The following is a 115343-nucleotide window of genomic DNA, read 5'->3' on the forward strand; positions in this document are numbered from 1 at the left end:
GGAAGCAGATGAAATATTATTGGCGAGATTTTCAAGTCATGACAGCTGATAAAATAGAGCAATGGGTGGAGAAAGTATCAAACCAATTCGGAAAAGAATACATGTTTACTTTTTAATGACAACTTAGTATCCCTTTTATGTCCCAATGTTTGATTTCTGTACTAATGCAAAAACCAGACTATGCTCGAGCAAGACCATCATCATTATTAGATGATGAAAGTTCTTATAATTTACTATACTCAGAACATACTCCATTAAATGTTTTTTATTTAGTAAGCCACATTGGTAAAAAAATTGAAGAGCTATACAGAAACATTGAGGGATTAGAGTCCAATCAGAGCTCAGATATTAAATTTCATATTTTATATGCTTCAATTTGTTTAACTGTTGAAAATCACAAGCCAAATATAAATAGCATTGATAAAGTTGATGAAGATTCCGTTTTAGAAAATATGTCGGAAGCTATTGCTATAACTAGGAGGTTGTACTTAGAGAATGGAGGGAATAATAAAACAGCTAAATCGCAACGATTTAAAGAAAAGCTGATTGCTGAAATTCAAGAAACTGTCAAGCAGAAAAATTTAAGAGATAATACTATAAACCAATCTGCTTAATATTTTATATAAATTCTCGTCAACTGTTTCCAAAATATATTATTTCGTACTTTGGAAATAGTTGATCGAATTTAAGCTAAGATGTTGCAAAGACCGTAAAGTGTTACTAATTTTCTTATCAAGGCCTGGCAGTTACATGTATTAGTTATATTTATATAAAACATCTTATGCAAAATTTATTTTATTTATAATTCCCCGCAACCTTCACATAATTTTGCGCTGAATACGGTAAAAATGCTTTTTCTTTATCCGTCAGTGGGCGGACTTTTTTAACAGGACTACCGACATATAAATAACCACTTTCTAGAACTTTATTGGGTGGAACAAGTGAACCAGCGCCTATCATCACATCATCTTCAACAATTACATCATCTAAAATAATCGTACCTATACCGACTAAAACACGATTACCAATGGTACAACCATGTAATTTCACATGATGACCAATCGTCACATCCTCACCAATAATCAGTGGAGAACCTTCAGGTTTATCGGCTTTTTTATGACTCACATGCAACATTGAGTGATCTTGCACATTAGAGTTTTTACCAATACGAATATGGTTTACATCACCACGAATCACCGCAAATGGCCATACCGAGACATTTTCAGCCAATACAACATCGCCAATCACCACGGACATTTCATCGATATAGCAAGAGTCATCAATACGTGGGGCAGTGTCTAAATAAGGGCGAATGTTTTGGCTCATAGGAAAGTCATCTACAGGTTTTTAGGCAGTATAAAATAAAAAAGCACCTAGACCGAAATCTAGATGCTTTCACTTTAGTCTTAATATCGAGTTTTCATCAAACTTAGAATAAGTTGCTAAAGAATTGCTTGATGTGATCAATCATTTTTGCAAAGAAACCAGCTTCTTCTACATTTTGTAGAGCAACAAGTGGTTTTTCAGCAATGACTTTACCATTGAGCGTTGCAACGTATTTACCAACCACTTGACCTTGTTTTAAAGGAGCAGTCAATTTAGGTTGAACAACCAATTGAGTTTTAATGGCGTTCGCTTCGCCTTTAGGCATCGTCACGTTAAAGTTTTCAGCTAGACCTACTTGAACTTCATTGTCTTTACCGTACCAAACTTTTGCTTTTGCAAGCACTTGTTTAGCAGGTTGAACTTTTACAGTTTCAAAGTTTGCATAACCCCAAGCTAAAATTTCACGTGTTTGAGATGCACGTTCGTTCATGCTTGGCGCACCAAAGATCACTGAAATTAAACGTAAAGGACCACGTTTAGCTGAAGTCGTTAAGCAGTAGCCAGCTTCTTCAGTATGACCAGTTTTTAAACCATCTACACTTGGGTCAGTATAAAGCAGGGCATTACGGTTGCCTTGCTTAATGCCATTGAACGTAAATTCTTTTTCAGAGTAGATCGGATAGTATTTTGAACTGTCATGAATGATATGTTGCGCAAGAGTCGCCATATCTTTGGCAGTCGAGAAATGACCTTCAGCTGGCATACCTGTCGCATTGATGAATTGAGTATTCACCATGCCAATACGTTTCGCTTCTTGGTTCATCATGTGGGCAAAGGTGCCTTCATTGCCAGCAATATGTTCTGCCATAGCTTTAGAAGCGTCATTACCCGACTGAATGATAATGCCACGTAACATTTCTAATGCAGTTGCAGTACCGTTGAGCGGAACGTACATACATGACTCAGTGCTGCTGCCGCGACACCAAGCCGACTCATTCATACGTACTTTTTCATTTTCAGTTAGTTCACCGCTTAATAACTTTTGCTCAATGATGTAACTGGTCATCATTTTTGTCATTGAAGCAGGAGCTAATTTTTCGTTTTCATTTTTAGAAGCAAGGATTTGCCCTGTCTCATAGTCCATCAGCACATAAGATTTATTATTTAATTCAGGTGGTGCAGAAAGGACAGTTGCCGCGAATGAAAAACTAGGTGCAAGTAGTAATGCGGCAAGGGCGGTTTTTCGGGTCATTCTGGGTGGTTCCAATAACTTAGGTATAAGCACAAAGAGCCTAGCATTTTAGGACAAAGCTAGGCGGACTGCTATGGGGTGCAAGCGCTTATTTTAAAAGTATTGTAACCAATTGGTATTATTTGCTGTAAGCAGTCAATTCTTTGCAAATCGCACCATTTTTCTTGTCACCAGCTTTCTTCGCATCAGACTGCGCTTCTTTTAAAGCTTCTTTAAAACTTTTTTGTTTGCTGAGCTGTTGTAAAGCATTTACAGGGTACTTTTCATTCGGCATATATTCTTTGGCTAATTTTGCATAACCCGCTTCAAACTTCGGCTGATCTTTGTCATTCACCAGTTTTGGACAGACTTCAGAAAGTACATAAATAGCTGCAAGTTCTTGACTGGTCACTTGAGGTGTAGGTGTCACTTCAATTTTTTCATCTGCGGCATGTGCAGACATGGTAGTGAACGCAAAAGCAGAAAGGCTAAGGGCACAAAGAGATTTTACAAAAGAGTTTTTCATTTAAATAACCTGTGAAATAACTTAAAAGATATCAAATAGCTAACATTTATTTGCCTAGCTTAATCATATTTTGGGTAGAGATCAGTAGAAAATTGTATTGAAGCTGTTTAAAAATCAATACATTGTGAAAGAAAAAAGGATGAGGCTATAAAGCGTCATCCTTTTTTGGCAGGTTTGATGCAATTAGGACTAACCTATTGAGAGGGCGTCCAAATCTGAATGATCAATTAACCTTCATAATTTAAAACGTCATCACAAACTGATTTTTGTTCAGCTTTATCAGTTTCTTTAGCAGCTTGACGTGCTTCTTCAAGAACTGATTTATATTCGCTGTCAGACTGTAGTTTTTCTAAAGTCATTGATTTATCAGAATAATCAGCAAGATATGTTTTAGTGAGTGCTTGAATGTTGGCATCAAATTTTGCATTTTGACCAATAATCGCAGGGCATACTTCTAACATGACTTGTGCAGATGCAATGTCTTCTTTTACGATGGTATTGGCTTCTTCTTGAGTGAAGTCATTGTCTGCGACCACAGTTTGAGTCATGCAAGCTGCTAGAGCAAAGCCCAATAAACCACGAAGTGCTACGGTTTTATTCATTTTGTACACACACATTTATGCTGGATGTTGAAATGTAAATATATATAATTATTCATATATTTCAATAAAATGTTCTTGCGAGTCATTTTTAATTTTTTAGTAATGGAAATTTAGTTGTGAATATATTAATTGCCAATGATGATGGCGTTTTTGCTCCCGGTATCCAAGCTTTAGCACATGCATTGCGTCCTCTCGGTCGTGTGGTGATTGTTGCACCTGAAAGTGAACGCAGTGGTTTTTCAAGTGCACTGACTTTAGATCGACCATTACGACCTGTCGAAATTGCACCAAATATGTGGGCGGTAAATGGCACACCTGCGGACTGTGTGTATTTATCAATGAATGGTCTGTTCGATTTTGAATTTGATTTGGTGGTGAGTGGGATCAATAGCGGCGCAAATCTGGGTGATGATGTGCTGTATTCAGGGACGGTCGGTGCCGCATTTGAAGGTCGTCTAATGAAACAACCTGCGCTAGCCGTGTCTTTGGCTGGGCCGAATGTGCGTAGTTATAACAACCCTGAAGATTATGCCGTAGCTGCACAATGGGTGCATGACTTTATTGCCAATGGCTTACCTGCGCTACCTGCACGACATATTTTTAATATCAATATTCCAGATGTCGCTGAACTTCAAGGCACTAAAGTGACCTATCAAGGGCGACGTTTACAGTCCAAACCGATTACCAGTCATGTAGACCCGCGTGGTCGTCAAGTCTATTGGATTGGCTTGGCAGGTGAGGCTGTGGCAGAGCCTAAAAAAGGCTTAACCGATATCGAGTCAGATTTCTTTGCCGTGGCAAATGGTTATGTCAGTGTAACGCCTATACAAATGGATGCTACAAACTATGAGATTTTGAATAACTTGCACTCAGAGTTATCTAAATCTTAAGTATTAATGTTATAACTTTGTGAAAATGGTTATGCCGCAACTTTTTTAGAGTGGATTTTTGCTAATCTTAGCCCATTCATAATGACTATATTTGAATTATTAGTGAGGAAGATGATGTCCCTGGTGTCACAATATCGCGTTATTACCGCTCCTGCAGCATTATTTAAGACCCTTGTTTTATCTGCTGCGGTTGTTACGACTTTGGTCATGACTGGCTGTGCGTCAAAACCACAAATTAATAATGCGACCCGTTATGCGACTGCTCCGGATTATTATACAGTTCGTTCGGGAGATACTTTAAGTGGCATTGCCGCTCGCTATGGTTTGAGCTATGTCAGCATTGCAGAAATGAACGATATTGCGCAGCCTTATCGCATCTATGTTGGACAATCCATTCGCCTTAAAAATGGCGGCTCACGTCGTACAACGTCTACGCAAGCCATGACTCAAGCGGCACCAATTCAACGCCAAACGATTGCAATGCCAACGCAAACAGCGCCCGTGACTCAAGCTTCAACCACTCCATCGACAGTGACGCGAACTACAGTTCCAACGCCAGTGGTCAGTTCTTCAAGTTTACGTTGGGTGAGTCCAGTATCGCGTCCTACGGTATTACAAGGCTATAATTTAGCATCGAATGTGAAAGGAACACGTTACGCAGGTAATACAGGTGATCCTATTTTTGCAGCAGCTGATGGTCAAGTGGTCTATGCCGCCGATGGTCTTAAAGAGTACGGCAATTTAATTTTGGTGAAGCATATTAATGGCTATATCACCGCATATGCACATAACAGTAAAATGAATGTCAAAAGTGGTGATACTGTGAAAGCAGGGCAGCAAATTGGTGAGATGGGTTCATCGGGTACAAACCGTACGATGCTTGAGTTTCAGGTGCGTTTAGATGGTAAACCAATCAATCCAACTGCAGTTTTACCAAATAATTAAATATATAATGCAAAAGCAAAATATCCCCGTATAATACAATGAGTTGCTTTTATCAAAAGATGAAGCTTCTCATAAGTTTATGAGGGAAATTTATGTTAGATCAACTTCGAGCAATGGGTGTCTTTGCTTGCGTTGTGGAAAAAAATTCGTTTAGCGGTGCTGCTCGTGAGTTAGGTATTACCACGAGTGCCGTGAGTCAGCAAATCCGCTCACTAGAGCAGGATATGGAAGTCATTCTTTTACATCGTTCAACACGTAAGTTGAGTTTGACAGAAGCTGGACAAGCTTTTTTTCATAGTTGCCAAGAGATGCTATCTGCCGCAGAGCGCGGCAAAATTCGTATCAATGAACTTCGTGACGACTTAGTCGGTGAATTACGTATTGCATCAACACCAGAACTTTGTGCGAATCATGTGATTCCTGCATTGTCACATTGGATGTCGGCACATCGTGGTTTATCCGTTCATCTAGAAGCAGATAATCAATATATTGACTTAATTGATGGACGCATTGATATTGCGCTACGCATGAGTTCAAAAATTGATGATCAACAGTTTCATGTGGTGCCATTGGCACATGTTGAACAAGTTCTCGTTGCTGCACCAAGCTATATCAACCAAACCAGTTTAATTACACGACCAGAAGATTTACAAAATCATGATATGGTTCAAATAAATTTGGTTAAAAACTTTCAGCATTTTGCATTTGAAAATGCAGTGACGAAAGAGCATGTTGCATTGGATGTGCATTCCCGATTTACAACAAATAATGTATTTGCTGCAAAAGCAATGTGCCAACAAGGACATGGCATTGCAAGAATATTATATCTAGATACGCAAAAAGACTTATTAAACGGTTCTCTTGTTGAAGTTTTACCAGAATGGCGCTTACCATCATTCACTCTATATGCTGTGATGTCTAAACGTGATCAACAGCCTACCAAGATTCATCGTTGCCTAGATGCATTAAAATTGTATTTCAGTCAATTACCAGGCGGACGTGTATACCAAGAAGCCTCATAAAAACAAAAAAGGTTTAAAAAGATATAAAAAAAGCCGCAATCAGCGGCTTTTTTTACTTTCGGCACAAATTACGCTAGAAAGTTTTTCACCATTTTAACAATGCGTTCAATCAAGATATCCGCTTGTTCTTTATTGATATTCAGCGTAGGCAATAAACGAATCACTGAGCCTGCTGTTACGTTAATAATCAAGTGATGCTCATCACGAGCAATATTCACAAGTTCGCCACATGCTTTTGGTAATTCAATACCGACCATCAAACCAAAACCACGAACAGTCACGTTTTGCTCTGAAAGTTGCTCTGTGAATTGCTCAACAAGATACGCCCCCATATTTGCAGCATTTTCAACAAGGTTTTCTTTTTGAATGGTATCAATCACGGTATAAACCACACGTGAACCTAATGCTGTACCGCTATAAGTTGAACCGTGGTTACCCGCTGTTAAAATGCCAACACCACGACCTTGAGTCATGACTGCGCCGATAGGGAAGCCATTACCCAGACCTTTAGCTGTAGTTAGCACGTCAGGAATAATATTGGTGTGTTGATATGCAAAGTATTTACCAGTACGGCCGTTACCTGTTTGCACTTCATCAAGCATCATTAACCAGTTGTGTTGGTTACAGATACGACGAATATCTTCTAAATAGCTAAAACCTTGAGGAGCAGTGTTGACGCCACCTTCGCCTTGGATCGGCTCAACCAAAATCGCTACGATGTCTGGGTGGTGAATTGCAGCTTCTTCAATTGCTTCAATATCACCGAAAGGTACACGGATAAAACCTTCAACCAATGGGCCAAAGCCTTCTTGAACTTTTTTGTTACCTGTTGCAGATAAGGTTGCCATGGTACGACCATGGAAAGAATGATCAGCAACGATAATTTTAGGGCTTGCAACACCTTGCATATGACCAAATTTACGTGCAATTTTGATTGCACCTTCATTTGATTCTGCACCACTATTTGAGAAGAAAACTTCTTCCATACCCGCAACTTCAGCTAATTTTTGCGCAGCAGCCGTTTGCCAAGGCACTTCAAATAAGTTACTGGTATGAATGAGGGTCGCTGCCTGTTCAGCAATTGCAGCTGTAATTGCAGGATGTGAGTGACCTAAACCACAAACAGCTATCCCTGTCAGTGCGTCTAAGTATTCTGTGCCATCTGCGGTATACAGGTGAGCACCTTGACCTCGGACAAAGCTGATCGGTTGGCGGCCAAATACTGGCATCAAGTGCGATGGTTGATCAGTTTGTACTGGGGCAAGGGTAATGTTATTCATGACTAACTCTAATTTGTCAGGTGATTGAAATAATATAGAGGAGACGCCATATATATATGAGCATCAAGAGGTCTATATAAGCAAAATATGACTCACTTGAAAAGCTGAAATGTAAATAAAACGTGAAATATTGCTTTAGTCATATTGTTTTACTCAGTTTTGGGTATAATGCGAAGCAGATTTATTGAGGATATATCAATGACTGAACAAGCACGCGATACAGAAGCGTTAATTCGTGACCAAATTGCTAAACACGCAGTTCTACTTTACATGAAAGGCACTCCACAGTTTCCACAGTGTGGTTTCTCTGCGCGTGCAGTAGAAGCGCTCAGTCAAATTGGTCGTCCATTTGCTTATGTAAATATTCTTGAAAATCAAGATATTCGCGCAACTCTTCCACAAATTGCAAACTGGCCGACTTTCCCACAATTATGGATCAATGGTGAATTGATTGGTGGTAGCGACATTATGCTTGATATGTTCCAAAAAGGTGAATTACAACCTTTAGTTGAACAATATAGCCCAGCTCCTGAAGCTTAATTGGATGTGTATTTGATGATTTTAATCATTGGATACAGATAAAAATAGCGCCTTTAAGGCGCTTTTTTTATGACTTAATTATCAAAAAAATCGGAGTTTATGCGTTTTCCACCATTTCAAAGGCATTTAAAGTGTAATGAATGGTGGAAAAATCAACAAATGAATAAACTCATCGAAGATTTATGACGGATTGTCTTCAGTCGGACTTTCTTCAACACGTTGCTCGTTTTCAGGAGTCCCATTTTTAGCAGTACTGTCTTGAGCTTCAGACTTCTTTGCCTTTTTATCTTTGTCCTTTTTTGACTTCTTCTTTTTTTTCTTTTTCTTTGGCTCTTCTTCCTCAAACTCAGCACCATCTTCAATCGCTTGCCAGTATTCAAGTTGCTCCATGACAGCAGCGTAGATTGAGCCTTTGCTATAACGACCTTTTTTATCAAGAGTGCCTACTGGACGCGCCATCAAAATTTCTAGAGCTTGGTCAATGGTATCTATGGCGTGAATATGGAATTGACCTTGTTGCACAGCTTCAATCACATCTTTGCGTAACATTAAGTGCTGCATATTTTGGCGTGGAATAATCACACCTTGCTTGCCTGTTAGCCCTTGTAATTTACATGCATCATAGAAGCCTTCAATCTTGGCATTTACACCACCAATCGGTTGAACTTGACCCAATTGGTTCATTGAGCCAGTGATTGCCCATGATTGATCGATCGGTAATTGGCTAATAGCGGAAATAAGAGCTGAAAGCTCTGCAACAGTTGCGCTGTCGCCATCTACTTGGCCATAGCTTTGCTCAAAGGCAAGGGCAGCAGAAAAATGTAAAATTTGTTCACGACCAAAGTGTGCCTTTAAGAAACTCGACATCAGCAGGACGCCTTTGGCATGCAGAGAACCACCGAGTTCTACACTACGCTCGATATCTAAAATATCGCCGCCACCTTGATAAACCGAAGCCGTTAAACGTGACGGTAAACCAAATTCAACATCAGCATATTGAATCACAGAGAGGGCGTTAATCTGCCCGAATCGATGACCTTTGGTTTCGATTAACTGTGTACCGCGACTGAGATCTTGCCAATATAATTCACGTAAGTAGCCTAGACGGTATTTACGATGATCAAGAGCGGTGTTGATATGTGTTTCTGTCACCATTTTATCGCCAGCAAGTGCTGCATGATGATGTGCTTCACGAATCAAATCACCTAAGGTGAGGGCATGTAATGACAAAGAGCTTTGATCTTCAGCTTGACGACTTGAATCAGTTAACAGTGCAGCAAGTGCTGTACGGTCAAACGGCAGAAGTTTGTCTGTTTGCACATAATCAGCAATTAGCTGCATATATGCCTGCTCATTAATGTCATTACGTTGTAATGTATCGGTAAAATCGGCACGAATTTTAAAGACACTGCCCAGTTCTGGTTCGAGTTCTAAAATATCGTAATAAATATCAGGTTCAGCAAGCAGGATCACTTTGATATTTAAATCAATAGCTTCAGGCTCAATCGAAATACTGCCTGTCAATGTAAGCATATGTTCAAGTGAAGATAGCTTTAAATGTCCTGACTTTAATGCACGTTTTAGACCTTGCCATGCATAAGGCTGCTCTAAAAGTTGTTCAGCTTCCAAGATGAGGAATCCACCATTGGCCTTATGCAATGCACCAGGACGGATTAACGTAAAGTCTGTGGTGATGGTGCCATTTTGGGTCAGTTGTTCGACATGACCTAGCAAATTGTAATGGGTTGGGAAATCTTCAAAAATAACTGGCGCACCAGCATTTGGTTTGTGTGTGGCGATAATGTTAGCTTGGTAGCGAGATGGCACGCGGTTAAATAGGCCAGGTGTAAAGTCATCTTCTTCTTGCTCAAGCACAAACTCAACATTTTGAATGATGTCATCTGCATATTGCTTCAGATAATCTTCCAAGCCTTCAACCATGCTGAATTTATTTTGAATTACATCAATACGCGGCATGACGACTTGTTTAGCAATTTCACGGTTTAAAACCTGAACTTTATCGCGTGCGTCATCTTCAAGATCACCAAGATGTAGACCAAGGCGTTCAAGTTTTTTATCCATATAACGGACGTTTGACGCAATTTCAGCTCGTTGTTTACTGCTTAGTGCATTGATGTCTTCTTTGGACATTTCTTGGTATTTGTTATCGACCAAATGCACGGGAACGAAACAATGATCATCATCCTGAGAAATCAGTTTAAGATCGAGCTCTTCACCTTCTCGGGTTAATTCAACTAAAGCAAGATGTTGTTCATCACCAGCATGTTGGCGAATCATTTCAATGCGATTGTGATAGGTTTCTGCGGTGAAGCGACGTTCAAGCTGTTTTAATATAGTTTGCCAACTTTGATGTAATAACGTTTGGAATTTTGTCGCTTGACCAGAAGGAAGTTTCAGCGCAATCGGTTCACGCGGAAACTTGAAATTATTGACATACACCCAGTCTGAAGGCGTTGGCATATTTTTAGCGTGTTGTTGTAATAAGCGCTTAATCATGGTGCGCTTACCTAAGCCTGCGGTACCTACAGCAAAAATGTTATAGCCTGAATAGGGCAATGCAATGCCAGCTTCAACCGAAGCACGGGCACGATCTTGTCCTAAAAAGTCATTGAGTGGTTTGATCCGCTTGGTAGACGTCGGTATTTTTTTAAGCTCAGGCGTATGCGTCAGCTGAAGCGGCTGCAACTGGGTTTTAGTTAAAGTATTCTGTATTTCGGGTTGATCAAAAGCACTCTTTAGTGTCGTTACTGTTTCTGCTAAGTTTTTTGTGTTGGTTTCATTAATGGTGGTTGATAAAGAAGAGTGAATTTGTTCAAGTCGCTGGGTCACTGTTGAATCCAAAAAACTAAAGAATAGAGATATGTAATTAAGGTATACAGGTTTAATGCCAAAGATCAAGCAACAGCATGCGAAATATCGATAAAATAAAACAATGATTTCATAAATGTTGTTGAAACCGTTGTCATTAAGCGCTTGAATAGCAACATTCGATTTTGACAAAAATAACTGAGTCATGACAACACAAGCTTCAGGATGGAAATCTGCTTTTACTGCATTTTTAGACCGACGTGCGCTGATTATGCTTTTTCTTGGCTTTTCGGCCGGTATCCCAATTTTACTGATCTTTTCCAGTTTATCGCTTTGGTTAGGTGAAGCAGGAATTGATAAAAGTGCAGTGACTTTTTTTAGTTGGGCAGCGCTTGGCTATTCGTTTAAGTTTGTTTGGGCGCCATTAATTGATGAGTTACCTGTGCCATTTTTAACCAAACAACTCGGACGGCGCCGTGCATGGTTGTTGATCGCTCAAGTTCTCATTATCTGTGCAATTTGTATCATGGCATTTTCAGACCCAGCTTTAGGACAAAGCTATATTTACCAAATGGCTGCTGGAGCCGTATTACTAGGTTTTTCTGCCGCAACGCAAGACATTGTGATTGATGCTTATCGTATTGAGTTGGCTGAAACTGAAATGCAGACCGTTTTAGCTTCGACCTATAATGCAGGTTATCGTATCGGCATGATCGTGGCAGGTGCAGGGGCGTTATTTTTGGCTGCATATTTAGGCACGGCCAAAGGTAACTATATTTATGAAGCTTGGAAATATACTTACCTTGCAATGGCTGCTGTGATGGCTATCGGTATTATCACAACTTTATCGATACGTGAGCCGCAGGTTGACCGTGTACAAAAGCATTATAAACGGACCGACTATTATCGTTTAGTCGCTGTATTCTTTGCTGCCGTGGTTGCCTTTGTCTTGAGTTATATCTATTCAGGTGTAGCGGTTGAAAGTTTGAAAGAGCAGTGGCAAATTTCAGATTCATTTACCTTGTTCTGTTTAGAGGCTGTGCGCTTTATTGGTTCAGCTGTGGTTGCTTTTGGTATCGGTTCAGTTTTAGTGAAATCAGGTGCTGTAAATAAGCAGATGGCATTTGAAACTTGGGTTAATCCAGTTGCAGATTTCTTTAAGCGTTATGGTCTAAAACTGGCTTTAGTGCTGTTGTTACTTATTGGTTTTTACCGTATTTCCGATATTATCGCCGGCGTCATTTCTAATGTGTTTTATCAAGATTTAAACTTCACCAAAGAGCAGATTGCTGAAGCTGTAAAAGTCTATGGTGTGATTTTTAGCTTGGTTGGCGGCTTCCTTGGCGGTTTGCTAGCGCAGCGCATGAACATTATGAAATTGATGTTTGTTGGTGCGATTTTAGCAAGTTCAACAAACTTGATTTTTATCGGTCTGGTCAAATCAGGTCAGCCATTAAGCGATGTCATTGTAAATGTAGCAGGGCAGCAATATACAGCGACGCCGGATGACACGGGTGCTTGGGCAGTTCAAATTCCAAAAGCAGTCTTGGCTGCAGATCAAAATATTAAAGTCAGTGCGGATTATCAGTCTAAGAATCAACATCCAGTACAGGTGAGTTTGCCGTATTTGAATAATGCTTTTTCAAACTCAGCAATGATGTTGCTGCCAGTGACTTCAGATAACATGATTTCAGCTCAAGAGACTGCAAATAGTATCGTGGTCCGTGGACAATACTTGGCAGGCGAGTTAAAAGAAAGTCAAAAAATTCAAATTATTTTGGATGCTAAACCATTCGACGCGAAGCTTGATAAAACTGGTGTTTTTAGTGCTGCAATTCCAGGTCAAGCGCTCGAAACAGCAAAGCAAAAAACATTAACGGCTCAACTACTAGAAAATGATGTGGTGAAAAAGAGTGTCGATTTAGCATATCAAGTGAATACATCGGCCAATATGGCGGGTGTGCTTGGTGTTGATATTCAACCGATTAACTTAGCAAGTGCTGAACAGAATGTGGACATCAAAGGTAAGGTCATTAAGCCTTATAGTTCGCTGTGGCTGTATTTTGCGATTATTGTTGATAACTTGGCTTCTGGTCTTGCTGGTGCGGCATTTATTGCATTTTTATCGAGCTTAACCAGTGTTTCTTTCACAGCTGTTCAATATGCCATCTTTAGTTCATTAATGACCTTAACCCCTAAAATTTTAGGCGGTTACTCAGGTACGATTGTGACCAATATCGGTTATCCAAACTTTTTCTTGATGACAACTCTAATTGGTATTCCGATTTTAATTTTAGTGGTTTGGGTCGCCAAACTATTGAGAGAACATGAACAGAAATCCAGTTCATAATTCAATTTAACTTAAAAAAAGCCTATTCAGTTTGAGTGGGCTTTTTTATTCTAAGCTGTTGAATAGCCTAAGCAGGTCTACGGTTTTGGACAAGGATATTTGAAATAAGGCGGTATATGTGCTCTAGACTTAAATTGAACTTTGCATGTTAAATCCCTATAGTATTCAAACATAATGATAGATTTAGGAAACTCGATTATGCGCATGCTGCATACCATGTTACGTGTAGGCAATTTAGAGCGTTCATTGGCGTTCTATACTGAAGTACTCGGTATGACTTTGCTTCGTAAGCGTGATTATGAAGAAGGTCGTTTTACTTTGGCATTTGTGGGCTATGGTGATGAAGAAAATCATACCGTACTCGAGTTAACGCATAACTGGGATACGGAGAGTTATGAATTGGGTAACGCTTATGGCCATATTGCTATTGCAGTAGATGATGCCTACAAGGCTTGTGAAGAAATTAAAGCACGTGGCGGAAACGTGGTACGTGAAGCAGGACCAATGAAAGGTGGTGTGACCGTCATTGCCTTTGTTGAAGATCCCGATGGCTATAAAATTGAGTTGATCCAACAAGACTCAAATGCACGAAATAATTAATGTGCAATCATTAATATAAAGTCATCTGTAATTCTGAATATTCTTATTTATAAATTTTTTTGCGTTGAGCTCACTATCAACGTTTAAAATAATGAATATATCGGAGAAAAGCTGGCTTTATTTATATGGCCCAGTAAGATGAAATTTACTCAATGGTAAATTTAGCTTATTGGGCATTTTTGTGCCGATGAGCTTTAAAGGGAAATTTGTACAGGATGTTGTTATGCTAAAAATGTTGGCTTTGGATCGTTTTACCATTCTACTTTTTGTAATGGTCATACTTGCGACTTTTTTGCCTGTTAGTGGTCAAGCTGCAGAAATCTTTGGCTATATTACCACGGCTGCAATTGCCATTTTATTTTTCCTCCATGGTGCAAAGTTATCTCGTGAGGCTGTGGTTGAAGGCATTATGCACTGGAAGTTACATGCTTTAGTTTTTGCTTTTACCTTTGCATTATTTCCATTACTGGGTTTAATGGCGAAACCAATCCTCGTGCCGATGTTAGGGCAAGAGTTGTATTGGGGCTTTTTGTTTATGTGCTTTTTACCTTCGACAGTACAGTCTTCTATTGCATTTACTTCGGTAGCACAGGGTAATGTTGCTGGCGCAGTCTGTAGTGCATCATTTTCAAATATTATTGGGATGTTTATTACCCCAGTGATGGTGGCCTATTTTATTCTTGGTCAGTCACAACATAACTATGATCCGACGGCATCTATTATCCAAATTACCCTGTTATTACTGATTCCCTTCATTTTAGGGCAGCTCCTCCGTCCTTGGGTGTTTCCTTATATGAAGAAAATGCCAAAAATCGTGAAGGTATTTGATCAGGGCTCAATTTTGATGGTGGTCTATGGTGCATTCAGTAGTGCAGTGGTGGCAGGGCTATGGCATCAAGTGAGTGGTATGACCTTATTCCTATTGATTGTGGCGTGCTCTGCCTTGTTAACGATCATTATGTTATTGGCGCTATATGTACCACGTTGGTTGGGCTTTAGCCGAGCTGATCAAAAGACGATTTTCTTTTGTGGTTCTAAAAAAACCTTGGCGAGCGGCGTGCCCATGGCACAAATTTTATTTATTGGGCAGCCGATGGGGATGATAGTTTTACCGATTATGATCTTTCACCAAATTCAGTTGATGGTCTGTGGTGTGATTGCCAACCTTTGGGCAAAACAAAGCCGTGGGCAAGAATAGGGCGAGATGAATAGGTCCTTTTAAAATACCTTATATAGATGAAAAAAAATCATGAAAATTAAAAGAGGCTTCTTCATTTTATTCTTGGGTTTGAACACAGTCGTTCATGCTCAAGAGGATTTATCTTTAAATAGTAACCGTGATGTCATTGAAAAAATGCCGCTCATCAGCCTACAGTCAATGCTAGATTTTTGTCGTGATCGACAACCACAGATCAATACGGAATTAGATCAGGCTTATCAAGCTGCAAAAACTTAAATTAATTGCTGCAGTTCAGGCTATCCGTTTTAATGGTGTAGAGCCATTAAAGGCAAAAGATGTTGATCTGTCAGTCGATGCACAATTTAAACAGCAGCTTCAAAGTATTTTAGAGGGTATGAGCAGATCATTACAGTCAGTAAATGCTACGACGTTTTGTCCTGCATTTATTGAAAGATTAAACCATTTTGATCAAGCCCAATTTCAGCGTACAGTCGAATTACAATATCAGAAATATTTAGAGCAAGCTCAACCTAAAGAGTAGAGCGATTCAGCCTTGAATATCTATTTATTAACATTAAAAAATCAGCTATAATTTGCCCCAACTTGTTGTGCTTAGCTCTGACGGTATCCGTCTCGGTGGGCCAAAAGAATGGTCTGTTATGGTGTTGGTCTGCTTTTTTAAGCCTTCCTTGTAGCGATACAAGAGTGATCAATTGCGATGACAGCTAAACCTTCTTAAATCTTAGGAGTAATCGACGATGCGCGCCGATATTCACCCAAAATATGAAACTTTAGTTGCTACATGTTCATGCGGTAACGTAATTGAAACTCGTTCAGCTCTTGGTAAAGAAACTATTTATCTAGACGTATGTTCTGCTTGCCACCCATTCTACACTGGTAAACAGAAAAGCGTTGACACTGGCGGTCGTATCGACAAATTCAAACAACGTTTTGCTGGTATGTCACGTTCTATCAAACGTTAATATCCAAAACGAAAAACGGGCTTTATGCCCGTTTTTTTGTGCCGATAAAAAGATAAACCTTAAATCGGTAATGTTCAGAACTTTATTGGTCCTGAACATCGATGAGATGGTCGAGTTTCTTCTGGAAATAATCACCTTGAATAAAACGAGCTTCGACATTCCAAGCATTGGCAAACAGGGTCATGTCATTTAATTCACGTAGCATGATTTCAACAGTTTTGATTTCATGATAAGTGGTAATTTTTTCTTGGAGCTCTTGGCATGACTTATCGTTTGCAAGCATTTTGGTCAAACTTGAATCTAATGTTAAGCAGTGAACATCCATTTGACGTAATAATGATTCACTAAACATCGAATGACCAAAATTGCGTAAAGCCAGTTCAGCACCATTTTTACGAAGTTCAACAAATGCTTTTTGAGCGGCATCGATATTGAGCTGAATGTCTTCTTCTGCAAATTGTAAAATTAACGGATTTTTCAATTTACTACGAATAATCGTAATCAGTTTCGAAATAAACTCAGGGAAGGTGCGGTCGCTATATAGCACTTCTTTGTTCAGGTTAACGATTAATTTAGCTTCAGGGAACTGAGTGATGAAGTTGTGTAGCTGTTTACACGATTCAACCAAGATCCAACGATCCAACTTAATGGATAGCTCTGAGTCTTCAGCTAACTCACGCAGTTGGGCGATATCTTTCCATTTATTTTCAAAAATAAAGCCGCTGGTTACTTCATAAGTATAAAGATGAGAATCTTCTTTATCATACAGTTGTTGATATTTAAGATGAATTTCACCGCGTTCTAAGCAGTTGCGAAGGGCCTTGATAACAGGAGCTTCATCACTAACGACAATCGGTGCAATTTGCGCTTCTGGTGTACCAAAATCCAAACTTGGAATATCAATTTCTAATGGAATCGTTAAATCGATTTCAGGCGCTTGTTGGTTGGTAGGTAGCGCAGTATTAAAGGCTTTTGCAACAAAGGTTTCAAAATGTGCTTCATCACGAATATCGCTGTCTAAAACACTGTATCCCATGCGTAAATTTAATGGATAAGTTTCATTATTTACACTGAGTAATTGAGGTTTGCTCAGGGTGTTAAGACCAATCAATTTAGACTCAAGTTTGAGCTGATTATCCGCTTGGAATAAGGCAACCATTGCACCATTGTCTAAACTAAATAATGGAGCATGTGTTTGATCTTTCAAGAAGTCTTTAATATTGGTGAAATAGCTCTTATAAGTATTCCAATCTTTTTGAAAAATCGCATCTGAGCAAGAAGCCAACGTAAATAGCACTAATGCATTTACATTGGCAGGTTGCTGACCGATGATACGGTTGAGTTGTTGAAATGCTTTTGGTTTTTGTGGGCTGGCTTCAACTGGCGCGTTGCTAACAGCATTACTGTTTTGACTACCAATTTCAATTGCGAGCTGTAACGCGTCTTCTTCAGCTGCGGCAATAAATTCGAGTTTTAGTGGGTTTTGCCCAGCCACAGCGATATTTTGCGAATCAAGATCAAAACGTCCTAAGTCGAGCTGTCCTTGGCTGATTTTTTTAAAGCGTTGTTTAAAGTCATTGAGGTCAGAAGGTTGTAATAGATCGAGCAGGGGCAGACCGATTACATCGTCTTCATTTTTTAGACCAAATAAAGTGAGATATTCAGCATTGGCTTGAATATGAATACCTTCTTGAATCACTGCAACCGCTTTACGACTATCTTCAACTAAAGACTGGGTTTGAATCTGAGCCGTTTCAAGCTCTTCCATTAAATGTTGTTGAGATTGTTGTAGGCGACTAAAGGATAAAGCACGGATTAAACCAAAATAGAAACTCTCAGGTTCAGCAATATCGACAATGTCATAAATCCCTTTTTTGACTAAACTTGCATATTGTTCTGCTTGATAGTCTTCGGGTTTAAGTAAAATAATCGGTAAATTCGGTTGGCTCGATAGTTGAACTAAACTTAAAGCTTGTTCATATTTTAAATCATAAGCACGTCCAAAAATGATCAAGTCCCAATTGAGATTCAGCTGTTTTTCGAAATTTTGTAAATCATCAAGTAATATGGCATGAACTTGATGTTCGCTGTCTGTCAATAATTCACGTATCTGGTTAAAACGTATTTGATTATCATCAATAATGAGTAATCGAGTTTCCGTACGTTTTAGTTTTTTGGATAGTAATGGATTTCTCACTTTAATGCTTCCCATAAGTCGTTATTTTTGATCTCATTGCTCTGTTTCGCAATATAGTCTTTAACGACATTTTCTTGCTCTTCATTCAATAATTCATATTCAAAGCGAATAAAGCTTTGTGTCACCAACTGCGCTTTGGTGAGATAGACTTTGATGTCTTCTTTGCCTAAGCGAAGGTGGATCGTTTGTTTCTCTCGGAAGAGATTTGCCCCAGGTAAAATTAAGGTCGTAGACACTTGATCAAGTTGTGTGGTCTGTACCAATAAAGCAGGTTGATGATTTGTTGTATTGCGGTCGGTACGAATATGGGCTGAACATGGATACAAATCTTGAGCCAGTACTTCGAGACCCAATTCCAAACTTTTTTCAGTCGATTGTTTGATCCAACGAACAACACCGCCACGCCATTGGCTTTGAGCATTTTCTTGGATCAAAATAAATTCGCCGGTTTTTAAATTAGCAGGGGTAGGGCCAGTCCATTTAATGCGATAACCATTCACACTAATATCTAAAACGTCAGCAGTATGAATCTGTTTTGCTTCACGATCTAGCGCTTTCGCATTAGTCATGCCTGTTGGCATATTTGAATCATGCGAATTGACAAAAGAGGCTTCATTGTGGAATTGATAATTGCCTTCTAAATCTAAAGTTTCGTGGAAGTTTTTACCTTTAGAGAGATAGAAATGCGCCACCATTAAGCTAAAGCAAATATTAATTTGCGCAGAATATTCATAACGCTCATGACGACGTTCAGTGTTGTTGGTCAAAATATTATGAATATGGAAATATAGCGCTGGAGTTAAAAATAACTTTTCATTTTTAGATAGATAATTGGCATTCTTAGTTTGCGTTTCAGTCAAATGATCGAGCAAGTTTTGCGTTGAAATGTACACATTGGCTTGATAAGACCGATCTTGTTTCGAGTTATAAATCGGTGGGTGATCTTTTTTCGTGTCCACAATATAGCGTGAAAGTGTGGTTTCTTTCGGTAAGATTTGAACCAATTTTGCCCAGTCAAAGCTACATAAATACAAACCTTGAATTTCAGCAGGGCGAATCTGATGATTATTGAAAATATCTAACAAGATCAATTGTGCATAAGCTTGGGCAATATTTGCAATTTGATGCTGGGTACCAAGTAATTGATTGACATTACTTTGATAGAAATTGTGTTCAATGGCACATTCAATCAGTTGATGTGCCGCAATCCATTGACCTGCAGTCGGTGTGGCATACAACATATGTTGTTGATACAACAACAGTGTCAGTTGTTGCAACGCATAGTAGATTGATGCAATTCGAGCGGTTTGTAAGCTTTTTTTATGGCCGAATGAAAAAATCGAAAACTTTTGTTGATTAAGCTGCTGATTACATCGTTTGGCAATATCAATATAGATTTTGGCAAAGTGACTGCGTAAAAGCATCGCCAATTCAATGATTTGGTCATTACGATCCGTGGTAATGAGGCTTTGATTGGTAAAGTGTTTTTCTAAGCTTGTGAGCACACTTTCCATAGTCGGATGTAAAATTTGAACCAAATCAAAACGTAACATCTCTTGGCATTTCAGCTCGGAGATTTCAAGTAAGGCATTGAATAAAGCTTTAGATGAGGTACCCAATTGTAAAATTGAAATACCGTTTAACCACTCTTGCAGACCTTTAGCATTGGTCGGACAAAAGCTTAATTTATCCAGCTTTAATTCAGTCGGATTGTAAAACGTATCTGAAGTATGCGTGGTCATCTTTATTATTTAACTCAAAAAGTTGAAGCCCCAAAAAGCGGTGTCTTGTTTTTTTCGCCCGCTATTTCCCGTACAAGTTTAGGAACCAAATAACCAGGTAGGTTCTCTAAAACTTTTTTATAAATTAAATCAATATCCTGAGCTGGTGTATCAAAATGATGAGCACCTTTTACTTTATCCAGAACATGCAAATAATATGGCATTACACCTGCGTCGAATAAGCGGTAACTTAAATCGACCAACACTTCTGCAGAATCATTAACCCCTTTTAATAAGACTGCTTGGTTCAGCACGGTGATTCCTTGTTTGACAAGCTGTTGAAGCTGGCTGCACGTGAAGTCATCTAGCTCTGATGGATGATTTGAGTGTACCACTAGAATAATGCGTAGCCTACTGTTTTTTAAATTAGAAACCAGCTCTTCATCGACACGGTTGGGGATTACGATAGGAACTCGTGAATGAATTCTCAAAAATTTAATTTGTGGCAAAGTCGATAAACGTTCAATCCACACTTGAAGTTTACGATTTGATAGTGTGAGCGGGTCTCCACCACTTAAAATCACTTCATTAATATCGGGTTGTTGTTCAATATATTGTTTAATGTTTGCCCAATCGTCATTTTTAGGCAGGTTTTCTTGGTAGGGAAAATGCCGGCGGAAACAATAACGGCAATGGACCGCGCAGGCACCGGTTAAAGTCAGTAAAAAACGAGACTTGTACTTATGTAATACCCCTGGCTGTTGGTTAGCCTGCTCTTCACCTAAAGGGTCGGTGACAAAACCGGCGTGTTCTTCAAGTTCCAAATGATGCGGTAGGACTTGGAGTAAAAGCGGATCAAGCGGATTACCTTTTTGCATTTTTTCGACAAAAGCGCGCGGCACACGTAGGCGAAACTCATCTGCTGCGAACTGAGCACCAGATAATAACTGATCATGCGAAAGTTCTAATACATCGAGTAATTCTTGAGGATTTGTAATCAAATCACTCAATTGGGTTTGCCAGTTTTGCTCTTGAAATAAATAGTTTATCATGCCGATTGTTTAAAAAATGCAGAAAGGTGAGTAGGGAATATTGCTGAAATTAATGCGTCGAACTTTTAAGTGTAAGCTGAAATAATTCCGATAAAGCTCACAACGGATGAAGCCTACGAAACATTTATTAAGTTTCAGTAAACAGCAATTTTACCTGTTTGTGGGCATTGTATAAACAAAGTTCTTTAATGTCTGAGTGTAAGTTAAGCAGCTTGACCCCTTTAATGGGGATTTTTTCGTTGCGACATGGTGCATTGGTCATTTAGAATACGCAATATCACATTAATGTGCATGTGGCAGCCAATGTTACAGTCAGTACTTGCTAAATGACATGTTACAGCCCATAGCATCTATAGATTAAAGTTAGTAAGTTTGGAGTGAGCCAGTCATGGCCTATTATTCTACGAATGATTTCAAGTCAGGCCTTAAGGTCATGCTTGACGGTAACCCATGTTCAATCATGGAAAACGAATACGTAAAACCAGGTAAAGGCCAAGCTTTTAACCGCGTAAAATTACGTAACCTTAAAACTGGTAAAGTTTTAGAAAAAACTTTCAAATCTGGTGATTCACTAGAAGCTGCTGACATCCAAGAAGTTGAAATGAACTACTTGTATAACGACGGTGAAATGTGGAACTTCATGGACCCAGAATCTTTCGAACAAATCGCTGCTGATAAAGTTGCTATGGGCGACGCGGCTAAATGGTTGAAAGATGACTCAAATGAACTTTGCACAATCATGCTTTGGAACGGTGTTCCTTTAACTGTGAGCGCGCCAAACTTCGTTGTATTAAAAATCGTTGAAACTGATCCAGGTGTACGTGGTGATACTTCAGGCGGTGGCGGTAAACCTGCTAAGCTTGAAACTGGTGCAGTTGTACGTGTTCCATTATTCGTACAGCAAGAAGAAAGCGTTCGTGTAGACACCCGTACTGGTGACTATTTAGAACGTGCATAATGGTTTAAAAATAGACTATTATCGAAAGGGATGAAGTGATTCATCCCTTTTTTTATACCTATTGGTTTAAATTTTTATTCCAAAGTATTAGATGAAAAAACTTATAACAGGAGTAGAGTTTCAAGGGAAGAAACAGCAGTACCTCGAACAAGAAAAATCAAGCTGATTTATTTCAACATTTATGAGGGATTGAGATGGAAAACATTCAACCGAAGTCAGGAATGGCTTCGAAGATTATCTGGCTGTTTGTAGCCATTCTAGGTGCCGTTTCATTCGGCATACTAGCACTCAGTCGAGGCGAGCATGTCAATGCAGTTTGGCTGATCCTTGCAGCAATCTGTGTGTATAGCATTGCATATCGTTTTTATAGTTTATTTATTGCCAATAAAGTCTTTGAACTGAATGAGCGACGTTTAACGCCTGCCCATCGCTTAGCTGACGGTTTGGATTATGTGCCGACCAATAAAAGCGTTCTATTTGGTCACCACTTTGCTGCGATTGCAGGTGCGGGTCCTTTAGTCGGACCGATCCTTGCTGCGCAAATGGGTTATTTGCCGGGAACAATTTGGCTCTTGGTGGGTGTTGTTCTCGCCGGTGCGGTTCAAGACTTTTTAGTCTTATTCATCTCAACGCGTCGTGATGGTCGTTCACTCGGTGAAATGGCAAAACAAGAACTGGGTTCTTTTGCCGGAATCATCGTGATGCTTGGTGCACTTGGCGTGATGATCATCATTCTAGCAGTGCTGGCTTTGGTAGTTGTAAAAGCGTTGACCAATAGTCCGTGGGGTGTCTTCAGTATCGCTGCCACTGTACCGATTGCGATTTTCATGGGTATCTACATGCGATTTATCCGTCCGGGTAAAATTGCAGAAGTGTCGATCATTGGTTTTGTACTGATGATGGCTGGGATTATCTATGGTGGCGACATTGCACAGCATCCGTACTGGGGGCCATTCTTTACACTTTCAGGTACTGAACTAACTTGGTGGTTGATTGGTTATGGTTTCGTGGCATCAGTATTACCTGTTTGGTTACTGCTTGCACCACGTGATTACCTATCGACCTTCTTGAAAATTGGTGTTATTGCAGGTTTGGCAATCGGGATCATGTTTGCATTGCCTGAAATGAAAATGCCAGCGGTGACGCATTTTATTGATGGTACAGGTCCTGTATTTGCAGGCTCAATGTTCCCATTCTTGTTTATTACCATTGCCTGTGGTGCAATTTCAGGTTTCCATGCGCTCGTTTCTTCAGGAACGACACCGAAGCTTGTGAATAATGAAAAAGATATTCGCATGATCGGTTATGGCGGCATGTTGATGGAATCTTTTGTTGCGATCATGGCTTTGGTCTGTGCAACGATTCTTGAGCCTGGTGTGTATTTTGCGATTAATGCGCCAGCAGCTGTGATTGGTACAACGGTTGAGTCCGCTGCAGAAGCAGTTCGTACATTAGGCTTCGTGGTAACACCTGAAGCATTGACCTTACTTGCACAAGAAGTGGGTGAAAACTCGATTCTGTCTCGTACAGGGGGGGCGCCAACATTTGCGATTGGTATGGCGCATATCATTACGGAAATTTTTAATAACCGTTCAATGATGGCGTTCTGGTATCACTTTGCGATTTTATTCGAAGCACTCTTCATTTTAACGGCAGTTGATGCGGGTACACGTGCATGTCGTTTCATGGTGCAAGATACTGTGGGTATCGTAATTCCTGCTGTTAAAAACTCACATAACTTCTTCGGAAATCTGTTAGGTACAGCGGTGGCTGTTGCAGGTTGGGGCTTCTTCGTTTACCAAGGCGTGGTTGATCCACTCGGCGGTATTAATAGTTTATGGCCGCTATTTGGTATTGGTAACCAAATTCTTGCTGCGATGGCATTGATCTTGGGTACAGTGATTTTATTCAAGATGAAAAAACAAAAGTATGTTTGGGTGACAATTATCCCAACATTATTCTTGTTTATTACTTCAATGACCGCTGGTTGGCAGAAGATTTTCCACGAAAATCCAAAGATTGGTTTCTTGGCTCAGGCAGATCGTTTTAATGCAGCCATTGCGAAAAATGAATTGTTGGCACCTGCGAAAACCATGGCAGAAATGCATACGGTTGCATTGTCGAATCAAATCAATGCCGGTCTTTGTGCATTCTTTATGATTGTGGCATTTGTGATGTTATTTGCAGCGATTGGTGTGGTGCGTCGTGCTTTGGCAAATCCAAATCCATCGGTGAATGAAGCAGAAGCGATTTACCGTGACCCAGCTGAAATTAATCCGTCGAATTCAGCACATTAATAGGGGGAATATGAATGAACCTGAAGTTTGCAAAAAGTGGAAAAACGGTGATTTATAAAATCATTAAAATGACCATTATGTCGCAGAAGGATCTAATTCTGAACCCGAAAAATTGGTCACGTATTGCGACGTTGTGGCAACGTTTACAGCAAAGCTTCCGCCTGATGGTGGGTGTGCCAGATTACCAAAACTATTTGGAACATATGGCAAAACATCATCCTGATTTGGAAGCGATGGATGCAAAAACATTTTATCGTCACTGTGTAGATGCACGTTATCCATCAGCTGGTGGTGACATGAAGAAGTGTCCTTGCTAATGCTTTGACTTGTGCTAAAAATCCAATAAAAAAAGCGTTCTTCGAGACGCTTTTTTTTTGCTGAATTGTGATCAGTCGAAGCGAAAACAACGCTTTTGTATACCCAATAAATATCAAGCGTATGTATTTAAAGTATTGAACTGGGTATAGATTGGAGATAAACACTGTATTTTTAAATAAAACCCTGTATGTTAGTCATTCATTTAACTTTTTTATTGGGGAATAAAAGGTGTTTTGGGGATCAGAGAAAAGCCAACAAAATAATACATCAACGCTTTTAAGTGAGCAGAGCCTTGCGCCTTTTTACCCGAAAATAAATACATTCCTCGAACAAATTAACCAAATTATTTTGGATAAAAATCAGCAAACCAAATTGGCTTTAGCTTGTCTATTGGCAGGCGGGCATGTGCTATTTGAAGACTTACCTGGTTTAGGAAAAACGACATTATCTAGCGCCTTGTCACATTTGGCGGGATTAAAGTTTCAACGGATTCAATTTACCAATGACATGCTGGCCAGCGATGTGATTGGGGTAAATATGTTTAATCAAAAAGAACATCATTTTGAGTTTAAATCTGGGCCGATTTTTACCCAAATTTTATTGGCAGATGAAATCAACCGTTGTAGTCCAAAGACCCAAAGTGCTTTATTGGAAGCGATGGAAGAGGGCTATGTGACGGTCGACGGTGTGCGATATGCTTTGCCTCAACCATTTTGGGTGATTGCGACACAAAACCCTTTATTTCAAAGTGGTACTTATGCCTTACCTGAGTCCCAGTTGGACCGGTTTTTAATGCGTTTGTCTTTAGGTTATCCATCGCGTCAGGCAGAGAAATTATTGCTCCAACAAACTTCACGCCATGATCTGATTGCGGCATTAGCACATATCTTTAATGAAGCAGAAATTTTACAACTACAAGGGTTTGTCGAGCAGATACATCTGAGTGATCGTTTAATGGATTACATTTTGGATCTTGCTGCTGAGACACGTAAGGGGAGACATGGTCTTTCTACTCGTGGTGTTTTAGCCTTAAAGAAAGCTGCGCAAGCCTATGCGCTGATTGAGCAGCGAAATTATGTGAATCCTGACGATGTACAAGCCGTTTTTACAGCTGTGGTATCTCATCGAATTGGGTTGTCAGATCTTGAAGCCTTTAAGCTTTTAGAACAAGTTTCGATCCAATAAAGGAGTTGAACCTTGGCTTCAATGTGGCAGCAATGGATTGAACGTCGATTTAAAATCGATCAGCACAAGCAGCTGACTCAAAAAGATGTCTTGATCTTTATCTATCAGCAAGGCTACTTGTATTTGGTATTAATTTTCATCACTTTTATTGCAGGTGTGAATTATGCCAATAATTTGATTTTAGGCTTTTGCTTTTTAATTAGCGCCGTATTGTGTATTAGTTTCTATATTACTTTTAAACAGCTTCATGCGTTGCAGATTCAAATAAATGTTGTTGATATCCCGCAAGCTGGGGAATTACTTTCGGTCGAAATTTATTTTAAACAAGAGGTTGAACAGGCGCGATATTTGTGGATTAAAACAGAAAATCAGCTACATAAATTACTGTTCAATACGCAACAGCAATGCTTTCAATTAAATTTTACAACCAGCCAACGCGGTGTTTTTCAGATTCCGCCAATACAAATTTATAGTGTTTATCCTTTTGGTTTAGTTCGGGCCTGGACGTATTTGTACGTACAGCAACCAGCGTGGGTTGCACCTCAAGCCAGTTTGCATTCCGTTGAAAATAAGCAACAACAGCAAAATTTTGAACCTGATCTTGATGAATTTCGCGAATTACGGAGTTTTCAGACGGGGGATTCACTTCATGCGGTGTCTTGGAAACAAGCAGCACGAGGACAAGGCTTATATGTGAAAGTCTTTGAACAATATGAAGATCTAAAGAAATTGGAGATTCATTATCACTATATGCCAGCTCAAAGTCATGAAGAAAAACTTAGTCTTATGATGGGTTTGGTCGAGCAGGCTGAGCAAAATCACGATCAATATGCACTGTATTTACCTAATGCTGAGTTAGCATCAGGCACTGGAGCACTGCATTTTTCCGAAGCAAAACGGTTATTGGCGCAGGCTTAAGAGATGATTGAAAATACCATACGCCGCTCCATATTACTCACTTTAGCCTTGGTGCTCATTGCACAAATGCTTTATATCCCTGTGGCGACATCATTAGTATTTTTAGTCATTTGGCTTATTTTATTACTCAATACCCGCGCCAGTAAAAAACCATTTTCTAAAATTTTAACTTATGTGCTGACATTGACAGCATTATTTAGCATTTATATAAGCCATAAAACCTTTATTGGTGTTGATGCAGGGGTTGCAGTACTCAGTACATTTTTATTTGCTAAATCTTTAGAAACAAAAACACGTCGTGATGTAATTATTTTATATAACTTTGCGATGTTTGTGATTGCCAGTAGTTTTTTGTTTAGCCAGTCTTTTGCCATGGCATTGGTTATTTTATTGGCGTTGTTGAGCTGTTTTATTGGGTTGTACCGTTTACAGACCGTTGGTTTTAGCCAAGACTCAAGCGGTGAAATACAGGCGATTAAACAAGATATTGGGCATGTGGGAAAATTTATTGGCTTAGCTGTTCCATTTTTTATTTTACTGTTTCTCTTTTTTCCACGCCTGCCACCTCTATGGCACATTCCTATTCCTGAAAATAAAGCCACAACGGGAATCAGTGACAACATGTCTCCGGGCGATATTGCTGAGTTATCACAGTCGAGTAGTTTGGCTTTTCGTATAATTGGAGATATTCAAGCCTTGCCACCACGTACAGAGCTGTATTGGCGGGCGATGGCATTAGATGAATATGATGGTTCTAAATGGACCAGTCATTTTTTTAACCAGAACGTTATACAGCTGAATCCAGCCGAGTTAAAACCCAAGCGGACATTGAATTATCAATATTTGGCTGCCGACCCAAGTGTGATGTGGATTATGTCGTTGGAGCAATCCGTTCCCAATGAAGCACGTTTTGCATTAGGTCAAGATGGTCGAATTACACCCTACCGATTAACAGCACGCACGGAGCCGATTCAACTGAAATGGTTAGGACGTGCAGAGCCGCCACAAATAAAAAATGTGGCTTTGCTTGAAAAATTAAATACTCGTTATGTTGAACACTTGGATGTTCAATCACAACAATTGGCCCAAACATTATGGCAGCGAAGTCATCAAAATCCCGAGCGTTATATTGCCGAAGTTTTGCAATGGTATAAACAAAATCGCTTTGCATATACCTTAAGCCCAGGTGTATTGGGGCAAAATCGGATAGATGATTTTTTATTTGGATCAAGACAGGGCTTTTGCGAACATTTTGCTTCAAGTTTTGCAATGTTGATGCGCTATGTTGGCGTACCGTCGCGTATTGTCGTGGGATATCAAGGTGGTCAATTAGCACCAGATGGAAAAAGTTGGGAGGTTCGTCAACTTGATGCACATGCGTGGACAGAGGTTTATATCAATCAACATTGGCGTCGTATTGATCCGACGGCCATGATCGCACCGCAGCGTATCGATGGGGGGATGCAGGATTATATGGAACAAGATCGGACAATTTTTGGGAGCCAGCAGTCGACTTGGGCCTATCAACAATTTTCGATGTTGAAAAAAGTCCGTGTATGGAGTGATTATGCGAGTTACCAATGGCAAAGCAAAGTGGTGGGTTATAATGCTGAATCACAGCAACAATGGTTTAAAAAGCTCGGGGTAAATTCTGCTTATGCAGGTGGGTTACTTCTTGTATTGAGTATTGGTGGCGTTGTTGCATTATATTTTATATGGATTTTGCGGAAAAAAAGAAAAAGTCTAAGCTCTCTTGAAAGAGAAATTGCCAAGTTTGCTAAGAATTTACCCTTGAGCCAGCAAAAAGTGGCTTCTGAAAGTTTTCGGCATTGGTTACAACGTTTGGCTGAAAATGTACCTGAACAGGAAAGGGCGGCATTTGAACAAGTTATTACGTTATTTGAGCAGGAAATTTATGTAGGTATCGCGCTAAGTTCTCATGATATTCAATATTTTAAGGCTTTGCTTAAAACTTGTACGCAAAGTTTAAAAAAGTCAGAAAAGGGCTTGTCATAAAAAATAAAAATGAATATGATTCTACGCATTCTAGGTTTATAGCTCAGTTGGTTAGAGCGCTACGTTGACATCGTAGAGGTCACCAGTTCGAATCTGGTTAAACCTACCAAATTCAAAAAGCAGAATCAAAATGATTCTGCTTTTTTTTATCTGAAATTATTAGGGTCTGTTGACATTTACTGTTCATAATTAACCCTATAAAGGTAGCCATAAAAATATACAGGCTAAAGCAACAGAACTTTGATAATTCCTTTTGAGCTTGTCATATCGAGTAGCTATTCCTCTAAATTGCTTTAATCTACAAAACATATTTTCAACTAAATGCCTGATTTTATATAAATACCAGTCCATATGGTCATTGTTCGATTGGCTATTCGTTTTCCTTGGTATATTCGCTACTTCTTTGGCTCATATTTCTGCGTTTATGACTATATAGCAGTGCTTTATACAATGTATGCTATAGCGGATTATTTGAAACAAAAAAGCCGCATTCTATGCGGCTCTTAATTGAACAAATAAATTATGCATCTTCAGTTTCTAAAATTTCGAAGTCATGGGTAATTTCTACACCACCATCCATCAGCATTTTACTAGCAGAACAGTATTTTTCAGCAGAAAGTTCAACCGCTTTTGCAACTTGCTTTTCCTTCACGCCATGACCAGTGACTACAAAGTGCAAATGAATTTTAGTGAATACAGCAGGAATAGTGTCGGCACGTTCTGCATTTAATTCACAACGAACATCAGTAATGTCTTGGCGTGCTTTCTTTAAAATCGTCACAATATCGAAAGATGCACAACCACCAAGTCCTGTTAAAATCAGTTCCATTGGGCGCGGACCACGGTTTTCACCGCCATATTCTTGTGATCCATCCATCATAACAGTGTGACCACTTTGAGTTTTTGCTTCAAAAGCAACATTCTCTAGCCAATGAACACTAGTTTGCATTGCAAGTCCCTAAAAAAAGCTATAAATTTACGCAGTACCTGTACACTAACATAAATTGAGTTGATAAGGAATTTCAACTCTTACGTGTGACAAGTTCACTTTAGGTCTTGTGCGATCTATAAATTATCCATATTCGGAAACTGTTAGCATGACTTCAAACTTTTCACAACTTAGCACAGATGCGCTATCTCCGGGGCAGTTACCTGAGTCGGTGAAGGCATTATTAAAACGTGCATATATTAATCGTTACCCAAAACGTACAACAATCATTGATGCGGGCTCAGAATCTAAATCTTTGTATTTAATTCTTAAGGGTTCAGTATCTATCATTTTACGCGAAGATGATGAGCGTGAAATTGTGGTTGCGTACTTAAATGCGGGTGACTTTTTTGGGGAAATGGGTCTATTCGAAGCAAATGCACAGCGTACTGCAGAAGTGCGTACGCGAGATGTATGTGAAATTGCTGAGATTACCTATGAAAACTTTCATGAATTAAGCAAACAATACCCAGACTTAAGTTATGCGGTATTTGCACAGCTTGTACGCCGTCTTAAAAATACGACGCGTAAAGTAACTGACCTTGCGTTTATTGACGTGTCAGGTCGAATTGCACGTTGCTTAATTGATTTATCTTCACAACCTGAAGCAATGATTTTGCCGAATGGTCGTCAGATTCGTATTACTCGTCAAGAGATTGGTCGTATCGTGGGTTGTTCCCGTGAAATGGTTGGTCGTGTTCTAAAAACACTTGAAGAGCAAGGCATGATTGAAACTGATGGTAAAGCGATTCTAATTTTTGATGCATCGCTTGAAGATAAAAGTCAATTGGCTTCTGACGAATTTGACGACGAAGAATAATCATTCTTCTAAATAAAAAAAAGCAAACTCAGGGGTTTGCTTTTTTTATGTCTATTCATTTCTCACTATTATATCTGAACAAGCTTTTCTCACATTTTTTGACAAATAAACAGAAAATTATGATTTAAACAAAGCCGATATCTTAGGTAAGCTACTTCGTGACTTATATATTGATATTTAAAATAAAGAGGGAATTTGTGGCATGCAATTTAAACCATTGGCACATAGCGGAATTTTAGTTCCAGAAATTTGTTTAGGCACTATGACGTTTGGTGAACAAAACACCCAAGCAGAAGCTTTCGAGCAACTGGATTATGCTTTAGAGCGTGGTCTTAACTTTTGGGATACTGCAGAAATGTATCCTGTCCCACCGAAACCTGAAACCCAAGGTTCAACTGAAACTATTATTGGTAACTGGATTGCAGCTCGCGGTGGACGTGATAAATTAATCTTAGCTTCAAAAATTGCAGGGCCGTCACAAGGCGGTAGTCATATTCGTGACGGGCAAACTAAATTTATTGCTTCGGAAATTGAGTCTGCACTGGATCATTCTCTTCAGCGCTTACAAACAGATTATCTTGACTTATACCAGTTGCATTGGCCGCAACGTCCAACCAACTTTTTCGGTAAATTGGGTTATGGCAATGCCGAAGCAAACAGTACGCAAACTATTACCAATTTAGAAGAAACATTAGTTGCTTTAAGTCATGAGGTGAAAAAAGGTCGAATTCGCTCAATTGGACTATCTAATGAAACGCCATGGGGAACGTTAAAATTCCTACAACTTGCAGAAAAGCATGGTTTAGAAAAAATTGTCAGTGTGCAAAATCCATATAGTTTGTTGAATCGTACTTATGAAATCGGTTTATCTGAAATTGCACACTACGAAGGCGTGGGCTTATTGGCATATTCACCTTTAGCATTTGGTTATCTAACAGGTAAATTCCGTCATGGTGCACGTCCTGCCAATGCTCGAGTGACACTATTTTCACGCTTCAGCCGCTATTCAAATGCGGAGAGTGAATGGGCAACAGAACAATATGCACAATTGGCTGAACAGCATGGTTTAACGTTGACACAGTTAGCACTAGCATTTATTAAGCAGCAATTTTTTGTTACCAGTACAATTATTGGTGCGACAAATCTAGATCAGTTGAAAGAAAATATTGATGCTTTTGAGGTGAATTTATCAGAAGACATTTTAAAAGGGATTGAAGCTATTCATCGCCAACAGCCAAATCCTGCACCTTAAGCTGAACTTTTTAGTGGATTAAGCAAAAGCCTGCATGTAAATGTGGGCTTTTTTGACATTTGTATTATTTAAGCAAATGGAAAATCATTGAATTTTATTGTCAGAAAGTCAGTTGAGTTGACAAGAAAATTGCCTAAAAATACATATGTATTTAAACAATATAATAAAGTACTAAATTCTTCAATAAATGACTTGAAAAGTATTCTATTTATACCAATATTATAATTGAGATTTATCTTTATCTTAAAATTAACTCATTGAAAAATATTTAAAAAATGTATTTGAAATTTTAAATATGACTCCCATATATGCTTCAAGTACAGAATTTGTTGTGAGGAATAACAAGAATGCGATTCGAAAAATTCACAAACCGTTTGCAGCAAGCATTATCCGATGCCCAATCTTTAGCAATGGGGAAAGACCATACAGCCATTGAAGGAATCCATATTCTTTCGACATTGCTTGAAGAGCCTTCGAACCAAAGCTTGTTACAACAGGCAGGTGCTAATCTTCCTGAGTTAAAAACCAAACTTCAGCAAGCCCTACAGGATACCGCCACCATTGCGACGCCTACAGGGGACATCAACCTAAATCCTGAAGCAGTCAAAGCGCTAAATTTAGCCGATAGTTTTGCGCAAAAAGCTGGAGATGAGTTTCTTTCTACAGATTGGGTGATTCTCGGTTTAGCTGAAACGGGTAAAACCAAAACCTTATTAAATAGTGTAGGCGTAACGACAGATAAATTACGTAGTGCAATTGAACAAATACGAGGCGGTGAACAAGTCATGAGTAATAACCACGAAGATCAACGTGATTCACTCAACAAATATACCTTAGACCTCAATGCACGTGCATTAGAAGGTAAGCTAGATCCGGTCATTGGTCGTGACGAAGAGATTCGCCGTACCATTCAGGTTTTATCACGCCGTAGTAAAAACAACCCCGTACTGATTGGTGAGCCGGGTGTGGGTAAAACAGCAATCGTTGAGGGCTTAGCACAGCGTATCGTCAATGGCGAAGTTCCTGAAAGTCTGAAAGGTAAACGTGTACTTTCACTCGACCTTGGTTCATTGCTTGCAGGTGCAAAATACCGCGGTGAATTTGAAGAACGTCTTAAAGCAGTTCTAAAAGATTTGGCCAAATATGATGGCGAGATCATTCTCTTCATTGACGAATTACATACGCTTGTTGGCGCAGGTAAAGGTGATGGTGCAATGGATGCAGGGAATATGCTTAAACCTGCGTTGGCACGTGGCGAACTTCGCTGTGTAGGTGCAACCACCTTAGATGAGTACCGTCAATATATCGAAAAGGATGCGGCATTAGAACGCCGTTTCCAAAAAGTGATTGTTGATGAACCGAGCGTGGAAGACACCATTGCGATTTTACGTGGTCTAAAAGACAAATATGCAACCCATCATGGTGTGCAAATTTTAGACTCTGCAATTATTGCTGCGGCAAAAATGTCGCATCGTTACATCACAGACCGTCAGTTGCCAGATAAAGCCATTGATTTGATTGATGAAGCAGCATCACGAATCAAAATGGAAATTGACTCAAAACCTGAGCCACTTGACCGTTTAGATCGCCGTTTAATTCAGTTAAAAATGCAACTTGAAGCGGTGAAAAAAGATGCAGATTCAGTCTCAAAAGCTGAAGTTGAGCATTTGGAGAAACAAATTGCTGAAGTTCAAAAAGAATATAGCGATTTGGAAGAAGTGTGGATTGCGGAAAAACGTCTGGTTGACGGAACGAATCAAGCTCAAATTGAGTTAGATAAAGCACGTACTGCCTTTGAAAAAGCACAACGTGAAGGTGATTTAGCAGAAGCGAGCCGTTTGCAATATGGAGTCATTCCTGAGTTGCAAAAACGCTTGAATGAAGAAGAAATTGCGGAGGTGAATGAAGAGCCGAAACTGATTCGTACCAAAGTCACTGAAAATGAAATCGCTGAAGTGGTAAGTGCAGCTACAGGTATTCCTGTTGCAAAAATGCTACAAGGTGAACGTGAAAAACTCTTACACATGGAAGAGTTCTTACATAACCGTGTAGTCGGTCAAGATGAAGCGGTCGTAGCAGTATCAAATGCGGTGCGTCGTTCTCGTGCAGGATTATCCGATCCAAACCGCCCAAGTGGTTCATTCTTATTCCTTGGGCCAACAGGTGTAGGTAAAACTGAGTTAACCAAAGCTCTAGGTAACTTCTTATTTGACAGTGATGATGCGATTATTCGTATCGACATGTCAGAGTTTATGGAAAAGCATTCGGTGAGCCGTTTAGTGGGTGCTCCTCCGGGCTATGTGGGCTATGAAGAAGGCGGTGTATTAACTGAGGCTGTACGTCGTAAACCTTATAGTGTGGTGTTGTTTGATGAGGTTGAAAAAGCCCATCCAGACGTCTTTAACATCTTGCTTCAAGTGTTAGATGATGGTCGATTAACTGACTCACAAGGTCGTGTGATTGATTTCAAAAACACCGTAATCGTGATGACCTCGAACTTAGGTTCAACCGATGTTCGTGAATTAGGTGAAAACCCGTCGAAAGACGAAGTTCGTGCTGTGGTCATGGCTGCTGTATCTGAACATTTCCGTCCTGAATTTGTGAACCGTATTGATGAGCTAGTGGTTTTCCATTCTTTACAAAAAGCGCAAATTCGTGGCATTGCAGATATTCAGTTGGATCGTTTACGTTCACGTTTGGCTGACAAAGACATGAGTTTGGCAGTTGAAGATAGTGCCTTTGAGTTACTTATCGATGCTGGTTTTGACCCTGTATATGGTGCACGTCCTCTAAAACGTGCCATCCAACAACAAGTTGAAAATACACTGGCACAGAAAATCTTGTCAGGCGCGTTCCAACCGGGCGATACGATTGTTGTTCAAGCGGAAGGAGATCACCTAAGTTTTGACAAGATGAAACTCAATTAAAAGGTACAAATTAGCCACGTTCAGTTGTAAAAACAGAAACCCGGTTTAGGCCGGGTTTTTTTATTTTACGCTTTTCGTGATTTTCGTTTAAATACGTAAAGTTGATTGCATTTCATCATTTTCACCCACTAATATGACGTCCGCACGCATCCAACGAGATGACTGTGTTCTGTAAAACAAAAACAATATCGCGCGTTCATCAAGAATGAATGGCAACAGGAAATTATGATTATGATGGAATTTAAACTGCTTAGGCAGATCAAAAAAGAACCTTATAGTTTATATAAACATACTGGTGACATCACTGTTCAAGAACTCAAACGTATGTATGGTATTTATCAAAAGTATTATGCCAATACCCGTTATGAAATTTTTGAACGCGACTTCTTAGAAAAAACCGGTGTTTTTTTTATTATTGAACCGAAAAATAATCAAATTGTCGGATTTTCGACGGTTATGGAACGTGACTTTGTTGTTGATGGTAAAGCCCGACATGCTTTTTTCAGTGGAGATACCATTATTGAGAAAGAGTATTGGGGAAATCGTGCATTAACTAGAGCAATGTTCCGTTATATTATTAGTTTTAAATTTCGTCATCCAAGAACACCTATATATTGGATTTTAATCTCTAAAGGCTTTAAAACTTATCTGCTCTTAGCCAATAACTACTACAGCTACTATCCACACTATGGTGAGAAAAATGCTCATCTCAAAGACTTTGTTGAATCGTACTGTAAAGAATACTTCTCAGAATATTATAACCACGAAACGGGTCTGCTGAATTTTGGCGAAGACTATCAACCACTCAAAGCAGATGTTGCGCCCATCACCCATGAAATGCGCGAAAATAATACCAAGATAGCTTTCTTTGAAGATAAGAACCCAACTTGGGTCGATGGAACAGAACTTCCGTGCATTGGTGAATTACGCTGGAGCGATTTATACCGTTATGTGAATCGATTCTTAACCAAGACCACCAGTGTGAGCAAACATGATAGCAAGTTACGTTATAAGTCACGTACATTACATATTGCGACAGGTTCTGACTCGAAGGTGGCCTAATGGGATTGCTTCTCACCACTGCACATCAAGTTTTGAATATTACCTGCCGCAAAGCGTTTCAACGCTATACACAGCAGGCAAATCAGCTAGAAAATGTGCAACGTAAAAAATTAAGCCATTTTTTAAAGCAGCACATTTCGCAAAATTTAAGCTATGAGCAATTTGCCAAAAAGTATCCGCTTTCTCGTTATAGCAATTGGAAAAGCCAAATTGAACAATCCAGACAAAGTGGCAAAAATAGTTTGGGGCCTGAAAAAATTGTACGGTTTCAACCGACCAGTGGGTCGAGTGAAGCAATTAAATTCATTCCCTATACTCAGGCTTTTTTAGATGAACTGGATGAGGCTATTGGTTTATGGCTGACTAATTTATATCGGACACACCCACAACTTAAAAATTCAACGCATTATTGGTCGGTTTCATGGTTGCCTGAAAGCCAGCGAAAGCTTTTAGAAAATAGTAATTTAAATGATGACAGTGCGCTGCTTAATCTGTCGAAGCGAGTGTTGAGTAAAATTACTCAATCGGTACCGACTGAAATTGCGATGGCAAATTCAGCCGAAGATGCCATGTTTGCAACCGCGGTGTATCTCGTTGCAGATAAGCATTTAGGCATGATTTCGGTATGGAGTCCTACATTTGCATTGCAATTGCTGGATATTATTCAAGAACATCAAGCTGAAATTGTACAGGTCTTAAAAACTGGACAATGGCAACGTGATGGTTTGAGTTTTCTGCAAGTTCCTAAATCTTGTCAACAATGCTATCGCTTACAAGACTTGGATTTAACCCAAGCAACGGCGTGGAAAAAACTGTGGCCTAAACTCAGTCTGGTTTCGAGTTGGGATACAGCGAGCGCAGAGCAATGGGCAGTACAGCTACAGCAACGAATTGCAGGGGTGGCATTTGAGGGTAAAGGTTTATGGGCAACTGAAGGCGTAGTGACGATTCCATTTGCAAACCGTTTTACCTTAAGTTATCAGTCACATTTTTATGAATTTATTTTGCAAGACAGCCAAAAAGTGGTGCCATCGTGGCAACTGAAAGTAGGTGATATTGTTAGTCCTGTGATCACGACAGGTTCAGGATTAATTCGTTATGTGATTGATGATGAATTAGAAGTCACAGACTTTTATCAGCAAGTGCCATGTTTCGAATTTTTAGGTCGTAAAATGACAGTAGATTTGGTCGGAGAAAAGCTCGACCACAATGCTGCAGTTAAAGTTCTTGCAGAGTTTAAACAAGCGGATTATTTGCCGATTAGTATCTTGGGTATCGAACAATGTTCGGTTAAAAAACCGCACTATATTTTACTCAGTGAAGGCAATGTAGATAAACAACCATCCGCTCAAGCACTAGACCGTTTGCTTAAACATAATTTTCATTATGAATTGGCACGCGATCTAGGGCAGTTGGATGAACCTGAAGTGGTTCATGTACAAGATGCATGGGACTACTACAAAACATTAGCCATGAACAATGGCATGATTGAAGGGAATATTAAGCCTGAGCCGCTTAAGAAAATGAAAACAAAAATAATTGAGTATTGAGATGGATATTGATGTGTTAGATGCACCGTTCGACGAAACGGCGCTATATCATTCAAAGAATGAGACTAAGTTTGCGGTTCGAAATGCGACTGTCGAAGATGATGAGCAACTAATGAAAATTAGTGCTGAGACTGTGCCAAGTAATGGCATTACCTTATCTTATGAACGTCACCCGAGTTATTTGGCTGCTAGCCATGCACAGTATAATCGACCAGATTTAAAAGTGGTTGTCCCTGTGGATGATCCATCTATTGTGATTGCGATGATGAATTTGGGATGGCGTTATTGTTATATCAATGGTCAGCCTGACCTAATGCGTTATGTCGCCGATTTAAGAATGAATCCAGCGTATCGTGGTGCTAAAGTCATGCGCTTATTGATGGACTATCTCCATGATGAAATACCACAAGACACGATTTTTGAAAGTGTGGTTTTAAACGACAATATTGTCGCTGCCAGTATTTTACATCATGAAAGATCTGGATTTCCGCTGCCATATTTTTATGATGAAATTCGAACCTTTACCGTTTCACAGGCAGTGAAACCAAAAACTTTCAATCAATATCAATTTAAAACCCTGACTGCTGAACGTGTAGATGAAGCGAATGATTTCATTTTAAAAATGAAAGACCATTATAATTTTTTACCTAGCTATGATTTTAATGCTTTAGTAGATGGTCAAAATCCATTTTGGGCATGCTTAAATCTAGATGACTTCTATTTGATTTACGATCAGCACAATCAGTTGGTTGGACTTTATGGCTTATGGAATCAAAAAAGTTTTAAACAAACTCGAGTGATCGATTATTCAAGGTCATTAAAGTTGATGAAACCTTTTTATAATGCCTATGCCAGTGTGCGTGGTGTTTTATTACTGCCAAAAATTCATGGAACCTTTGATTATTTAATGTTGCATAGTCCGCTATGTCATCCTGAACATCTGGACGTATTTGCAAGTTTGATTTTTCATGCAAAACAGCAGACAAAGCAACGTGGTAAAGAAACCTATTGTATTACTTTGGCAGAGAAGGACCCGCGTATTGAGTGGATGAAAAATACGACCTCACATGTGTTAAAAGCCAAGCACTATTTTCATAGTTTTAAAGCCAATCCATACGCTGCTTTTGATCGTAAACGTATTAGTTATTTTGAAGTTGGGCGTATATAGAGGAAGTGATAACGATCAAAAAATCAATTAAAACTGCCAAATCAATCATTTAAAATCATTCTAATTGTGTACTTATGTAACTGAGTTCTTCAGTATACTGCGCAAAGAATAATCAGAATGAGAAAGACATGTCGAAGTTGATGTGGGGAATTGGCAGTTTAGCGGTGCTTTCAGCAGCAGTGGTGGGAGGGAATTTATATGCAGATAAATCTCTTGCCCAATTTTATACACAGAATAATTGGTCCGCAGCTGTACAAGATGTTGATGTAAAGTACAGCAATTATCAAATGGGCTTGATGGGTGGAACAGTCGATTGGGTATTAACCCTGAAAACAGACCCGTGTAAACCGAAAGAAGTGATCGTGTTGAAGGGTACAGATCAGATTCAACGTGGGTTGAAAGGCTATAATATCAACTCGAATTTTAAGATTGTTCAACAACAAAGTACGTCCGAATATGCCAAGCTTTTTGGCACGGACTTAACGGCAAAAACGTTGGTCAATTGGATTGGTCAAAGTAAAACAGATTTACAGATTCCTGCATTTAAAACGACTGCACAAGGTGCAACAGTACAAGCTGATGCAAGCCAATTGCAAATTCGGATCAGTAGTTTACCGGGGCAAGTCACTAAGGTATCTGAGCTTTCAATCCATTTACCTGTGGTTCGGTTGAGTGAAGGTCCAATGCAAACCATGGTGCAAAATTTTTCGATGAAGACCAATCAAGGTCTAAATCAGAAAAATCTTGAAAATGGCTTTGTTGAAATCCAAGCGGGTTCTATCAAACGTTTAGATCAAAAGTTCTCAGGCGGCATGCGTGGTATGCAACTGCGTTGGGAGACCGAACTAAATAAACATGATGTGGACTTTGAAGGCTACTTAAAAGCTGATGAGATGGATTTCCCAGGTTCACCAGTCACCAAAGATTTCGCACTAAATTTGGCATTACATAAAGTCAATCTAGATAAAGTTCGTGCATTTAGTGAACTTTTGCATCAGGTGGAAAATTCATGCGATGCAGTGAGTGAATCAAGTGAAGAAATGACTCAAGCTTTCTTAGCTATCGCAAGCCAAGGTTTTGATTTTGAGTCTAAAGATAACTCGATCAGTATTGGTGGAGGTAAAGCCTCTGCAAATGTCGTGGGGAAAGTCATGCCGGGTCACCATGCCTCAATGGAGTCTTTTATTAAAATGGTGCCGAGCTTACTGGATTTTCAAGCAGACTTAAGTTTTGATAAAAATATGATGACTGCAATCATGAATAACTTTTTGCAATTACAGGGCAAAAGTTTGTCAGGACAGGAAGCTGAAGCCATGTTTGCTGGTTTTGAAACATCAGGGCAAGGCAAGCGCGATGGCGATAACATGGTCATGAGTATGCAATATAAGTTCGGTCAAAAGCTTTTTGGTCAAGCCATACAAAAGAAATAAGCAACCAGTAGTGAGTAGTTAAGTTTAAAAAATATAAAACCGTCATAGATTGGCGGTTTTGTATTTTTGGCTACAGAATTATGATTTTCAGTTTATCGGAACACAGCGGCCTAGCCATTGTTGAACAGTTGAAAAGTTGCTAGCGTCAATGGGCAACTAGCCAATGAAAACAACAATAGGAAAGACACCATTTCACACGATTATTTTTTTAGACGGAAACTTGTTCATTCATCCATGCCTAAATGTTCTTGGGTAAAACACAGTCTTATTAGTAGCATTTTTCTGATCGCTGTTCAGTCTACAGCTTTTGCGGGTACTTCAATTTCAGATCAACGTTTGTCGAATGAAACGCAAGGTAAAAAACAGTTTAGTGAAGAAACCTTAGATATTATTGAGAGTGAGGTAGCTAAACCCAAAGAAGAGCAGCAGCAAAATTCAAATCATAAATCTAATCGTAATAATAAGATCATTCAGGAGGCCCAGCTTGAAGGTTCAACTATGAGTGATTATTTGCTTCAAAAGAAAAGGGCAGCGGATCAGGTCGGGTTAATACAATCTCCAGAAGTAGCACCGATTAACCGTATCGTGCTGCAAGAGCGACACGAAAATATTCGAGTAACGTATCCAGATGGCGTCGTGGTTGAAATGAAGCACTGACGTGCTTCATTTCATAGATCAGGAATTTCTAAAGTTAAACCTTAGATTTGTGGATGGGTAATTTTCCATGCACGGTGAATTTTGGTATTACGTTTAAAGTCTAGGCCAATGGTTTCATTGCTGATTTCTTCAACGTCAAACATTGCCATGATTACATCATCCATCTCAAAACCACGGTAGTTGTTTGAGAAGTAAAGCGTACCGTCAGTGGTTAAACGGTTCATGGCACGTTTAAGCAAAGACATATGGTCGCGTTGGACATCAAACGTACCATAGAACTTTTTAGAGTTTGAGAAGGTTGGTGGGTCAATAAAGATCAGGTCATATTGCTCGTGACCTTCTTTTAACCATTCAAAACAGTCGCTAGAGAAGAACTGATGTTGTTCATCTGCATGATCTACAGTCAAACCATTCAGTACAAAGTTCTCTTTAGACCAGTTTAGGTAGGTATTTGACAAATCGACACTGGTCGTACTTGCTGCACCGCCAAGTGCTGCATGTAAGCTCGCTGTAGAGGTATAGCTGTATAAGTTCAGGAAGTGTTTACCTTTGGCTTCTTTGGCAATCCGTAGACGCATTTGACGATGGTCAAGGAACAGACCTGTATCGAGGTAGTCTGTTAGGTTCACCAAAATCTTTGCTTTGCCTTCTTGAACGATAAAACGTTTAGACGCAGTACTTTGTTTGGTGTACTGATTTTTACCTTCTTGGCGGGCACGTGTTTTAATGAAAATCGCATCACGACCTAAGCCTGTCACTGCACGAATCGCTTGCAGTGCTAAGTTAAAGCGTTTTTTGGCTTTCTCAGGGTCAATTTTTTTCGGTGGTGCGTATTCTTGTACGTGTAAACGATCACCATATAAATCTACTGCGACATTAAAGTCTGGTAAATCGGCATCATATAAACGTAGGCAGAAAATATTTTCTTTAACTGCCCATTTTTTAAGATTCTGCATGTTTTTTTGCAGACGGTTAGTAAAGTCTTCTGCACCTTCAATTTTTTCAAATTGTTGGGGTTCCCAATGCTCGAGGAAAGGCTTTTGAACTGCCGCAGGTTTGACAGTACCAAAACGGACGTAAATTGGGAGCTTACCATTCATCAAACGTAAAATTTGCGGATCATTGAAGGCAAGGACATCGGCCTGTTCAACTTGTGCTGCAATAATCGCAGCAGGCTGATTCGGGAAGTTCTTTTGTAATAGTGCCGATAAACCTAAATACAGTGCGCGGTTAGAGGCTTTATCACCTAAACGCTCGCCGTATGGCGGGTTAGTGACAACAAAGCTTTTCTTACCTGTTGCTTGGAAATCTGGCCAGTCTGCAAGTGTACGTTCTTCAATCTTAATTTGATCAAGTACAGATTCGAAACCTGCCGCGATAATATTTTGTTTAGTCGCTTTTACCGCTTCCCAGTCGGCATCAAATGCATAGAATTGTGGGAGAGGGTTTTCAAGTGCAGCTTTATGACGTTCAGCAGCTTCGCCTTTGATCGACATCCAAAGTTCATGGTCATGACCATTCCAACCATTAAAACCAAAACGACGAACAAGGCCTGGCGCGCGGTCAGTCAAAATCATTAAAGATTCAATGATAAATGTCCCTGAACCACACATTGGGTCCAAGATAATATCGGGTTGATGCTGTTTAAGTTTTGCTTTCTGTAAGATGGCAGCCGCTAAGTTTTCTTTAATCGGTGCATCTGTCATGTAGCGACGGTAGCCGCGTTTATGCAGAGAGTCACCTGATAAATCTAAGCAATAAGTATGTTCAGTTTTGCCAGCTAATACATACAATGTAATTTCAGGTTGCTTAATGTCAATGCTAGGACGTTTGCCCACAGCTTCCATAAAGGAATCGACCACACCATCTTTGACACGTAAAGTTGCGAACTGAGAATTGACTTTAATGTCACGTTCGATGTGTAAACGAACGGCAAATGTACTTTGTGGTGCAAAAATAAGTGACCAGTCAAAGTTTATTGCACCTTCATAGAGCTCTTCCGCTACATCACGTGCATCATGCGTGAACTCTAATTCATGTGTATGAATTGGAGTGAGTACACGAGAAGCCAAACGTGACCACATGCAAATACGGTATGCATCTTCAAGTGTGCCTTTGAATACAAGACGACCCGGGAACTGTTCAATATTTTGAACACCTAAACCTTCAATTTCCTCGCGGAGTAAGGTTTCCAGTCCATCTGCACAGGTAACCCAATATGTAGAAAGACGCGGTTTCGAATTCATGTAAATTTCCAAAGGCAAAAAAGCAATCGCATATTTTAACGTATTTTCGTGGATTTGGGCGGACGATATTGCGCTGAAACGGGAGAAATATCGGTAGATTTGAATGACTTTACCAAATTTATTCTGCGTACATTGTGAGAAATATCACTTAATGGTACAAAAATTGCTATAACCCTGATCAAAATTCGATCTTTATAATATTGATATCATTAGGGGTATTTATGACAGGGCTGGCAATCAATAGTCAATCAAACGCATTTTCAATCGCCACTTTAATTTACGCGCGTTTACGTCGTGTGTCAGGTCGGGTTATTGACGCGTTATATGTGGTAGAGAACGCAGAATATGCACGCTTTGTTTCTAACTTGGCTTTGGAAACGGCCGATCCTGAATTATCTCGTTTGGTTGCGCGGCTTTACAGCGAGTTGAATTTGCATGAAGCTGCCGTTTCTGAAGCAGAGGAACTGACGGACAGTTCAGTACAGCCTGAAACGGCAGAAATATTAATGAGCGAACCGACTGCGGAAGACATCTGTAAAGCACAGGTTGCACATCGTTATATTGGCGCATTGCGTTAATTCAATCCCGCTGTGAGCAGCAGCATAAATTTCCTGCTGCACACCGCCTGAAGTATCAACCATCTTTCCATGTTTCAAGAGCTGTTGAACTGTGCAGAAGGCGGTTGTTCATAGCTGAACTTTATCTGTTTGAAAGTATTCAATTCAATCAAAAATAAGGACAGATAGAAGTCCTGTTTGAAGGCTTTTTGAAAGGGGAAAGGTGAAGTTTAAATTAAAACGTTTAATTTATCTAATTGAAATGATAGATAGGAATTTGAAAATTCATTTTGAATAACATCATGAGTTTGCATTGAACGTTGAAAACTTCAACTGCCATTTGCCAAGATTCTCTGTATAATGCGTTAACTTAACGATAAGGAATCTCTCATGCACTTGGCGGCATTGCATACACCGAGCCAGATTCAACTCAACCAAGATGGTAACTTAAAACATTTCCTCACCATCGAAGGCCTTTCTAAAGAAACTCTCACAAAAATATTGGACACTGCACAGTCCTTTTTTAATGACCAAAATCAGCTGATTACCAATAACCTTTTAGAAGGTCGTACGGTGATGAACCTGTTTTTTGAAAATTCAACACGTACCCGAACCACTTTTGAAGCGGCAGCAAAACGTCTGTCTGCAAACGTATTGAACATTGATATTGCACGTTCAAGTACATCAAAAGGCGAGACACTGCGTGATACCTTGTGGAATTTAGAAGCGATGGCGACCGACATTTTTGTGGTTCGTCATTCATCGTCAGGCGCGCCGCACTTTATTGCCAAAGATGTTTGTCCGCATGTGGCAATCATCAATGCAGGCGATGGCCGTCATGCGCATCCTACGCAAGCCATGCTGGATATGTTGACGATTCGCCGTGAAACCAAAAAGAATTTTGAAGATATTTCCATTGCCATTATTGGCGATATTAAGCATTCACGTGTTGCCCGCTCAGATGTCGCTGCATTGCAAACGTTGGGCTGTAAAGACATTCGTGTCATTGCGCCAAATACTTTGCTGCCTTACGGTTTTGATGATTATGGCGAAGGCATTCGTCTGTTCAACAATATGGAAGCCGGCATTCAAGACTGCGACGTGATTATTACTTTACGTATTCAAAATGAACGTATTGATTCTCCTGCGCTGTCATCTCAAGCCGAATTCTACAAAATGTACGGTTTGAATAAAGAGCGTTTGGCTTTGGCAAAACCTGACTGCATCGTGATGCATCCGGGACCAATGAACCGTGGTGTTGAAATTGACTCGAGTATTGCCGATGGTGCTCAGTCGGTGATTTTACATCAGGTGACCAACGGTATTGCGGTGCGTATGGCGGTACTGGCTTTGGCAATGCAAGGTCAGTTGCAAGAAAAAGGTTTAATTGAAGCGATTGCAGTTTAAGGGATAGTCATGAGTATTGTTAAAGTTGAAAATGTACGTGTCTTAGATCCAATCAATCAAACTGACAGCGTACAGACGGTTTATATTGAAAATGGCCGATTGGTTGCCGAAAGCAATGCCGCTGAAACCATTGATGGTCAAGGCAAATGGCTGATGCCAAGTATGGTTGACCTTTGCGCGCGTTTACGAGAGCCGGGTCAGCAGCAGCACGGCACTTTAAAGTCAGAAGGTAAGGCTGCGCGTGCGAATGGTATTCTGCATGTGTTTACGCCGCCAGACTCTAAACCGATTGTGCAAGACAATGGCGCATTGATTCATGGTCTGGTGGAAAAAGCCATGCTAGATGGCGGCATTTATCTGCAGGTGATTGGCGCGCAGACTCAAGGCTTGTTAGGCAAGCAGCCTGCGAATATGGCAGGTTTGAAAAAAGGCGGCTGTACAGCAGTATCAAATGCCAATGCGCCATTTATGGACGATGATGTGGTGATTCGTACCTTGGAATATGCTGCGGGTCTGAACATGACCGTTGTGTTCTATGCCGAAGAACCGCAGATTGCCAAAGATGGCTGTGTGCATGAAGGCTTTGTCGCATCTCGTCAAGGTTTACCGATGATCCCTGCATTAGCGGAAACCGTAGCCATTGCAAAATATTTACTGATGATTGAAGCCACTAAAGTGCGTGCGCACTTTGGTCTGTTGTCATCAGGTGCATCTGTTGAATTGATTAAACATGCCAAAGCGAAAGGCTTGCCGGTGACTTGCGATGTAGCCATGCACCAATTGCATTTAACGGATCAGTTGATTGATGGCTTTAATTCACTTGCGCATGTGCGTCCGCCACTGCGTTCAGAACAAGATAAAGACTTGCTCCGCCAAGCAGTGAAAGACGGTGTAATTGACGCGATTTGTACGCATCATGAGCCACTGAGCAGCTCTGCGAAAATGGCGCCTTTTGCTGAAACACAGCCCGGTTTTACCGCATTTGATACCTTTGTACCTTTTGGTATTCAACTGATTCAAGAAGGTCTATTAAGCCCACTGGAATGGGTTGAGAAAGTCACACTCGCACCTGCTAAAGTAGCCAATATGCAACAACGTTGGGCAGATGAAGCGGGTTGGGTGCTTGTCGATCCAGAACTTGAGTGGACTATTAATAAAGACACGATTGTCTCAAATGGTAAGAACACACCATTAATTCAGCAAACGGTAAAAGGTAAAGTAGTTCACGCTTTTTATGCCGTTTAAGCGCACGCTCAACATGGAAATTTGTTGATTCTCAGAATTTTGATTAGACATTAAAAAGTCAGCTTCGGCTGGCTTTTTTAGTGAAGATTGAAAATAAAAAAGAAATTAAAGCGTTGACAAGTCCGAACAAATTATTACATTTGATCAAAAAATAAGCATATAAACTGAAGTTCATATGAAAATAATGACAACTGCATGGAGTACAAATATGAGTATAGATTTATTAGCGCTGATTAAGCAGCACGTCTCCTCGATTGTGCTGGACGGTGATACACAACACTTAACTGAAAAAAATTCAGCCATTAGCCAGTTTATTCCATTCCTGTTAAATATTTTTCGATCCAAACCTGAATTTATTGATGCCTTTCAAAAACAGTTAAATCCACGAATTAGTGATATTTTCTCGGCGAATCCCACATTAAAAGAACAATTTTTGCAACATCTCGGTGGCGGTACGGCCCCAACGTCAGAAATAGAGCAAACCTTAAACCACTCTATAGCTCCAACTTTAGGGGCACTTGAAAATGAAGCGGGTTCATCTGATCCCGTCGCAATCACGCATTTACTTGATAATCATGCAGATAGCATTTTGGCGGCACTACCACAATGGGCAGTACCTTTACTCGCAGGTTTAGGGGTCAACACTGCAGCTGGCCGTACATTACACCAAGCACCTGTTGTTGAACCAACACTTGTTATCGTTGAAGAAAAACGCTCGAATTGGTTATTGCCAATTATTGCGCTGCTTATATTATTGGGTCTGATCGCATTTTGGTTTAAGTCTTGTACTAATAAAGAAGAACCAACCACCTCTGCAACAACAGTTGCACAGCCTGCTGCATCTCAGCCAGCACATTTGCAATTTAGCACCGGTATAGATGGGCAGTTAACCAACTGTCAAATTCAAACTGGTGATTCAAATTATCTTGAAATTTTGCAGCAACAAGTCAAACAGATCTTTAACTTTAATACGGGTTGTGGTGCTTCATCTGATGCCAGTTACCATACTCAATTTATTGATCAAGATACCATTCCAACGGTTCTGCAAAAACTTAAAGGTGTGCCAAATACCACTTTAACCTGGACAGAAAATCAGTTATCGATTTTGTCGCAAAATCCTGCGGATGCTCAAAGCCTTGCCAATCAAATTAAGCCTTTAGCAAAAAATATGACGGTATTGGTTCAAGAAGGCGTGAGCGAACAAACAGCAGTAGATAACAGTATTACTGATGCACAAAAAGCATTAGCGAGCATTAACCCTGAACAAGTTCGTGCGCTAGATGTTGCGACTGCGCTGAACTTACAAATTATTAATTTTGCGACAGGTTCATCTGATATTCCTGACGTAAATAAATCGATTTTGGATCAGGCGGCAGCATTGCTGCAGCGCGCTACAGAAGTACATCTGACTGTACAAGGTCATACCGATGCTGTGGGTAATGCGGAAGCGAATAAAGCTTTATCGCAAGAGCGTGCACAAGCTGTGGTGGATTACTTGGTGTCGAAAGGCGTTGATCCTGCACAGCTTCAAGCGGTGGGTTATGGTCAAGAAAAACCGGTAGCAGAAAACAGCACCAAAGAAGGTCAATTCAAAAACCGTCGTATTGAGTTTGAAGTTTTAAATACTGAGAATGGCAAAGTACGAGATGTCACCAGCGAAGGCGTAACTGAAAAGACCAATTAAAACCGTACTAAATGAGATGATATATAAAAAATCCCTGCACATGCGGGGATTTTTCTCGTCAAAGCGCTGTAATTTTGAGTAAAATACGCCCGAAGAATAAAATCATAATGGTACTTATACAATGAAAAAAATAGTCATCACGAGCCTCATGTTGTCTGCGGCATTGATATCCGGCTGTGATAATTTTAAAAATAAAAAAGATACTGAAGCCAAAACGGAAGCGCCTGCTTTGGAAGATTGGAGTTGTACTGCACAAGCCAATATTGACCAATTGCAAGATCATTTAAAAAACGAATATCTCAAAGAATTAAACAAAGAAATACGTCAGTCCGATTATGAAGCCGATCAGCAACTTATGGATCTGATTGTAAAAAATCTAAAATTTAACATTCAAAATGTCACGACTTTAACTGAAGACCCTAATAAAGCCAAAACATTGGAATGTAGCAGTCAATTGTTGGTGGTTTTCCCGAAAGGATTACAAAAGCGTGCTGAAAACGCCTTTGCTGAACGACCATGTGACGAAGGCTGTGAAGAACGTGGTAATTATACTTTGAATGATTCACTCGAAGATGGGGAGTCAGGCTTAAGCATGGATAATGATCAGCTTAAAGGGAATTTTAGCTATAGCATCACTAAAACGGACAAAGATGGTTTGAGCCTAAGTGTCCCAAGTCAAAATGACGTAATTGATAGCGTTGTAACAGTGACACGTCATGCGGTGCTATATGCGGCATATAGTGCTCAAAATAAGCGAGACGAAGAATCCTATCAGCAAGGGATGGAGAGTCAATCTCAACAAATGAGCCTTGCACAAAAGGCGATGGATATTCGTAAGAAAGAGCTAGATCAGGATAATGCCAAAGTGGTGGACCGTCTCAATCAGACTTGGGATCGTTTTAGTGATGAACAAAAGGCGCAGTTACAGCAAGATCAAGCAGACTGGTTTGAAAAGCGTGATATCGACTGTAAAGTGCTTGCACAAAAAAGTGTTTATTCATTAAATGAAAGTGAAAAAGAGACTTATCAAAAGCATTCGCAATACTGGGATGATGCGATGAATACGCAAAATCAAGAGTTGCAATATACCAAATGCTTTAATCAGAAAACTACAGAACGAATTGTATATTTAAACAACGTTTTTAATTGATCTAAAAGAAAAGCCCTCAATTGAGGGCTTTTCTTTGGATCTTAGTTTATTGCTTGATGATCAAAACAGGAATTGGGCACTGCGTTAAAATATTTTGTGCCACGCTGCCTAGCATGGCTTTTTTCAAACCAGTACGTCCATGTGAACCCATGATGATTAAGTCTGCGGAGATTTCATCAGCCACTTGTAAAATCCCTTCGGTTGGCGATACACCATGAATCAAACGGGTTTTAACTTCGATACCATCACGTACAAAGGTTTGTTTGATATCTTCTAAACGCAGCTGAGCACTTTTTTCAGCTTGCATAAAATATTCAGTGATTGCAGGTGCCACAGCATAGAAATCGACACCAACGAATGGATCAACAGCAACAACACTGACAATGGTCACTTGTGCATTTTGACTTTTAGCCAAGCTGAGGGCATGTTCAACAGCAGAATATGAAATTGGAGATTCATCCACAGGGACTAAAATTTGTTGATATTGACTCATATCTGCTTCCTTAATATTTTAAATGTTATCAATCTAATCTTGCTCTATTCACGATATTGTATGAATTAGACAAAAGGGTAAGCTTATTAGTGAAGGGTGTGCTGAATACAAAAAAGCCCACATGATGTGGGCTTGGTCATCTTAAGCTTTTACAACCAACACGGGTAATTCAGTATTGCTGAGTACATCTTGTGCGAAACTACCGAGTAGCATTTTCTTAAATCCTTTGCGACCATGTGAACCCATCACAATCAAATCGGCTTTGACTTCATTGGCTGCTTCTACCACACCTTCAGCAGAAACTTGGCCTTTAATGATTTTACTTTGTGCTTCTACACCCACTTCAGTTGTAATTTGCACAGCTTCTTTCAATGCGGATTCTGCATTTGCATAAGCTTGTACGAAATATTCTTTCATGATTGATGAAGAATAATAGAAGTCTGCATCGGTAAATGGGTCTTCAGCAACAAGGCTGATTAAAGTGAGTTGGCTGTTAAACGCCTTGGCAATAATTGCAGCTTTTTTAACTGCAGAAAACGAGATTTCTGAACCATCGACAGGTACTAAAATGTTTTGATATGACATGGAACAATCTCCTGTAATTTTGCTTTTAAACCCTATAGATTATTGATAACACATTGTCGTGCATGGTTCAATTTATTAATATAAAAAATATTGTAAATTCATAAAATTACATAAATTAATGTCGATAAGTCGTCAAATAAATCTGAGTGGAAAACTCGGACTTTGCTCAAAAAATATTAAAATAAAATCGACTAATTTTCTCGGATTTTGAGCCTAAAAGATCAATTTGAACTTTATAAAAATAAGCCTAAACTATATACAGTTATAAATCTAAGATTTATAACAAAATTGATGCGATTGGATAGTTAGATATGTCATATAAAGTAGGGTTGGTTGCACTCAGTATTTGTTCAATGTTGCATTTGTCTGGTTGTCAAAACACGCAAAGCAGTACCAAAGTGATTGCAGGTGCTTTTAACTTATCGACACAAGTTCAAAAGACCTTTATCAACTTACATGCACCTGACAATGTTATTGTGCAGTCAAATATTCAATATCTACAAAATCCAAATTTAAACTTGGATATCTATCAACCTGAAACAAGTACAGCGATTGCACCAAGACCAACGATTATTTGGATCCACGGGGGCGGTTGGGTCTCTGGCTCAAAAGAACATGCAGGTGGATATTTTAAACGGCTCGCAGCCCAAGGTTATAATGTGGTTTCTGTTCAATATCAGTTTGCACCTGAAGCCATTTATCCTGCGCAGCTCAACCAAATAGATGCAGCACTGACGTTTTTGAATCTACATGCGGCACAATATGGCATTGATTTGCTAAATATGTATTTGGCAGGGGATTCTGCAGGTGCAAATATGGCCAGTCATTATGCCGCCTTGGTTACAAATCCAGATTTTGCGCAAGCGTCAAAGATTCAACCTATATTAAAGCCTTCACAGCTTAAAGGGCTGATTTTGCATTGTGGTATTTATGATTTAAACAGCTTTGTAAATACTGCACCCGACGAGATTGGATTGATCGAGTGGGGCGTTTATAACTTGGTTCAGGCGTATACCGGAGACAAAAAAGATGATGCCGAGTTTTTAACGCGTATTTCAACGGCCTCAAATATTAATGCAAATTATCCGCCTGTATTTATCAGCGGTGGCAATAAAGATTTTTTAACCAAAACGCAATCTGAGCCTTTTGTGGAAAAATTGCTGGCAAATGATGTACCTGTGACAGCGGTTTTTTATCCAGATTCGAAAGAATTTTTGGTACATGAATATCAATTTATGATGAGTAAAAAGGCTAGCCAGCAGACCTTTGATCGCACTTTAGAATTTTTGCAACAACACGTACAGTCCGTTAAAAATTAAAAACAGACTTAAAATGCTTGCAGAATAATCTCTAACTCAATAACATACCTACCAGCTGGTATGTTTGTTTTGGAATGAATAATGAATTCGGTAACATTGGCGTATGGCTTACTGTCATTGGCGATTATCTCAGAAGTAATTGGTTCGACATTTTTGGTGAAGTCAGAAGGGTTTACCAAACTTGCGCCTTCATTGGCTGTCGCAGTTTTATTCTGTTTGGCATTTTATTTATTGTCTCAGGTGATTAAAGTCATACCACTTGGTATTGCTTATGCCATTTGGGCGGGTGTTGGTATTGTTTTAACTGCACTAATTGGCTACTTTATCTTTCGTCAAAGTTTAGACCTCCCAGCCATGTTAGGGATAGGCCTGATTGTTTCAGGTGTGGTCGTAATTAACCTGTTTTCAACTTCTGCTGGACACTAGTATGGATAATCCGCATCAGCGCAAGAAAGAACCTCAACTGATACGCCAAAGTATTTTGCAGCATGCAATCCGTCTTGCTGCAGATAAAGGTGTCAACGGGGTGTCGATTCAAGCCGTTGCGGATTTAGTTGGGGTCACAAAAGGTGGTGTATTTCATCATTTCTCAAATAAGCAAAAGCTCTTAGAGTCCATGATTGTGATGCTTTTGGCTCAATTAGACGAGGTCGTTGATCGTTTAATTGAGGAAGACCCTGAGCCATACGGTCGTTTTACCCGTGCCTATATTGAAATTACCTTAGAAAAACAAATCATGGGTTTGCAACAGTCATGGTCCGCGATTTCGATGACCATGCTGACCGATAAAACTTTTAATGAATATTGGATTGAATGGATGAACTCACGTTTAGAGCGACATCATCAGACCGATTCAGATATAGAACTCAAAATTGTTCGTTATGCAGCCGATGGTATTTGGCTCACCGCTTTTACAGAAGTGGAAGACGAAAGCGAAACCGAATTATTAAAACAAGAACTTATCGCCCGAACGTATCGAGCGAAATAGATTAAATAACTGATGTTACACACGTAAAAGTAATTACGCATTTTTAAAATGATTTTTAAGTCTATTCGACGGAGGCTTACATCTAGGGATTAAATAAAGGGATTAGCCTTCGGCTGGAGGTGCTTTTGTTTAGGTAAAATGAGAAGCGTGCTTCGTAAGGAAGCCATCTTGCGGAGCATTGCTCCTCACCGCAAAACTTGTTCACTAGTGTCTAATTATTCAAAGTATCGCAAAAACATTTTTGATTAGAAATAGTCCTATCTCAAACACTTGCGGATGACGTTACCGCGTATCATTCTTTTATTTGAAGCAAATTATTTAACTGAGGGCTTAATTTCTCTTATATTTGAAAATAGCATGTACGACTAAACCAAAGACCAACCCCCAAAACGCGGAACCAATACCAAAAAATTGTACGCCCGATGCACTAAATAAGAAGGTGAGTAGAGCAGCGTCACGTTCACTCGCTTCTTGGAAAGCAATGACGATGTTGTGTCCAATGGTGCCTAGTAGGGCAATTCCTGCTAAAGCGGTAATAAATACCAATGGAAAAGCAGTTAAGAAACTCACCAAAGTGGCTGCAAACAGGCCCATCAAAATATAAAAGAAGCCACAAGTCATACCTGCGATATAGCGCTTTTTCTCATCGGGGTGGGCTTGGTCATCTAGACTGATGGCCGCACTAATCGCAGCAATATTGACACTAAAACATCCAAATGGCGCGAGTAGCGTTTGGGCTGTACCAGTCCAACCAATCAGTTGATTGACGTGGGGTTGATAACCATAACTTTTAATCATGGCTAAACCTGGTAAATACTGAGAGGCCATATTGATTACAACGAGTGGTAGTGCCAAACCCAGTATTGCTGAGATCGAAAATTCAGGTGTGACCCAAACCGGCTGTGCGAGTTCTAAATTAAGTGCAGGTAATTGAAAGCCAAGTAACAATGGGCAAAGCATGATGCCAATAATCACCGTAATGACAATGCTATAACGTGGTAACAGTCGTTTACTGAGGACATAAGCCGCGAGTAAACCAAGAACGAATGCCCATTCATTTTGTAAACTGACAAATAGCTCAATACCAAATTTAAGGAGTACGCCCGCCAACATCGCACTGGTTAGACTTTGCGGGATATAGCGCAGTATTTTTTCAAAAATGCCTAAAAATCCAAGTACTGCTGTCAATAAGCCACAGACTAAGAAAGCACCTAGGGCTGCATTCATGCTGTAACCATTTGCAGTCGCTAAAATCAGTGCCAGTCCTGCAGTGGACCAAGAAGTCGCAACGGGATATTTAAATTTCCAAGACAGAATCAGCCCGCTTAAACCGATACCCAAACCTAGAGCCCAAAACCAAGAGGTTATTTCTGCAGTGTTGGCACCGAGCAGTTGTGCAGATTGGATCACCAAAACAGCCGAGACGCTGATCCCGACTAAGAACGTAATAAAACCTGCAAAAGCAGCTGGAATGGAAAAGTCTTGGAGTAGTTTTTGCATAATGATCGAGCTATGAGTATTGTTGGCGCAGATTTAAGATGACATTTTTCAGGATGATACGCTCAAGTCCTGTATAGTAAAAGTGCTCATCGAGATATTATGGAAATACTTTATTTATTCACAAACGACACTTTAACAAAAGGCACTTTAATAGAACGAATCGACAACCCGCATTGTAGATGTTTCTTCCATTCAAAATTTAAAGGCATTGTAGATTTTTATAATTTAAAAAACTGAGCTATGTCTCACATGTCGTTTACATGGTAGATGTCGCAAGCTTTAGACCAAATCCACAAAATAGAAGACCAACCGCTGCGACACAGCATGCCGTAAATTTATAACGATGGCTAAAATAGGTGGCCAGTTTTGCACCGGAAAAGATCAAAATCGTTAAATAGCTCATACTGATAATTTGCAATACGATCGCTAGTGCGGTGAATGTAATCGCAGGATATGGATATGCAGGATCGACGAATTGCACAAAGAACGATAAGTAAAAAAGAATAGCTTTAGGGTTTAAAATACTGATGGTTAATGCGGTCTTAAACGGTTTCAGTTCGCTCAAACTCAGTTGTTTAGTGTAGATTTGTTCTGGCGTTTGAACGGCATTCCATGTTTGGTAGGCAGCCTTGAAAAGTTTGATACCTAAATAACTTAAATACAGCGCACCGACAATTTTTAATAATAAGAATAACCAAGGGAAGGCATGAAGTAAGGATGCAGCACCGAGAGCGGTGAGTAAAATTAAGATCAAATCGCCAGTATAGACGCCAAAAGCGCCTAAATAGCCGACCTTAATGCCATAGCGAGAAGCAACAGACATGACATAAAGTGAATTTGGCCCGGGTAAAATCACAATTAATATCGTACCAATAATAAAGGTCGTTAAGTCTGTGATTCCAAACACTGAAGACACTCAAATAAAAAACCGAAGCTGTAGTATACAACTTCGGTTCTAGATGAAACTGAAAATTTCTAATTTATGCTTTTATTTCAGCATCTAAGCCAAAAGTTTGACGCAGTAAGCGACTTAATTGCTCACGGGCTTTAATAAAACCATCAATACCGCCTTGTAATAGTTGGAAAGACATTAAGTCTTTTTCAACTTCAGCTTTGAAAGTTTGCTTGTCGAGCACTTGTACATCGTGTTGACAGTGTGCATGCGCATGATGATTAGACAATTGCACTTCCACGGTACGCTGATCTTTTTCCAGTTCTGCCAATAAATTCGGTGAAACCGTCAATAAATCACAACCTGCTAAACCAAGCACTTGATCAATACTACGGAAGCTAGCACCCATAATTTCAGTTTTGATGTCATGTTGTTTGTAGTAGTGGTAAATCTGCTTCACTGATAACACGCCGGGATCTTTCTCAATCGGGTAGCTATCCACATTTTCAGCTTTTTTGTACCAATCTAAAATACGACCAACAAATGGCGAAATCAGCGTGACTTGAGCATCTGCACAGGCTTGAGCTTGATGTAAGCCAAACAATAAAGTCAGATTACAGTGAATGCCTTCGGCTTCAAGGGCTTTAGCGGCTTGAATGCCTTCCCACGTTGAGGCAATTTTAATTAAGATACGGTTTTGATCGATACCATACTGTGCATATAAAGCCAATAACTCTTTAGCTTTTGCAATAGTGGCATCAGTATCATAAGACAAGGCTGCATCGACTTCTGTAGATACACGTCCTTCGATCAATTTTAAAATTTCTACACCAAATTTGACCGTAAGAATATCGATGGTGCGCTCAACCAGTTCATCATTTTGATAACCTTCTTTACGCGCTTGTTCAAAAGCGCTTTCAATCAGTTCTTTATTTTCTGGTTGAGTTGCTGCTGCTGTAATTAAAGATGGATTTGTGGTCGCATCCAATGGACGGAATGTATTAATCGCAGCTAAATCACTGCTGTCAGCAACAATCGTTGTTAGGCTTTTTAATTGGTTTAACGCATTTTGAGTCATTTGAAATCTAGTTCTTAATGTTCTTGGTGTACATACTTTTATAACACAATCTGTTTAGAACCCAACCAAAAACCGCCCAATTAGGCGGGCTAAATCGTAGTTTTTCGTGAATTTCGGATGTGATTAATCAAAAAATGAGCAGCCGAGCCGAGTGGTTTTTCACGGTTCCAGACCAAGTCGACGAAATATTCAAATTTGGGTGTGAAATCTTGAAAGCTTAAGATTTTGAGTTGATCTTTGAGCGTCGGATTTTCATTAAACATCTCTAATGGAAGCACACCCCAACCCAGCCCTTGAATAATCATCGAACAGGCAGAGTGGTGGTTATCTGTACGCCAACTGTGTTTGGAAAATAACAATTCTGGTTTGATGCTTTTATCACGACTCGCGACCACGATTTGTCGACTTTGCAAAATTTGCTCAAAACTGACTTGCTTAAATTTCGACAGGGCATGTTTTGTCGCAGCAACAGGAACCAATGCTTCACGCTTCAATTCGACAAATTGTTCATAGCTCTCAAGCTGTTCACGTTCAAACATTAGAGCAAGCTGCGCTTGACCTTGTAATAGCATCTTTTGGGCATCTTCTTGAGGCGCAGAAAAAATATTGATTTGCAAAGATGGAAAATGAGTTTCTAGCAAAGAGATATAGTCGGTCCACTGCGTATGAAGCAGTTCTGATACCACCACGATATTCAGTGAAGACTCTAAACCATGACTCAGCGCAATCGCATGCTGTTTCCACTGATTGATTTCTATCAATAATTGTTCAGTTTTTTCATACAGGTTAAGCGCTTGAGCGGTGGGCACAGGCTCACGACCAACGCGCTCAAACAGTTTAAGGTTGAGATCAATTTCGAAATTGGCAATGGACATGCTGACCGCTGAAGGCACTTTGCCGAGTTGTCTGGCAGCTGCGGAAAATGATCCTGTTTCCATGACTGTTTTAAAAATCATCAGTTGTTCTTGATTAATATTCATGAGCATACAGAAAAATAAAGGAATACAACCTTTCAATAATATTGAAAGAAACTAACTCGATTAATCAATAATATAAAAATAAAATAAGTTTTTTACAAATGATAGAGTGTTTCAAAATGACGATTTCCAAGAGAAGGATTATTCATGCGCTAAGCTATGAGATCATCCTATTGGTGATCATTGCTATTGCGTTAAGTTTTATTTTTAAAGTTCCGATGGAGGTGACAGGTACGCTAGGTATTGCGATGGCGGTCACTTCTGTGATTTGGAACATGATTTTTAATCATTATTTTGAAAAATTTGAAGCAAAAAGAAAGTTAAAAAGAACCTTTGGTGTACGTGTTTTACATGCGATTGGATTTGAGGGCGGCTTAATGCTTGCAACCATCCCAATGGTGGCTTATGCCATGCATATGACCTTATGGCAGGCGATTTTGCTCGATTTTAGTATGACCATGTGTATTTTAGTCTACACATTTATTTTCCAGTGGTGCTATGACCAGATCGAGGCGCACTTGGGCTACCAACCACAATATCGTTAAATTTCAATAAGAAAATCACATTGGCCTGTACTGATAAATACAGGCCTTTTTTGCATCAAAATAGTGCAATATTTAACAAATAATAATATATAAAAATATAAACTAACTATAAAAAGTTAGAATAATTACATAACTTTTAAATATAAGAACAAAGAATGTTTTTATAAATTAATTAAAAAAATATGCAAAACAAGGAGTTAGTATATGAAATTGATAAAAATTGTCACACCTGTTGTTTTACTTGGGCTTACACAATTTACATTTGCAGATGGTAAATTTAAGCGCTTTTCTGTATCTGCAGGTTGGTTACACGTGATGCCGCAAGGAAAGGCGAATCCTTTTAACATTAATACTTCTGTGGCAAATGGGACACAGGCCAAAGTTGGAAGCATTAGTGAAGAGGGTTTTTTACAAGCAATTGACCCAAATGCAACGATTCAAGACGGTGATAACACAGTAAATTTAAAGGAGACTTTAGGAACATTATTAGAAGATAGTTTTATTAATGGACTCATGACAGATGGCAAAGGCAATATCAAACCAGATATTGCAGGGACATCGACATTATATGGATTGGAAAATTGGTCAGCAGGAGGCACTGGTCTAGAAGCAGAGGATGTTGATACTTTAGGTTTGATGGTCAATTATTATATCAATGACAACGTATCCTTACAGATGATTGGCGGTATTCCTCCCAAAGTGGATATTCAAGGGAAAGGGATGATTACGGCACCTTTATCTGGCAATGCAATGCCGGGAGGTCTTGCTGGTTTGCTGTTTCCGGACGGTTTACCTTTGGATTATGATGTACCAATTACCAATCTGGATGCTTATGGTAAAGCAGCAACAGCGCGTGCTTGGACGCCAGCATTTCAAGCTCAGTATCAATTTGGAAAATCGGGCGTGAATAAATTCAGACCTTATGTAGGTGCAGGGATTATGTATGCGTATTTTAATGATATTGAACTCAATAAAGGTATTGAATCTGACTTAATTGCTGCAGGGCATATGATTCAAAATATTAAGGATAATCTTGCAGGTGCTGCATTAGACGGTAAAGAATCATCAGGTAAAATGGTGGTCGATGTCGATGTCGATGTCGATGCGGATGATGCGATTGCTCCAATTGTCACACTCGGTTTTACCTATGACTTCACCCCAAATTGGTTTACAGCAGCTTCAGTGTCTTATGCAAAGTTAAATAATAAGACCAAGATCGATGTGATTAACCAAACGACCGGTGAACAGTTAATTCATGCAACGACAAAGATCGATATTGATCCCATCATTACTTATTTGGGTGTGGGTTACCGCTTCTAATGTATAGGTATAAAAAAAACCGCTCATATGAGCGGTTTTTTTAATGAAAAATAATTATTTTTCAATAATTGCTGTTACGCCTTGACCACCCGCAGCACAGATCGATACAAGTACACGGCCTGAACCTTTTTGGTTCAATAGTTTTGCAGCAGTTGCGATAATACGACCGCCAGTTGCAGCAAATGGGTGACCTGCAGCAAGAGATGAACCTTTCACGTTCAATTTAGAACGATCAATTGAACCCAATGGGGCATCTAAGCCTAAACGTTCTTTACAGAATTTAGGATCTTCCCATGCTTTTAGTGTAGATAATACTTGAGATGCAAACGCTTCATGAATTTCATAGTAATCGAAATCTTGTAGCGTAATACCTGCACGTTCAAGCATACGAGGCACTGCATACGCAGGGGCCATCAATAAGCCTTCTTTTTTCTCTACAAAGTCAACTGCCGCAGTTTCTTGGAAAGTTAAATAAGCAAGAACTTCGTGACCGTTTGCTTTGGCCCATTCTTCTGATGCAAGAAGGACACATGACGCACCATCAGTTAGTGGAGTCGAGTTACCCGCAGTCATCGTACGCGCATCGCCTTTACCAAACGCTGGTTTTAACTTCGCAAGTTTTTCTACAGAAGAGTCTGCACGGAGGTTGTTGTCACGTTCTAAACCTAGGAATGGCGTAATAAGGTCATCGAAGAAACCTTCTTCATATGCAGCTGCCATTTTTTGATGTGAAGATGCCGCAAGTTCATCTTGCGCTTCACGAGAGATACCCCATTCAAGCGTTGTAATTGCTTGATGGTCACCCATAGAAAGACCTGTACGTGGTTCACCGTTCTTCGGTGCATCCATCAAATCTTTAACATTAATTTTAGTTAATGCTTTTAGGCGGTCTTTACCTGTTTTAGCAATATTCAATTCAAGTAAAGCTTTACGTAAGCCATCACCAAAAGCGATCGGTGCATCAGAGGTTGTATCTACACCACCAGCAACACCCACTTCGATTTGACCCAATGCGATTTTGTTAGCAACCAAGAAAGCTGCTTGTAAACCAGTACCACATGCTTGTTGAATATCGTAAGCAGGTGTTTCAGGAGCAAGTTCGGTATTGAGTACACACTCACGGGTCATGTTAAAGTCACGACTATGTTTTAACACGGCACCAGCAACAACTTCACCAAGGCGTTGACCTTGAAGATTGAAACGTTCAACAAGACCATTTAATGCAGCTGTGAACATATCGCTGTTCGATGCAGTGAAGTAAGCGCCGTTAGAACGAGCGAAAGGAATACGATTACCACCGATAATAGCAACGCGGCGAACTGTGTTTTGACTCATGGTATTATCCTGTTGAACAGACGTTTGAGTTGTTGATTTTGAAGCTGTTTTAGGGTTTGAAGCGGGTGTCTTAGTGCGCGTAGATGCACGACGAGGACGGCTCGTTTTAGCGGCATCACTTGTAGACTTGGTTGCTGTGCCCGTACTTTTAGCGCTACGTGGCGTACTCTTTGATGTATTTGACACAGTTTCCGTAGTCGGACTTTCGACTGCTGGATTTTCTTGAGTTGTTTTGCTCATAAGGCTTTTCCAAGCATGTTGATGATCTTCTTGACGGCTACATTAGCATATTCACCAAAGGGGTAAATTGACTAAAATGACATTCGCTAAAGCATTCAGGTCAAGCCATCTGCGGTTTAACTCAAGTATGATTCCATGGAAACTGATGGAACTATTGAAATATAAGTATCTGACATCATCTTGAAGTTAAAGGGATATCTTCAGATCCATCAAAAATTAATCTGTATGAGAGATAATAAACATGACTGATCAATACCAAACATTTGCAAAATCTCCTATTGGTAAATTTGTCATCAAAAATTTAGGTTTACCATCACCGACTTTTTTAGAGCGTTTTGAGTCTGCAACACCTGTAGTTAAAGGTGCGGTTTTATTCGGTGCAGCGCCTGCTTCAACATTGTCTGGTGCAATTGCACAAGTCTTGGCAAATATTCATGCCAATAGCTATGCAGGTAATAATGCTGAATTACAACAAGCTGCGGCAAAATCAGGTCTGAACTTAAGCGCATTTAACGAAGGCGATAAAGAGTCTAAGTTTAAAGTTGTGGTATTTGATGCTTCAGGTATTCAAAACTCAGAACAACTGCATGCCTTATATGCATTTTTTAACCCAATCGCGCGTCAAATTCAGGCGTCTGGTCGCGTTGTCGTTGTTGGTACAACACCAGAAACTGCGAAAACTGTGAAACAAGCCATTGCACAACGTGCATTAGAAGGTTTTGTAAAATCAGTCGGTAAAGAGTTTAAGAAAGGGATTGCTGCACAGTTAGTCTATGTGGACGAAGGTGCTGAAGCAAACTTAGAATCTGCATTACGTTTTGTAATTTCACCACGTTCAGCTTATGTATCGGGTCAGGTGATTCGTGTATCTAAAGCAGATGTTGTGGATGTTGATTGGAATAAGCCGCTTGCAGGCAAAACAGCTGTTGTAACAGGTGCAAGCCGTGGTATTGGTGAAGCAATCGCACATGTATTGTCACGTGATGGCGCGCATGTGATTTGTTTAGACGTTCCACAGCAGCAAGCAGATCTTGACCGTGTTGCAGGTGAAATTGGCGGTTCTACGCTCGCGATTGATATTACTGCAAACGATGCCGGTGAAAAAATCAAAGCGGCTGCAGCTGCTCAAGGTGGTTTGGATATCATCGTGCACAATGCAGGGATTACCCGTGACAAAACTTTGGCCAATATGAAACCTGAGCTTTGGGACTTGGTGATTAACATTAACTTGTCTGCGATTGAGCGTGTAAATGATTACCTTCTTGAAAATGATGGCTTCAATGCAAATGGTCGTATTGTGTGCGTATCTTCTATTTCAGGTATCGCAGGTAACTTAGGTCAAACCAATTATGCTGCTTCTAAAGCAGGTGTTGTTGGTGTGGTTAAATTTACTGCTCCATTATTGAAAAATGGCGTAACCATTAATGCTGTTGCTCCAGGCTTCATTGAAACGCAAATGACTGCTGCGATTCCATTTGCAATCCGTGAAGCAGGTCGTCGTATGAACTCGATGAGTCAAGGTGGTTTACCTGTAGACGTTGCTGAAACGATTGCGATGTTTGCTTCAACGGCATCGACAGGCTTGAACGGTAACGTGGTACGTGTGTGTGGTCAAAGCTTGTTAGGGGCTTAATTAATCCCTCCCGACCTCCCTTTGAAAAAGAGAGGAGAAGTCCCCCTTTATCAAAGGGGGATGAGGGGGATTTAAAATATCCTTCTTTAAAAGGAAGGGAACTTTATAAAGATAAAACTTCCAAAGGTTTAGTATGAATACTCGCCATTTTAGTCAACTTCCAAAACCTTATTTAGCCTATCCAAAAGTGATTCAAGGCTTGATTTTTAAAAAGCCTAAAGCTGAAAAAGTGCTGCCGCAAGTTGAATATGTGGTGGATTCATTTAAGGTTGATCAAAAGCATTTAAAAGCCTATAACGAAGTGTGTGGCTTTAAAAACAATGGTTATATCCCAGCGATTTATTTGGCTGTGCTTTCTCAAAGTTTGCAAATGCATATGATGACCACGGAAGCTTTTCCTTTTGCGATCTTAGGTTTGGTACATATTCGTAACCAAGTGAAGCAATATCGCAAAGTCGGTGTGAATGAAACACTGTCATTGTCATGCAAATTTGGTGAATTACAGCCACATGATAAAGGCGTGCAATTTGACTTTATTACCACTGCAAAAGTGGGCGATGAAGTGGTTGTAGAATCATTAACCACGTATTTAGCACGTCAAAAAACAGAGAACAAAGCTGCGGCAAAATCTACCGAAACAAAGTCAGCTGAGTTGCAAGTTCAAGCTGAATGGAATGTTTCTGAAAATACCGGTCGCCGTTATGCGTTGACTTCTGGTGACTTTAACTTGATTCATATTCATGCTGTAACCGCTAAAGCGTTTGGTTTTAAACAAGCCATTGCACATGGTATGTGGAGTAAAGCCAAAGCCTTGTCGAGCTTAACTTTGCCAGATGCCTATGAAGCGGATGTCTGGTTTAAATTACCGATGTATTTGCCTTCTCAAGTTGAGTTCCTTACTGCACAAACGGGTAAAGATACAGAGTTTGCTATTCGAAATAGTAAGAACAAAAAGCCGCATGTAGCGGGAAGTGTAAAGGCACTTTAAGACTTAAGCCTAAATCGATATCGGTTTAGGCTTTTTTGTTTTAATCTCAAGCGATTCATATTCAAAGGAATGATGATGCAGGCGCTCAAAGAATATCTATTTGCACAGAAGAATAATTTTCAAGGTACGGTTGACGAGGCGTTTCAAGATTTGGCGGCGCAATTTAGCCGGATGCAGGATGCTCGAACCCACTTAGGCGGAGCTGCCTTAGTGGTGTATTTTAAAGGTCAAAAAGTTGTGGATATTTGGACCGGTAAAAAATCAGCCGAAGAAGCTTGGAAGTCCAATACCCCCTCGGTCTGTTATTCCACGGGTAAAGGCGTACTTGCAACGCTAGCACATATTTTAGTGAGTGAAGGCTTTCTAGATTACGATACTCCCGTTGCAGCATATTGGCCGGAGTTTGCTCAAAATGGCAAGTCGGATATCACATTAAGGCACATGCTGAGTCACCAAAGTGGTTTATACGATATCCGTAATATCATTGAAACGGCATCTGAAATGGCAGATTGGCCACATATGCTCAACGTGATTGAACAAGCTAAGCCACGTTTTGAGCCATCAACTGATGCAGCATATCAACCGTTAACCTTCGGTTGGCAAGTCGGTGGTGTACTTGAAAAGGCCACAGGTCGACCGCTTGCTGAACTAATGCAACACTATTTGGTTGAGCCTTTGGCATTGGATCATGCATTTTTTGGCGTACCAGAGCATCAACTTAGTGAGGTTGCTCGCTTGATTCCGAAAAAGAAAAAAGAAGAACGCACTATAGATGCTTCTGTTCAAGAAAATACTCAAGTACAGACAACGAAAAAAAAGACGGATACACGAAAACCATCAATCTTTGATCAGCTCCTACAACTTTCGGGACAAAATTTGCAAGACTTTCAAGATGGTATGATTCCAAAAGGGATGCGCAAGTTTTCATTTTTTAGTGATGACGGTTTACAAGCCATTATACCTGCGGCTACTGGTGTATTTAGTGCCAATAGTTTAGCGAAAATCTATGCAATGCTGGCTAACCAAGGGCAGTGGCAGGGACAGACCTTAATCACGCCACAAGTTTTTGAATCTTTAAGTAAAATTCAATATAAAAAACGTGATCGTATTATGCCTTTACCGATGAATTGGCGTTTGGGATATCATCGAATTTTAACTTTAGGCAAATCTAGTCAAGGTTTTGGACATATTGGTTTTAATGGTTCTGGGGCCTGGTGCGATCCGCAGCGTTATTTAAGTTTTGCATATACACATAACTTTGCGACGGGTTCAATCACCGGCGATTATCGCTTATGGGGCTTAACTCAAGAAACGCTACGCTGTGCAGACAAAGCACTTAAAGGACGTAAGGGCTGGCTTTAAGATACTTCGAGATAGAACAGAAATTGGGGAAATGTGAAAAATATGCTATTTTCCCACGCAGTTTTAGATTGCTGTGATATCCCTATGAAAAAAGTTGTTTTGATTCCCTTAGTCGCAACGTCGGCAATGTTGGGTTGTCAGGATTCAACTCAAACGAAAGCAAAAGAGATAGAAGCGATTACTGCCGAAAAACAGCAAGCTGCATGGGTCGGTGATTTTAAAGGTACCACGCCGTGTATGGGCTGTATTTCTCGTTGTGAAGATTGTCCTGGCATGGCTGTGGCTCTAGAGCTACATGAAGACCAAACCTATACGCTCACTCGTGAAAGTCTAAGTGGTCATAACGAAGTAGAGGTGCTAAAAGGTGTAATTCGTTTTAAAGATGAATCAAAGCAGCAGCTTGAACTCATGAATGTGCAAACGCGCAATCTATTGTATGTAGATTTGGAGCAGCAATTGCTAGAAATTCGTGAAGACCAGACGGCGAAACGCTATCAAATGCAGAGTGATTTCCTTTTAAATAAATCAGTTTAAGCATTCGTAATTTATATTAAATTTACCTGATCATTGTGATAGCTCAAGATCGGACTTTTATTGTCCAAACTCTGCCATTTATTTCACTATTAGACAAAAAAACAGTATGCTTACACCTGTAAAAAGGAGCATACATGTATCAAGTACTTGCACGAAAATACCGTCCACGAAATTTCATTGAACTCGTGGGGCAAAACCATGTGTCACGCGCACTTACCAGTGCCTTAGAACGTGGTCGGTTACATCATGCGTATTTATTTACAGGTACTCGAGGCGTGGGTAAAACTACCATTGCCCGTATTTTGGCAAAATGTCTGAACTGTGAAACGGGTGTAACATCAACCCCGTGTGAAGTCTGCCCAACGTGTAAAGCAGTAAATGAAGGCCGTTTTATTGATTTAATTGAAATCGATGCGGCATCACGGACCAAGGTTGAAGATACCCGAGAACTTCTCGACAATGTTCCTTATGCACCAACCCAAGGTCGCTTCAAAGTTTATCTGATCGATGAAGTGCATATGCTCTCTACGCATTCATTTAATGCGTTATTAAAGACTCTAGAAGAACCGCCAGAGCATGTGAAGTTCTTATTTGCTACTACAGATCCTCAAAAATTACCGATTACTGTCATTTCACGTTGCTTGCAATTTACTTTGCGTCCTTTAGCCGTGGATGAAATCACCACGCATCTGACCGATATTTTACAAAAAGAACAAATTCAAGCGGAGCAAGATGCGATTTGGCAAATTGCTGAATCGGCTCAAGGTTCACTGCGTGATGCATTGTCACTAACTGATCAAGCGATTGCCTATGGTCAGGGTTCAATTCAGCACCAAGATGTTAAAGACATGTTGGGCCTAATTGACCGTACGATCATTTATGATTTGATTTTAGCCATTCATCAAAATCAGCGTGAACGCGTGAGTGCTTTACTCATGCAATTCCGCCAACAAGCACTGGATGTTTCACTGGTATTAGATCAGTTGATTTCGACTTTGCATGAACTGGCATTATTACAATACTTGCCAGACTTAGCGTTGAAATATAGCGCTGAGATCAATCAAAAAATTATGCAATTGTCGCAGTTGATTTCAGCTCAAGATTTGCAGTTGTATTATCAAGTCGCATGCAAAGGTCGGGCAGACTTGCAGTTGGCAGTCACGCAAGAGCAAGGTTTTGAGATGTGTGTGCTGCGTCTATTAGCATTCCGACCATTACAGCCAAACGAAATGTTGGCCTCTGCCGTACAGCAAGAGTCAGCCGCACAGCCACAGCTTGCTCAAAATCAGGCCGAAACAGTTCAGCCGACTCAAACACAGTCTTTGCAGCAACCCAATACCGTTGTTGAGTCTGCTGCACAGGTTGCCACTGTTGAGCAGCCTGAAGCTGTACCCGCTGTAGACACATCGCCAGCTTTCGATGATTTTGATGATTCACATTATGATGACGATGATGGCTATGTTTCTGCACCTGCAGTCGATGAACCTTCATCTGATGATTTTTTAGATGATCCTGAAGAAGACGCAATAAGCCAAACTTCTACAGCATCTACATCAAATGGCACTCTAGATACGCAAGAGGTTGCATCTGTTGAATCTGTAGCGACACAGCAAAATGACACGCTTGTTATGGATGCCGTGGCAGAAGATACATTATTTGATTTAGATCCGACGCCGAGTACTGAAACTGAAGAAGTTGATGTAAGCGCTATAAATTTTGAAGATATTGCACCTTTAGAATCAACAGCTTTAGAGTCAACAAGTACACAGACTGAAACGACTCAGCCACATTTGACAGATGTAGTTGAGCCACAGCATGAGGTGAATGAATCCGTTTCGGGTGCTCAAGGCGACAATGGTTTTGATCTAGCATCACCACAAGTTACGCAAAGTTCAGTTTCTTCGGATGCTGTTCAAACGGGTTCATCCTCTACCTTGATGCCACAAGATATTTTGACTTTACAGCCTCAAACCCTTGAAGGTGAGTGGACGGTCGAAAAGTGGGAGTATTGGTTCCGAAATAGTCAACTTTCACCTGCGGTACAAGAGTTGGCGCAGCATGGCATTATGCGCGGTACGATTGACGGTGAATCGACTTTCCATATTCCAAAGCGATACGAAGCTTTAGTGACTCAATTACAGCATGTATTGGAACAAGCCATTCATGCGCAATGGTCAAAATGTCGTTTCCATATCAGCTTTGAAGATGTCGAAGAAACCACACCGTATGCTTTACAACATGTCCGCAAGAAAAAGGCCTTTGCACGTGCAAATGAGTTATTACATGCAGAGCCTGTTGTGAAAGACTTACTCAAAAGCTTTGATGGTGAGTTGCAAAATATCCAGCTCAAATAAGTTCTAAGCTGGATTCTAAAAATTAAAGTAAAAACTGGGTTAAAGCATCTCGCATATCATCGGGTATCGAGGTGCTTTTTCGTGTTTGGCGGTCGACAAACACATGCACGAAATGTCCTTGGGCTGCGGCCTCATTTTGTCCTTGTTTAAAAATAGCCAAGTCATAACGCAGAGAAGAATTACCAATTTTTTCAATCGCAACCCCAACTTCAATGATTTCAGGATAGGACAGTTCTTGTAAAAAGCTGCAGGCTGAATCGACCACTAAACCGATGATCGGGGTATTTTGTAAATCAAAACCGGCATATTGAATCAAGAGTGCATTTGCAGCGGTATCAAAATAGCTGTAATAGGTGACATTATTGACATGGCCATACATATCGTTGTCTGCCCAACGGGTTTGGATTGGAAATAAAAATCGATAGTTTTGGCGGCGTTTAGTTTCAGGTTTCATCGTTGGTATTTTCTTTATTTCAAAAATGAGTGAACTTTAGGCATAAATTGATTGGTAAATCTGACGAGCGTCTTCAAACTGCAGTTCACGCGGATTATTTTGTAATAGTCGCGTTTGTAATAACGCGTCTTCTGCTAAACGATCGAGCATATTTTCAGGCACATTGAGTTGACTGAGTTTAAGCACCAAACCGCTCTGATCTAAATGATTTTGCATATGATCAATAAATAAATCACATAAACCATCGGTACAGCCCGTACTGTATGGATCTAGCCAACTCATGAGTTCTGCATAATGCTGCTTGGCCTGAGGTGCATTAAACTTTAACACTTCAGCGAGAACCAGTGCATTGGTATGACCATGCGAGAGATGAAAGTGTCCACCGAGTGGATAGGCGAGTGCATGCACGGCTGCAACTGGTGCATTAGCAAAGGCCTGACCTGCAAGCATTGAACCGAATAGCATGTGCTGACGCGCTTCGAGGTTATGTCCATCTTGTAAAACCAGTGCTAAGTTTTTATTTAATAAACGTAAAGCTTGTTTAGCAAGCATATCCGCATACGGATTTTTTTTGATTTTTGACGTATAGGCTTCAATGGCATGCACCATGGCATCGATACCTGTCGCTGCGGTAATGTGTGCGGGAAGATTTAATGTAAAGTTCGCATCGAGGATACAGACGTCGGCGTACAGTACAGGGGAGACAATACCTGTTTTGGTGGTTTCACCTGTGGTGACGATAGAGATTGGTGTGACTTCAGAGCCCGTCCCAGCCGTTGTCGGGATCAAAATGAGCGGCAAGCGTGGTCGTTTTGCATTAGCAACACCATATAAATCACGGATCTGTTGTGTTTGCTTAGGATGAGCCAAGATCGCAATAATTTTAGCCACATCCATTGAACTTCCACCACCAAATCCAATAATCAAATCCACTTTTTCATTCTTGGCAAATTGAACTGCATCCAAAACTATATGTTCTGCAGGGTCAGCTTGAATACTGGAATAAATCACATAATCTTGATGGATACTTTCTAAAATATCCAAAATGGGTAAATGTAATTGTTGTTGCAACATACCGGGGTCGGTCACAAGCATGACACGTTTGGCTTGAAAGTCGTCTAGGACCTCTCTCAGTTGGGAAATAGAGCCTAAGCCTGAAATAATATTGCTGACGGTTTGAAACTGAAATTGACTCATTGGCTTATCCCTAATTTTTTATATCCAAATAAACATTATTCTTGAGTGTTGATATAGGATTCATCCTGTAAATAACTTAACATAAGACGCTTGAAATAAAAGTAGTCTTGAGGTTGTTATGTCATCCAGCACGCCATATAAGGTGTTGTGTGTTTGTTTAGGAAATATTTGCCGTTCACCTACGGCTGAAGTGGTTCTCAGACATTTTTGTGATGAAGCGCAACTCAATATTCACGTCGATTCTGCGGGTACGAGCAATTATCATCCGGGCAAAGCGCCAGATCTACGTAGCCAAAAGCATGCAAAATTACGTGGCTATAGCTTATCTGCATTACGTGCACGTCAATTAACAGTTCATGATTTTATTGAATTTGATTTGATCTTGGCCATGGACTACGAAAATTTAGACAATATTCAAAACCTCATGCAAAAAGCGCAGCAACAATTGGGTCAGCTACGTGCCCAAGTGTCTTTGATGAGTCAACATGATCACCAATATCCGCAACAAGAAGTACCAGATCCGTACTATGGTGGTGATGCAGGGTTTGAACATGTATTAGATCAATGCGAATCTAGCAGTCAGGCTTGGGTCAATTATTTAAAAACTCAGTTACAAGCACAGCAAAAAAATTAAGGTTTAAGAATGCAAATTCAAACACAGGTTCAGCTTAAGCCATTTAATACATTAAGTCTCGATGCTGTAGCATCTCATTATGTACGTGTTCAATCGGTAGAAGATATCCAAGCAGCGCTCGACTTTGCCAAAGCTGAGCAATTAAATGTATTGGTGCTTTCAGGGGGTAGTAATATGCTGTTGCCTGAGCAAATTCATGCTTTAGTGATGCACATGGATATTCAAGGGATTGAATATGTACAAGACGATGCCGCAACCCAAACTTTAAAAGTGGGTGCAGGGCAAGTGTGGCATGACTTTGTCCTTTGGACGACGGCACACCAGTTTTATGGCTTACAAAATTTAGCATTGATACCCGGTTTAGTCGGTGCTTCACCTGTACAAAATATAGGAGCTTATGGTGTTGAGGCGGGTGAATTTATTGAATCTGTGCAGGTCTATGACCAAGTAACAGAACAGCAAAGTAGTATTAGCGCTGCCGATTGTCATTTTTCATATCGTCATAGTATTTTTAAAGATGAGCCAGAGCGTTTTATTATTACGCATGTCACGTTTAAACTTTTAAAACATGCCGATTTAAAATTAAATTATGGTGATTTAAAGCAGGCAGTGGGTGAAGACTTAAGTGCAGAAAACCTACAACAACAAGTCATTCATATTCGTCAAACCAAACTCCCAGATCCAAAAGAATTTCCAAATGTCGGAAGTTTCTTTAAAAATCCTGTGATTAGCCAGCAAGCCTTTGACCAAATTGCGCTGCAATTTCCCAATTTACCCCATTACCCACAACCGAATAATGCGGTAAAACTGGCAGCGGGCTGGTTGATTGACCAAGCAGGTTGGAAAGGGAAATCTGTGGGTTCAGTGGGTATGTTCCATAAGCAAGCTTTGGTGTTGGTCAATTATCAGGACGCCACGCTGCAAGATGTACGTACAACTTACAAAGCTGTACAACATGATGTTTTTGAAAAATTTAATATTGAACTACATCCTGAGCCTGTATTATTTGATACAAATGGCTTGATTCGATCTCACGCAGATCAATAAAAACACATAGGTTTTAGATTTATGCATAAAACACATTGGATGGTTCGCTTAGTACAAATTGCCGCAGTGCTATTTGTACTTTTGGGCTGTCTAATGATTTTTATCTATACGCCGTTTTATTCTAAATTGATCGTTAAAAGTTTAAATTATTTCGTTCCTGTAGAAGTCAATCAGCTCGCAGCGCAAAGTCAAAAACTCGGCGCTTTAAGTGATGATGATAACTATGAGCCGGGTTCTGACTTATGGATAGCGCGCCAAGCGTATTTAAAACTCATGGAGCAAGCCATACAGTCTGATGAGCCTCAAGATTTAACCCTTATACAAGCACGTTATAAGGCGTTACAGCAGCTCATTGAAGAAGAACATGAAAAAGAAAAGAATGATAGTCAAAAGGACATGCCGAAAGTTCCTTTGCTGAATCCTTCTGCGTCCGAGGCGGCATCTTCTGAGGCATTGGCGGAAAATCCTGCTCAAAAAATGAAAGAGCTGCTTGAGCTAAATAGTGCGGAAAATAAAGGCCTGATGACTCAATATACTGAGTTCTTAAAAACCCATGAAATTGAGCAAGCTGCTTCAGAAGCAGAACCGATCGATGATGAAACGTATCTTGATCTTGCCAAAATGAAAGATAAAACCCTGAAGCAGCCAACCGCAGAGCCGTATGCGATCGTGGTGTTAGGTGGTGGTTTAACCTTAGATAAAAATGATAAAGATATCGTAGTGAATGACTACACACGACTTCGACTGGAAAAAACACTCGATGTTGAACGAGCCAATAAGTTACCGATTGTACTGAGTGGTGTTGAAGCACCGTATATGCAAGCATGGTTGAAGCAATATGATGTCGATGCGAAATTGCTTGAAGACCGCAGTATGAATACTTGCGAAAATTCGCGTTTTAGTTCGTTGCTTTTACAGAAAAAAGGTGGGGCACCGACGGTTATTTTAATCACTGACCAATATCATATGCCTCGAACACGTCGTTTATTTGCATTAAATGGTATCGAAACCATTCCTGTTGTTGCACCTATGCCAACAACATTAACTACATGGCGACCAAGTGAAAAAAATTATGACCATAGTCGTCGTGCTAATTATGAATTATTAGCCACCTTACGTGATGTTTGGTTTGGCTCAAGTGACTGTCGGGAGGTCCCATAATGTCAGATATCCCATTTCTTAATCCTTCGATCCTTAAACAATTAGATCTTCCTGTTCCAAGTCGAGAATTAACCCCACAAGTATTAGAACCGCTAAATTTAAATCGACCTTTTGAGCCTAGTGTTGAAATACAGTCTTATAGACGACTTTATGGTTTAGATGCCTTGAACTGTGAACATTGGCAAGGCTATGTAGAAATGCCTTTGTTCAAATTACATGTACAAGTATTTCAACCGAAACTGAAAACTGAAACGGATGTCATTAAAGGCACTGTATTTTTATTGCATGGTTATTTAGAGCATAGTGGAATATATCAGCCGATTATTCGTGAGCTCTTAGATCAAGGTTTTAGTGTTTTAACCTATGATTTACCGGGGCATGGTCTAAGTAATGGATCGCCAGCCAGTATTCAAAACTTTGATCATTACCAACAAGTTTTGGAAGCAGTATATCGTTATTTGAAACATGCGGCTCAATTACCGACGCCATGGTTAGGGATTGGACAGAGCACGGGTGGTGCGATTTGGCTGCATCATCTGTTAGATTTTGCTGAACATCGCAAAAACCCATATGTCGAACGGGTTTTATTATTATCTCCGCTGATTCGTCCTGCAAAAACGGCATGGTGGCATAACTCGGTTGGATTAGGCATTATTCGTCGTATTAAACGTGAAGTGCCACGTCATTTTAGACGGAATAATCACAACCCTGAGTTTTTACGTTTTGTACGTTTAAAGGATCCTCTACAACCTCGAATGATGGGGATGGATTGGATTTTGGCCATGTCAAAATGGATGCAGGAAATGGAAGAACGACCTGCGTGTCGTATTCCAGTGTGGTTAGCTCAAGGCGCACAGGATCAAACGGTGGATTGGCGTTATAACATTGAGTTTATACGTCGTAAATTCCGTTTACAGACGCTTCTCATGCTTGAAGAAGGTTCACATCAGCTGATTAATGAACGTGCCGATATTCGTGCTGCATTAACAGGTTTGATCCCGGCATTCTTGCATGCTCAATCGAATAGTAAGTCTTATTACTAACTGATGTTACGCACTAACATCAGGAGCGTAATTTGATTCAAATAAAAGTACGATACGCGGGAAGTTCATCCGCAAGTGTTTGAGACAGGACTACTTCTAATCAAAAATGTTTTTGCAATACTTTGAATAATTTGACGCTAGTGAACGAGTTTTGTCGGTGAGGTGCATTGCACCGCAAGATGGTTTCCTTGCGAAGCTTTGCTTCTCATTTTACCAAATGAGAAACAACGTTTCGTAAGAGTACCTCCAGCCGAAGGGTAATCCCTTTATTTAAGCCCTAGATGTAAGACTCCGTCGAATAGGCTTAAAAATTATTTTAAAAATGCGTATTTACTTTTACGCGCGTAACATCAGTTACTAATTGACGATTGAGCACAGCTTACCTTAATCAGTGTGATGGATCTAGACGAAAAAAAGAGGCGTGGTCGCCTCTTTTTTATGCGGTAGGGATTAGAACTTTTCTAGATGTGCCATATTCCACATACGGAAATAGAAGTTTTCTTCATCTTTATTTTCACAACTGAGCAGCTCACCATCTTTTAACCAAAAATGTAGCTGTGCATAGTTTTTAATTTCACGGTTATTAATGCGCTGCGCTAGATGGTGTGCACGGATATCCGATGGATGTTGTAAACCTGCTGAGGCAATAAGTTCAGATAAACCATGCATGGTGTTCTTGTGGAAATTAAAAACACGTTCTGCCTTTGTAGGAACATGAATGGCTTTTTGACGGTCTTTGTCCTGTGTTGCAACCCCAACAGGACATTGGTTGGTATGACAGCTTTGAGCTTGAATACACCCGACTGCAAACATAAAGCCACGAGCTGAGTTCACCCAATCTGCGCCAATCGCCATGGTACTGGCAATATCAAAAGCACTAATAATTTTACCACTGGCACCGACTTTAATTTTTGCACGTAAGCCTGCACCAATTAGGGTGTTATTGACAAAGAGTAGGCCTTCACGCAGTGGTGTCCCCATATTATCAATCAGTTCAATCGGCGCTGCGCCAGTCCCACCTTCAGAACCATCCACCACGATAAAATCAGGTGTAATACCTGTGTGTAACATGGCTTTTACGATACTCATAAATTGCCACGGTTGCCCGATACACAGTTTAAAGCCTACAGGTTTACCTTCGGAAAGCTCGCGCAATTGCTGAATAAATTGCATCATTTCAATAGGGGTGCTAAAGGCAGGATGGCTAGATGGAGAGATACAGTCATGTTCACGGCTGACACCACGGATTTGAGCAATCTCTTCGGAAATTTTGTCTTTAGGTAAAATACCACCATGGCCTGGTTTTGCACCTTGAGATAATTTGATCTCAATCATTTTGACTTGAGGGTGCTTGGCTTGTTCAGCAAAACGTACAGGATCGAATTGACCATCAATGGTACGACAGCCAAAGTAACCACTACCGAGTTCCCAAACAATGTCGCCACCATTTTCCAAGTGATACGGACTAATACTGCCTTCACCGGTGTCATGGTAGAAATTGCCCATTTTTGCACCTAAGTTTAAGGCACGAATGGCATTGGCACTTAAGCTACCAAAGCTCATCGCAGAAATGTTTAATATCGATGCACTATACGGTTGCTTACATTGTTCATTACCGATGTTAATACGGAATGTTTCAGGAATGGCAGGAATGCAAGGTGACAAGGAGTGATTAATAAAGCGGTAATCATTTTGGTAAACATCAACAATTGAACCAAATGGTTTATCTGCATTTTGGTTTTTTGCACGTTGATAGACCAAACTACGCTGCATACGAGAAAAGGGCAGAGCATCTTGATCAGATTCAATAAAATATTGGCGAATCTCAGGTCGAAATTCTTCAAATAGAAAACGAAAGTGCCCCATGATGGGGTAATTTTTTAAGATCGAATGTTTGTTTTGTATGACGTCATACAAACCCAATAAACTCAAAAGCCCAGTAATGACCCAGATACTATTCAATAAGGTTTGTGGAATGAAATATTGAATATAACGAGGGGAATAACCTAAATGAAAACTCGAAATGAGTAGGAAGATAAAAATACAAGCAAACCAAATGGAATGCCGAGAAAAAAAAGTATTTAGTAGCTTGTGGCGAATAGTTTGCGCTGGACTGGCCATATTTTGAAAAATCTTATTCAGCTCATTTGCTCATAATTTGCCGAGTTTATGCACAATGCTCAAGCTTTAATTTGTTGATTCAGTGTAGCATTTATAAAAAGCAGCACTGAAGTTGGATGATTTTTTCATTTAAAGCCAAATGAGATAAGAAAAGCAGGAATGTTCTTTAAGAAAATTTATGAAAAGTAGCGCGGTTCTTGTTATTTCACAGTGAACAAAATGGAGGTTATAGTGATTTTACTTTCTAAACACGAGGTGCTGAATATGACTATGAAATCTATTCGTTATAATAATGCCGACCTAGCCTGCCTATGTCAGTAATTGATTATAGCCATGAGAAATTAGCGCTACGGCATAAGGTATTCAGCAGGTACTTATGCTGTAGTTCCTTTGACCTAAACGACTAAAATTACAAAAATATTCTAAGAAATTATCCAGTCCCAGCGTTGGGACTTTTTTATGTGTTGATATTTTAAGGGAAAATCTAAGCATAAATAATGTACTAGATATTCATTATGCGTTAGAAGTTGTCACCTCAAATAAAAGAATGATACGCGGTAAGGTCATCCGCAAGTGTTTGAGACAGGACTACATTTATTTAAAAATGTTTTTGCGATACTTTGAATAAGTAGACGTTAGTGAACGAGTTTTGCGGATGACAATGGTTTTGGGTACTTTTGCCGAAACAAAAGTACCTCCAGCCGAAGGCTAATTCCTTTATTTAAACCCTAGATGTAAGACTCCGTCGAATAGACTTAAAAATCATTTTTAAAATGCGAAATTACTTTTATGTGCGTAACATTAGTTAGTATTTAAGGTAGCAGAAAACCTTAGATCGGTTTAATCATTGCGTTGTTGTACAACTATAGCGACTTCTTCGGGTTCAATTTTCTGAATCTTTTTCCCAAAACTACGCAGCCACCATGTTAACTGAGAGGTAAATGGTACTGTTGCACTAACTTCAACCCAGCCATCTTCGGTTTTTTGAATCACTTGATCTTTACTTAGCTGACTTTCTTCAAAATAAACTGCTTCTGATTCCGACATGGTTAATTTGAGCTGAATCATTTCAGTCGGCTTATTGAAGTCCACACGGAAGCCAAGCGCTCCAGAGTCAATATAGGCATCAATATCAAAATCGACAGGGTGTAATGCACGTGAATTTAAGACTGTAGCTGATTTAAAACGATGTAAAGCAAAGGTTTGGATGTCTGTTTTGTCATGACGTGTGCACACCAAATAAATAATTGCACCTTTTTGGACCAACGCCAGTGGATTTAAAATATAGGTCTTTTCTTCGCTTTGTTGTCCACGACCTTGATATAGACATTCAAGTTGTTTGTCTTGTAGTAAGCCTTCATAAATCGATTGCTGTGCGACTTTTTCAACCACAGGAGGAATCAATGGCTGAGTAGCTGGCACGATCCGCACGCGGTTAATCCACTGACGGACATTATTTTGCGACGACAGACTTCGACGTGCGAGGTCAAACCAAGGATTCATTTCTTCAATTAAGCTCGGTGGAAGCAAATGCTTTAGATGCTCCTCCACCATCATAAAGGTGACCGCTTGCGAGCTGGTCATATGTGGCAAGCTTTGAATCGGTGCATCAGAACGCCAACGCCAGCCTTGCGGCGTTGTTTTACTGCTCTCAATTGGGAAACGTAGAGAAATTTGATTTAAGTCACGCTGAATGGTGCGTAGGCTGATATCAATGCCTTCACGGTTCAGTATTTCTTGTAATTCACGCGTACCCATCCACTTACCTGTGGACAGTCGTGAAAGAATTTGCCACTGACGATAGAGGCTGTTCGACGTTTCTTTTTCTTGTGAAGACATAATCTAGTGCTTGAACTTGGACTTAAATGAATAAAATGATGCTGTGGGACACAATAAGAAATCTTCCTGCGTTAAGCAAGTCTTCATCTAAAAAAACTAAGATGATTTTAATAACGCAATTTGACACAACTTGAGCAGTTACATGCTTGTACCACTTTGCAAAAATGATGCATAAATAATCAAAGAGAAGCAGCATATGTATTGATGGCATATATATTGCTTTATCTGATTTACAAAACATGACAAAAACATGGAGTTGCTATGCTGAAAGAAAATCGTAATACAACTTCAAATGGAATTGAGGGTTATGAGGCAAAGTTGGTTAATACTTCTGTCTCTACATTAAAAACTTTACCACTTGCTCGAGGATATGCGCTGTTTAATCAATTCAATTCGGATTTTTTTAATGAAATGCGCGACAGCAAAACGGTAGCTAAAGAATCATGCCAACGGATAGAGCAGTGGTTATCACAGCATACGCTTGATGAATTGAAGCAACTAAATCAGGTTGCAAAACAACATTTTCTCTATGAAGGCATTACTTTTACAGTGTATGGCGAAGATGAGGGCATTGAACGCACCATACCTTATGATCTTATTCCGCGTGTGATTGCACGAAAGGAATGGAATAATTTATCTCTAGGCTGCGCACAGCGCGTGAAAGCACTCAATCTGTTTTTACATGATGTCTATCATCAACAAGATATTTTAAAAGCAGGAATTATTCCTGAACTGCAAGTCTTAACCCATGAAGCCTATTTGCCACAAATGTATATGCATGGGCTAAAAGGTAAAATTTATAGCCAAATCAGTGGCATTGATATCATCCGAGATCAATCAGGCGAATTTTACGTCCTTGAGGATAATCTTAGAACACCGTCTGGTGTGTCGTATATGCTAGAAAGCCGTAAGATCAGTCAAAAACTGATGCCTGAACTTTGCCAGCAAAGCAACATCATGGGGATTGAGCAGTATCCGCAGCTTTTACGTGAAATTCTTGCAGAAAATGCCTACGTCGATAACCCGTTTATCGTGGTTTTAACCCCAGGGCGTTTTAACAGTGCTTATTATGAACATGCTTTTTTGGCAAGGGAGATGGATGTACCCTTAGTGACATCGCGTGACCTTTATGTAGAAAACGATAAGGTTTATGTGAAAACCATTAAAGGCCGACAACAGGTTGATGTAATTTATCGTCGTGTGGATGATGCTTTTCTCGATCCATTATGTTTCAAACCTGACAGTACTTTGGGCGTAGCAGGGCTCATGTCAGCGTATATGCAACATAATGTGGTCATTGCAAATGCACCGGGAACAGGCGTAGCAGATGATAAATCGATTTATCCATATGTGGATAAAATGATTCATTTCTATTTAGGCGAACAAGCGATCCTGAAAAATGTGCCGACCTATCAATGTCGTGAGCAGAACGAATTGGATTATGTGCTCTCGAATATCGAAAAATTGGTGGTCAAAGAAGCGCAGGGTTCAGGTGGTTACGGCATGCTGATCGGTCCACAAGCTTCTTTACAAGAATTAAATAGCTTTAAAGATAAAGTGGCCGCAGCACCACATTTATATATTGCACAGCCGACTTTAAATTTATCTGTCAGCCCAACCCTAAGTGAGGCGGGTGTTTCGGAACGCCATATCGATTTACGCCCATTTGTACTGAGTTCACCATATCGAACTGAAATTGTACCGGGTGGCTTAACTCGTGTCGCGATGCAAGCAGGTTCATTGGTAGTGAATTCTTCGCAAGGCGGCGGGATTAAAGATACGTGGGTAGTAGATGATTTACGCTCATAGCACTCCAGTGAAGGAGCAAAACATGATTTTATTAAACAGTAATGCAGAACATATTTTTTGGTTGGGGCGCTATTTAGCACGCACTCAATATTTATGCAGTATTTTCCCTTTTCAAGATGTTGATACGGCATTGAACTATGCACATGCTTTTTGTTTGCCAGCATTTGATGCCGACTCAATGAATGAGTTAGTTTTAAATGCGGAGCAGCCGGCGTCATTTTCCAGCCAATTTCAATATGCGCAAAGTAATATTCAGGATTTAAGGGGTGTACTTTCAGCAAAAAGTTATGCAGAACTCAGCCGTTTAATTCGTAATGCGAGTGATAACCTGGGTTATATCTGTGACGTGGTAACAGATTGCCAAGATGTTTTAGAGTCCGAATCTGAAGATGTATTTTTATTTTTTAGTTTAGGACAAGCCATAGAGCAGCTTGATCGCCAGTTACGCATGCAGCAGGAGATTCAATACACCCTAGCGAAGATTGAACATATCGTAATCGCTTTGGTTCAGTTTGGCTGGGAAAGCGTGCAAGAGGCATGGCAGGCACTAAAGCAACAACCGAATAGCCAAAATTTTTACCATTTCAGTGATCATATCCAAAATATGTTTGAGGTGGCTGTATGAGGCTCATGATCAACCATCAGACCCATTATGTTTACACTGATGTGGTTAGCAGAAGCATTCAATATATCAAAATGACCCCATCCACCAATGCGCATCAACAAGTGCAAAATTGGGATGTGAGTGTGCCGGGGCAGCGTGATATGCAATTGGATACTTTTGGTAATGTGTGGTTGACCACAACGCAGCGCGAACCTTATCTGCAAATGACCATTATGGCGCAGGGCATCGTAGAGATGAATTTGAGTTCAAATGATTCAAATGCGGATGATTTAAACCCGAAATTGTTTTTACAGCCAACGCCGAGTACGCAGTACGATATTCACATGAAAAGTTTTGCCGATTGCTATGTCCCTCGTATCAATCGTGCCAATCTGATTCGTTTGGCTGAAGCGATATTGGCGCATATTCCCTATGTATCGAATCAAACATCGGTACATACTTCAGCGATTGATGCTTTTCATTATAAGCAGGGGGTATGTCAGGATCATAGCCATGTCATGATCGCAATGTGTCGCTATTTGGGTATTCCTGCACGATATATTTCTGGGTATTTATTTGTACCGAATAGTAGCCATCTTGCTAGTCACGCTTGGGTAGAAGTCTATATCGAAAATAAATGGTATTGTTTTGATGTCAGTAATCAGCTATTTACACCACAATCACATATTTATGTCGCGATTGGGCGGGACTACTGGGATGTAGCTCCAGTTCGAGGCGTTCGTGATAAAGGTGGTATTGAGTCTATGAGCTCAATTGTACAAGTGCTGAGTTGTTAATCATTTGAGGGATAAAAATGACCTATTGTTGTGCATTACGGTTAAAAGATGGCATGGTATTTATCAGTGATACACGGACAAATGCAGGTGTTGACCATATTTCAGTTTTTCGCAAACTTTATTCCTTTGGTATTGTGGGTGAGCGATTTATTACCATCCAAACCTCTGGAAATTTAGCCACAACACAAGCAGTCATCGGGCATTTACAAAATCAACTAGAGGTCAAACAAGAGCCGAATTTATATAGTGTAAATACGATGTTCGAAGTGGCGGAATTGGTCGGGCATACCTTAAAAAAAGTTATCTCAGATGTCACATCCGATACTTTAGAACAAAGCAATTATTACTGTAGTTTGTTGGTGGGCGGTCAAATTGGCAGTGCTGATATGCAGTTATATAATATCTATCCGCAAGGCAATTTTATTTGTGCGACACCAGATACCCCATATTTTCAAATTGGTGAAAGCAAATATGGTAAGCCGATACTCGACCGAACTTTGCGTTACGATATGCCACTCGATGAAGCAATGCGTTGTAGCTTAATTTCTTTTGATTCAACGATACGCTCAAATGTGTCTGTAGGTATGCCTTTAGATGCTTTGGTTTATAAAAAGGACAGTTTAGAAATACCAAATGGTAAGCGCATTTATGAAGAAGACCCATATTTCACCATGATCAGTAAAGGTTGGTCAGAGGCATTGCGTCAGGGCTTAATCGAATTGGCAAAACCAACAGCTGACTATTTTCAATAACGATTTGATCTACGAATAGATCAATTTAAAAAGCGAATAAAAAAAGCGAGATAAAAAAAAGCCCAGAATTGATCTGGGCTTTTTGATTTGGCTAATTAAGCTAATTTACGTACAGGGCGCGCGCTCATACGGCATAATAATTCATAGCCAATGGTTCCGTTTGCTTCTGCAACGTCATCAACTAAACGGTCTTTACCCCAAAGCTCAACTTCAGTGCCTATTGGTGCATGCATACCAGTGATATCAATCACAATCATATCCATGGCAACACGGCCAATCACACGCGTTTTCTGTCCATGGATGGATACATAGTTTTGTTTAGGGAAGGCACGTGGATAACCGTCACCATAACCAATCGACACAATCGCAAGATTCATTTCTTGTTCTGCAACGAAAGTCGATCCATAACCCACAGATTCACCAGCTTGAATGGTATTTAAAGCAATAACTTCAGCGGTAAAGGTCATCACTGGTTTAAGATCTAAGGCTTCTACAGAACGGTCTGCAAAAGGGGTTGCGCCATATAGCATGATGCCTGGGCGAACAAAATCAAAATTCAGTTCTGGCCATTTGAAAATCGCAGCCGAGTTACAGCACGAACCCATGATTGGCGCACAGGCTTCTTTTACGTGTAAGAATTGTTCACGTTGTTGGTCATTTAAAGGATGATTTTCTGCGTCTGCATTGGCAAAGTGCATAGCCAGTACGCAAGTAAAACCTTCCGCCTTTAATGCATTGATGACATCAATAATTTCAGGCACTTTAAAGCCTAGGCGGTTCATACCGCTGTTGAGTTTGACCCAAACTTTCAGACCTTGAGCGATATAGGCATCTTTATGCGCACGTAACCAATCTAGTTGTTGCTGATGATGTACCACACATTCAATTTTTTTATCGATGATAATTTGCATTTCATCATCTGAGAAAATACCTTCAATCAACGTAATGGGTTGTTCATAACCCAGTTCACGAATTTCTAAGGCTTCTTCTAGGCAAGCAACACCGAAGGCATCACTGTCTTTTAAGGCTGCTAAGCAGTCTTTAACTCCATGTCCATAAGCATTGGCTTTCACCATGCTTACAATTTTAGCGGTTGGGGCAAGTTGTTTGACACGGTTTAAATTATATTGAAGTGCTTGTTGATCAATATAAACTGTAGCTTGGCGCACCCTAAATACTCCTACAGGGTCGATGAATTAATGGATGATAAAGAGTCTTTACTCTTCATCATCATACTGAGCATAAAACTCAGGGGAGAGGTTACTAAATTTGGTGTATTGACCTTCGAAGGCAAGACGCACAGTACCAATTGGACCGTTACGCTGTTTACCAATAATAATTTCTGCAGTACCTGCTTCTTTAGACTCTTTGTTATAAACCTCGTCGCGGTAAATAAACATGATCAAATCGGCATCCTGCTCGATTGCACCTGATTCACGTAAGTCGGACATCACTGGGCGTTTATTAGGACGGTTTTCCAGTGATCGGTTCAACTGTGACAGTGCAATTACTGGGCAGTGCATTTCTTTAGCCAGTGCTTTTAAGCTTCGGGAAATTTCTGAGATCTCGCCAACACGGTTATCGCCCATACCGGGTACTTTCATAAGCTGCAAGTAATCGACCATGATGCAGCCAAGTTTACCGCCGTGCATTTTGGCAATTCGGCGCGCGCGGGCACGTACTTCCGTTGGAGGTAGTGCAGACGAGTCATCGATATACAAATTCTTTTCTTGGAGATGCACAATGGTACTGGTTACTTTCGACCATTCATCTGCATCCATTTTACCTGCACGTAAATGCCCTTGGTGTACACGACCGAACGAGGATATCAAACGCATGGCAATCGAGTCAGCGGGCATCTCCATAGAGTAAACTAGAGCGGGCAGGTTGTTATTAAACAGCACACTTTCAACCAAGTTCATGGCAAAAGTAGTTTTACCCATCGATGGACGGGCCGCCACAATAATCAAATCGCCTGCTTGCATACCTGAGGTTTTATTATCAAGTTCAACAAATCCAGTGGTTAAACCCGTGATACTGCCTTCAGTTTGAGAAAGTTCATTTAACTTATCAAAAACACTAGCAACGACAGAGTTAATGGCTTTAGGGCCTTGTGCTTTGGCGTTATTGTTGTGTTGTTCGGCAATCGAGAAAATATTGGTTTCTGCCAGATCTAAAATTTCACTGACCGTACGACCTTTGGTGTCATAGGCATTTTGTAAAATCTCCGAGCTGACTTTAATCATGCTGCGTAAAGTGGAAAATTCTTTAATTTTTGCAGCATAAGTTTCAAGGTTATAGAAACTTGAAGGTGAATCTGACATCAGTTGCATCAGATATTCTTCGCCACCTGCAGCATCGAGCAAGTTTTGTTTAATCAGCCAGTCATTGACCAAGACCGCATCATAAGGTGAGCTATCTTTTGATAACTGGTCGATGGCACGGAAAATATATTTATGACGGGTCGCATAAAAATCAGCTTCAGTCAGTACATCACCCACTTGCTCAAAAGATTCTGCAACGGTCATCAGTGCAGCAAGCACGGCTTGTTCAATCGCAAGGTTATGGGGTGGGGTACGAAACTCTTTCAACGAACTTTGTTCTGTGGTTTTTGCTGTTGGCGTAGAGTTTGGCTTGCTGGCATTCGCCTGTGACATAAAAATCCCTGATGCTGAAACCATTTAATGTGATGGAAATGGGTGCTAATTACAGTTTTTTCAACTCTTCATTGAACTGAAATGATAGGCGTTTTCTACAGAAATGCGAACAAGTATTTCCGATTAATTCGTCATACATTGAATTGAATGAAGAGTTAAAAATATAAAAAAGTTGGAGCACTATTTTTTACAGATAAAAAAAGAGCATGCGTAAGCATGCTCTTTTCTTTGCAAGAAATTACTCAGCTACGATAGTAACTAGAACTTCTGCAACAACATCATGATGCAATTGGATTGCGATGTTGAATTCACCAGTGTTGCGAAGCGCACCATTTGGTAAACGAACTTCTGCGCGGTCTACAACAAGACCAGCATTAGTTAACGCGTCAGCGATGTCACGAGTACCGATAGAACCGAATAGTTTACCTTCGTCACCAGCTTTAGCAGTGATCACGATGTTAACTTCGTTCAATTGGTCAGCACGTGCTTGAGCAGCAGCTAATACCTCAGCTTCTTGTTTCTCAAGTTCAGCACGACGAGCTTCAAATGCAGCAGTGTTAGCTTCAGTAGCAGCAACTGCTTTACCTTGAGGGATAAGGAAGTTACGGCCGTAACCAGCTTTAACTGAAACTTTATCGCCTAATTTACCAAGGTTTTTAATGCGTTGTAATAAGATAATATCCACAGCTCAACCTCACTTATGATTGTCAGTGTAAGGGATCAAAGACAAGTAGCGAGCTTGTTTGATAGCAAGCGCTAATTGACGTTGGTAACGAGCTTTAGTACCTGTAATACGGCTAGGAACAATCTTGCCGTTTTCAGTGATGTACTGTTTTAAAGTGTCGATATCTTTGTAGTCGATGTACGTAACGTTCTCAGCTGTAAAGCGGCAGAACTTGCGACGACGGTAAAAACGTGCCATGTTATGTTCTCCTTATGCTTCAGCAGAGTCTTGAGCTTGTTGTGCTTCTTCACGTTGAGCTTTACGCGCACGTTTTTCTTCAGCACTCTTAGCCAATAGTGACTCTTCAGTGATAGCGTTTTCACGACGGATGATAAGGCTACGAATGATTGCGTCGTTGTAACGGAACAATTCTTCTAGCTCATCAAGAGTAGTTTGACCACACTCAACATTCATAAGAATGTAGTGAGCTTTGTGGATCTTGTTGATTGGGTAAGCCAATTGACGACGACCCCAGTCTTCAAGACGGTGGATTTGACCTTCAGCTTCTTTGATGTGAGTTAGGTAACGTTCTACCATACCCACAACTTGATCGCTTTGGTCTGGATGTACCAATAGTACGATTTCGTAGTGACGCATTGTCAGCTCCTTACGGTTTAGGCAGCCCCAATCATTAATTGATTGAAGCAAGGAGTCACAACCAAAGTTGTGTCGCAATAATTGCGAAGCGTGAATTTTAGAGCGTTTAGGTTTGAAATACAAGGCATGGATTTAAAATGCTTGAATTATTTATGGTTTAAGGCCGATTAGCGGTACGTAATAAAAACACCACATAACCTTTAAAATAAGGATCATTAATTAAATGTTGAGGTGCGTGCCAACGGCCATGTTGTACGAGGCCTATTTTATAGGGTAGTTTCAATTTTGAGACTTTATTCAGATAACTCGTGTAATTCTCGATCGTGGCACTACCACGATAAGTTTGAATGGCGATCTCATCAATATTGCGGCGCAATATACTGAGCGTTTGCTGATCTTGAACATTGGTCCAATCCATTAAACCAGTAATGCTTAAACGATATTTTTGAGGTAGTTGCTTTCGTATATTTTCAAGGAATAAGGCATATTGATGAATGTTTTTAGTTTTGGCGTCAAAATCGATTTGTAAGCCTTGGATCTGATTGCCGTTATTTTCCCAATGTTTAAGCCGCTGCAAAATTTGCTGAATATTGTTATTTGACCATTGTAAATGATGGCTACGGATTACAATCCAAATTTTCTGCTGTGGTTTATGGAGGACTTGAATACCTTGTGGGATAAACTCGGATTGCTTTAAAGGTTTATTCCAATTCATTTCACCTTGTAAAATATAAAGCTCTGAGGCTTGCTGTAAGTAGGGGCTACTAGAAATATTGCCCCAAATCCAAAAACTTGAATAATGTGCTGCATCAACACATTGCTGTAATTCGGTTTGAGCTTGTTGTGTATTTCCAGATTGGGCCGGTGTGCAAGCTGTACACAGAGCTATACTCAAGATAAGCAAAAGTCGAAATGTTCTTGACCACTTGATCACCTGCAAAATCATCATCAATTACCAATAATATTTTAGAGATTTAGCCCAGCTGGTTTCAGGATAGTCGCGTTTGATTTGATCAAACCATTGTTTTCGAACCGACTTATTTACATCTTTGTCTTGGCATTCATTATTGCCACTTGGCGCATAACATTGAATGGCACGGTACAGCGCATAAGCCGTTAATTCAGATTTTGTCCCTGTTTTAATAATGTTTTTATATACATCGCCACGGGCAAAATAAGTACCCTTGAAACTTTGCAGTGAATGATCAGGCAGGTAGTTGAGATTTAGTATGTTATAGGCTTGTGAACTACGCACATATTCACCTAAGCATAAATTAAGGCTCAGGTCTTTTGGGTTGACTTGCAATTGTTGGGTCAAAGTTGCCAAGTCAGGACATTTAATCGAATTGCTCACGTTTGCACCTTTCCATAAGAAATTTGCAAATGGTGGCTGATTGCGAAACTTCTCCGCAGTGTTTTGTTCAGTATTAAATTGAGCCGCGTTGCTTGGTAATTCACGGTACGCTTGGTTAAATAAATCAAAGTTTTGATAAGCCAATGACTTATTTAGTAGGGTATAAAGCGCAACATTTTTTTGATCTTGTGTGGCCACGTTATTTTTGACTACAGACATTAAACTTTGTTCATTCGCTGCATCGACTAAATATTGTTGCTGTAGATAAGCTTGCTTGATTTTGGCTGAAGAACCAATAAATTGTGCAGTATTTTGCTGTTGAGCATAGTAGCGATAGAGCATAAGTTCAGCCAATCCACGTTGTTCGGCGGTTTTGCTGATGGAAAGTAGGTTTTCCCAATATTTTTGAGTGGCCTGATTTCGCCCACTAGCTTCCAGAATACGGCCTTTAAGTAGTAACTGACTCAACTGTAGATAACTGTTGATGCTGCTCGGTGCTCGTTGTGGCAGATATTTGAGTGCTTCTTGTGCTTTGTTTTGCACATAAAATAAGTGATTTGCCTGCAAATACTGGAACAGTTCTGGTGAATCTTTAAAATAATTTTTCTGTGCGTTTAACTCAGCCCATGAAATGACCACATCATCTGCCGTTTCTTTTTTGCGCATATGCATAAGGTCATAAATGCTAAGAAAAAATGGATCTTTCAAATTTTTGACATTGAGTCTATTACTTTGAAAAACATGTCGATCTAATTCATAAGGTAGATTTGGCAATTCTAAATTATAGACGCTGGATGTTGGATGATTGATTTGCCAGACATATTCATTGATCAGTAAATCGTGTTTACCACTCAGCCAAAAACCACGTCTTAATAAACCGCGTGCGCTTGCTGCATATTGACCCTGCGGATAGAGCTTAAAGTACTGAGTAATGTTATTAAAAAAAGTGGTTAATAAGTTTTGATTGAGTTTGTCATGTACTAAATCACCATATTCACCAACACCACTTTGATAGGCTTCATTTAAGGTGCTACGAATCAGCATATATTGAGAAGTTTCTTTTAACCACGCTTGATCAACATTGGTTAGTACTGAATATATCTTAGTCGCTGTGGAAAAGTTAGCATTATAAAAAGAGATCGTTGCATTTAGATAGGATACATATTGACGTGCAGCGGCAGACCAATTTGGATTCACGCTCAGTAAAGCTAATGTGTTTTCACAATTATTAATTTTTTCACGCTCATGGATCAACATGTCTTTTTCACTGCTTGAAAGCTTAGTGTCCGTTTTGACTTGTTGAATAAACGCGTGCGCACCATTTTGCAGGCTATTGCAATGTTCGTTATAACTTAAATCTGGTGCTTTTAGCGGTTTGCGCGCATTTGGCAATTTATTGTGGCTATTCACTAAAAGACTGGAAACTTCAAAAGGAACTTTGCTATAGCTAGTTGTCCATAAAGTGGATTTTTCTTCTTGAATATTAAATTTGGCAATACCTAAATCGCTAAGCAACAGCAGCATATTGGTTTGATTGTCATTTGCCGGCGTGAGCGCAGGCAATTCATTGCATGCAGTATAGGCATTGGTCTGAATTTCTGTCGAAGGTTCACAATAGACATCCATACCTGCATGACTGTGTGCACTAAAGAAAATGCCAAAAGGAATAAATGATGTGAAAAGAGCAGAGCGAAGAATTTTTTGTTGAGAAGACATAAGGCACAGTTATTTATAATTGTAGGTGCAATGATATCAAGTAGGGAAAGTTGATTGAAGATGCCTAGAAATAAAAAAGATAGAGTAAAACTCTATCTTTTTAAAAAAATACAATTGGCTTTAGAGGGGCAGTGGAAGTGAAACTAAAAATTAAACTAATCACTGTGATCAATTTGACTGAAAACATGAAATATTGTTTTGCCCAAATTTGATCATCTTCAGCTTTGAATCCTTGAATGGTTAAATAAATCCAATACAGACTTAAGGCATTCAGGATAATCATATAAATCCAATTGGCATAACCATAAAAGTATAAACCATTCATGGTCATGCAGAACAAAAACACATAAACCAAAGACTCAACTTTGGTACGGTGAATTGAACGAGCTACAGGTAAAATTGGAATACCTGCATTTTTGTAATCATCAAATCGGTAAACAGCAATTCCCCAAGAATGAGGCATTTGCCAAAATGCATAACCAATAAAAATCAGTAATGCACCTAAATCAAACTGGTTTGCAACAGCCGTATACCCGATTACAGGTGGCGCTGCGCCAGAAAGACTGCCGATAATGGTTTGATGGATTGTTGTTCGTTTTGTCCATAAGCTATAAAAACCAACGTATACGACAAAACCAATAACAGCAAAAAGAAAAGCGTAAGCATTTACCCAGAACCATAAAATGCTAAAACCAATTACACCTAAAACTAAAGCAAAAACTAAAGCAACAGGAATCGAGATTGATTTTTTAACCATCGCACGATTTTGTGTGCGTTGCATTTTTGAGTCGATGTCTTGGTCAATAACGTTATTGATTACACATCCAGAAGCGACCACAAAGAGGGTGCCTAAGAGGGTAAGAAGCAACAGAAGGAAATCTACAGAACCTTGGGCAGCTACAAAGTAGCCACCCAAAGCGGTAACAAAGTTACCAAAGAGAATTCCTGGTTTAGTCAGGAATAAATACTTTTTCAGCATGACGACCAGTTTAGATCATCATGTTGAAGTGAAGGTAGTTCATAATCCACACAGAACCTACTAAAAGGATAGCAATTGTGAGGATTGTATAAACAAATGCAATCACGTTCCAGCGTTGCTCTGAAGAAGAGTTCATATGCAGGAAGTACACTAACTGAATAAGAACCTGAGCAACCGCAGTAATCGCGATTACGGCAACCAATAGACCGCGGCTAAAACCACCTGCCATTACCATACCGAATGGAATTACGGTAAGTAGAACAGAAAGGATAAAACCGATTGTATATTGTTTAACGTTACCGTGAGCTGCACCAGCAGAGTTATGATCGTGACTCATTAGATAACTCCCATCAAGTAAACAACGCTGAATACGCAGATCCAAACGATGTCAAGGAAGTGCCAGAACAAGCTTAGGCAAGCAAGACGACGAGTGTTTGGAAGTGTCAAACCATATTTCTTGATTTGGAACATCAACACAAGCATCCATACCAAACCAGAAGTTACGTGAATACCGTGCGTACCAACTAAAGTAAAGAACGCAGATAAGAACGCACTTGTGCTTGGGCCATGACCAGCATGAACTAAATGATTGAATTCATAAAGTTCCATGCCAATGAAGGCTGCACCAAATACCCAAGTAACTGCTAACCAAGTTAAAACTTGACCAACATTTTTCTTGTATGCTGCAAGAACAGCAAAACCAAAAGTTACAGAAGAGATAAGAAGGGCGAAAGTTTCAGTTAAAACGAAACCTAAAGATTCACCAAACAGCTCTTGTGCACTTGGCGTACCCACTGGAACGTGGCTACTTAATACAGCGAACGCGATGAAGAGTGTCCCGAAAAGAACCAAGTCACTCATCAAGTAAGTCCAGAAACCAAAGACAGTGATGTCAGTATCATCGTGATGATGATGTTCGTCATGTCCGTGGTTGTCGTGATGAAGTACTTCAGCCATTGTCTTAGTCCTTCTTCAAATGTTTTTCAAGAAGCGCGTAGCGTTCATTTTCAATACGTTCAACTTCTGCAGCTGGAACATAGTAGTCAACTTTCTTAGTGAAAGAAGAAACGATGAAGCTGATAATTGAAGCAATGAAAGTTACAACGACTAACCACCAGATATGCCAGATTAATGCGAAGCCCATAACTGTAATAAACATTGCAATTACGAAACCTGCCGCACGGTTTGTAGGCATATGGATGTCTTCGTATGTAGTTGGCTTAGCGTAAGCAACACCATTTTCTTTGTCAGTCCAGAAAGTATCAATACCATTGATCTTTGGAAGATAAGCAAAGTTATAGAATGGTGAAGGAGATGAAGTAGCCCACTCAAGAGTACGACCATCCCAGATATCGCCAGTAACGTCCATGTTGTCTTTGCGTTGAAGGAAACCAACAACGATTTGCATAACAAAACAGAAGATACCGATAGCAACCAATACAGAACCAAATAAAGCGATCGCTAAGTACGGATCCCATTCAGGGTTGTCATATGTATTCAAACGACGAGTCATACCCATGAAACCAAGGATATAAAGTGGCATGAATGCAAAGTAGAAACCGAAGAACCAGAACCAGAACGCTGCTTTACCCCAAGTTTCATTCAATTTCCAACCAAACATTTTTGGCCAGTAGAAAATGATACCCGCGAACATCGCGAACACTACACCACCAATAATTACGTTATGGAAGTGAGCGATAAGGAATAAAGAGTTGTGTACTAAGAAGTCCGCTGGTGGAACTGCCATTAATACGCCTGTTAAACCACCAATACCGAAAGTCACAAGGAAGCCAAGTGTCCAAAGCATTGGAGTTGTATAGGTGATGCGGCCCTTGTACATGGTGAATAACCAAGAGAAGATTTTCACACCAGTTGGGATCGCAATGATCATGGTCATGATACCAAAGAACGCGTTAACGTTGGCACCAGCACCCATTGTAAAGAAGTGGTGAACCCATACAACTAGTGAAAGAACACCAATTGCTACAGTTGCGTACACCATTGATTTATAGCCGAACAACGCTTTGCGTGAGAACACAGCAGTAACTTCTGAGTAAATACCAAAAGCAGGTAATACCAAGATGTAAACTTCTGGGTGACCCCAAGTCCAAATCAAGTTTACATACAACATAGGGCTACCACCCATGTCATTTGTAAAGAAATGGAAGCCGAAGTAACGGTCAAGTGAAAGCATTGCAATAGTCGCAGTCAAAACTGGGAATGTTGCAACGATAAGCACTACAGTAACTAATGCAGTCCAAGTGAAAATAGGCATGTCCATAAGTTTCATGCCAGGCGCACGCATTTTGATGATGGTAACGAAGAAGTTAACACCAGTAAGAAGCGTACCTAGACCAGAAACCTGAAGTGCCCAGATATAGTAGTCTACACCTACACCTGGAGAGTATTCGATGCCAGAAAGTGGAGGGTAAGCCATCCAACCTGTTGCAGCGAATTCACCAATTGCAAGAGAAGCCATCATCAAGCCCGCAGCGCCGGCGAATAACCAGAAGCTAAGAGAGTTTAATAATGGGAATGCTACGTCACGTGCACCAATTTGAAGTGGTACAGCAACGTTCATTAAACCAACAACTAGACCCATTGCTACGAAGAAGATCATGATTACGCCATGGGCAGTAAAGATCTGGTCATAGTGTTCTGGGTGTAAGTAACCTTCACCGCCACCTTTTGCAAGGAACAGTTGAAGACGCATCATAATCGCATCGGCAAAACCACGCACAAGCATGACAATTGACACGAGGATATACATGATACCAATTTTTTTATGGTCTACAGATGTGAACCATTCGTTCCACAAGTAGCCCCATTTTTTAAAGTAGGTGATACCAGCAACAATTGCGATACCGCCAAGGATCATCATTGCAACAGTAACCAACACGATTGGGTCGTGTGGAATTGCATCTGGTCCTAACTTACCTAATAAGCTCATGTCTTATTCCCCTGCAACAGTCGCATGTTCAACGCCTGCATGAGCTTCAGAAGCAGCAGCTTCGTGTCCAACAGAAGCTGTATGATCAGCACCGTGGTAGTTGCTCATGTATTTGTTAATCACTGATTCGAACAATTTAGGTTCAACTGAAGAATAGTAAGTCACTGGGTGTGGCTTAGTAGGGTAAGGCTTCATTGCTTCAGCTAGAGCCTTCTCTTCAGGAGTAGTTGCTTTGGCAACTAAAACTTCGATCTGGTGTTTAGAACGGTTGCCGTCACGTAAGGTTGCAAATTCAGCTTGGTCTAAAACAGTTTTTTGAACCGCTTCAGGATTAACTGAAGAACCATTACCAGCTTTAACAGCAGAAACCCATTCAGCAAACTGAGCATCAGTCACAGCATGTGCACGGAAGCGCATTTGTGAGAAGCCATAACCTGAATAGTTAGAAGAGAAACCACGGAAGCCTTCAGCAGGACTAGTTTCATCAGCTAATAAGTTCAAGTGAGTTTGCATACCTGCCATAGCATAAATCTGACCACCTAACGCCGGAATGAAAAATGAGTTCATTGTGAAGTTAGATGTTAAACGAAGGCTTACAGGAGTTTTCTCAGGGAAGCGGATCTCGTTTACAGTCGCGATGCCTTGTTCAGGGTAGATGAAGATCCATTTAAATTGTTCAGCAATAACTTGAACAGTTAAAGGAGCTTTATCTGACTCGAGTGGACGGTAAGGGTCATACTTGTGGGAACCCCACCAAGTTAACCAAGCTAAAATAGCGATAATAATTACGGGAATACCCCAAACTACAACTTCAATTGCAGTCGAGTGTGCCCAAGTAGGTGCATAGTCTGCATCTTTATTTGACGCGCGATATTTCCAACCAAACCAAAGAGCCATAAGTGCTGATGGAATAACTACCAACAACATTAGGTAGATCGCAGTAAGCATGAGGTTTGACTGACCTTCAGCAACTGGACCTTTTGAGTTTAGAAGTACCATATCACCACCACACCCAGTTAAGAGTGCAGCGATCGCAGATAAAGACAATACAGCTAAAATTGTTTGTCTCATTTTACAACCTCGGTGAAGAGTCCCATTCCCTAATTTTTAAAATTGGGATAGCGAATAAAGTGTCGCATGATTGTGATTTTTCAGATATGAAAAAAAGTTCACAATGATGTGACACCGCTACGTTGTAGGGCATTATGCCTGATATCGGCAAACTAAGCTATACATAAAGATGCTTTAAATGACTGTATTAAAACCCTATTTTGTTGGTCGGGATTGTGTTTTTTTTATCTGAATTTTATTTTAATTTCAATGTAATGCACAAAAAAAGGGATGAGAAATTCATCCCTCAATAAAAGTGAAAGTTATTGGTTTATTACCTTGGTTTTTGCTAACTTGTCATGCAAAGTTTGACGCTTTTTGCCGAAAATAAAAACGGAATCAATGATTGCGCTTAAAGGCATCGATAAAAAGTTCAGAAAAATAAATAAAACACTACGTAAAGTGAAGCCACGCATGAGGTTTACAGGTTGGCTGGTTTCGGCATCTACGATTTTAATTTTGGTGATTTTTTTACCAATACTTTGACCAGATTTAGCAATCAAATACGCTTGAATGAAAAGCATAATGAAGAGGTAAGCAAACATTGCAATCCAAGCTTGGTTGGGAAACATCTCAACCATTTGTGTTTGTAGTGCCTGTAAAACATTGGGGTCAGCATTTGGGGTCATCACAGCTTGCATAAACTGTTCATTCAGATTTGCAAATTGTGTCTTTTCACTTGGACTAAAAAATGCCGTTAAGATAAAAGTTGCTGGTATCCAAAGCAGTAAATCGACGATTTTCGCCAAAACACGTTTAGGAATACTAGCTAGGCTAGTTTGCTCTTGTACCGCTTGAGGCTGTGCATAGGTATTTGATGGCGTAGTTGCAGTTTGATTTGATTCGAATGCTGTTGGTGCAGTATATCCTGCAGGCATATAAACCAACTGACCTTGAGTGAGTTCACCCAAAGCTTTCCATTCGGTCATACCTTGGTGCCAAACCAAGTCCGTGAGTAACACTTGTTGGCTCGCGAGCATTTGGTTAAGTTGTTCTAAGGTGTAGGGACCAGCTTGTTGGTTATTTCGTGCCAAGTAAATCTGCATAAAACTAAAATCTCAAAAAACGTCTGTAAAAGTATAAATAAAAAAAAAGACCCACATGTGGGTCTTTTTTTAACACAGTTTATTAAGCTTGTTGAGCTTTTTCTTCAGAAAGGAAGAACCATGTGTCTAATACTGAGTCTGGGTTAAGCGAAACAGACTCGATGCCTTGTTCCATTAACCATTTAGCTAGGTCAGGGTGGTCTGAAGGACCTTGACCACAAATACCTACGTATTTGCCAGCTTTACGACAAGCATGAATTGCCATAGAAAGAAGTGCTTTAACGGCTGGATCGCGTTCATCAAATAGGTGAGAAACGATACCAGAGTCACGGTCTAGACCGAGTGTTAACTGAGTTAAGTCGTTAGAACCGATAGAGAAACCGTCGAAGTGTTCAAGGAACTGTTCAGCCAACAATGCATTGGTTGGAAGTTCACACATCATGATCACTTTAAGACCATTTTCACCACGTTTAAGACCGTTAAGCGCTAACAATTCAATAACACGTTTCGCTTCAGCAACAGTACGTACGAAAGGAATCATGATTTGAATGTTAGTTAAGCCCATTTCGTCACGTGCTTTTTTCAGTGCGCGGCATTCAAGTTCGAAGCAGTCACGGAAATTGTCAGACACATAACGGCTTGCACCACGGAAGCCAAGCATTGGGTTTTCTTCTTCAGGTTCGTATAACTTACCACCGATTAAGTTTGCGTATTCGTTTGACTTAAAGTCAGACATACGAACAATCACTGGTTTGTCAGCAAACGCTGCAGCAAGTGTAGAAATACCTTCAACTAGTTTTTCAACATAGAATTCGATAGGAGATGCATAACCAGCAGTACGTGACATTACAGCAGCACGAGTTTCACGTGGTAGGCTGTCAATGTTAAGCAATGCTTTAGGATGTACACCGATCATACGGTTGATAATGAACTCAAGACGAGCAAGACCAACACCTTCGTTAGGAATTTGAGCAAAGTCAAATGCACGGTCAGGGTTACCTACGTTCATCATGATTTTGAACGGAAGTTTAGGCATAGATTCGATAGAGTTGCGTTGGATTTCAAAGTCCAAAGAACCTTCGTAAATAAAGCCTGTGTCACCTTCAGCGCAAGACACAGTCACTTCTTGACCGTCAGTCAATACTTCAGTTGCATTACCACAACCTACGATTGCAGGAACACCAAGTTCACGTGCAATAATCGCAGCGTGACAAGTACGACCACCACGGTTAGTGACAATCGCAGCAGCACGTTTCATTACTGGTTCCCAATCTGGGTCAGTCATGTCAGATACAAGTACGTCGCCGTCTTGAACTTTGTCCATTTCTTTGATTGAAGTCACGATACGCACGCGACCAGAACCAATACGTTGACCGATTGAACGACCTTCACAAATCACATTACCTTTTTGTTTAAGAAGGTAGCGTTCCATTGTGCCTACATTTTGACGGCTCTTCACAGTTTCAGGACGTGCTTGAACGATATAGATTTGGCCATCATCGCCATCTTTCGCCCATTCGATGTCCATTGCTGAACCGTAATGGTTTTCAATGATCAATGCTTGTTTAGCAAGTTCTTGAAGTTCGTGGTCATTTAAAGCGAATTGTTGACGATCTGCTTTTTCAACGTCTACAACAACCACGGATTTACCCGCAGCACCTTCTTCACCATAAATCATTTTTTGGTGTTTAGAACCAAGGTTACGACGTAATACAGCGTGTTTTCCTGCATTTAGAAGTGGTTTAGATACATAGAATTCGTCAGGGTTAACTGCACCTTGTACAACCATTTCACCCAAGCCATAAGATGCTGTGATGAAAACTGCGTCACGGAAACCAGATTCTGTATCAAGTGTAAACATTACACCAGCAGCACCTGTTTCAGAGCGAACCATGCGTTGAACACCAGCAGATAACGCAACGACGTCATGTGCGAAGTTTTGGTGTACACGGTAAGAAATTGCGCGGTCGTTATAAAGTGAAGCAAATACTTCTTTAATCGCAACAAGGATGTTATCGATACCACGGATGTTCAAGAAAGTTTCTTGTTGGCCGGCAAATGAAGCGTCTGGTAAGTCTTCTGCAGTTGCAGATGAGCGAACGGCAACCGCGATTTCAGGGTTGCCGTTTGAAAGAGCTGTGAAAGCTTCACGAATTTCTTTTTCAAGTTCAGCAGTCAGCGGAGTGTCTACAATCCATTGACGGATTTTCGCACCAGTTTCTGCAAGTGCATTTACATCGTCAACATTGAGTGCAGCAAGTTCAGCGTTAATTTTAGCGTTCAGGCCACTTTGCTCGAGGAATTCACGATATGCTTGAGCTGTAGTAGCAAAACCACCAGGAACAGATACACCAGCATTTGCGAGATGGCTGATCATTTCACCTAATGATGAGTTTTTACCGCCCACGAGTTCTACGTCGTGTTTCCCTAATTTTTCTAGACCAATTACGCGCGCTTCCAAAGTTGTTACTCCACTTTTGCAGTATTAATCACTATCTTGGCATGAAATTATAACAAATTACTTAGCATTCTAAATTTACTAAGTGACAGTCATGTAAGATGGTTTACTATAATGATTATATAGCACTAAGACAAATTTTGGAGGAGAATTTTAATGTCAGAAGGTAAACAGATTCAGCGTAGTGTTTTCTTTGTTTCGGATGGTACCGCGATTACCGCAGAAACCCTTGGACACTCACTGTTAGCCCAGTTCCCTCATGTAGATTTTGACATTCATATTATTCCATATATTACCTCTGAAGAAGCAGCTACAAATGTGGTTGCAGAGATCAATCTTAGAGCGCAGCAAGACGGTCAAAAGCCTTTGGTGTTTGATACCCTTGTAGACCCGTATGTACGTGACATTATTAATACTGCAAATGCAATAAATCTTGATGTTTTTGAAGGGCTTATTAGTAAATTATCTGACGAGTTAGGCACTGCACCTACGACTTTAGTCGGTCAAACCCATGCAGTTACAGATTCTGAGTCTTATAAAGCACGTATTGATGCGGTGCATTTTGCTTTAGATAACGATGATGGGGCACGTACTCGTCATTATGATAAAGCTGATTTGATTTTAATCGGGGTATCACGTTCGGGTAAAACACCAACTTCCATCTACCTCTCTTTGCAATTTGGTATTCGTGTGGCGAACTATCCTTTGACAGAAGAAGACTTGGATGACAACCGTTTACCTGCAGTTTTACGTGAACATAAGCATAAGTTATTTGGCTTGATGATTGATGCAGAGCGCCTTGTAGCAATTCGTTCAGAACGTAAGGCCAATAGTCGTTATGCTAGTTTTAGTCAGTGCCAGATGGAATTACGTGCGATTGAAGGTATTTATATTTCTGAAGGAATTAAATACTTAAACGTGTCGGAAATGTCGATTGAAGAAATTTCAACTCGTGTTTTACAAATGACTGGACTGAAACGTCGTATTGGTTAAGTGTAAATTGAGCCACTTCGGTGGCTCTTTTGATGATAATGAATTTCTGTATAAATTATATAAAAATAGTATTAATTTCTGGCTTGTCATACTTTTAATGAATGATAAATATTTAAAATATTGATGAAAATTTTCCTCAATATTTAGACTTAAAATTTAAGCAATTTCTGCATTCAAATGTGTACCAATTTGATGAATTTTTTTGGCTGAAAATTTATAAAATATGGCCTAATTGACAGCTTGAATCTTTTAAAATAATCCGTGCTGTGCTGTATTTTTATCTATGAATTAAGCCTGAATAATCCACTTGATATGAGTTGTATAAATACAAGATTTAGCTAATATGGTTTAATATTTAATCAATTTTTCAAAAATACTGATTTAAATGCTAAAAAAAATAGGCAGAAAATAGAATAAAAAATAATCAAACAGTCGCTTTTAGGTGTTAAATCTCAAGAAATGGCATCATTTATTTAATTGATGTGGGTGAAAAATAGTCAAATTAATAACATTCAGGCTCTAAACTCCGATATAAATTGATATTTAAACTGGATTTCAATCTGTTATTTTCCTATTAAATATAGATAACAATAGAGGTAAATATCGGTTGAACATAAGCATCAATATAAATTTTTCAACTTACAGTTAAGGAGTAAATAGAGCTGTGTAAAAAAATAAGCACTGAAAAAATTATTGGTTTGAAATAAAGTTTTCATGAAGAATTGATCATAACTATTCAAAATTGCACGTCTATAAACTCGCTGTAGCTGCTGGTGCAGGTCGGAAGCATGATTTAAGTCTGAGCACTGAAAAAGCATGTAGCACTATTAAAGCTATTTTTATTTATGGATTTTTAAGAATCCTTAGCCTTATCGAATGAAAGTATCCAATATAGTAGGGGAGCTACCAAAAGCCGCCAGAGATGGCTTTTGGTATTGTGATTTTTTGATCAATCACAAAAATTTAATAGATGTCATGTGAAAATAATTGCAATGTCATTACTTTTCTTTGGATTGGTTAGATTCGCTGCGCACAATGACATCACACTCAAACGTATGTTCATCTAAAGCCGTGATTGAATTACTCTGAATTTTTGCAATTGGCCAAGTATTTAAGATGCAGTTTGGCTGCTGTAATGCTGCATAATAATGATCAGATTTTAGGAAGGTTTTGTTCTGAATTGCGGTATTTGGACTGAGTAAATGTCTTAACCAATGGTTCGGCACTTGATCTTCTAAAAAGCGAATCGCCAAAATACTCTTAATACGATTGCTAAATAAACGTCGATTTTTTGCAATCAGTGGGTGCTGGATTAATTTATTCAGTAGACGTTCGGTGCGTGGTAAGACAAATTGCGGTTTGATTTGATAGACCATGATGTTATCTGCAACCTGACATAGATGATGTAGTTCAGAGACCACATGCTGATCTATCCCAATAATTGCGATTTTTTGATTCTTAAAATCATAATCTTTGATCTGTTCTGAACTGATGATCGTTCCACGAAAGTGTTCAAAATCTTCTAGATGATTATTAAAAATATGGTGGGTTGCATCCTGCTTGTTGGCCATATTTATTCCTTATCTTTTCTTTTTTTAGTTGAGTCTTAGATAGGAATATATTCTGTGATGGGCCAGTTGGGGTAAAGCGTTTTTTCAGTCTGATGAGTCATGCAATTTGTCTAGAATTGATTTGCTTGGCCCTTGTCATTTATAGATTTCTAGGAGTGAACTGATTTTTTTATGCGTTGTAGTTCATTAACCGCTCAAGCAGATCGATAAAACAATGAGCGACCTGCATGAACAGCTTTTGAGATCTATAAATTTTGTGAGTTTTAAAGTGGTTCATCATCTGATGAGTTATAGTCAAGCTGACTCGTGGTTGAATGTTTAAGTTCGGGTTGGTCGGTATGTGTACGTAAATAGTCCATATCACGAATATTTTTTTGTACAGCAACTGCACCAAACAGACTCATTAGGAAAGCCATCATGTAAAAACCTTTTTCACTTAATGCCAGTTCAGCATTCCATAGACCAATGGCAAGAAGTACGAGGCAAATAATGACGGATGCCCAGCACAGTCCAAAGTAGATTGCAGTGACATGCATTCCTTCTAAACGGTCACGAATGATTTTTTGTAGTGAAACCGATGAAAATAATCCATAAAGCAATAAAATGAGATAAAAGCCTTTTTCATTCAACATCATATTTGCATTGAATAAACCTATGCAAAACACCACAGCGCCTAAGATCAGTGCACACCAACTTGCTGCGATAAATGCGGGTGTGGGTTTATTAATATATTGGCTCATCTGCTTATTTTTCTCTTTGTTTTGCTTATGTTTAATATTTATACAGCAATAAAAATGAGTAAAGCAATTATTTCGTTGAGGCAATGATGGTTTTTAAGTACAGGTTTAGTCGTTGTTAGCCGAAACCATATTATCTGTTGACTGCTATCCGTCTAAAGAGCCACAAAAAATGTAGTCACAATTCTACCTTTAGACGGATTAAACGCTTGGATTAGATCATTAAGTTTAGAGTCTTAAGCGAGATCATTTTTGATTTGCATTAAACGTTCGAAGTTTTCAATGCGCTTATCGGTATCGTAAATGTCACAGGTGAAAATAAATTCATCAACGTCATATTTGGTGAGTAGGTTTTCTAAACCTGCTCGAACGGTTGCATTTGAACCGACTTGTCCCATAGCGTAGAAATTATCTACGGACATCTTTTCTGCAGCAGACCATAGGCCTTGCATACTGTCGACCGGAGCTTTAAGTTTTAAACTTTGACCACGCATTAAACCTAAAACTCGCTGATAAGCACTTGTTGCCAGATATTCTGCTTCTTCATCTGTTTCAGCAACAACCGTTGGTACGCCCATAGAGACATAAGGTTGATCTAAATATTCGGATGCTTGGAAATTTTCACGATAGAGCTGAATTGCTTGTCCAAGCATGCGTGGCGCGAAATGTGAAGCAAATGAATAGGGTAGACCTAAACGTGCAGCGAGTTGTGCACTGAACAGGCTTGAACCTAAAAGCCATACAGGAACATGTGTATTTTGTCCCGGTGTAGCAATGATGCGCTGCTGTGGCTCAGGTGCTTTAAAGTATTGCAATATCTCAAGGACATCTTGTGGAAATTGATCTTCGGTTTCCTGACGGCCACGGCGTAAAGCGCGCATGGTGGTTTGGTCGGTACCTGGTGCCCGACCTAAGCCGAGTTCAATGCGGCCGTGATATAGCGTTTCAAGCGTGCCAAATTGTTCAGCGACAACCAACGGCGCATGGTTAGGCAACATAATCCCGCCTGAACCGAGCTTGATAGATTGTGTATTTGCTAAGAGATAACCGAGTAAAACCGCAGTTGCAGAACTTGCGATGCCGTCCATATTGTGGTGTTCGGCTAACCATAGACGCTCATAGCCAAGTTGTTCTGCTTTCTGTGCTAACTGGAGTGCATGTTTGAGTGAAAATTCGATGGTTTTATCATCTCGAACAGGTGCGAGTTCAAGTATTGAAAATTTTGTATCGGCTAGAGTACGCATGTTTTCTCTCAGAGATCTTTATATCGAAATAATACGATATAAAACGCCTAATGTATATCGAATAAATTCGATATATTGGTTGGGCTGTGTAAAAAGTCAACTTTTGGTATATCTAAACTTTTTTTTATAAACAAAAAAAGCACCCGAAGGTGCTGATTTTTTTCATTGAAATATCTCGATTAACGTTTACCGTTTTTGTACCAACCTAAGTGACGACCATTGTCTCCACGGTAGCCTCGGTCGTTGTAGCTGTAATTATTGGTACGATAGCCACGGTTGTTATAACGACGGTCATAGCGATCATCATAACGACCATTGTAGCGGTCATCATAGCGACGGTCTTCAGACACTTTTTTACCTAGTGCAGAACCACCGGCTGAACCAAGTGCAGCACCGATATAACCACCGTTTGTGCCGCCCATGTTTTTACCTACGGTATAACCACCTGCGCCACCAAGTGCGCCACCAATGATGGCACCATTACGGTCACGTTTGTTCGCCGATGCTGCTGCACCTGCACCGCCACCAATTGCTGAACCAATCATTGCGCCAGTTTGACCGCCAACTTGGTTACCGATTGCTGCACCAACAACACCACCTAAAGCAGATGTTAATGCAGTATTGGTACTATTACCTGCATGTGTTGCAGTCATAGTAAGCGCTGAAGCGGCAATTGCTGCACTGAATAAAATTTTATTAATTTTTATTTTTAAACTCCTTACGAAGCATGATGTTTATCTGTTGATATCAATATATGAAAACACATAGCGAATATTTGGAGCGTGATGTGAAATAAAATACGTGTTCCGTTGCTGCAATGTAAATTTTGCACTTTATTTCTACATGATTGATCACATGGATAGAGTGGATCAACTCTACATATTTGAGGTGCAATAAATAAAATTGTATTTATCATTTGAAAAAAGGCGATACATAAAAAAAGCACCCGAAGGTGCTCTTTTCACGATCCAATACGGACTCACTAATTTTGAATTAGTGACGACGACGGTAACGTTTTTTGTATTTACGTTCTTGGTGTTTGTCGTAAGCTTTATCTTTAGAGATTTTATTACCTAGAGCAGCACCACCAGCAGCACCTAGTGCAGAGCCGATGTAACCACCGTTTGTACCGCCCATGCTTTTACCAACGGTATAACCTGTACCACCACCTAAAGCACCGCCGATAGCAGATTCTGTACGGTTACGTTTATTACTTGCTACCGCAGCACCACCAGCACCACCAAGAGCAGCACCAATTGTAGCGCCGGTATTACCGCCCATGTTTTTACCAATTGCAGTACCTGCAACACTACCTAATGCACTAGCTGCAGCAACGCGTGTTGTACTATCTGCATTTGCAGACACAGTGAACATAGAAGCAGTTGCTAGAGTGGCTGTCATTAAAAGAGTATTCAGTTTCATAGTTCACTCCATGTCCTTCATAAACGCGAGGACTTTTTCATAATCATTTCGATGGCAGTAAATGTAACAAAACTATTCGCTATAAATATGGAGAGCTTTCACTTTATTTAGTGATTTGAGTGTCTAGTTTGTATAAGTTTTATTAATATTGTGAAAAAAACGGTCGAATGCTGAAAATCTGTACGACTTTGTGGAGAAAGGTAGGAGTGATGAAGTTCACATTTTGATATTTAGGCTCATAGATAGGCCAAAAAACAATAAATATGTCATTTCAGACCCATTATCGGTACACTAGCGCCATTATTTTGAATTTTGGCATATCCGTGAAAGTTTAGCGGTAGAGCCTGTGTATTGAGATTTTTTGAAAAATGAAAGAATCGTTACGTTTACGATTAGATCAGCTCTCTGACCGTCACGAAGAATTAAATGCATTACTCGCAGATGTAGAAGTCATTTCAGACAATAAACGTTTCCGTCAGTTGTCTCGTGAGCATAGTGATTTATCTGAAATCACCGAAGTTTGGAAAAAATACCGTCAAGCAGAAGAAGATATTGAAACTGCTGAAGTAATGATGACGGATCCAGATTTCAAAGAAATGGCTGTTGAAGAAATTAAAGAAAATAAAGCTTTGATTGGTCAGCTTGAAGCAGACTTAAACATTCTGATGATTCCAAAAGATCCGAATGATGCGAACTCTGCCTATTTAGAAATCCGTGCCGGAACGGGTGGTGACGAAGCTGCGATTTTCTCTGGTGACTTGTATCGCATGTACAGTAAATATGCTGAATCACAAGGTTGGCGTATTGAAGTGCTGTCTGAAAATGACGGCGAACACGGCGGTTATAAAGAAGTGATTTGCCTCATCAATGGTGAAGGCGTATATGGTCGCTTAAAATTTGAAAGTGGTGCGCATCGTGTACAGCGTGTTCCTGCAACTGAGTCACAAGGTCGTGTTCATACTTCGGCATGTACGGTTGCGATTTTGCCGGAAATTGATGTAGACACCAGTGTTGAAATTAATCCTTCAGAATTACGTATTGATACCTATCGTGCATCTGGCGCGGGTGGTCAGCACATTAACAAAACTGACTCTGCTGTGCGTATTACTCATATACCAACGGGTACAGTTGTAGAATGTCAGGACGAACGTTCACAACATAAAAACAAAGCCAAAGCGATGGCGCTGTTGGTTTCTCGTTTAGAAAATGCCAAACGCGCAGCAGCAGATGCCGCGACATCTGAAATGCGTCGTGACTTGGTGGGTTCTGGTGACCGTTCTGAGCGTATTCGTACCTATAACTATCCACAAGGTCGCATGACTGATCATCGTATTAACCTAACACTGTATAAGTTAGATGCAGTGATGGAAGGCGATTTGACTGAATTGCTTGATAGTTTGCATCGTGAATATCAAGCCGATCAGTTGGCGTTATTAGCGCAGCAGAATGGTGGCTAATGAATATTGCACAGGCTTTGGCCTATCGTGGTGAACCTGAAAGTTATGAACGTCAGGAAAATGCGTGGTTGTTAGAGCACATCACCAAGATTGATTCTTTTGATTTAATCATGAAAAAGGATCAAGAATTGACGGCAGAACAAGAACAACTCTATGTCGACAGTCTTGCTCGTATTGCAGCAGGTGAGCCTTTGGCTTATGTCACAGGTTCTCAGCCATTTTGGACGCTAGACTTAAAAGTGACTAAAGATACTTTGGTTCCACGTCCTGATACGGAAGTACTCGTTGAAACTGTACTCCGTTTAGAACTTCCTGAAGATGCTCGTGTGGTCGATTTAGGAACAGGAACTGGTGCTGTAGCCTTGTCATTAGCCAGTGAACGTCCAGATTGGTCAATTGTAGCTTCGGATATTTACGAACCTACCTTGGAAGTTGCTGAGTTTAATGCCAAAAAGCATGATCTTGAACATGTGCAGTTTGTCTTAGGTTCTTGGTTGAAACCCTTTGGTCGTGCTTTCTTTGATGTAATTGTGTCAAATCCGCCGTATATCGATGCTGATGATGTACACATGAAAGATTTGGCGACAGAGCCTGAACGTGCTTTGGTTGCGGACAATCATGGGCTTGCAGATATTGAGCAAATCATTCTTCAAGCTAAAAAACATTTAACCGTGAATGGTTGGGTGGTGCTCGAACATGGCTATGACCAAGGTGAATCGGTCAGACATTTGTTCTTGCAGGCTGGATATCGAAATGTTCGGACTATAAAAGATTATGGCGGTAATGACCGTGTCAGCTTAGGTCAGTGGCAACATTGATTTAGTGTTAGATAAATAGTCAAAAATAAAGCGCATTGAATGCGCTTTATTTTTATATTCGATCAATGCTTACATTGGGTAGTCTTGTAAGCTATCGAAAACTTCAACTTGTTCTAAAGCTGCTGTTTCTACTGCAAGACAGTAAGCAATAATTTTTGCAGTTGCATTCACTAAATTTTCATCTTTTAGATTTGCACCTGCTTGAATTGCTTCAATGTCATCTGCTTGGATATCCAGTGCATGAGCAACTTCAACTGCATTTTCAGTGCTAAAAAATTGTGAGATCAAATTTTGCAAATCGATATCTGCGACAGTTTTAAGCTGTTCATGAAACAGTTCATCAATTGCGTCAATCTGAGTGAAAAGAGAATCTGAAAAGTTTTGAACAAGTTGTTGTTCAAGAACATCAATCATCTTAAGCATAGGAAAGCCTTTCAAGGAGATGCAGGAGAATTGGAATATAAATAAGCAAAGTGCTTTAAATTGAGTGAAAAATAACCTAATTAGACTAAAGTAGCAATCGTTCAAGGATGAATGGTCAGTCTATTTATTGAATATTTTTAAGTTATTGATTTTCTATTAATTAGATGAATATTCAATTTATAAATAGCGAATATCAAATTTTAGGCCTTGAATTCAGGCGCATTATTTTGTCGATACGCACCGGGACTGACACCTGTCCATTTTTTAAAAGCCCGATGAAAAGCACTCGGATCATGAAAATTTAGTTCTTCACTGATATCTTGTAAGCTTTTATCGGTATGGGTTAAAAAATCGATGGCAGTATCACGTCGGATATCATTTTTGAGTTGTTGATAACTCACACCTTCACTTTTAAGACGGCGATGCATCGTGGCTTCCGACATATTCATTTTGACTGCCAACTCATAAAACTCTAACCATTCGGCAGGAGGAACGTCTAACAGTTGTTTACGAATTTGGCTGCTGAGCGCATACGGGTTTTTAAAGCGTACCAAAAGGTTTTCAGGTGTTTGTTGTAAGAATTGATACCACGAACGTGTGTCTTGCTTGATTGGTAGACTTAAATAACTGGCATCGAGCTGTATGTAGTTTTGACTGGCTTGGTAATGAATATTTTCACAGAAGCGAACTTTATAGTCATGATCATCAAGCGGTGCATCACATTTTAATTGGATTTGGTTTAATAAAATCCGTTGACCACTCAACCAGCACAGTAGCGTATGGATGAGCATTAAATATGTGGCATAGCTGAACATGCGTTTAGGCGTTTGTTGGTCATAGATCACGATATAAGCAAAGTGATCTTCAATGGTTAAATCACTATGCAAGTCATCTAAAACCAGATTTAAAAATTGTAAGATTTGCTTAAGTGCATCCCCCAAGGTACTGTTGTGCATGACCATTTTCGACAGTAGCTTAAAACTGCCACGTCGCATGGCATGCCGATCCATGCCAAAAAATTCATCATCCATCACATCTGCAAGATGAGTCCATAAAGCCGCATATTGAGAAACAGAAACTCTGGTTTTACGCGATAACAGTAACTCTGAGGGAATACCCGCCTTTTGTAAAATAGCAGAAATATCAAAGCGCTTTTTTTGCGCATCGTGTAATGCTTCATGCACCAAGTCGATAGAAATCGTCCCTTTACTGTATTCGAGTCCATGCTTCGGCATATGTGCGGATAGGTCCTTGTTCAGAATTGTCCAAATACATCAGTAAAGATGCAACATTTGGAAATTGTACTGAATAAATTCTCTGTTTACTCTGCATCTTAAGTCGAATTTAAAACAAGATATCGTAAATAGGGAAATGCTATGGACATAAAAGGAAAAGTTTTCGTCGTGACCGGTGGTGCATCGGGTCTAGGCGCTGCGACAGCAACACATCTAATTGGCCTGGGCGCAAAAGTGATTATTGTGGATATGAATCATGAGCATGGCGAAGCGATGCAACGTCAACTGGGTGATCATGCCAAATTTGTTCAATTGGATGTTACCGATGAACAAGCGGTCGGCTCTTTCTTTACACAAGTTGAAGCGGAATTTGGTCAACTTAATGGCTTAGTGAACTGCGCAGGTATCGCACCCTCTGCAAAAGTTTTAGGTCGTGACGGATTACATGATTTGGCGATGTTCCAAAAAGTATTAAATATTAATGTTTCAGGTACATTCAATATGCTGCGCTATGCGGCACAACTGATTGCTAAATATGAATTAAAAGCGGGTGAAGAAGAGCGTGGGGTGATTGTGAATACGGCGTCGGTTGCGGCTTTCGATGGTCAAATTGGTCAGTCGGCTTATGCAGCATCCAAAGGGGCAGTGGTTGCAATGACATTACCTCTTGCACGTGAGCTTGCACGTGAATCAATCCGTGTGATGACCATTGCTCCAGGCATTATGGAAACGCCGATGCTCAAAGGCTTGGCACAAAATGTACAAGATGCTTTGGGGCAAATGGTGCCTTTCCCACCACGCTTAGCAAAACCACAAGAGTTTGCAAAATTAGTGACGCATATTTTTGAAAACGCTTATCTCAATGGCGAAGTGATACGTCTTGATGGCGCGATTCGTATGCAGCCTAAATAGTTATTTATTAAAACTGCTTATTCAGGCTTCTACGACGGAGTCTTATCGAGAATAACTTCGTTGACAGTAGCTCATCTCATTACTTTTGTTTCGGCAAAAGTAACCAAAACCATTGTCATTTGCAAAACTCGTCATCAAGTATTTATTGATTTATAGGTCGCAGAAACATTTGAGATTAATGGCGTCCTGCCTCAGACAGTTGCAAATGACGTCGTCGTGTATCCAACTTTGCTTTATACAGCCAAAGTATTTTTAATTCCGCAGTTATCCAAAAATTAAAGCTATACACGCTATAAAAGATTTAGAAAAGGAAGTCTCATGATTTTAAATGATGAACAAAAAATGGTTCAGGATATGATGCGAAGCTATTCGCAAGAAAAACTGAAACCGACGGCAGCAGAGCGTGACAAAACGGCAGCATTTCCTGCACAAGAGCTAAAGGAACTTGGTGAGCTGGGTGCTTTAGGCATGACGGTTTCGGACGAATGGGGGGGTGCAGGTTTAGACTATGTGTCTTTGGTTGTTGCCTTAGAAGAAATTGCTGCAGGTGATGGTGCGATTTCGACGATTGTCAGCGTACAAAACTCACTGCCATGTGGCATTACGCAGCGTTATGGTACAGAAGCACAAAAAGAAAAATACTTAAAAAAATTAGCCACAGGCGAATGGTTAGGTTGTTTTTGCCTAACAGAACCACAAGTGGGTTCAGATGCGAGTGCATTGGAATGTAAAGCGGAGCGTGATGGTGATGAGTGGGTGTTAAATGGCACCAAGCAATTTATTACCACAGGAAAACATGCTCAAGTAGCCTTGGTTTTTGCAGTAACGGATAAATCTGCTGGTAAAAAAGGGATTTCGTGCTTTTTAGTACCGACGGATGCACCTGGTTATATCGTATCGCGATTAGAAGACAAAATGGGTCAGCATTGTTCCGATACAGCAACTATAGTTTTAGATGACTGTCGTATTCCTGCCGATAGTCTTTTAGGCCAAGAGGGTGAAGGCTATAAAATTGCCTTATCGAACTTAGAGTCAGGTCGAATTGGCATTGCAGCGCAGTCTGTGGGTATGGCACGAGCAGCATTAGATGCTGCCGTTGAATATGCCAATGAACGCAAGGCATTTGGGGTGGAGATTGTACAGCATCAGGCCGTGGCATTTCGCCTAGCAGATATGGCCACCCAAATTGAGGCAGCACGCCAATTGATCTTCCATGCAGCGACGTTAAAAGATGCCGGTTTTCCATGTTTAAAAGAAGCCTCAATGGCGAAACTTTTTGCATCGACGATGGCTGAACGTGTGTGTTCAGATGCCATTCAAATCCATGGGGGCTACGGTTATGTATCTGATTTTCCAGTAGAACGAATATATCGTGATGTGCGTGTCAGTCAAATTTATGAAGGTGCATCGGACATTCAGCGGCTGGTGATAGCACGTGAAGTAACCAAAAGATAGCTGATTAAAAAATAGACTTTAGTCGATGTTCAAACCCTGCAATGGCGTTGATGGTTATGGAAATTGCAGGGGATATCCAAACATGGTTATCTAGGTATAGACAGTCTAAGAATAGGTAATTTACGAATAGATAGTTTAACAAAGTATAAGTTACAAAACTAAAAACCGACATTGCAATCGGTGTATGGAATAGCAGTAAAAGCGAACGTGGCAAAGGAATCGTCACGGATACGCAGCGGTATAACAACAAGATCAATAAACCTCAAAGTATTGCACTTTGAATCATAGAGAACAGGATAGGAATTGTCGTCATGAAGACACTAGAACAAGCATATCGTGATTTTAATTTTGAAAAGATTGTTACAGAACAATTGGTCGGTACGCCAAGTTCAATCAATGCTTATGATGAATGTTGTGGGCGCTATGTTGGGCAAAATAGAACTGCGCTGATCTGGGAAAGTAAAAATAGTGAATCTGAGCAATGGACTTTTGAGCAATTAGATTTAGCTTCTGCACAATTGGCGAATTATTATCAGCGCATTGGACTGAAAGCAGGTGATTGCATTGCAGGTCTATTACCACGCACAGCAGAGTTGTTGATTACTATTTTGGCAACATGGCGTATAGGGGCAATTTATCAGCCGTTGTTTACGGCATTTGAGTCTAAAGCGATTGAACATCGGGTGCAAACTGCGGGAACAAAGCTGATTGTAACCAACACTGAGCAACGCTCAAAACTCAATCATATTGATTTACCACATATTTTAACCGTGCATGCCGATCAAGCAATTCAGACAGATCCTGACTTTTGGTCAGAGTTGCAATTGCATGACGCCACATTTAACTCAGTTCCCCGTTCATTTGACGATGAATTTTTAATGATGTTTACATCGGGAACGACCGGTTTGGCCAAGTCTGTACCTGTGCCACACAAAGCGTTATTGGCATTTAAAGGGTATATGACACATGCGGTTGATTTGCGTGATGAAGATTCATTTTGGAATTTGGCAGATCCGGGTTGGGCTTATGGTTTGTACTATGGAATTGCAGGGCCATTAAGTTTAGGACACAGCATTATTATGGATGAACGTGCTTTTAGTGTTGATCATGCACTTCAAGTCATCAAAAAATATAAAGTCAGTAATTTGACCGGTTCACCAACGGCATTTCGTATGTTCTTTGGTTTTAAAGAAAAATTTGATGAATCCCTAAAATCACATTTACGGGTTGTGAGTAGTGCAGGAGAGCCACTAACGCCCGAAGTGATTCAATGGTTTAATCACGATTTAAACGTCAATATTTATGACCAATATGGGCAAACAGAACTCGGTATGGTGATTGCAAATCATCACGCTTTAGAACACTACAAAAAAGTGGGTTCAGCCGGTTTTGCTATACCGGGTCATCGTTTCGCGGTGCTTAATAAAGACTATCAAGAAATTGAACGCGGTGGCATTGGAACATTGGCATTAGATTGGTCGCAATCTCCACTCATGTGGTTTACAGGCTATGGTGGCAATAACCGTAAAGCCTTTGTCGGGAACTACTATTTAACCGGTGATACCGTTCGTTTAAACGAAGAAGGCGGCATTGATTTTGTAGGTCGTGCAGACGATGTCATTACAACGTCAGGCTATCGTGTAGGGCCTTTCGATGTGGAAAGCACATTATTAGAATGTGAAGAGGTTTTAGAGTCGGCAGTTGTTGGTAAGCCTGATCCTGAGCGGACTGAATTGGTCAAAGCTTTTGTGGTATTGAAACCACAATATCAAGCAAGTTCTGAACTCATGGATAAACTACAAGCCTATGTACGATCTCGTTTATCCAAGCATGCTTATCCAAAAGAAATTGAATTTGTGGATGGGTTGCCTAAAACATCGAGTGGAAAAATCCAACGTAATTTGTTGAAGCAACAAGAAGTGGCCAAAGCGCAATTAATTCAAAAGGTCAGTTGAGTCAATTTATATACGCAAAAAAGGCTGCTTGATGCAGCCTTTTTGAAATTGATATTTGAGCTTGTGAAACCATTCATTCGAGATCATATATGCACTTGACTAACTATGGGACAATCCAAATTAACCTAAAATTAAAGCATTCATTCAAATCTATAAAATCATTTATTTTAAGTTCAGGGTATTATGTTCAGTATCAAGTTCTTGAGTTTTACCCGTTAAATTGCCCTTCAAAACTTTGAATAAATGGGTGACTTTATTGTCTTTGACATTCCAGAATTCTGCACTAATAGGATTAGCTATCAAAACGCGAACAGTAGGATCAGTCTTGCCATCGAACCAGTTTTCAGCCCAAGGATTCCATAATTTATCGATTAGGGCCGCATCTGTACTGATTTCTCCATGAGCACTAATTGATACATAAATATCGTCTGAAGGTTTAGCGAATGCTAATCCAAGATGATTACGACCTGCATTGACTGCCTCTACAAGGTCATTGTTTTCTTTCATAAGAAAATAGATATTTTCATGCTCATTCATCTTATCAGAATTAAGCATGGTCATAGGTTGAGAATGAATTTCTTGCTTGTCAGTGACATGGCTAATCATGGTGAAACGCACGTCTTTAATGAGTTTCCATAATTTTTGTCGCTGATCTTGTTCAATGTATTCTTGTGACATTTTTATTCTCCACTTTTAAGTAATCACTTTGGGGTAAAGGGGTAAATATGACTGAGCACAAAGTATTTGAATAATGTGTGTTAGCTCATAAGTTTATCGAATATATTGTGTCAGCAATTTAATTCTCACTGAATTCATATATATACCTACGGATTAAATCTCTTTGCATACGTAAACGCTTAAAATGTCTTGAATTAAGTTTTATTTTTTGAGGTTAAGGTAGAAAAGAATCATTAAAATGAACCTAATATAAGCAGCTCTAGTGCAACTAAATATGTTTAAAAATATAACTATATTTTTTATTTATTATTTTTAAAACATGTATACGCTATACCTCTATGATGTTCCTACATACTAAGGTGTTTGAGATACTGTTTTTTAAATAGTGTAATTGAAGATACGCTAACTGAGAAAAATGTCATGTCTACAGAGCATTTATTCTAACTTTAAGCTGTATATTGTCTTGCTCAAATAGCCGGGTGTTTTTACACTGTTTCGGGTTTGTAGCCGAATAACATTTGATGGATAACGGTGTTTTAATCTTTTGCGTGCGGTATAAACTCGCCTATTTTTTATGCTTGACGAATTTTAATAAGGAAATACTTTGTCTACGTTTAAATCGAATGAATCAACATCTGAATTTGAATTAAGTGATGATGAAATGCATCTATACAGCCGTCAAATATTGCTTGATGGTTGGGACATCGATGCGCAAGAGAAGCTAAAACTTGCCAATGTACTCATCGTAGGGTGTGGTGGAATTGGTTGTACTACAGCCGAATTATTGGCACGTGCAGGCGTTGGCCAAATCACTTTGATCGATGCAGATCGCATTGAAATCAGTAATTTGCAACGACAAATCGCGTATATCGAACACGATGTAGGTTTTTATAAAGCTGAAATTTTGGCTAAACGTTTACAAACGATTAACCCGTATATCCGTGTGCAAAGCTATACCTCAAAATTAGATGAAAGCAATGCAAAGGCATTGATTTCACAGCAAGATTTGGTTCTCGACGGTTGTGATAATTTCAGCACGCGTTATTTGGTCAATGCAAGCTGCGTAGAAAATAATGTGGCGCTGATTAGTGCTTCAGCGATTGGTTTCCAAGGGCAACTGTTTATGGTCGAAGGAAACGCGGCATGTTATGAATGTCTATTTCCAAAAGAACAGCATGCCAATGAAAGTTTGCGCTGTGCAGACTCGGGTGTGCTTGCAACCACACCAAATGTTATGGCAAGTTTGCAAGCTCATCATGCTTTGCTTTATTTGGGTTTAGGAAAGACAGTATTGAAACAAAAACTTTTGTTGTGGGATGGTCTGTCAATGAAACAAAAAATTCTCGCTTTTGAAATAGATCCCGATTGTCCAATCTGTCAGGCAAGATAAAGCAGCAAGCCCTTATTTTTTTGCTACACTCACGTTAATTATTTTTTTCTAAGACATTATGAAAAACAATATCTGGTTAGATGGAATTCGCTCGGTTGCCCGCATGGGTGAGACCGCTGTCGTTGCGGCAAAAGCCGGCTTTAAATATGCAACTGAAAAACCAAGTAACGCAAAATTAATGCGTGAAACTTTTGAATCACTAGGTTCAACCTATATTAAATTGGGTCAATTTATTGCCAGTACACCTTCTTTATTTCCGCGTGAATATGTCGAAGAGTTCCAAGGCTGTTTAGATCAGACACCGTCATTGCCGTTTAGTTATGTGCAGCAGGTATTGGCTTCAGAATTTGCTGGTCGTAATTTAGATGAAATATTTGCTTCAATTGATGAAAAGCCTTTGGCTTCTGCATCGATTGCACAGGTGCATGCCGCTAAATTGGTCACTGGTGAAAATGTTGTTATTAAGGTGCAAAAACCGGGTGTCGAGACGATTCTCTATACAGATTTAAACGTCTTACATTGGGCTACTAAACTGGTCGAAAAAGCTGTACCCAAAGTCAAATTTGCTTCACTTGCAGATATCGTTGAAGAAATTAAAGTTCGCATGGTACGTGAGGTGGACTTTATTGAAGAAGCTCAAAATCTTGACGACTTTGTGAATTATCTGAACGTAACTCAAAACAAAGCCGCAACAGCACCAAAGGTTTATCACCAATATTCAACACGTCGTGTCTTAACCATGGAACGTTTATACGGCGTGCCATTGACCGATTTTGACGTGGTCAAGAAAGTCGCTAAAGATCCATCGCAAGTTTTGGTGACAGCGATGAATACATGGTTTGGCAGCTTGATGTTATGTAACAGTTTCCATGCAGACTTACATGCAGGCAACCTGATGCTGCTAGAAGATGGTCGAGTAGGCTTCATCGATTTTGGTATCGTGGGCCAGTTGAAACCTGAAGTGTGGACAGCATGTATTGCGTTTATGGATGCCCTACAAAAAACTGACTACAACTTGATGGCTGAAAACATGCTGAAAATGGGCATGACGGCTGTCAAAATTGACACACAAGTCTTAGCTGCCGATTTAGAGCGTTTATTTAGCGGTGTGCTTTTGGCTGATCCACAGGAATTATTAACCTCAAATCCTGCCGATTTGAATGACATCATGATGGATATGGTACAAGTCGGAGAGCGTCATGGTATTCGCTTCCCACGTGACTTCGCTTTATTATTCAAACAAATGTTGTACTTTGACCGCTTTATGCGCATCCTTGCGCCATATACTGATATTTATGCAGACCAGCGTATTCAAATGGTGCAGACTATGGACCCTAATTTATTGTTGAAGCAATAATTTAGCCGCAAGATATAAATAAAACCCTCCTTCTTTAACAGGAGGATTTTATCGATGTTTAAGATTTTATTTTGAGTGTAAGAATGGACGCAATTATCATTGAAGGTTTGAAAGTTGAAACTGTAGTCGGCTGTTTCAATTGGGAGCGTCAGATTATTCAGCCTTTGATGCTCGACCTCAATATTCAAACCAGTTTAGCGCAGGCGGCTCAGTCAGATGAGCTTGAAGATACCTTGAATTATGCTGAAATTTGCGAAATATCAGCCAAAGTCATTCAAACTGCTCAACCTAAATTGATCGAACATGCAGCAAAACTGGTGATTGATGCACTTTTTGCTACCTATGACAGCATTGAATCTATTATGATTAGCATCCGGAAGCCTGCCATTATCGCGCAAGCCAATTCTGTAGGAATTCGTCTTGAACGCCACCGAAACGATTTTCGCCCTAGCTCTGGCGAGTAATTTCAATCCCAAACCGCATTTTCAACAGGCTTTACGTCAAATTCAGGCTTTGGGTCATGTTGAATTTTCCAAAATTTATGTGATTCCTTGTCGTGATGGCATTGGGGCGGATTATTGGAATGCAGCTTGTTTGGTGAAAAGCAGTTTATGTGTAGATGAAATCAGCACCTTACTGAAAAAAATGGAAGCAGACTCAGGTCGTGTTCGTCCATCTCATAATATCGCTTTGGATCTGGATCTGATCGCGTGGGGCGAAAGCTTAGCGCACATGCAATTTAATCCGAAAAAACTGCCTTTAGCACTCGATGTTAAAATACCAATGTTCGACATTTGGAAAAATGAAATGTTTGAACATCCAGCACATCAATTTCCTATGGTGAGTTGCCAAAAAGTTTTAGTGGATTGAGCGAATGAAACGCAATGCTTTCAAAACTCATGACGTATATTTCAAATGTCCCTAAATATCCCAAGTAGACAATAACAAAAAATATTCAAATCCTGTCATGGTATGAGCTAGCGTATAGGCTGTCGCAGGATTACATTATCTTTTTAGCTTCAAAATAATGATATGAACTGGACTGATCTGATTCAGCACTATGGCTATATTGCGATTTTTATTGGCACATTGTTTGAAGGAGAAACAGTGCTGATGATTGGCGCCTATGCCGTCCATCAACACATACTTCATTTTCCAATGTTGATTGCGGTGGCGATGCTAGGCAGTTTTATTGGCGATCAGTTTTATTATCAAATGGGCGCTCGCTATGGGCAAAAACTTATCCAGTCGAATGCCGAATTTGCACAAAAATTCGATCGTGCGAGCCAGTTTATTGAACGTTATCCTATTTTGACCATTTTATTTATGCGCTTTGCTTGGGGCTTTAGAACCATTTTACCTATTGTTGTAGGTGTGCGTGCTTATCCTGTTTGG

103 protein-coding genes, 1 tRNA gene and 2 pseudogenes (1 of these 106 running past the window's edge) are annotated in these 115343 nt (G+C 40.0%); 61 read left to right on the plus strand and 45 right to left on the minus strand.

Features of this window, described 5'->3' with window-relative positions; translation table 11 throughout:
• Both FTV37_RS08270 and FTV37_RS08275 read left to right on the plus strand, forming a co-directional pair.
• Positions 1–116: pseudogene (locus FTV37_RS08270) on the plus strand (transposase); the annotation flags it as partial.
• Between the two features lie 48 nt (positions 117–164).
• Entirely contained in the window at positions 165–614 is a 450-nt protein-coding gene (locus tag FTV37_RS08275) for a hypothetical protein (protein ID WP_180022920.1), read from the plus strand.
• Between the two features lie 181 nt (positions 615–795).
• Here FTV37_RS08275 and FTV37_RS08280 read toward each other — a convergent pair whose 3' ends face one another.
• The 4 genes from FTV37_RS08280 to FTV37_RS08295 form a co-directional block, all read right to left on the minus strand.
• Positions 796–1326 carry a gamma carbonic anhydrase family protein gene (locus FTV37_RS08280; protein ID WP_180063507.1) on the minus strand — a complete coding sequence of 177 codons (531 nt, stop codon included), beginning with the start codon at positions 1324–1326 and terminating at the stop codon, positions 796–798.
• A gap of 103 nt (positions 1327–1429) precedes the next feature.
• The gene (gene dacC, locus FTV37_RS08285) at positions 1430–2578 is read right to left on the minus strand and encodes a D-alanyl-D-alanine carboxypeptidase PBP5/6 (RefSeq protein ID WP_078191838.1); all 1149 of its coding nucleotides are present in this window, start codon (positions 2576–2578) and stop codon (positions 1430–1432) included.
• Positions 2579–2696: 118 nt separating this feature from the next.
• Positions 2697–3083, minus strand: coding sequence for an MCR_0457 family protein (locus FTV37_RS08290; RefSeq protein ID WP_180063508.1), 387 nt, complete (start codon positions 3081–3083; stop codon positions 2697–2699).
• A 227-nt stretch (positions 3084–3310) separates the two neighbouring features.
• Positions 3311–3685, minus strand: a complete 375-nt coding sequence (locus FTV37_RS08295; protein WP_168377836.1) for an MCR_0457 family protein — start codon at positions 3683–3685, stop codon at positions 3311–3313.
• 116 nt (positions 3686–3801) lie between these two features.
• On the opposite strand from FTV37_RS08295, the gene surE reads away from it, so the two are divergent.
• The 3 genes from surE (at position 3802) to FTV37_RS08310 (ending at position 6542) form a co-directional block, all read left to right on the plus strand.
• Positions 3802–4575: a 5'/3'-nucleotidase SurE gene (gene surE / locus FTV37_RS08300; protein WP_180063509.1), complete on the plus strand. Its 774-nt coding sequence runs from the start codon at positions 3802–3804 to the stop codon at positions 4573–4575.
• A 114-nt stretch (positions 4576–4689) separates the two neighbouring features.
• Positions 4690–5520, plus strand: a complete 831-nt coding sequence (locus tag FTV37_RS08305) for a peptidoglycan DD-metalloendopeptidase family protein (protein ID WP_180063556.1) — start codon at positions 4690–4692, stop codon at positions 5518–5520.
• 92 nt (positions 5521–5612) lie between these two features.
• The gene (locus FTV37_RS08310; protein WP_180063510.1) at positions 5613–6542 is read left to right on the plus strand and encodes a LysR family transcriptional regulator; all 930 of its coding nucleotides are present in this window, start codon (positions 5613–5615) and stop codon (positions 6540–6542) included.
• Between the two features lie 68 nt (positions 6543–6610).
• Here FTV37_RS08310 and FTV37_RS08315 read toward each other — a convergent pair whose 3' ends face one another.
• Positions 6611–7822: an aspartate aminotransferase family protein gene (locus tag FTV37_RS08315; RefSeq protein ID WP_180063511.1), complete on the minus strand. Its 1212-nt coding sequence runs from the start codon at positions 7820–7822 to the stop codon at positions 6611–6613.
• Positions 7823–8020: 198 nt separating this feature from the next.
• Here FTV37_RS08315 and grxD point away from each other — a divergent pair, with 198 nt between their 5' ends.
• Positions 8021–8362 (plus strand): Grx4 family monothiol glutaredoxin, encoded by a 342-nt coding sequence (gene grxD / locus FTV37_RS08320; RefSeq protein ID WP_067762767.1) that lies wholly within the window; start codon positions 8021–8023, stop codon positions 8360–8362.
• 180 nt (positions 8363–8542) lie between these two features.
• On the opposite strand, the gene FTV37_RS08325 is transcribed toward grxD, so the two are convergent.
• Positions 8543–11191: a Lon protease family protein gene (locus FTV37_RS08325; protein ID WP_373683567.1), complete on the minus strand. Its 2649-nt coding sequence runs from the start codon at positions 11189–11191 to the stop codon at positions 8543–8545.
• A gap of 205 nt (positions 11192–11396) precedes the next feature.
• On the opposite strand from FTV37_RS08325, the gene FTV37_RS08330 reads away from it, so the two are divergent.
• The 6 genes from FTV37_RS08330 (at position 11397) to rpmE (ending at position 16304) form a co-directional block, all read left to right on the plus strand.
• Positions 11397–13541 (plus strand): MFS transporter, encoded by a 2145-nt coding sequence (locus FTV37_RS08330; protein ID WP_180063513.1) that lies wholly within the window; start codon positions 11397–11399, stop codon positions 13539–13541.
• A gap of 198 nt (positions 13542–13739) precedes the next feature.
• Positions 13740–14141 carry a lactoylglutathione lyase gene (gene gloA / locus FTV37_RS08335; RefSeq protein ID WP_078191833.1) on the plus strand — a complete coding sequence of 134 codons (402 nt, stop codon included), beginning with the start codon at positions 13740–13742 and terminating at the stop codon, positions 14139–14141.
• A 223-nt stretch (positions 14142–14364) separates the two neighbouring features.
• On the plus strand, positions 14365–15339 hold the full coding sequence (locus tag FTV37_RS08340) for a bile acid:sodium symporter family protein (protein WP_180026456.1): 975 nt from the start codon (positions 14365–14367) through the stop codon (positions 15337–15339).
• A gap of 51 nt (positions 15340–15390) precedes the next feature.
• Complete coding sequence (locus FTV37_RS08345) at positions 15391–15597, plus strand: hypothetical protein (RefSeq protein ID WP_180063514.1); 207 nt, start codon at positions 15391–15393, stop codon at positions 15595–15597.
• Between the two features lie 118 nt (positions 15598–15715).
• Entirely contained in the window at positions 15716–15862 is a 147-nt protein-coding gene (locus FTV37_RS08350) for a hypothetical protein (protein ID WP_180026454.1), read from the plus strand.
• Positions 15863–16079: 217 nt separating this feature from the next.
• Positions 16080–16304: a 50S ribosomal protein L31 gene (gene rpmE / locus FTV37_RS08355; protein ID WP_078190165.1), complete on the plus strand. Its 225-nt coding sequence runs from the start codon at positions 16080–16082 to the stop codon at positions 16302–16304.
• 82 nt (positions 16305–16386) lie between these two features.
• Here the strand turns inward: rpmE and FTV37_RS08360 are convergent, their stop codons facing one another.
• From FTV37_RS08360 to epmB, 3 genes are read right to left on the minus strand one after another with little or no spacing between them, the layout of a single operon-like run.
• The gene (locus FTV37_RS08360) at positions 16387–18516 is read right to left on the minus strand and encodes an EAL domain-containing protein (protein WP_180063515.1); all 2130 of its coding nucleotides are present in this window, start codon (positions 18514–18516) and stop codon (positions 16387–16389) included.
• Positions 18498–20243, minus strand: a complete 1746-nt coding sequence (locus FTV37_RS08365; RefSeq protein ID WP_180026452.1) for a GTPase — start codon at positions 20241–20243, stop codon at positions 18498–18500. The genes FTV37_RS08360 and FTV37_RS08365 overlap by 19 nt, the downstream gene beginning before the upstream one ends.
• Positions 20244–20257: 14 nt before the next feature.
• Positions 20258–21274 carry an EF-P beta-lysylation protein EpmB gene (gene epmB, locus FTV37_RS08370; RefSeq protein WP_180010399.1) on the minus strand — a complete coding sequence of 339 codons (1017 nt, stop codon included), beginning with the start codon at positions 21272–21274 and terminating at the stop codon, positions 20258–20260.
• 388 nt (positions 21275–21662) lie between these two features.
• Between epmB and efp the strand changes: the two genes are divergently transcribed.
• The 7 genes from efp to FTV37_RS08405 all read left to right on the plus strand — a co-directional run bounded on the left by efp (position 21663) and on the right by FTV37_RS08405 (position 29075).
• Positions 21663–22232, plus strand: coding sequence for an elongation factor P (efp, locus tag FTV37_RS08375; RefSeq protein ID WP_067762759.1), 570 nt, complete (start codon positions 21663–21665; stop codon positions 22230–22232).
• A gap of 194 nt (positions 22233–22426) precedes the next feature.
• Entirely contained in the window at positions 22427–24529 is a 2103-nt protein-coding gene (locus FTV37_RS08380) for a carbon starvation CstA family protein (RefSeq protein ID WP_078191829.1), read from the plus strand.
• 14 nt (positions 24530–24543) lie between these two features.
• Positions 24544–24846, plus strand: a complete 303-nt coding sequence (locus FTV37_RS08385) for a YbdD/YjiX family protein (RefSeq protein ID WP_078190160.1) — start codon at positions 24544–24546, stop codon at positions 24844–24846.
• A 229-nt stretch (positions 24847–25075) separates the two neighbouring features.
• Positions 25076–26032 carry a MoxR family ATPase gene (locus FTV37_RS08390; RefSeq protein ID WP_180004888.1) on the plus strand — a complete coding sequence of 319 codons (957 nt, stop codon included), beginning with the start codon at positions 25076–25078 and terminating at the stop codon, positions 26030–26032.
• Between the two features lie 12 nt (positions 26033–26044).
• Positions 26045–26950 (plus strand): DUF58 domain-containing protein, encoded by a 906-nt coding sequence (locus tag FTV37_RS08395; protein WP_180063516.1) that lies wholly within the window; start codon positions 26045–26047, stop codon positions 26948–26950.
• A 3-nt stretch (positions 26951–26953) separates the two neighbouring features.
• Positions 26954–28966: a DUF3488 and transglutaminase-like domain-containing protein gene (locus FTV37_RS08400; RefSeq protein ID WP_180063517.1), complete on the plus strand. Its 2013-nt coding sequence runs from the start codon at positions 26954–26956 to the stop codon at positions 28964–28966.
• A 32-nt stretch (positions 28967–28998) separates the two neighbouring features.
• Positions 28999–29075: transfer RNA gene (locus FTV37_RS08405), tRNA-Val, on the plus strand.
• Positions 29076–29161: 86 nt separating this feature from the next.
• On the opposite strand, the pseudogene FTV37_RS08410 reads toward FTV37_RS08405, so the two are convergent.
• Both FTV37_RS08410 and FTV37_RS08415 read right to left on the minus strand, forming a co-directional pair.
• A pseudogene (locus FTV37_RS08410) lies at positions 29162–29362 on the minus strand (IS5/IS1182 family transposase); the annotation flags it as partial.
• A gap of 124 nt (positions 29363–29486) precedes the next feature.
• Positions 29487–29915 carry an OsmC family protein gene (locus tag FTV37_RS08415; protein ID WP_078191820.1) on the minus strand — a complete coding sequence of 143 codons (429 nt, stop codon included), beginning with the start codon at positions 29913–29915 and terminating at the stop codon, positions 29487–29489.
• Between the two features lie 148 nt (positions 29916–30063).
• On the opposite strand from FTV37_RS08415, the gene crp reads away from it, so the two are divergent.
• The 8 genes from crp (at position 30064) to FTV37_RS08455 (ending at position 40820) form a co-directional block, all read left to right on the plus strand.
• Positions 30064–30774: a cAMP-activated global transcriptional regulator CRP gene (crp, locus tag FTV37_RS08420; RefSeq protein ID WP_180004890.1), complete on the plus strand. Its 711-nt coding sequence runs from the start codon at positions 30064–30066 to the stop codon at positions 30772–30774.
• 202 nt (positions 30775–30976) lie between these two features.
• Entirely contained in the window at positions 30977–32026 is a 1050-nt protein-coding gene (locus tag FTV37_RS08425; protein WP_180063518.1) for an NADP(H)-dependent aldo-keto reductase, read from the plus strand.
• A gap of 347 nt (positions 32027–32373) precedes the next feature.
• A complete protein-coding gene (gene clpB, locus FTV37_RS08430) occupies positions 32374–34953 on the plus strand; it encodes an ATP-dependent chaperone ClpB (RefSeq protein ID WP_168377776.1) in 2580 nt (859 codons plus the stop codon).
• Between the two features lie 225 nt (positions 34954–35178).
• Positions 35179–36015 (plus strand): hypothetical protein, encoded by an 837-nt coding sequence (locus FTV37_RS08435; RefSeq protein WP_306669391.1) that lies wholly within the window; start codon positions 35179–35181, stop codon positions 36013–36015.
• Complete coding sequence (locus FTV37_RS08440; protein WP_180063519.1) at positions 36015–37565, plus strand: GH3 auxin-responsive promoter family protein; 1551 nt, start codon at positions 36015–36017, stop codon at positions 37563–37565. Before FTV37_RS08435 ends, FTV37_RS08440 begins: the two co-directional genes overlap by 1 nt.
• Before the next feature lies 1 nt (position 37566).
• Complete coding sequence (locus tag FTV37_RS08445; RefSeq protein WP_180007878.1) at positions 37567–38733, plus strand: GNAT family N-acetyltransferase; 1167 nt, start codon at positions 37567–37569, stop codon at positions 38731–38733.
• Positions 38734–38861: 128 nt separating this feature from the next.
• Complete coding sequence (locus FTV37_RS08450; protein ID WP_180063520.1) at positions 38862–40163, plus strand: DUF945 family protein; 1302 nt, start codon at positions 38862–38864, stop codon at positions 40161–40163.
• Positions 40164–40397: 234 nt separating this feature from the next.
• Entirely contained in the window at positions 40398–40820 is a 423-nt protein-coding gene (locus FTV37_RS08455; protein ID WP_180063521.1) for a hypothetical protein, read from the plus strand.
• A gap of 41 nt (positions 40821–40861) precedes the next feature.
• Here FTV37_RS08455 and rlmKL read toward each other — a convergent pair whose 3' ends face one another.
• Entirely contained in the window at positions 40862–43066 is a 2205-nt protein-coding gene (gene rlmKL / locus FTV37_RS08460; RefSeq protein WP_078188622.1) for a bifunctional 23S rRNA (guanine(2069)-N(7))-methyltransferase RlmK/23S rRNA (guanine(2445)-N(2))-methyltransferase RlmL, read from the minus strand.
• A gap of 221 nt (positions 43067–43287) precedes the next feature.
• Between rlmKL and FTV37_RS08465 the strand changes: the two genes are divergently transcribed.
• The 5 genes from FTV37_RS08465 to FTV37_RS08485 all read left to right on the plus strand — a co-directional run bounded on the left by FTV37_RS08465 (position 43288) and on the right by FTV37_RS08485 (position 49109).
• Positions 43288–43644: a hypothetical protein gene (locus tag FTV37_RS08465; protein WP_180063522.1), complete on the plus strand. Its 357-nt coding sequence runs from the start codon at positions 43288–43290 to the stop codon at positions 43642–43644.
• A 369-nt stretch (positions 43645–44013) separates the two neighbouring features.
• Positions 44014–45030, plus strand: coding sequence for an aspartate carbamoyltransferase catalytic subunit (locus FTV37_RS08470; RefSeq protein WP_078188620.1), 1017 nt, complete (start codon positions 44014–44016; stop codon positions 45028–45030).
• Positions 45031–45039: 9 nt separating this feature from the next.
• Positions 45040–46275 carry a dihydroorotase gene (locus FTV37_RS08475; protein WP_180063523.1) on the plus strand — a complete coding sequence of 412 codons (1236 nt, stop codon included), beginning with the start codon at positions 45040–45042 and terminating at the stop codon, positions 46273–46275.
• Positions 46276–46483: 208 nt separating this feature from the next.
• Positions 46484–47959, plus strand: a complete 1476-nt coding sequence (locus tag FTV37_RS08480) for an OmpA family protein (RefSeq protein WP_180063524.1) — start codon at positions 46484–46486, stop codon at positions 47957–47959.
• Between the two features lie 121 nt (positions 47960–48080).
• The gene (locus FTV37_RS08485; RefSeq protein ID WP_180063525.1) at positions 48081–49109 is read left to right on the plus strand and encodes a DUF1311 domain-containing protein; all 1029 of its coding nucleotides are present in this window, start codon (positions 48081–48083) and stop codon (positions 49107–49109) included.
• 46 nt (positions 49110–49155) lie between these two features.
• Here the strand turns inward: FTV37_RS08485 and FTV37_RS08490 are convergent, their stop codons facing one another.
• A complete protein-coding gene (locus FTV37_RS08490; protein ID WP_078188616.1) occupies positions 49156–49602 on the minus strand; it encodes a universal stress protein in 447 nt (148 codons plus the stop codon).
• Between the two features lie 141 nt (positions 49603–49743).
• On the minus strand, positions 49744–50187 hold the full coding sequence (locus tag FTV37_RS08495; RefSeq protein ID WP_078191806.1) for a universal stress protein: 444 nt from the start codon (positions 50185–50187) through the stop codon (positions 49744–49746).
• A gap of 311 nt (positions 50188–50498) precedes the next feature.
• Between FTV37_RS08495 and FTV37_RS08500 the strand changes: the two genes are divergently transcribed.
• From FTV37_RS08500 to FTV37_RS08510, 3 genes are all read left to right on the plus strand, one after another.
• Positions 50499–51506, plus strand: coding sequence for an alpha/beta hydrolase (locus FTV37_RS08500; RefSeq protein ID WP_180063526.1), 1008 nt, complete (start codon positions 50499–50501; stop codon positions 51504–51506).
• A gap of 81 nt (positions 51507–51587) precedes the next feature.
• Complete coding sequence (locus FTV37_RS08505) at positions 51588–51932, plus strand: SMR family transporter (protein WP_078188613.1); 345 nt, start codon at positions 51588–51590, stop codon at positions 51930–51932.
• Between the two features lies 1 nt (position 51933).
• A complete protein-coding gene (locus FTV37_RS08510) occupies positions 51934–52494 on the plus strand; it encodes a TetR/AcrR family transcriptional regulator (RefSeq protein WP_180063527.1) in 561 nt (186 codons plus the stop codon).
• Positions 52495–52824: 330 nt separating this feature from the next.
• Here FTV37_RS08510 and FTV37_RS08515 read toward each other — a convergent pair whose 3' ends face one another.
• The 4 genes from FTV37_RS08515 to FTV37_RS08530 all read right to left on the minus strand — a co-directional run bounded on the left by FTV37_RS08515 (position 52825) and on the right by FTV37_RS08530 (position 56944).
• Positions 52825–53994: a benzoate/H(+) symporter BenE family transporter gene (locus FTV37_RS08515; RefSeq protein WP_180063528.1), complete on the minus strand. Its 1170-nt coding sequence runs from the start codon at positions 53992–53994 to the stop codon at positions 52825–52827.
• 256 nt (positions 53995–54250) lie between these two features.
• Positions 54251–54901 (minus strand): leucine efflux protein LeuE, encoded by a 651-nt coding sequence (gene leuE / locus FTV37_RS08520; RefSeq protein WP_180063557.1) that lies wholly within the window; start codon positions 54899–54901, stop codon positions 54251–54253.
• A gap of 73 nt (positions 54902–54974) precedes the next feature.
• A complete protein-coding gene (gene tal / locus FTV37_RS08525; protein WP_180063529.1) occupies positions 54975–55964 on the minus strand; it encodes a transaldolase in 990 nt (329 codons plus the stop codon).
• Between the two features lie 89 nt (positions 55965–56053).
• Positions 56054–56944, minus strand: coding sequence for a LysR family transcriptional regulator (locus FTV37_RS08530; protein ID WP_111884264.1), 891 nt, complete (start codon positions 56942–56944; stop codon positions 56054–56056).
• 116 nt (positions 56945–57060) lie between these two features.
• Here FTV37_RS08530 and aceI point away from each other — a divergent pair, with 116 nt between their 5' ends.
• On the plus strand, positions 57061–57486 hold the full coding sequence (gene aceI / locus FTV37_RS08535) for a chlorhexidine efflux PACE transporter AceI (RefSeq protein WP_168377760.1): 426 nt from the start codon (positions 57061–57063) through the stop codon (positions 57484–57486).
• A 204-nt stretch (positions 57487–57690) separates the two neighbouring features.
• Entirely contained in the window at positions 57691–58806 is a 1116-nt protein-coding gene (locus FTV37_RS08540) for an OmpW family protein (protein ID WP_180063530.1), read from the plus strand.
• 54 nt (positions 58807–58860) lie between these two features.
• On the opposite strand, the gene FTV37_RS08545 is transcribed toward FTV37_RS08540, so the two are convergent.
• Entirely contained in the window at positions 58861–60381 is a 1521-nt protein-coding gene (locus FTV37_RS08545) for an acetyl-CoA C-acetyltransferase (protein WP_180005218.1), read from the minus strand.
• Between the two features lie 241 nt (positions 60382–60622).
• Here FTV37_RS08545 and FTV37_RS08550 point away from each other — a divergent pair, with 241 nt between their 5' ends.
• From FTV37_RS08550 to dnaX, 5 genes are all read left to right on the plus strand, one after another.
• Positions 60623–62014, plus strand: a complete 1392-nt coding sequence (locus FTV37_RS08550; protein ID WP_180055166.1) for a 3-oxoacyl-ACP reductase — start codon at positions 60623–60625, stop codon at positions 62012–62014.
• Between the two features lie 133 nt (positions 62015–62147).
• Entirely contained in the window at positions 62148–63002 is an 855-nt protein-coding gene (locus tag FTV37_RS08555) for a MaoC/PaaZ C-terminal domain-containing protein (protein WP_078188603.1), read from the plus strand.
• A 75-nt stretch (positions 63003–63077) separates the two neighbouring features.
• The gene (locus FTV37_RS08560; RefSeq protein WP_180063531.1) at positions 63078–64364 is read left to right on the plus strand and encodes a serine hydrolase; all 1287 of its coding nucleotides are present in this window, start codon (positions 63078–63080) and stop codon (positions 64362–64364) included.
• A gap of 84 nt (positions 64365–64448) precedes the next feature.
• Entirely contained in the window at positions 64449–64898 is a 450-nt protein-coding gene (locus FTV37_RS08565) for a copper resistance protein NlpE N-terminal domain-containing protein (RefSeq protein ID WP_180022004.1), read from the plus strand.
• Positions 64899–65032: 134 nt separating this feature from the next.
• A complete protein-coding gene (gene dnaX / locus FTV37_RS08570; protein WP_180063532.1) occupies positions 65033–67252 on the plus strand; it encodes a DNA polymerase III subunit gamma/tau in 2220 nt (739 codons plus the stop codon).
• 22 nt (positions 67253–67274) lie between these two features.
• Here the strand turns inward: dnaX and FTV37_RS08575 are convergent, their stop codons facing one another.
• Positions 67275–67706, minus strand: a complete 432-nt coding sequence (locus FTV37_RS08575) for a thioesterase family protein (RefSeq protein ID WP_180063533.1) — start codon at positions 67704–67706, stop codon at positions 67275–67277.
• Positions 67707–67742: 36 nt separating this feature from the next.
• Positions 67743–68903, minus strand: a complete 1161-nt coding sequence (locus FTV37_RS08580) for an iron-containing alcohol dehydrogenase (RefSeq protein WP_180063534.1) — start codon at positions 68901–68903, stop codon at positions 67743–67745.
• 118 nt (positions 68904–69021) lie between these two features.
• Here FTV37_RS08580 and FTV37_RS08585 point away from each other — a divergent pair, with 118 nt between their 5' ends.
• The 4 genes from FTV37_RS08585 to FTV37_RS08600 are packed head-to-tail and all read left to right on the plus strand — an operon-like array spanning position 69022 to position 72788.
• Positions 69022–69537, plus strand: a complete 516-nt coding sequence (locus FTV37_RS08585) for a low molecular weight protein-tyrosine-phosphatase (RefSeq protein WP_180063535.1) — start codon at positions 69022–69024, stop codon at positions 69535–69537.
• A 9-nt stretch (positions 69538–69546) separates the two neighbouring features.
• Complete coding sequence (gene murB / locus FTV37_RS08590; protein WP_180063536.1) at positions 69547–70584, plus strand: UDP-N-acetylmuramate dehydrogenase; 1038 nt, start codon at positions 69547–69549, stop codon at positions 70582–70584.
• A gap of 21 nt (positions 70585–70605) precedes the next feature.
• Positions 70606–71745 (plus strand): YdcF family protein, encoded by a 1140-nt coding sequence (locus FTV37_RS08595; RefSeq protein WP_180063537.1) that lies wholly within the window; start codon positions 70606–70608, stop codon positions 71743–71745.
• Positions 71745–72788, plus strand: a complete 1044-nt coding sequence (locus FTV37_RS08600; RefSeq protein ID WP_180063538.1) for an alpha/beta hydrolase — start codon at positions 71745–71747, stop codon at positions 72786–72788. Before FTV37_RS08595 ends, FTV37_RS08600 begins: the two co-directional genes overlap by 1 nt.
• 450 nt (positions 72789–73238) lie before the next feature.
• On the opposite strand, the gene FTV37_RS08605 is transcribed toward FTV37_RS08600, so the two are convergent.
• Complete coding sequence (locus tag FTV37_RS08605; RefSeq protein WP_180040358.1) at positions 73239–74909, minus strand: FMN-binding glutamate synthase family protein; 1671 nt, start codon at positions 74907–74909, stop codon at positions 73239–73241.
• 840 nt (positions 74910–75749) lie between these two features.
• A complete protein-coding gene (locus FTV37_RS08610; protein ID WP_168377745.1) occupies positions 75750–76748 on the minus strand; it encodes a YafY family protein in 999 nt (332 codons plus the stop codon).
• A gap of 261 nt (positions 76749–77009) precedes the next feature.
• Between FTV37_RS08610 and FTV37_RS08615 the strand changes: the two genes are divergently transcribed.
• The 4 genes from FTV37_RS08615 to FTV37_RS08630 are packed head-to-tail and all read left to right on the plus strand — an operon-like array spanning position 77010 to position 80710.
• Entirely contained in the window at positions 77010–78557 is a 1548-nt protein-coding gene (locus FTV37_RS08615; RefSeq protein ID WP_168377744.1) for a circularly permuted type 2 ATP-grasp protein, read from the plus strand.
• A 22-nt stretch (positions 78558–78579) separates the two neighbouring features.
• Positions 78580–79182 carry an alpha-E domain-containing protein gene (locus FTV37_RS08620; protein ID WP_180063539.1) on the plus strand — a complete coding sequence of 201 codons (603 nt, stop codon included), beginning with the start codon at positions 78580–78582 and terminating at the stop codon, positions 79180–79182.
• Positions 79179–79958, plus strand: a complete 780-nt coding sequence (locus FTV37_RS08625; protein WP_180063540.1) for a transglutaminase family protein — start codon at positions 79179–79181, stop codon at positions 79956–79958. The genes FTV37_RS08620 and FTV37_RS08625 overlap by 4 nt, the downstream gene beginning before the upstream one ends.
• Positions 79959–79975: 17 nt before the next feature.
• Complete coding sequence (locus FTV37_RS08630) at positions 79976–80710, plus strand: proteasome-type protease (RefSeq protein WP_180010367.1); 735 nt, start codon at positions 79976–79978, stop codon at positions 80708–80710.
• Positions 80711–80805: 95 nt separating this feature from the next.
• Here FTV37_RS08630 and alr read toward each other — a convergent pair whose 3' ends face one another.
• The 14 genes from alr to ppsA form a co-directional block, all read right to left on the minus strand.
• On the minus strand, positions 80806–81879 hold the full coding sequence (gene alr / locus FTV37_RS08635; protein WP_180063541.1) for an alanine racemase: 1074 nt from the start codon (positions 81877–81879) through the stop codon (positions 80806–80808).
• Between the two features lie 48 nt (positions 81880–81927).
• On the minus strand, positions 81928–83367 hold the full coding sequence (gene dnaB / locus FTV37_RS08640) for a replicative DNA helicase (protein ID WP_078188586.1): 1440 nt from the start codon (positions 83365–83367) through the stop codon (positions 81928–81930).
• 238 nt (positions 83368–83605) lie between these two features.
• Positions 83606–84052, minus strand: a complete 447-nt coding sequence (gene rplI, locus FTV37_RS08645; RefSeq protein WP_078188585.1) for a 50S ribosomal protein L9 — start codon at positions 84050–84052, stop codon at positions 83606–83608.
• A 9-nt stretch (positions 84053–84061) separates the two neighbouring features.
• Entirely contained in the window at positions 84062–84289 is a 228-nt protein-coding gene (gene rpsR / locus FTV37_RS08650; protein WP_004278792.1) for a 30S ribosomal protein S18, read from the minus strand.
• Between the two features lie 12 nt (positions 84290–84301).
• The gene (gene rpsF / locus FTV37_RS08655; protein ID WP_004696436.1) at positions 84302–84688 is read right to left on the minus strand and encodes a 30S ribosomal protein S6; all 387 of its coding nucleotides are present in this window, start codon (positions 84686–84688) and stop codon (positions 84302–84304) included.
• A gap of 157 nt (positions 84689–84845) precedes the next feature.
• Positions 84846–85634, minus strand: a complete 789-nt coding sequence (locus tag FTV37_RS08660; protein WP_180007955.1) for a DUF3142 domain-containing protein — start codon at positions 85632–85634, stop codon at positions 84846–84848.
• A gap of 6 nt (positions 85635–85640) precedes the next feature.
• Positions 85641–87758, minus strand: a complete 2118-nt coding sequence (locus tag FTV37_RS08665) for a hypothetical protein (RefSeq protein ID WP_180063542.1) — start codon at positions 87756–87758, stop codon at positions 85641–85643.
• Between the two features lie 100 nt (positions 87759–87858).
• On the minus strand, positions 87859–88737 hold the full coding sequence (gene cyoE / locus FTV37_RS08670) for a heme o synthase (protein ID WP_180063543.1): 879 nt from the start codon (positions 88735–88737) through the stop codon (positions 87859–87861).
• A 10-nt stretch (positions 88738–88747) separates the two neighbouring features.
• Positions 88748–89074 (minus strand): cytochrome o ubiquinol oxidase subunit IV, encoded by a 327-nt coding sequence (locus tag FTV37_RS08675; protein WP_078188582.1) that lies wholly within the window; start codon positions 89072–89074, stop codon positions 88748–88750.
• Entirely contained in the window at positions 89074–89694 is a 621-nt protein-coding gene (gene cyoC, locus FTV37_RS08680; RefSeq protein WP_078188581.1) for a cytochrome o ubiquinol oxidase subunit III, read from the minus strand. Before cyoC ends, FTV37_RS08675 begins: the two co-directional genes overlap by 1 nt.
• A 4-nt stretch (positions 89695–89698) precedes the next feature.
• Positions 89699–91687: a cytochrome o ubiquinol oxidase subunit I gene (cyoB, locus tag FTV37_RS08685; RefSeq protein WP_078193968.1), complete on the minus strand. Its 1989-nt coding sequence runs from the start codon at positions 91685–91687 to the stop codon at positions 89699–89701.
• Positions 91688–91690: 3 nt separating this feature from the next.
• A complete protein-coding gene (gene cyoA, locus FTV37_RS08690) occupies positions 91691–92758 on the minus strand; it encodes a ubiquinol oxidase subunit II (protein ID WP_180063544.1) in 1068 nt (355 codons plus the stop codon).
• 302 nt (positions 92759–93060) lie between these two features.
• Positions 93061–93843: an RDD family protein gene (locus tag FTV37_RS08695; protein WP_180063545.1), complete on the minus strand. Its 783-nt coding sequence runs from the start codon at positions 93841–93843 to the stop codon at positions 93061–93063.
• A gap of 82 nt (positions 93844–93925) precedes the next feature.
• Entirely contained in the window at positions 93926–96304 is a 2379-nt protein-coding gene (ppsA, locus tag FTV37_RS08700) for a phosphoenolpyruvate synthase (RefSeq protein ID WP_078188577.1), read from the minus strand.
• Between the two features lie 153 nt (positions 96305–96457).
• On the opposite strand from ppsA, the gene FTV37_RS08705 reads away from it, so the two are divergent.
• Positions 96458–97294: a pyruvate, water dikinase regulatory protein gene (locus tag FTV37_RS08705; protein WP_078193964.1), complete on the plus strand. Its 837-nt coding sequence runs from the start codon at positions 96458–96460 to the stop codon at positions 97292–97294.
• Between the two features lie 998 nt (positions 97295–98292).
• Here FTV37_RS08705 and FTV37_RS08710 read toward each other — a convergent pair.
• From FTV37_RS08710 to FTV37_RS08730, 5 genes are all read right to left on the minus strand, one after another.
• The gene (locus FTV37_RS08710; RefSeq protein WP_180063546.1) at positions 98293–98865 is read right to left on the minus strand and encodes a flavoprotein; all 573 of its coding nucleotides are present in this window, start codon (positions 98863–98865) and stop codon (positions 98293–98295) included.
• Positions 98866–99128: 263 nt separating this feature from the next.
• A complete protein-coding gene (gene yiaA, locus FTV37_RS08715; protein WP_180007913.1) occupies positions 99129–99605 on the minus strand; it encodes an inner membrane protein YiaA in 477 nt (158 codons plus the stop codon).
• Positions 99606–99838: 233 nt separating this feature from the next.
• Entirely contained in the window at positions 99839–100846 is a 1008-nt protein-coding gene (locus FTV37_RS08720; RefSeq protein WP_180007914.1) for an LLM class flavin-dependent oxidoreductase, read from the minus strand.
• Positions 100847–101025: 179 nt separating this feature from the next.
• Positions 101026–101553, minus strand: coding sequence for a hypothetical protein (locus FTV37_RS08725; protein ID WP_168377731.1), 528 nt, complete (start codon positions 101551–101553; stop codon positions 101026–101028).
• Between the two features lie 286 nt (positions 101554–101839).
• Complete coding sequence (locus FTV37_RS08730) at positions 101840–102268, minus strand: glycine zipper domain-containing protein (RefSeq protein WP_078193959.1); 429 nt, start codon at positions 102266–102268, stop codon at positions 101840–101842.
• A gap of 368 nt (positions 102269–102636) precedes the next feature.
• Between FTV37_RS08730 and prfA the strand changes: the two genes are divergently transcribed.
• Together prfA and prmC are read left to right on the plus strand one after the other, a co-directional pair.
• Complete coding sequence (gene prfA / locus FTV37_RS08735) at positions 102637–103725, plus strand: peptide chain release factor 1 (protein WP_078188570.1); 1089 nt, start codon at positions 102637–102639, stop codon at positions 103723–103725.
• Entirely contained in the window at positions 103725–104543 is an 819-nt protein-coding gene (gene prmC, locus FTV37_RS08740; protein WP_180063547.1) for a peptide chain release factor N(5)-glutamine methyltransferase, read from the plus strand. The genes prfA and prmC overlap by 1 nt, the downstream gene beginning before the upstream one ends.
• A 69-nt stretch (positions 104544–104612) precedes the next feature.
• On the opposite strand, the gene FTV37_RS08745 is transcribed toward prmC, so the two are convergent.
• Positions 104613–104966 (minus strand): hypothetical protein, encoded by a 354-nt coding sequence (locus FTV37_RS08745; protein ID WP_078188566.1) that lies wholly within the window; start codon positions 104964–104966, stop codon positions 104613–104615.
• Positions 104967–105166: 200 nt separating this feature from the next.
• A complete protein-coding gene (locus FTV37_RS08750; RefSeq protein WP_180063548.1) occupies positions 105167–106201 on the minus strand; it encodes an AraC family transcriptional regulator in 1035 nt (344 codons plus the stop codon).
• Positions 106202–106342: 141 nt separating this feature from the next.
• Between FTV37_RS08750 and FTV37_RS08755 the strand changes: the two genes are divergently transcribed.
• The 3 genes from FTV37_RS08755 to FTV37_RS08765 all read left to right on the plus strand — a co-directional run bounded on the left by FTV37_RS08755 (position 106343) and on the right by FTV37_RS08765 (position 110523).
• Positions 106343–107113, plus strand: a complete 771-nt coding sequence (locus tag FTV37_RS08755; RefSeq protein WP_180023513.1) for a 3-hydroxyacyl-CoA dehydrogenase — start codon at positions 106343–106345, stop codon at positions 107111–107113.
• Between the two features lie 318 nt (positions 107114–107431).
• Positions 107432–108568 carry an acyl-CoA dehydrogenase family protein gene (locus FTV37_RS08760; protein ID WP_180063549.1) on the plus strand — a complete coding sequence of 379 codons (1137 nt, stop codon included), beginning with the start codon at positions 107432–107434 and terminating at the stop codon, positions 108566–108568.
• 311 nt (positions 108569–108879) lie between these two features.
• Positions 108880–110523, plus strand: a complete 1644-nt coding sequence (locus tag FTV37_RS08765) for an AMP-binding protein (RefSeq protein WP_180063550.1) — start codon at positions 108880–108882, stop codon at positions 110521–110523.
• 162 nt (positions 110524–110685) lie between these two features.
• Here FTV37_RS08765 and FTV37_RS08770 read toward each other — a convergent pair whose 3' ends face one another.
• Positions 110686–111201, minus strand: a complete 516-nt coding sequence (locus FTV37_RS08770) for a pyridoxamine 5'-phosphate oxidase family protein (RefSeq protein WP_078193950.1) — start codon at positions 111199–111201, stop codon at positions 110686–110688.
• Positions 111202–111862: 661 nt separating this feature from the next.
• Here FTV37_RS08770 and FTV37_RS08775 point away from each other — a divergent pair.
• The 5 genes from FTV37_RS08775 to FTV37_RS08795 all read left to right on the plus strand — a co-directional run.
• Positions 111863–112591, plus strand: coding sequence for a HesA/MoeB/ThiF family protein (locus FTV37_RS08775; protein WP_180063558.1), 729 nt, complete (start codon positions 111863–111865; stop codon positions 112589–112591).
• Positions 112592–112649: 58 nt separating this feature from the next.
• Positions 112650–113948 carry an AarF/ABC1/UbiB kinase family protein gene (locus FTV37_RS08780; protein WP_180040380.1) on the plus strand — a complete coding sequence of 433 codons (1299 nt, stop codon included), beginning with the start codon at positions 112650–112652 and terminating at the stop codon, positions 113946–113948.
• Between the two features lie 83 nt (positions 113949–114031).
• Complete coding sequence (gene folB, locus FTV37_RS08785) at positions 114032–114412, plus strand: dihydroneopterin aldolase (RefSeq protein ID WP_180004951.1); 381 nt, start codon at positions 114032–114034, stop codon at positions 114410–114412.
• Positions 114369–114818, plus strand: a complete 450-nt coding sequence (locus tag FTV37_RS08790; protein WP_180063551.1) for a 2-amino-4-hydroxy-6-hydroxymethyldihydropteridine diphosphokinase — start codon at positions 114369–114371, stop codon at positions 114816–114818. The genes folB and FTV37_RS08790 overlap by 44 nt, the downstream gene beginning before the upstream one ends.
• A gap of 162 nt (positions 114819–114980) precedes the next feature.
• Positions 114981–115343: the 5' portion of a DedA family protein gene (locus FTV37_RS08795; protein ID WP_257224262.1), read on the plus strand. It continues 216 nt past the right edge of the window; 363 of the gene's 579 nt are visible here — the first part of the coding sequence; it begins with the start codon at positions 114981–114983; the stop codon falls past the right edge of the window.

Origin of the sequence: Acinetobacter sp. YH16042, assembly GCF_013417245.1 — a bacterium.
GTDB lineage: Bacteria > Pseudomonadota > Gammaproteobacteria > Pseudomonadales > Moraxellaceae > Acinetobacter > Acinetobacter amyesii.

Bases quoted from the DNA above. Each gene is read 5' to 3' on its own strand.
- FTV37_RS08480 (WP_180063524.1), top strand. From the start codon at position 46,484: ATGAGTATAGATTTATTAGCGCTGATTAAGCAGCACGTCTCCTCGATT.
- FTV37_RS08620 (WP_180063539.1), top strand. From the start codon at position 78,580: ATGATTTTATTAAACAGTAATGCAGAACATATTTTTTGGTTGGGGCGC.
- FTV37_RS08695 (WP_180063545.1), bottom strand. From the start codon at position 93,843: ATGCAGATTTACTTGGCACGAAATAACCAACAAGCTGGTCCCTACACC.
- FTV37_RS08710 (WP_180063546.1), bottom strand. From the start codon at position 98,865: ATGGCCAACAAGCAGGATGCAACCCACCATATTTTTAATAATCATCTA.
- dnaX (WP_180063532.1), top strand. From the start codon at position 65,033: ATGTATCAAGTACTTGCACGAAAATACCGTCCACGAAATTTCATTGAA.
- FTV37_RS08730 (WP_078193959.1), bottom strand. From the start codon at position 102,268: ATGAAACTGAATACTCTTTTAATGACAGCCACTCTAGCAACTGCTTCT.
- dacC (WP_078191838.1), bottom strand. From the start codon at position 2,578: ATGACCCGAAAAACCGCCCTTGCCGCATTACTACTTGCACCTAGTTTT.
- FTV37_RS08595 (WP_180063537.1), top strand. From the start codon at position 70,606: ATGCATAAAACACATTGGATGGTTCGCTTAGTACAAATTGCCGCAGTG.
- FTV37_RS08350 (WP_180026454.1), top strand. From the start codon at position 15,716: ATGAGCAGATCATTACAGTCAGTAAATGCTACGACGTTTTGTCCTGCA.
- FTV37_RS08310 (WP_180063510.1), top strand. From the start codon at position 5,613: ATGTTAGATCAACTTCGAGCAATGGGTGTCTTTGCTTGCGTTGTGGAA.
- cyoB (WP_078193968.1), bottom strand. From the start codon at position 91,687: ATGAGCTTATTAGGTAAGTTAGGACCAGATGCAATTCCACACGACCCA.
- prmC (WP_180063547.1), top strand. From the start codon at position 103,725: ATGAATATTGCACAGGCTTTGGCCTATCGTGGTGAACCTGAAAGTTAT.
- FTV37_RS08345 (WP_180063514.1), top strand. From the start codon at position 15,391: ATGAAAATTAAAAGAGGCTTCTTCATTTTATTCTTGGGTTTGAACACA.
- FTV37_RS08365 (WP_180026452.1), bottom strand. From the start codon at position 20,243: ATGACCACGCATACTTCAGATACGTTTTACAATCCGACTGAATTAAAG.
- FTV37_RS08540 (WP_180063530.1), top strand. From the start codon at position 57,691: ATGAAATTGATAAAAATTGTCACACCTGTTGTTTTACTTGGGCTTACA.
- FTV37_RS08585 (WP_180063535.1), top strand. From the start codon at position 69,022: ATGTCATCCAGCACGCCATATAAGGTGTTGTGTGTTTGTTTAGGAAAT.
- FTV37_RS08290 (WP_180063508.1), bottom strand. From the start codon at position 3,083: ATGAAAAACTCTTTTGTAAAATCTCTTTGTGCCCTTAGCCTTTCTGCT.
- FTV37_RS08530 (WP_111884264.1), bottom strand. From the start codon at position 56,944: ATGAATATTAATCAAGAACAACTGATGATTTTTAAAACAGTCATGGAA.
- rlmKL (WP_078188622.1), bottom strand. From the start codon at position 43,066: ATGAATTCGAAACCGCGTCTTTCTACATATTGGGTTACCTGTGCAGAT.
- aceI (WP_168377760.1), top strand. From the start codon at position 57,061: ATGACGATTTCCAAGAGAAGGATTATTCATGCGCTAAGCTATGAGATC.
- FTV37_RS08775 (WP_180063558.1), top strand. From the start codon at position 111,863: ATGCATCTATACAGCCGTCAAATATTGCTTGATGGTTGGGACATCGAT.
- FTV37_RS08380 (WP_078191829.1), top strand. From the start codon at position 22,427: ATGGAAAACATTCAACCGAAGTCAGGAATGGCTTCGAAGATTATCTGG.
- FTV37_RS08625 (WP_180063540.1), top strand. From the start codon at position 79,179: ATGAGGCTCATGATCAACCATCAGACCCATTATGTTTACACTGATGTG.
- FTV37_RS08500 (WP_180063526.1), top strand. From the start codon at position 50,499: ATGTCATATAAAGTAGGGTTGGTTGCACTCAGTATTTGTTCAATGTTG.
- cyoC (WP_078188581.1), bottom strand. From the start codon at position 89,694: ATGGCTGAAGTACTTCATCACGACAACCACGGACATGACGAACATCAT.
- FTV37_RS08580 (WP_180063534.1), bottom strand. From the start codon at position 68,903: ATGAGTCAATTTCAGTTTCAAACCGTCAGCAATATTATTTCAGGCTTA.
- FTV37_RS08465 (WP_180063522.1), top strand. From the start codon at position 43,288: ATGACAGGGCTGGCAATCAATAGTCAATCAAACGCATTTTCAATCGCC.
- FTV37_RS08470 (WP_078188620.1), top strand. From the start codon at position 44,014: ATGCACTTGGCGGCATTGCATACACCGAGCCAGATTCAACTCAACCAA.
- cyoE (WP_180063543.1), bottom strand. From the start codon at position 88,737: ATGCTGAAAAAGTATTTATTCCTGACTAAACCAGGAATTCTCTTTGGT.
- FTV37_RS08435 (WP_306669391.1), top strand. From the start codon at position 35,179: ATGATTATGATGGAATTTAAACTGCTTAGGCAGATCAAAAAAGAACCT.
- prfA (WP_078188570.1), top strand. From the start codon at position 102,637: ATGAAAGAATCGTTACGTTTACGATTAGATCAGCTCTCTGACCGTCAC.
- FTV37_RS08575 (WP_180063533.1), bottom strand. From the start codon at position 67,706: ATGAAACCTGAAACTAAACGCCGCCAAAACTATCGATTTTTATTTCCA.
- FTV37_RS08515 (WP_180063528.1), bottom strand. From the start codon at position 53,994: ATGCAAAAACTACTCCAAGACTTTTCCATTCCAGCTGCTTTTGCAGGT.
- FTV37_RS08305 (WP_180063556.1), top strand. From the start codon at position 4,690: ATGTCCCTGGTGTCACAATATCGCGTTATTACCGCTCCTGCAGCATTA.
- FTV37_RS08510 (WP_180063527.1), top strand. From the start codon at position 51,934: ATGGATAATCCGCATCAGCGCAAGAAAGAACCTCAACTGATACGCCAA.
- rpsF (WP_004696436.1), bottom strand. From the start codon at position 84,688: ATGCGTCACTACGAAATCGTACTATTGGTACATCCAGACCAAAGCGAT.
- rpsR (WP_004278792.1), bottom strand. From the start codon at position 84,289: ATGGCACGTTTTTACCGTCGTCGCAAGTTCTGCCGCTTTACAGCTGAG.
- gloA (WP_078191833.1), top strand. From the start codon at position 13,740: ATGCGCATGCTGCATACCATGTTACGTGTAGGCAATTTAGAGCGTTCA.
- FTV37_RS08485 (WP_180063525.1), top strand. From the start codon at position 48,081: ATGAAAAAAATAGTCATCACGAGCCTCATGTTGTCTGCGGCATTGATA.
- FTV37_RS08600 (WP_180063538.1), top strand. From the start codon at position 71,745: ATGTCAGATATCCCATTTCTTAATCCTTCGATCCTTAAACAATTAGAT.
- FTV37_RS08330 (WP_180063513.1), top strand. From the start codon at position 11,397: ATGACAACACAAGCTTCAGGATGGAAATCTGCTTTTACTGCATTTTTA.
- FTV37_RS08560 (WP_180063531.1), top strand. From the start codon at position 63,078: ATGCAGGCGCTCAAAGAATATCTATTTGCACAGAAGAATAATTTTCAA.
- FTV37_RS08280 (WP_180063507.1), bottom strand. From the start codon at position 1,326: ATGAGCCAAAACATTCGCCCTTATTTAGACACTGCCCCACGTATTGAT.
- FTV37_RS08425 (WP_180063518.1), top strand. From the start codon at position 30,977: ATGCAATTTAAACCATTGGCACATAGCGGAATTTTAGTTCCAGAAATT.
- FTV37_RS08660 (WP_180007955.1), bottom strand. From the start codon at position 85,634: ATGATTTTGCAGGTGATCAAGTGGTCAAGAACATTTCGACTTTTGCTT.
- FTV37_RS08760 (WP_180063549.1), top strand. From the start codon at position 107,432: ATGATTTTAAATGATGAACAAAAAATGGTTCAGGATATGATGCGAAGC.
- crp (WP_180004890.1), top strand. From the start codon at position 30,064: ATGACTTCAAACTTTTCACAACTTAGCACAGATGCGCTATCTCCGGGG.
- FTV37_RS08555 (WP_078188603.1), top strand. From the start codon at position 62,148: ATGAATACTCGCCATTTTAGTCAACTTCCAAAACCTTATTTAGCCTAT.
- FTV37_RS08665 (WP_180063542.1), bottom strand. From the start codon at position 87,758: ATGTCTTCTCAACAAAAAATTCTTCGCTCTGCTCTTTTCACATCATTT.
- dnaB (WP_078188586.1), bottom strand. From the start codon at position 83,367: ATGTCACAGGCGAATGCCAGCAAGCCAAACTCTACGCCAACAGCAAAA.
- FTV37_RS08385 (WP_078190160.1), top strand. From the start codon at position 24,544: ATGAACCTGAAGTTTGCAAAAAGTGGAAAAACGGTGATTTATAAAATC.
- FTV37_RS08705 (WP_078193964.1), top strand. From the start codon at position 96,458: ATGTCAGAAGGTAAACAGATTCAGCGTAGTGTTTTCTTTGTTTCGGAT.
- yiaA (WP_180007913.1), bottom strand. From the start codon at position 99,605: ATGAGCCAATATATTAATAAACCCACACCCGCATTTATCGCAGCAAGT.
- FTV37_RS08295 (WP_168377836.1), bottom strand. From the start codon at position 3,685: ATGAATAAAACCGTAGCACTTCGTGGTTTATTGGGCTTTGCTCTAGCA.
- FTV37_RS08340 (WP_180026456.1), top strand. From the start codon at position 14,365: ATGCTAAAAATGTTGGCTTTGGATCGTTTTACCATTCTACTTTTTGTA.
- FTV37_RS08455 (WP_180063521.1), top strand. From the start codon at position 40,398: ATGCCTAAATGTTCTTGGGTAAAACACAGTCTTATTAGTAGCATTTTT.
- grxD (WP_067762767.1), top strand. From the start codon at position 8,021: ATGACTGAACAAGCACGCGATACAGAAGCGTTAATTCGTGACCAAATT.
- FTV37_RS08770 (WP_078193950.1), bottom strand. From the start codon at position 111,201: ATGTCACAAGAATACATTGAACAAGATCAGCGACAAAAATTATGGAAA.
- FTV37_RS08780 (WP_180040380.1), top strand. From the start codon at position 112,650: ATGAAAAACAATATCTGGTTAGATGGAATTCGCTCGGTTGCCCGCATG.
- FTV37_RS08400 (WP_180063517.1), top strand. From the start codon at position 26,954: ATGATTGAAAATACCATACGCCGCTCCATATTACTCACTTTAGCCTTG.
- FTV37_RS08610 (WP_168377745.1), bottom strand. From the start codon at position 76,748: ATGTCTTCACAAGAAAAAGAAACGTCGAACAGCCTCTATCGTCAGTGG.
- FTV37_RS08415 (WP_078191820.1), bottom strand. From the start codon at position 29,915: ATGCAAACTAGTGTTCATTGGCTAGAGAATGTTGCTTTTGAAGCAAAA.
- FTV37_RS08440 (WP_180063519.1), top strand. From the start codon at position 36,015: ATGGGATTGCTTCTCACCACTGCACATCAAGTTTTGAATATTACCTGC.
- FTV37_RS08450 (WP_180063520.1), top strand. From the start codon at position 38,862: ATGTCGAAGTTGATGTGGGGAATTGGCAGTTTAGCGGTGCTTTCAGCA.
- FTV37_RS08605 (WP_180040358.1), bottom strand. From the start codon at position 74,909: ATGGCCAGTCCAGCGCAAACTATTCGCCACAAGCTACTAAATACTTTT.
- FTV37_RS08765 (WP_180063550.1), top strand. From the start codon at position 108,880: ATGAAGACACTAGAACAAGCATATCGTGATTTTAATTTTGAAAAGATT.
- clpB (WP_168377776.1), top strand. From the start codon at position 32,374: ATGCGATTCGAAAAATTCACAAACCGTTTGCAGCAAGCATTATCCGAT.
- FTV37_RS08315 (WP_180063511.1), bottom strand. From the start codon at position 7,822: ATGAATAACATTACCCTTGCCCCAGTACAAACTGATCAACCATCGCAC.
- cyoA (WP_180063544.1), bottom strand. From the start codon at position 92,758: ATGAGACAAACAATTTTAGCTGTATTGTCTTTATCTGCGATCGCTGCA.
- FTV37_RS08490 (WP_078188616.1), bottom strand. From the start codon at position 49,602: ATGAGTCAATATCAACAAATTTTAGTCCCTGTGGATGAATCTCCAATT.
- murB (WP_180063536.1), top strand. From the start codon at position 69,547: ATGCAAATTCAAACACAGGTTCAGCTTAAGCCATTTAATACATTAAGT.
- epmB (WP_180010399.1), bottom strand. From the start codon at position 21,274: ATGATAAACTATTTATTTCAAGAGCAAAACTGGCAAACCCAATTGAGT.
- FTV37_RS08445 (WP_180007878.1), top strand. From the start codon at position 37,567: ATGGATATTGATGTGTTAGATGCACCGTTCGACGAAACGGCGCTATAT.
- FTV37_RS08475 (WP_180063523.1), top strand. From the start codon at position 45,040: ATGAGTATTGTTAAAGTTGAAAATGTACGTGTCTTAGATCCAATCAAT.
- FTV37_RS08720 (WP_180007914.1), bottom strand. From the start codon at position 100,846: ATGCGTACTCTAGCCGATACAAAATTTTCAATACTTGAACTCGCACCT.
- FTV37_RS08275 (WP_180022920.1), top strand. From the start codon at position 165: ATGCAAAAACCAGACTATGCTCGAGCAAGACCATCATCATTATTAGAT.
- FTV37_RS08550 (WP_180055166.1), top strand. From the start codon at position 60,623: ATGACTGATCAATACCAAACATTTGCAAAATCTCCTATTGGTAAATTT.
- FTV37_RS08360 (WP_180063515.1), bottom strand. From the start codon at position 18,516: ATGGGAAGCATTAAAGTGAGAAATCCATTACTATCCAAAAAACTAAAA.
- FTV37_RS08505 (WP_078188613.1), top strand. From the start codon at position 51,588: ATGAATTCGGTAACATTGGCGTATGGCTTACTGTCATTGGCGATTATC.
- tal (WP_180063529.1), bottom strand. From the start codon at position 55,964: ATGACTCAAAATGCGTTAAACCAATTAAAAAGCCTAACAACGATTGTT.
- FTV37_RS08495 (WP_078191806.1), bottom strand. From the start codon at position 50,187: ATGTCATATCAAAACATTTTAGTACCTGTCGATGGTTCAGAAATCTCG.
- FTV37_RS08565 (WP_180022004.1), top strand. From the start codon at position 64,449: ATGAAAAAAGTTGTTTTGATTCCCTTAGTCGCAACGTCGGCAATGTTG.
- FTV37_RS08755 (WP_180023513.1), top strand. From the start codon at position 106,343: ATGGACATAAAAGGAAAAGTTTTCGTCGTGACCGGTGGTGCATCGGGT.
- FTV37_RS08675 (WP_078188582.1), bottom strand. From the start codon at position 89,074: ATGAGTCACGATCATAACTCTGCTGGTGCAGCTCACGGTAACGTTAAA.
- FTV37_RS08750 (WP_180063548.1), bottom strand. From the start codon at position 106,201: ATGCCGAAGCATGGACTCGAATACAGTAAAGGGACGATTTCTATCGAC.
- folB (WP_180004951.1), top strand. From the start codon at position 114,032: ATGGACGCAATTATCATTGAAGGTTTGAAAGTTGAAACTGTAGTCGGC.
- FTV37_RS08615 (WP_168377744.1), top strand. From the start codon at position 77,010: ATGCTGAAAGAAAATCGTAATACAACTTCAAATGGAATTGAGGGTTAT.
- FTV37_RS08745 (WP_078188566.1), bottom strand. From the start codon at position 104,966: ATGCTTAAGATGATTGATGTTCTTGAACAACAACTTGTTCAAAACTTT.
- FTV37_RS08630 (WP_180010367.1), top strand. From the start codon at position 79,976: ATGACCTATTGTTGTGCATTACGGTTAAAAGATGGCATGGTATTTATC.
- rpmE (WP_078190165.1), top strand. From the start codon at position 16,080: ATGCGCGCCGATATTCACCCAAAATATGAAACTTTAGTTGCTACATGT.
- FTV37_RS08545 (WP_180005218.1), bottom strand. From the start codon at position 60,381: ATGAGCAAAACAACTCAAGAAAATCCAGCAGTCGAAAGTCCGACTACG.
- efp (WP_067762759.1), top strand. From the start codon at position 21,663: ATGGCCTATTATTCTACGAATGATTTCAAGTCAGGCCTTAAGGTCATG.